At 52.9% G+C, this 115343-nt stretch carries 94 protein-coding genes and 3 tRNA genes (2 of these 97 running past the window's edge); 75 read left to right on the top strand and 22 right to left on the bottom strand.

Annotated features, from left to right (window positions below; genetic code table 11):
- Positions 1-1114, bottom strand: partial view of a penicillin-binding protein 1A gene (locus tag HZS79_RS09145; protein ID WP_162218179.1) — the start only. The gene continues 1415 nt to the left of window position 1, outside the view; 1114 of the gene's 2529 nt are visible here — the first part of the coding sequence; it begins with the start codon at positions 1112-1114; its stop codon lies beyond the left edge, outside the window.
- A gap of 190 nt (positions 1115-1304) precedes the next feature.
- Between HZS79_RS09145 and pilM the strand changes: the two genes are divergently transcribed.
- The 12 genes from pilM (at position 1305) to eno (ending at position 18211) form a co-directional block, all read left to right on the top strand.
- Positions 1305-2384, top strand: coding sequence for a type IV pilus assembly protein PilM (gene pilM, locus HZS79_RS09140; protein WP_179927668.1), 1080 nt, complete (start codon positions 1305-1307; stop codon positions 2382-2384).
- Positions 2381-2950, top strand: coding sequence for a PilN domain-containing protein (locus tag HZS79_RS09135; RefSeq protein WP_162218177.1), 570 nt, complete (start codon positions 2381-2383; stop codon positions 2948-2950). Before pilM ends, HZS79_RS09135 begins: the two co-directional genes overlap by 4 nt.
- On the top strand, positions 2947-3609 hold the full coding sequence (locus HZS79_RS09130; RefSeq protein ID WP_179927667.1) for a type IV pilus inner membrane component PilO: 663 nt from the start codon (positions 2947-2949) through the stop codon (positions 3607-3609). The genes HZS79_RS09135 and HZS79_RS09130 overlap by 4 nt, the downstream gene beginning before the upstream one ends.
- Positions 3606-4127, top strand: coding sequence for a pilus assembly protein PilP (locus HZS79_RS09125; RefSeq protein ID WP_179927666.1), 522 nt, complete (start codon positions 3606-3608; stop codon positions 4125-4127). Before HZS79_RS09130 ends, HZS79_RS09125 begins: the two co-directional genes overlap by 4 nt.
- Before the next feature lie 34 nt (positions 4128-4161).
- Positions 4162-6153, top strand: a complete 1992-nt coding sequence (locus tag HZS79_RS09120) for a type IV pilus secretin PilQ (RefSeq protein WP_179927665.1) — start codon at positions 4162-4164, stop codon at positions 6151-6153.
- Positions 6153-6719 carry a shikimate kinase AroK gene (aroK, locus tag HZS79_RS09115; RefSeq protein ID WP_179927664.1) on the top strand — a complete coding sequence of 189 codons (567 nt, stop codon included), beginning with the start codon at positions 6153-6155 and terminating at the stop codon, positions 6717-6719. The genes HZS79_RS09120 and aroK overlap by 1 nt, the downstream gene beginning before the upstream one ends.
- Complete coding sequence (gene aroB, locus HZS79_RS09110; protein ID WP_179927663.1) at positions 6716-7822, top strand: 3-dehydroquinate synthase; 1107 nt, start codon at positions 6716-6718, stop codon at positions 7820-7822. Before aroK ends, aroB begins: the two co-directional genes overlap by 4 nt.
- A gap of 453 nt (positions 7823-8275) precedes the next feature.
- On the top strand, positions 8276-12718 hold the full coding sequence (gene gltB, locus HZS79_RS09105; RefSeq protein WP_179927662.1) for a glutamate synthase large subunit: 4443 nt from the start codon (positions 8276-8278) through the stop codon (positions 12716-12718).
- A 33-nt stretch (positions 12719-12751) separates the two neighbouring features.
- Positions 12752-14170: a glutamate synthase small subunit GltD family protein gene (locus tag HZS79_RS09100; protein WP_162218170.1), complete on the top strand. Its 1419-nt coding sequence runs from the start codon at positions 12752-12754 to the stop codon at positions 14168-14170.
- Between the two features lie 138 nt (positions 14171-14308).
- A complete protein-coding gene (pyrG, locus tag HZS79_RS09095; RefSeq protein WP_162218169.1) occupies positions 14309-15964 on the top strand; it encodes a CTP synthase in 1656 nt (551 codons plus the stop codon).
- Positions 15965-15981: 17 nt separating this feature from the next.
- Entirely contained in the window at positions 15982-16851 is an 870-nt protein-coding gene (kdsA, locus tag HZS79_RS09090) for a 3-deoxy-8-phosphooctulonate synthase (protein ID WP_162218168.1), read from the top strand.
- Positions 16852-16921: 70 nt separating this feature from the next.
- A complete protein-coding gene (gene eno, locus HZS79_RS09085; protein ID WP_162218167.1) occupies positions 16922-18211 on the top strand; it encodes a phosphopyruvate hydratase in 1290 nt (429 codons plus the stop codon).
- Positions 18212-18712: 501 nt separating this feature from the next.
- Here eno and fdxA read toward each other — a convergent pair.
- Positions 18713-19036, bottom strand: coding sequence for a ferredoxin FdxA (gene fdxA, locus HZS79_RS09080; RefSeq protein WP_009722190.1), 324 nt, complete (start codon positions 19034-19036; stop codon positions 18713-18715).
- Positions 19037-19182: 146 nt separating this feature from the next.
- Positions 19183-21750, bottom strand: a complete 2568-nt coding sequence (gene mutS, locus HZS79_RS09075; RefSeq protein WP_162218166.1) for a DNA mismatch repair protein MutS — start codon at positions 21748-21750, stop codon at positions 19183-19185.
- Between the two features lie 148 nt (positions 21751-21898).
- Here mutS and HZS79_RS09070 point away from each other — a divergent pair, with 148 nt between their 5' ends.
- The 9 genes from HZS79_RS09070 to HZS79_RS09030 all read left to right on the top strand — a co-directional run bounded on the left by HZS79_RS09070 (position 21899) and on the right by HZS79_RS09030 (position 29083).
- On the top strand, positions 21899-22432 hold the full coding sequence (locus HZS79_RS09070) for a CinA family protein (RefSeq protein ID WP_162218165.1): 534 nt from the start codon (positions 21899-21901) through the stop codon (positions 22430-22432).
- Positions 22433-22521: 89 nt separating this feature from the next.
- On the top strand, positions 22522-23583 hold the full coding sequence (gene recA, locus HZS79_RS09065) for a recombinase RecA (RefSeq protein ID WP_162218164.1): 1062 nt from the start codon (positions 22522-22524) through the stop codon (positions 23581-23583).
- Between the two features lie 52 nt (positions 23584-23635).
- Positions 23636-24097, top strand: a complete 462-nt coding sequence (locus tag HZS79_RS09060) for a regulatory protein RecX (RefSeq protein ID WP_162218163.1) — start codon at positions 23636-23638, stop codon at positions 24095-24097.
- A gap of 170 nt (positions 24098-24267) precedes the next feature.
- On the top strand, positions 24268-26880 hold the full coding sequence (alaS, locus tag HZS79_RS09055) for an alanine--tRNA ligase (RefSeq protein ID WP_179927661.1): 2613 nt from the start codon (positions 24268-24270) through the stop codon (positions 26878-26880).
- A 99-nt stretch (positions 26881-26979) separates the two neighbouring features.
- Positions 26980-28230 carry an aspartate kinase gene (locus tag HZS79_RS09050; RefSeq protein WP_162218161.1) on the top strand — a complete coding sequence of 417 codons (1251 nt, stop codon included), beginning with the start codon at positions 26980-26982 and terminating at the stop codon, positions 28228-28230.
- Positions 28231-28422: 192 nt separating this feature from the next.
- The gene (gene csrA, locus HZS79_RS09045; protein ID WP_009722197.1) at positions 28423-28611 is read left to right on the top strand and encodes a carbon storage regulator CsrA; all 189 of its coding nucleotides are present in this window, start codon (positions 28423-28425) and stop codon (positions 28609-28611) included.
- 126 nt (positions 28612-28737) lie between these two features.
- Positions 28738-28830: transfer RNA gene (locus HZS79_RS09040), tRNA-Ser, on the top strand.
- A gap of 32 nt (positions 28831-28862) precedes the next feature.
- Positions 28863-28939: transfer RNA gene (locus HZS79_RS09035), tRNA-Arg, on the top strand.
- Between the two features lie 67 nt (positions 28940-29006).
- Positions 29007-29083, top strand: a tRNA-Arg gene (locus HZS79_RS09030).
- A gap of 145 nt (positions 29084-29228) precedes the next feature.
- Here HZS79_RS09030 and HZS79_RS09025 read toward each other — a convergent pair.
- A complete protein-coding gene (locus HZS79_RS09025; protein WP_246311443.1) occupies positions 29229-30230 on the bottom strand; it encodes a tRNA dihydrouridine synthase in 1002 nt (333 codons plus the stop codon).
- A 127-nt stretch (positions 30231-30357) separates the two neighbouring features.
- Here HZS79_RS09025 and HZS79_RS09020 point away from each other — a divergent pair, with 127 nt between their 5' ends.
- The 3 genes from HZS79_RS09020 to HZS79_RS09010 all read left to right on the top strand — a co-directional run bounded on the left by HZS79_RS09020 (position 30358) and on the right by HZS79_RS09010 (position 33849).
- Positions 30358-30615, top strand: a complete 258-nt coding sequence (locus HZS79_RS09020; protein WP_162218160.1) for an OadG family protein — start codon at positions 30358-30360, stop codon at positions 30613-30615.
- A gap of 93 nt (positions 30616-30708) precedes the next feature.
- Positions 30709-32514, top strand: coding sequence for a sodium-extruding oxaloacetate decarboxylase subunit alpha (oadA, locus tag HZS79_RS09015; protein ID WP_162218159.1), 1806 nt, complete (start codon positions 30709-30711; stop codon positions 32512-32514).
- A gap of 12 nt (positions 32515-32526) precedes the next feature.
- A complete protein-coding gene (locus HZS79_RS09010) occupies positions 32527-33849 on the top strand; it encodes a sodium ion-translocating decarboxylase subunit beta (RefSeq protein WP_162218158.1) in 1323 nt (440 codons plus the stop codon).
- Positions 33850-33968: 119 nt separating this feature from the next.
- Here HZS79_RS09010 and HZS79_RS09005 read toward each other — a convergent pair whose 3' ends face one another.
- Together HZS79_RS09005 and HZS79_RS09000 are read right to left on the bottom strand one after the other, a co-directional pair.
- Complete coding sequence (locus HZS79_RS09005; RefSeq protein ID WP_179927660.1) at positions 33969-34586, bottom strand: IMPACT family protein; 618 nt, start codon at positions 34584-34586, stop codon at positions 33969-33971.
- A gap of 27 nt (positions 34587-34613) precedes the next feature.
- The gene (locus HZS79_RS09000; protein ID WP_162218156.1) at positions 34614-35036 is read right to left on the bottom strand and encodes a LexA family protein; all 423 of its coding nucleotides are present in this window, start codon (positions 35034-35036) and stop codon (positions 34614-34616) included.
- A 261-nt stretch (positions 35037-35297) separates the two neighbouring features.
- On the opposite strand from HZS79_RS09000, the gene ccmA reads away from it, so the two are divergent.
- From ccmA to HZS79_RS08935, 13 genes are all read left to right on the top strand, one after another.
- On the top strand, positions 35298-35918 hold the full coding sequence (gene ccmA, locus HZS79_RS08995; RefSeq protein ID WP_179927659.1) for a cytochrome c biogenesis heme-transporting ATPase CcmA: 621 nt from the start codon (positions 35298-35300) through the stop codon (positions 35916-35918).
- Between the two features lie 66 nt (positions 35919-35984).
- Positions 35985-36677 carry a heme exporter protein CcmB gene (gene ccmB, locus HZS79_RS08990; RefSeq protein WP_179927739.1) on the top strand — a complete coding sequence of 231 codons (693 nt, stop codon included), beginning with the start codon at positions 35985-35987 and terminating at the stop codon, positions 36675-36677.
- Between the two features lie 14 nt (positions 36678-36691).
- Entirely contained in the window at positions 36692-37432 is a 741-nt protein-coding gene (locus HZS79_RS08985) for a heme ABC transporter permease (protein ID WP_162218153.1), read from the top strand.
- Complete coding sequence (gene ccmD, locus HZS79_RS08980; protein WP_162218152.1) at positions 37432-37698, top strand: heme exporter protein CcmD; 267 nt, start codon at positions 37432-37434, stop codon at positions 37696-37698. Before HZS79_RS08985 ends, ccmD begins: the two co-directional genes overlap by 1 nt.
- Entirely contained in the window at positions 37688-38197 is a 510-nt protein-coding gene (gene ccmE / locus HZS79_RS08975) for a cytochrome c maturation protein CcmE (protein ID WP_162218151.1), read from the top strand. The genes ccmD and ccmE overlap by 11 nt, the downstream gene beginning before the upstream one ends.
- 52 nt (positions 38198-38249) lie before the next feature.
- Entirely contained in the window at positions 38250-40259 is a 2010-nt protein-coding gene (locus HZS79_RS08970) for a heme lyase CcmF/NrfE family subunit (protein ID WP_162218150.1), read from the top strand.
- Positions 40256-40783: a DsbE family thiol:disulfide interchange protein gene (locus HZS79_RS08965; RefSeq protein ID WP_179927737.1), complete on the top strand. Its 528-nt coding sequence runs from the start codon at positions 40256-40258 to the stop codon at positions 40781-40783. The genes HZS79_RS08970 and HZS79_RS08965 overlap by 4 nt, the downstream gene beginning before the upstream one ends.
- Complete coding sequence (locus HZS79_RS08960; RefSeq protein ID WP_162218149.1) at positions 40774-41244, top strand: cytochrome c-type biogenesis protein; 471 nt, start codon at positions 40774-40776, stop codon at positions 41242-41244. Before HZS79_RS08965 ends, HZS79_RS08960 begins: the two co-directional genes overlap by 10 nt.
- The gene (gene ccmI / locus HZS79_RS08955) at positions 41241-42488 is read left to right on the top strand and encodes a c-type cytochrome biogenesis protein CcmI (RefSeq protein ID WP_179927658.1); all 1248 of its coding nucleotides are present in this window, start codon (positions 41241-41243) and stop codon (positions 42486-42488) included. The genes HZS79_RS08960 and ccmI overlap by 4 nt, the downstream gene beginning before the upstream one ends.
- Positions 42489-42524: 36 nt before the next feature.
- On the top strand, positions 42525-46016 hold the full coding sequence (gene smc, locus HZS79_RS08950; RefSeq protein WP_179927657.1) for a chromosome segregation protein SMC: 3492 nt from the start codon (positions 42525-42527) through the stop codon (positions 46014-46016).
- Between the two features lie 835 nt (positions 46017-46851).
- Complete coding sequence (zipA, locus tag HZS79_RS08945) at positions 46852-48816, top strand: cell division protein ZipA (RefSeq protein WP_179927656.1); 1965 nt, start codon at positions 46852-46854, stop codon at positions 48814-48816.
- Positions 48817-48906: 90 nt separating this feature from the next.
- On the top strand, positions 48907-50970 hold the full coding sequence (gene ligA, locus HZS79_RS08940) for an NAD-dependent DNA ligase LigA (RefSeq protein WP_179927655.1): 2064 nt from the start codon (positions 48907-48909) through the stop codon (positions 50968-50970).
- Positions 50971-50980: 10 nt separating this feature from the next.
- The gene (locus tag HZS79_RS08935; protein WP_179927654.1) at positions 50981-51253 is read left to right on the top strand and encodes a YheU family protein; all 273 of its coding nucleotides are present in this window, start codon (positions 50981-50983) and stop codon (positions 51251-51253) included.
- Here HZS79_RS08935 and mnmC read toward each other — a convergent pair.
- Positions 51247-53265, bottom strand: a complete 2019-nt coding sequence (gene mnmC / locus HZS79_RS08930; RefSeq protein WP_179927653.1) for a bifunctional tRNA (5-methylaminomethyl-2-thiouridine)(34)-methyltransferase MnmC2/FAD-dependent 5-carboxymethylaminomethyl-2-thiouridine(34) oxidoreductase MnmC1 — start codon at positions 53263-53265, stop codon at positions 51247-51249. The two genes, HZS79_RS08935 and mnmC, sit on opposite strands and share 7 nt — an antisense overlap.
- Positions 53266-53436: 171 nt before the next feature.
- The gene (locus HZS79_RS08925) at positions 53437-53736 is read right to left on the bottom strand and encodes a YciI family protein (RefSeq protein ID WP_162218237.1); all 300 of its coding nucleotides are present in this window, start codon (positions 53734-53736) and stop codon (positions 53437-53439) included.
- Positions 53737-53898: 162 nt separating this feature from the next.
- On the opposite strand from HZS79_RS08925, the gene HZS79_RS08920 reads away from it, so the two are divergent.
- From HZS79_RS08920 to HZS79_RS08910, 3 genes are all read left to right on the top strand, one after another.
- Positions 53899-54831 (top strand): PHP domain-containing protein, encoded by a 933-nt coding sequence (locus HZS79_RS08920; protein ID WP_179927652.1) that lies wholly within the window; start codon positions 53899-53901, stop codon positions 54829-54831.
- A gap of 63 nt (positions 54832-54894) precedes the next feature.
- Positions 54895-55515, top strand: a complete 621-nt coding sequence (locus HZS79_RS08915; RefSeq protein WP_162218142.1) for an L-threonylcarbamoyladenylate synthase — start codon at positions 54895-54897, stop codon at positions 55513-55515.
- A gap of 269 nt (positions 55516-55784) precedes the next feature.
- Positions 55785-56561 (top strand): HAD family acid phosphatase, encoded by a 777-nt coding sequence (locus HZS79_RS08910; protein ID WP_162218141.1) that lies wholly within the window; start codon positions 55785-55787, stop codon positions 56559-56561.
- 56 nt (positions 56562-56617) lie between these two features.
- Here the strand turns inward: HZS79_RS08910 and HZS79_RS08905 are convergent, their stop codons facing one another.
- Together HZS79_RS08905 and HZS79_RS08900 are read right to left on the bottom strand one after the other, a co-directional pair.
- Positions 56618-57502, bottom strand: a complete 885-nt coding sequence (locus HZS79_RS08905; RefSeq protein WP_162218140.1) for an ion transporter — start codon at positions 57500-57502, stop codon at positions 56618-56620.
- A 30-nt stretch (positions 57503-57532) separates the two neighbouring features.
- Positions 57533-58432: a CYTH domain-containing protein gene (locus HZS79_RS08900; RefSeq protein WP_179927651.1), complete on the bottom strand. Its 900-nt coding sequence runs from the start codon at positions 58430-58432 to the stop codon at positions 57533-57535.
- 136 nt (positions 58433-58568) lie between these two features.
- Between HZS79_RS08900 and HZS79_RS08895 the strand changes: the two genes are divergently transcribed.
- The 9 genes from HZS79_RS08895 (at position 58569) to HZS79_RS08855 (ending at position 66700) form a co-directional block, all read left to right on the top strand.
- On the top strand, positions 58569-59249 hold the full coding sequence (locus tag HZS79_RS08895; protein ID WP_162218138.1) for a TIGR00153 family protein: 681 nt from the start codon (positions 58569-58571) through the stop codon (positions 59247-59249).
- A 9-nt stretch (positions 59250-59258) separates the two neighbouring features.
- The gene (locus HZS79_RS08890) at positions 59259-60524 is read left to right on the top strand and encodes an inorganic phosphate transporter (RefSeq protein ID WP_162218137.1); all 1266 of its coding nucleotides are present in this window, start codon (positions 59259-59261) and stop codon (positions 60522-60524) included.
- 181 nt (positions 60525-60705) lie between these two features.
- Positions 60706-62019 (top strand): amino-acid N-acetyltransferase, encoded by a 1314-nt coding sequence (argA, locus tag HZS79_RS08885; RefSeq protein WP_179927650.1) that lies wholly within the window; start codon positions 60706-60708, stop codon positions 62017-62019.
- 244 nt (positions 62020-62263) lie between these two features.
- Complete coding sequence (gene glnH, locus HZS79_RS08880; protein WP_162218135.1) at positions 62264-63001, top strand: glutamine ABC transporter substrate-binding protein GlnH; 738 nt, start codon at positions 62264-62266, stop codon at positions 62999-63001.
- Between the two features lie 74 nt (positions 63002-63075).
- Positions 63076-63732, top strand: coding sequence for a glutamine ABC transporter permease GlnP (glnP, locus tag HZS79_RS08875; RefSeq protein WP_179927649.1), 657 nt, complete (start codon positions 63076-63078; stop codon positions 63730-63732).
- On the top strand, positions 63729-64457 hold the full coding sequence (glnQ, locus tag HZS79_RS08870; RefSeq protein WP_162218133.1) for a glutamine ABC transporter ATP-binding protein GlnQ: 729 nt from the start codon (positions 63729-63731) through the stop codon (positions 64455-64457). The genes glnP and glnQ overlap by 4 nt, the downstream gene beginning before the upstream one ends.
- On the top strand, positions 64450-65481 hold the full coding sequence (locus tag HZS79_RS08865) for a C45 family autoproteolytic acyltransferase/hydrolase (RefSeq protein WP_179927648.1): 1032 nt from the start codon (positions 64450-64452) through the stop codon (positions 65479-65481). The genes glnQ and HZS79_RS08865 overlap by 8 nt, the downstream gene beginning before the upstream one ends.
- The gene (locus HZS79_RS08860; protein ID WP_179927647.1) at positions 65453-66382 is read left to right on the top strand and encodes a MurR/RpiR family transcriptional regulator; all 930 of its coding nucleotides are present in this window, start codon (positions 65453-65455) and stop codon (positions 66380-66382) included. The genes HZS79_RS08865 and HZS79_RS08860 overlap by 29 nt, the downstream gene beginning before the upstream one ends.
- Positions 66383-66562: 180 nt before the next feature.
- Positions 66563-66700: a hypothetical protein gene (locus tag HZS79_RS08855; protein ID WP_179927646.1), complete on the top strand. Its 138-nt coding sequence runs from the start codon at positions 66563-66565 to the stop codon at positions 66698-66700.
- A gap of 33 nt (positions 66701-66733) precedes the next feature.
- On the opposite strand, the gene xseA is transcribed toward HZS79_RS08855, so the two are convergent.
- A complete protein-coding gene (gene xseA, locus HZS79_RS08850; RefSeq protein ID WP_179927645.1) occupies positions 66734-68074 on the bottom strand; it encodes an exodeoxyribonuclease VII large subunit in 1341 nt (446 codons plus the stop codon).
- A gap of 174 nt (positions 68075-68248) precedes the next feature.
- Between xseA and guaB the strand changes: the two genes are divergently transcribed.
- From guaB to HZS79_RS08830, 4 genes are all read left to right on the top strand, one after another.
- Positions 68249-69718, top strand: coding sequence for an IMP dehydrogenase (guaB, locus tag HZS79_RS08845; protein ID WP_162218129.1), 1470 nt, complete (start codon positions 68249-68251; stop codon positions 69716-69718).
- A 98-nt stretch (positions 69719-69816) separates the two neighbouring features.
- On the top strand, positions 69817-71394 hold the full coding sequence (gene guaA / locus HZS79_RS08840; RefSeq protein ID WP_083001467.1) for a glutamine-hydrolyzing GMP synthase: 1578 nt from the start codon (positions 69817-69819) through the stop codon (positions 71392-71394).
- 170 nt (positions 71395-71564) lie between these two features.
- Positions 71565-74594 carry an anti-phage protein gene (locus HZS79_RS08835; RefSeq protein WP_179927644.1) on the top strand — a complete coding sequence of 1010 codons (3030 nt, stop codon included), beginning with the start codon at positions 71565-71567 and terminating at the stop codon, positions 74592-74594.
- Positions 74595-74712: 118 nt separating this feature from the next.
- Complete coding sequence (locus tag HZS79_RS08830; protein WP_246311442.1) at positions 74713-75246, top strand: LysR family transcriptional regulator substrate-binding protein; 534 nt, start codon at positions 74713-74715, stop codon at positions 75244-75246.
- Here the strand turns inward: HZS79_RS08830 and HZS79_RS08825 are convergent, their stop codons facing one another.
- Positions 75247-75546, bottom strand: coding sequence for a type II toxin-antitoxin system RelE/ParE family toxin (locus HZS79_RS08825; protein WP_179927643.1), 300 nt, complete (start codon positions 75544-75546; stop codon positions 75247-75249).
- Entirely contained in the window at positions 75546-75794 is a 249-nt protein-coding gene (locus HZS79_RS08820) for a type II toxin-antitoxin system ParD family antitoxin (protein WP_162218123.1), read from the bottom strand. Before HZS79_RS08820 ends, HZS79_RS08825 begins: the two co-directional genes overlap by 1 nt.
- A 1114-nt stretch (positions 75795-76908) precedes the next feature.
- Here HZS79_RS08820 and HZS79_RS08815 point away from each other — a divergent pair.
- Together HZS79_RS08815 and HZS79_RS08810 are read left to right on the top strand one after the other, a co-directional pair.
- On the top strand, positions 76909-77547 hold the full coding sequence (locus HZS79_RS08815; RefSeq protein ID WP_179927642.1) for a hypothetical protein: 639 nt from the start codon (positions 76909-76911) through the stop codon (positions 77545-77547).
- Between the two features lie 326 nt (positions 77548-77873).
- Positions 77874-81029, top strand: coding sequence for an ATP-binding protein (locus HZS79_RS08810; protein ID WP_179927641.1), 3156 nt, complete (start codon positions 77874-77876; stop codon positions 81027-81029).
- A 16-nt stretch (positions 81030-81045) separates the two neighbouring features.
- Here HZS79_RS08810 and HZS79_RS08805 read toward each other — a convergent pair whose 3' ends face one another.
- A complete protein-coding gene (locus HZS79_RS08805; protein WP_246311441.1) occupies positions 81046-82677 on the bottom strand; it encodes an FAD-dependent oxidoreductase in 1632 nt (543 codons plus the stop codon).
- Between the two features lie 241 nt (positions 82678-82918).
- On the opposite strand from HZS79_RS08805, the gene HZS79_RS08800 reads away from it, so the two are divergent.
- The 3 genes from HZS79_RS08800 (at position 82919) to HZS79_RS08790 (ending at position 85754) form a co-directional block, all read left to right on the top strand.
- On the top strand, positions 82919-83371 hold the full coding sequence (locus HZS79_RS08800; RefSeq protein WP_246311440.1) for a VapA/VapB family virulence-associated protein: 453 nt from the start codon (positions 82919-82921) through the stop codon (positions 83369-83371).
- Positions 83372-83675: 304 nt separating this feature from the next.
- On the top strand, positions 83676-84875 hold the full coding sequence (locus tag HZS79_RS08795) for a Bcr/CflA family efflux MFS transporter (protein WP_162219938.1): 1200 nt from the start codon (positions 83676-83678) through the stop codon (positions 84873-84875).
- Between the two features lie 78 nt (positions 84876-84953).
- On the top strand, positions 84954-85754 hold the full coding sequence (locus tag HZS79_RS08790; RefSeq protein WP_179927638.1) for a PhzF family phenazine biosynthesis protein: 801 nt from the start codon (positions 84954-84956) through the stop codon (positions 85752-85754).
- A 132-nt stretch (positions 85755-85886) separates the two neighbouring features.
- Here HZS79_RS08790 and luxS read toward each other — a convergent pair whose 3' ends face one another.
- The 4 genes from luxS to HZS79_RS08770 all read right to left on the bottom strand — a co-directional run bounded on the left by luxS (position 85887) and on the right by HZS79_RS08770 (position 90621).
- Positions 85887-86411: an S-ribosylhomocysteine lyase gene (luxS, locus tag HZS79_RS08785; protein WP_179927637.1), complete on the bottom strand. Its 525-nt coding sequence runs from the start codon at positions 86409-86411 to the stop codon at positions 85887-85889.
- A 124-nt stretch (positions 86412-86535) separates the two neighbouring features.
- On the bottom strand, positions 86536-88557 hold the full coding sequence (gene thrS, locus HZS79_RS08780) for a threonine--tRNA ligase (RefSeq protein WP_179927636.1): 2022 nt from the start codon (positions 88555-88557) through the stop codon (positions 86536-86538).
- 46 nt (positions 88558-88603) lie between these two features.
- Positions 88604-90010 carry a cysteine--tRNA ligase gene (gene cysS / locus HZS79_RS08775; protein WP_179927635.1) on the bottom strand — a complete coding sequence of 469 codons (1407 nt, stop codon included), beginning with the start codon at positions 90008-90010 and terminating at the stop codon, positions 88604-88606.
- 167 nt (positions 90011-90177) lie between these two features.
- On the bottom strand, positions 90178-90621 hold the full coding sequence (locus HZS79_RS08770) for a MerR family transcriptional regulator (RefSeq protein WP_179927634.1): 444 nt from the start codon (positions 90619-90621) through the stop codon (positions 90178-90180).
- A 73-nt stretch (positions 90622-90694) separates the two neighbouring features.
- On the opposite strand from HZS79_RS08770, the gene HZS79_RS08765 reads away from it, so the two are divergent.
- Positions 90695-91723 carry an SO_0444 family Cu/Zn efflux transporter gene (locus HZS79_RS08765; protein ID WP_179927633.1) on the top strand — a complete coding sequence of 343 codons (1029 nt, stop codon included), beginning with the start codon at positions 90695-90697 and terminating at the stop codon, positions 91721-91723.
- A gap of 32 nt (positions 91724-91755) precedes the next feature.
- Positions 91756-92508, top strand: coding sequence for a potassium channel family protein (locus HZS79_RS08760; RefSeq protein ID WP_162219945.1), 753 nt, complete (start codon positions 91756-91758; stop codon positions 92506-92508).
- Between the two features lie 55 nt (positions 92509-92563).
- On the opposite strand, the gene HZS79_RS08755 is transcribed toward HZS79_RS08760, so the two are convergent.
- Positions 92564-93304, bottom strand: coding sequence for a hypothetical protein (locus tag HZS79_RS08755; protein ID WP_179927632.1), 741 nt, complete (start codon positions 93302-93304; stop codon positions 92564-92566).
- A 165-nt stretch (positions 93305-93469) separates the two neighbouring features.
- Between HZS79_RS08755 and HZS79_RS08750 the strand changes: the two genes are divergently transcribed.
- From HZS79_RS08750 to HZS79_RS08740, 3 genes are read left to right on the top strand one after another with little or no spacing between them, the layout of a single operon-like run.
- Positions 93470-94441: a DUF2157 domain-containing protein gene (locus tag HZS79_RS08750; protein ID WP_162219947.1), complete on the top strand. Its 972-nt coding sequence runs from the start codon at positions 93470-93472 to the stop codon at positions 94439-94441.
- The gene (locus HZS79_RS08745) at positions 94438-95511 is read left to right on the top strand and encodes a DUF4401 domain-containing protein (RefSeq protein ID WP_179927631.1); all 1074 of its coding nucleotides are present in this window, start codon (positions 94438-94440) and stop codon (positions 95509-95511) included. The genes HZS79_RS08750 and HZS79_RS08745 overlap by 4 nt, the downstream gene beginning before the upstream one ends.
- Entirely contained in the window at positions 95508-96059 is a 552-nt protein-coding gene (locus HZS79_RS08740; RefSeq protein ID WP_179927630.1) for a GDYXXLXY domain-containing protein, read from the top strand. The genes HZS79_RS08745 and HZS79_RS08740 overlap by 4 nt, the downstream gene beginning before the upstream one ends.
- A gap of 9 nt (positions 96060-96068) precedes the next feature.
- Here the strand turns inward: HZS79_RS08740 and HZS79_RS08735 are convergent, their stop codons facing one another.
- Positions 96069-96980, bottom strand: coding sequence for a LysR family transcriptional regulator (locus HZS79_RS08735; RefSeq protein ID WP_179927629.1), 912 nt, complete (start codon positions 96978-96980; stop codon positions 96069-96071).
- A gap of 149 nt (positions 96981-97129) precedes the next feature.
- Here HZS79_RS08735 and ycaC point away from each other — a divergent pair, with 149 nt between their 5' ends.
- Both ycaC and HZS79_RS08725 read left to right on the top strand, forming a co-directional pair.
- Positions 97130-97765: an isochorismate family cysteine hydrolase YcaC gene (ycaC, locus tag HZS79_RS08730; protein WP_179927628.1), complete on the top strand. Its 636-nt coding sequence runs from the start codon at positions 97130-97132 to the stop codon at positions 97763-97765.
- A gap of 167 nt (positions 97766-97932) precedes the next feature.
- Complete coding sequence (locus HZS79_RS08725; protein ID WP_179927627.1) at positions 97933-98880, top strand: pirin family protein; 948 nt, start codon at positions 97933-97935, stop codon at positions 98878-98880.
- Positions 98881-98987: 107 nt separating this feature from the next.
- Here HZS79_RS08725 and HZS79_RS08720 read toward each other — a convergent pair whose 3' ends face one another.
- Positions 98988-99869 carry a pirin family protein gene (locus HZS79_RS08720; RefSeq protein ID WP_179927626.1) on the bottom strand — a complete coding sequence of 294 codons (882 nt, stop codon included), beginning with the start codon at positions 99867-99869 and terminating at the stop codon, positions 98988-98990.
- Between the two features lie 243 nt (positions 99870-100112).
- Between HZS79_RS08720 and HZS79_RS08715 the strand changes: the two genes are divergently transcribed.
- The 9 genes from HZS79_RS08715 to HZS79_RS08675 all read left to right on the top strand — a co-directional run bounded on the left by HZS79_RS08715 (position 100113) and on the right by HZS79_RS08675 (position 111384).
- Positions 100113-101843, top strand: coding sequence for a mechanosensitive ion channel family protein (locus tag HZS79_RS08715; RefSeq protein WP_179927625.1), 1731 nt, complete (start codon positions 100113-100115; stop codon positions 101841-101843).
- 68 nt (positions 101844-101911) lie between these two features.
- On the top strand, positions 101912-102676 hold the full coding sequence (locus tag HZS79_RS08710) for an alpha/beta hydrolase family protein (RefSeq protein WP_179927624.1): 765 nt from the start codon (positions 101912-101914) through the stop codon (positions 102674-102676).
- A gap of 389 nt (positions 102677-103065) precedes the next feature.
- On the top strand, positions 103066-104259 hold the full coding sequence (locus HZS79_RS08705; protein ID WP_179927623.1) for a hypothetical protein: 1194 nt from the start codon (positions 103066-103068) through the stop codon (positions 104257-104259).
- Entirely contained in the window at positions 104253-104720 is a 468-nt protein-coding gene (locus HZS79_RS08700) for a toxin-activating lysine-acyltransferase (protein WP_179927622.1), read from the top strand. Before HZS79_RS08705 ends, HZS79_RS08700 begins: the two co-directional genes overlap by 7 nt.
- 124 nt (positions 104721-104844) lie before the next feature.
- Positions 104845-105147: a hypothetical protein gene (locus HZS79_RS08695; protein ID WP_179927621.1), complete on the top strand. Its 303-nt coding sequence runs from the start codon at positions 104845-104847 to the stop codon at positions 105145-105147.
- A 573-nt stretch (positions 105148-105720) separates the two neighbouring features.
- Positions 105721-107028 carry a M16 family metallopeptidase gene (locus HZS79_RS08690; protein WP_179927620.1) on the top strand — a complete coding sequence of 436 codons (1308 nt, stop codon included), beginning with the start codon at positions 105721-105723 and terminating at the stop codon, positions 107026-107028.
- The gene (locus HZS79_RS08685) at positions 107025-108395 is read left to right on the top strand and encodes a M16 family metallopeptidase (RefSeq protein ID WP_179927619.1); all 1371 of its coding nucleotides are present in this window, start codon (positions 107025-107027) and stop codon (positions 108393-108395) included. The genes HZS79_RS08690 and HZS79_RS08685 overlap by 4 nt, the downstream gene beginning before the upstream one ends.
- 2 nt (positions 108396-108397) lie before the next feature.
- Positions 108398-110062, top strand: a complete 1665-nt coding sequence (locus tag HZS79_RS08680) for a peptidase domain-containing ABC transporter (RefSeq protein ID WP_218927969.1) — start codon at positions 108398-108400, stop codon at positions 110060-110062.
- Positions 110059-111384, top strand: a complete 1326-nt coding sequence (locus tag HZS79_RS08675; RefSeq protein ID WP_179927618.1) for an HlyD family type I secretion periplasmic adaptor subunit — start codon at positions 110059-110061, stop codon at positions 111382-111384. Before HZS79_RS08680 ends, HZS79_RS08675 begins: the two co-directional genes overlap by 4 nt.
- A gap of 28 nt (positions 111385-111412) precedes the next feature.
- Here the strand turns inward: HZS79_RS08675 and HZS79_RS08670 are convergent, their stop codons facing one another.
- On the bottom strand, positions 111413-114604 hold the full coding sequence (locus HZS79_RS08670) for an acyl-[ACP]--phospholipid O-acyltransferase (protein WP_179927617.1): 3192 nt from the start codon (positions 114602-114604) through the stop codon (positions 111413-111415).
- Between the two features lie 134 nt (positions 114605-114738).
- On the opposite strand from HZS79_RS08670, the gene HZS79_RS08665 reads away from it, so the two are divergent.
- Positions 114739-115343: the 5' portion of a helix-turn-helix domain-containing protein gene (locus HZS79_RS08665; protein ID WP_162220025.1), read on the top strand. It continues 154 nt past the right edge of the window; 605 of the gene's 759 nt are visible here — the first part of the coding sequence; it begins with the start codon at positions 114739-114741; its stop codon lies beyond the right edge, outside the window.

The following is a 115343-nucleotide window of genomic DNA, read 5'->3' as shown; positions in this document are numbered from 1 at the left end:
CCTCAACTTGTGTTTGGCTACGCTCTGCTGCTTGGCGCGCGGTTTCACGAATTTCAGGTGATTCTGCAAGCTCTTCTTCAAGCCCCTGGGTAGCAGTTTGCTCTTGAGCCTCGACTAAGCTTGAAGCGATATCGTTTTGTTCAGCGCCGCGCCAGCCATGACGAAGGTCATAAGCCAGCAGGCCGTTGGCGAGTGCTTGGCGTGCATGGGGCTGTAACTCGCTATCTAGGGTTGTATAAACACGGTAACCACCGGTGTATGCCGCGTCCCCAAAACGTTCGATAGCGTATTGACGGGCCATCTCTGAGACGTAAGCAGCATCCACTTCTGTTTGTGTATAGTGGCGGCGTGCTGTCACTGGCTCCTGCACGGCGGCTAAATAGGCATCATTATCGATGTGGCCAAGCTCCCGCATGCGGAACAGAATCCAGTTGCGACGAATCAGCGAGCGCTCTGAATTAGCCAGTGGGTTAAAAGCAGAGGGCGCTTTAGGAAGTCCGGCGATCATGGCCGTTTGCGCCAGGGTTAATTCTGCTAATGGTTTGTCGTAATACGTTTCAGACGCGGCAGCGATACCGTACGCACGGTTGCCAAGAAAGATTTTATTAACGTACAACTCAAAAATTTGTTCTTTATCCAGTAGCTGCTCCATTTGGAGAGCTAGCAGTATTTCACGAATTTTACGGGTAAATGTCTGGTCAAGCGTCAACATGTAGTTACGCGCAACCTGCATCGTGATGGTAGAGCCACCGGATTGAATAGCACCGCCGCTTTGCGCTAATTCGACAACGGCCCTGGCGATACCGCGGGGGTCAACGCCGGCATGTTCAAAATAGCTGGCATCCTCTGCGGCAATCAATGCGTTGATCATATCTTGGGGAATATCCCCGAAATCAACCGGCATACGACGCTCTTCGCCGAACTCACCAATGAGTTTTCCATCACGGGTAAAGATGCGTAGCGGCGTGTGTAGCTCGAAATCCTGTAGCTGGCGTACATCAGGCAAGCCAGGCGAGAAATAAATGGCCGCACCCACCAAAGCAAGCGCGGTTGCACCAACCAGTGCAACGATCAGTGAAAACAGTGACAGGATGAGGGTTCGTAAAAACGTCATGAACAGAGGGCACCTGGAAAGTAAAATAGACACGGCGTCCAAACGACCGTATCACGTGATTGGCTGCCATTATAGGAAGGGGAGGCCGCGGCCACCAGTGTTGATACGAGGTAAAACCATCAGCGTGTGACTTCACTAAAAATCATGTAACCTCGAAACTTGCACGTTAGGCTGGCGGAGTCGAACCAATATGCGCTTACTCAAACCTCGTAAAGGGTTGATTGGTGTCGATATTACGTCGGCGACCGTCAAACTATTAGAGCTCAAACAGTGCCGCGCTAACGGTCAAATAAAAGGTTATCAAATAGACAGCTATGCTGTTCAGCCATTGCGAGAAAATGCTGTTGTAGAACGGCATATTCATGACATCAATGATGTGGTGACTGCTCTTAAACGCGCAGTTGAACACGCAAACCCCTTCACTCGCAAAGCAGTGGTGGCCATTCCGGCTAGCGCCGCTATCAGTAAAACGTTGTATTTCCCCGCATCGCTAGGCGAAGAAGAAATCGAAGAACGCATTACCGCCGAATCAGACCACCATTTCCCTTTTCCGTTCAGTGACGTGGCATTTGATTTTCAGTGCCTTGGTCTCGACGCGCATAACGAGAACCAGCAGCAGGTCATTTTGGTGGCTTGCCGCCAACAGGATGTGCTCCAACTGACTGATATGCTGGAGCGTGCTGAGCTGGAGCCTGCCGCGGTTGATGTAGCAACCTTCGCTATGGAAAGAGCATTAGCTGAGCAGTGCAGGCTGGCCTCGGTAGAAAATGGACTCGACTCTTCCGGCGTGGGGTTGGTCGATATCGGGGCCAATATGAGTGCCTTTCACGTGGTGCATGGTGGGCATACTGTTTACCGCCAAGAGATGGTTTTGGGAGGACGACAGCTCACGGATACGATTCGTGAGTGCTACCACTTGAGCACTGAAGAGGCAGAGGCTGCCAAGCGATGTGGTGGCCTACCTAATGATTATCCAGGAAAAGTGCTTGCCCCTTTTCTGGATGCGGTAGTTCAGCAGGTCGGCCGCTCGCTACAACTCTACTACGCCGCAGGTGGGCAGTGTGATCTTCAGCATATTGTATTAGCAGGGGGCTCCAGTCGGGTGCCGGGGATTGCACAGCGGATTGCCGATGAAAGCGGTATGCCGGTCACTATCGCCAATCCGTTCCAGCAAATGCGTACTCATCAGCGGTTAAACAGGGATACGTTGAACAACGATGCCCCCGCGATGCTGACAGCCAGCGGATTGGCAATGAGGGTAAGTCAATGAGCATGACCATTAACCTGTTGCCTTGGCGTGAGGTGCGACGCGAGAAGCGTACGCGACAGTTTTATGGCCTCGTTTTGTTAATGCTGTTCGTGGGCGTGGCGTGTGGTTTATTCATTTTGCAGGTTTATCAGCAGCAACTGGCAGCCCAGCAGCAGCGCAATTCGTTCCTATCTGAGCATCTTGAACAGCTGAGTAATGACATTGCGGATGTGCGGCGTTATCAGGATGACGCCAAACATATGGAAGACCGGATGGCGATATATCACATGCTGAATAAAGAGCGCACGAGCACGGTGCGGCTGTTTAACGATATTGCAGCCAGTGTGTCGGAAGGCGTCGTTTACCAGCATTTGTCTCGTACCGAAGACCTCGTCAGACTATCCGCGATTGCTGATAGCGAGCGTCAAGTGTCTGATCAGCTTAGAAAGATCGCTGGTATGTCAGGGTTTGGTGTGCCGCTTTTCTCAGAGGTTGCTGGCGAACAGAACGGCAGTCAGCACGTTTTTCAGTTCGAGGTAATACAACTGCCGCCTGATCAGGGCGCCTCCATGGAGGCTGCACCATGATGTTAAACCGTCAACGTTTTAAAGAAGAGTGGCAGCGACTGCAAAACGTTGACTGGCAGTCCTTGGATATCAAACAAGCCGGTGAGTGGCCCTGGCTGCTTAAAGCCTTGATAGCGTTACTCGCTTTTTTAGTTGCGCTTGCTGCCATCAACTGGTGGTTGGTGGGGGAGGCGCGCGACTTACTTGCCGCAGAGCAGCGCCAAGAAGAGCGTCTGTTAGATGAGTATCGGCGCAGCGCTTCTGAAGCAGCGTTGCTGACGGATATTCGCAGTCAGTTGAGCATGCTTGAAGATCAAATGGTGCAGATGCAGGCGATGTTGCCGACCAATGCAGAAATCCCTTCGTTACTGGACAGTATTAGTGAAGCTGCCACTGAACACCGATTGATAATTGAATCGATCCGCCTAAGGCCCACGATTAGCAACACTTACTATATTGAGCACCCTTTCGATATCCAAGTGCGCGGCGGCTACCATGCGCTAGGGCTATTTGCTGCGGATATTAGCGATTTGCCGCGCATTGTGACCCAGCACGATGTGACGCTTTCGCCTATTGATCAATATGGCGACAAACTACATAGCGGCAAACTGCGCATGTCGCTGCTGGCGCGTACGTACAGTGACAAGACGGCTTCAGTTGCTGAAGGTGGCTCGCCATGAAGCGCATTTTAAGCCTGCTGTGTGCTGCTGGCTTAGTCGGTTGCAGTGACCCGCAGCTTGAGCAGCTAGACCAAGCGCTGGTTGAAATACGCCGTTCTGCTGATGCGCCAGCAGCCGGTGTAGTAAAGACATTGCCAGCATATCAGTCGCTTGATTACCGTTATGACGATACGCGCAGCCCTTTCCTAGCGGCTGAAAGAGTGCGTAGTGATGAAGCGCCTGTTGAGCAACAAATAAGCCCGTTAGCGCCTACTCAGCAGCGCACGCCAGAGCCGCTGGAAAGCTTTCAACTCCAGACATTACGCTTAGTGGGAACACTCCGTATGGGGGATCAGAAAGTGGCATTAATTGCACCTCCTGAAGGAGACGTCGTCAGCGTTCGAGAAGGCAACTATTTAGGCACTAACCACGGCCTTATTCATCACGTCAGTCCGCAAGAAATCATCATTGTTGAACGCGTTTTTAGCCCTCAACGGGGGTGGCAGGAGCGCCAGGTAACGCTCACCCTCGAGGAATAGCTTCTTCACTTGCTATCAGATATGGATATCGCTTATGGCTGCTACATGTTATCGAACGTTGCTGTTATGGATTGCCTTACTACCCTCGGCCAGCATGGCGTCAGTGCTTACTAACGTTGATGTGCATCAAACCAATAGCGGTGATGTAGAGCTCGTCTTGCAATTTAGCGGTGGTGTCGCCCAGCTGAGTGGTTATCAGTTAGAGACGCCTCCACGCTTAGCGCTCGATTTAGCCGATACACAAAGTGCTTTAACCCAGCGTCGTGTGGAGGTCGATCATAACGCTGTTCAGCGCGTCACTGTTTTAGAAGGTAGTGGGCGAACGCGCTTGGTCGTTGATTCCAATGAACCGCTCGACTTTACGTCGCGGGTAGTCGTTGAGCAGTTAAGAGTGATGTTAGCATCAGGTGATGGGGAGGCTGCCAGCATAGAGGCTATTGATTTCCGGCGTGGAGACGATGGCGCTGGGCGTGTGCTGATAACATTTGATCGCGGTGATGTGACGGCTAATGTGCGAGAAGGGAGTAATGGAAGTGTGATTGCCGAACTGCGAGGCGTGACTATTTCGGATGCTCTCAATCACGTGTACGACGTAACAGATTTTGCCACGCCGGTGACGCGTATTACGCCGCGTGTTGGTGCGTATGGCACGCAGTTGGAGCTTCAGACTAATGGCCCTAGTGCGATGGTTTCAGCGCAGAGTGGCCGCACCTTAACCATCGAAGTGCAGCCAGTCAGCCAAGCACCCCAGCAGGCGCGCAAGCAGCAAAGTGATGCATTTACGGGAGATCGGCTGAGCCTCAATTTTCAAGATATTGAAGTGCGCGCAGCGCTTGCCACACTGGCAGAGTTTACCGGGCTTAATCTGGTGGCCAGCGACAGCGTTTCGGGGCGCATAACCCTTAATTTGAATGATGTTCCTTGGGATCAAGCGTTAGCACTGATTTTGCAGAGTCAAGGATTGGCAAGTCGCGAGCAAGGTAATGTGATTGTCGTCGCGCCTGCTAGTGAGCTAGCGGCCTTTGAACAGCAAGAGATAGAGTCGCGGGCTCAGCGCGACACACTAGCGCCGTTGGTGACCGAGTTTATTGAAGTAAAATATGCCCGTGCCGAAGAGCTTGCTCAGTTGCTGCGAGGCGGCGACGGCTTTGGTCTGTTAACCGAGCGTGGGCGTGTCAGTATCGATCCGCGAACGAACACGTTGCTGGTGCAGGATACCGCAGAGCAAGTTCGCGATATCATCCATACCTTAAACCGCTTGGATGTCGCGGTGCGTCAGGTGCAGATTGAAGCAAGGATTGTCATTGCTCGAGATGCCACCTCGCGGGAGTTAGGGATTAACTGGGGAGCATCGACGACGCGAGGTTTTCAGCAGAATGAAAGTGGCATGTTTGAACGGCGAAATGTTAACCCTAATCGTATCAATCGAGCCCAGTCAGGCCTAGCGGTTGATTTGGGGTCAGCGGCAACCGCCAATACGGGGTTTAGCTTTGGCTACCTTTCTGGTGATATCTTACTTGACCTTGAGTTACGCGCGCTAGAGAGTGAAGGTAAAAGCCAAACGATTTCTCAGCCACGTGTCATCACTGCCAACCAGCGTACGGCGATTATTCGCCAGGGTGAGGAGCGTGCTTTCCAAAGTGTCGATGCCCAGGGTAATCCTGATACTGAATTTAAAGAGGCTGAGCTTTCCTTGGAAGTAACGCCCCAGATTACGCCTGATAACCGCATTATTATGGATTTAGTCATTAAAAATGACAGTTTCCGTGAAAGCGGATTTGGCGGGGAGCCACCGATTGATACGAATCAAATCGAAACCCAGGTGTTGGTTGATGATGGTCAAACGGTGGTGCTAGGCGGTATTTTGACAACAGAGCAGTTGAGCCAAATCGCGAAAACACCGCTGCTAGGGGATCTTCCTCTACTAGGGCGACTGTTTCGCTATACTGAAGAGAGCAATGAAAAGGTAGAGTTATTGGTCTTTATTACTCCACGACTACTTGATGATGGCTTGGCGGTTCGCTGATGCAGGATTTACCCAATCTTTATTTAATAGGCCCCATGGGGGCTGGCAAGAGCACGATAGGCCGCTTACTTGCAGCGGAGTTGTCGCGCCCTTTTTTTGACAGCGATCACGCCATACAAGACCGCTGCGGTGCTGATATCCCCTGGATATTTGACGTTGAAGGCGAGCTTGGCTTTCGTCAGCGCGAAAGCCAGATGATTGACGAGCTTACCCAGTTGCCCAGTGTGGTCGTTGCTACCGGTGGCGGTGCGGTGCTGCGTGAAGAGAATCGCCGTGCCCTACGAGAGCGAGGCACCGTGATCTATTTGCTAACCACTGTCGATCAACAGTTGAAACGAACAGCCAAAGACCGTAATCGCCCGCTATTGCAGTGCGATAATCGTGAACAGGTGTTGATCGATATGTTCGCCACTCGTGATCCGCTTTATAGGGCGACGTCCGATATCACAGTGCGCACTGATCGTCGCAGCCCCCGTGCCGTGGTCAATGAAATTCTCCGGCGTGTTCACCGCTTGGTTGACCCGTTGGAAATCGCGCGGGCAACGAGCAAAAAGGTATCGCAATGACTGAAATGACAAGTGCTCAGCGCACACTCACTGTCGCGCTAGGCGAGCGTAGCTACCCCATTCATATTGGTGTTGGGCTTTTAAAGCGTGACAATGTATTGGTGCCCTATCTCGCTGGGCATCAAGTGATGATAGTGACCAATGAGACCATCGCGCCGCTCTATTTAGAAGCGATCTGTTCTGGTCTGCCCGGTCACTTAGATGTTCGTACGGTGGTGTTGCCTGACGGCGAACAGTACAAAACCATTGAACAAGTGAGCCGGATTTGGGATGCGCTGTTAGAAGCGGGTTTCAATCGCCGCTGTACGCTGGTCGCCTTAGGTGGTGGCGTGATTGGTGATATGGTTGGTTATGCGGCAGCGGCCTATCAGCGCGGTGTGGCCTTTATTCAAGTGCCCACCACGCTGCTTTCCCAGGTTGACTCCTCGGTGGGTGGCAAAACCGGTGTTAATCACCCGCTTGGCAAAAATATGATTGGCGCGTTTTGGCAGCCTAAAGCGGTCATCGTGGATATCGACACCTTGAGCACGCTGCCGGGTCGGGAGCTTTCAGCTGGCCTAGCTGAAGTTATCAAATACGGATTGATTCGTGACGAAGCGTTCCTAAGCTGGTTAGAAGAGAATATGCAGGCGCTACGCAATGTGGAGCCTGTGGTTACCGCTGAAGCGATTGCCCAAAGCTGCCAGATTAAAGCCGACATTGTGGCGGAAGACGAAACGGAGCAGGGGGTGCGCGCGTTACTGAACCTTGGCCACACCTTTGGTCACGCCATCGAGGCGCACCAAGGTTACGGTAATTGGCTGCATGGCGAAGCTGTTGGGGCAGGGATGACCATGGCAGCCACGCTCTCTCACCAGCTTGGCTGGATTGATAGCAGCGCACTGGAACGCGCTAAAGCAGTGATTGCGAGTGCCGGACTGCCCTTAGCAGCCCCCGCAGACATGCTGGCTGACGATTTTTTGGCGCGGATGAAGTTGGATAAGAAAAATGTTGATGAAAAACTTCGCTTGGTATTGCTAGAAGCACTAGGTAGCGCTTGTGTTAGCGATGCGACGCCATCTGACACACTGCGTGAGCTACTTAATCACTATCCGCGTGGATAGAAGTCGCGTAGTGACAAATGTGTTTGTCTTGATAACCCGCCATCGTGCGGGTTTTTTAATGTCAGGTCGTCTAATGGGGAGCGGTTTGTATGTAATCCGTATGCCTTATGCGCTATCGGCATGGGGTTTTTTGGCCGGTAAAGACTAAAGTCTAACTTCTTGTAGTGAGCGTTTAAATATCGTTTTGCTGCGGTGCAAGTGGTTGAAGTTAATGTGTTTTTTGATTAACTTCGAATGCAAATGCAGGATTTGACAAGGTTTTTTAAGAGTTTGCGGGTTCTAGGTGATTGCGCTATAGCCAGGCAAATCGCTATGCTGAGCGACCATTTTCTTGAAGCAGTGGAAGCGGGGTATCCCCGTTTTAAGCGGGTAATAAGTGATATAAAAAAATAAAAACCCTAAACCTTAACATAAGACTGCTGCTAATAAAATACGCTGACTAGGGGCACGCCCATGAATAGAGGTCTTCACCAGCCTGGCGAGTTTCGCGATAACTGTGGCTTTGGCCTAATTGCCCATATGGAAGGGCAGGCCAGCCACGACTTGCTGAAAACGGCTATTGAGTCACTTACTTGTATGACCCACCGTGGCGGCATTGCGGCAGACGGAAAAACCGGTGACGGTTGCGGCCTGCTGATTAAAATGCCGGCACAATTCATGCGCGCTGCAGCGAAGCAGGCATTAGATGCGGAGCTGGGTGAGCGTTTTGCTGTGGGTGTCGTCTTCTTACCAGATGACGATGCGCGTGCCGCTCATGCTAAGGAAACCCTTGAGCGCGAATTAAACAGCCGAGGCCTAGAGGTATTGGGTTGGCGCGTGGTTCCCACCGACTCAAGCGTTTGTGGTCCAATGGCGCTGGACTGTTTGCCGCGTATTGAGCAACTGTTTGTTCAGCCAGGTACCAGCGAACGTTTTGATGTTGACCTCTTTATGGCGCGTCGTTATGCCGAGCAGGCGTTGCGCAGTGAAGAAGATTTTTACGTTGCTTCACTTTCATCTGAAGTGGTGTCCTATAAAGGTCTCGTGATGCCGGAAGATTTGCCGGCCTTCTACAAAGACCTTAACGACCCAAGCCTCGAAACGGCTATTTGCGTTTTTCACCAGCGCTTCTCTACCAATACTGCGCCGCGCTGGCCATTGGCTCAACCATTCCGCATGTTGGCGCATAATGGTGAGATCAACACCATTGAAGCCAACCGTGGCTGGGCGAACTCCCGCAAGGCTAACTTCGTTAACGAGCATCTGCCCGACATTGCGGACCTTGATGAAATCGTCAACACCACGGGCTCTGATTCTTCAAGTATGGATAACATGCTCGAAGTGCTGCTGACCGGAGGGATGGAGTTGCATCGTGCGGTGCGCATGATGGTTCCGCCTGCTTGGCAGAACGTTGAAACCATGGACGCTGAGCTACGCGCGTTCTATGAATACAACTCTATGCATATGGAGCCTTGGGACGGCCCTGCAGGCGTGGTCATGACCGATGGTCGTCAAGCGGTATGTATGCTGGATCGTAATGGCCTTCGCCCCGCACGTTGGGTAATTACCAAAAACGGTTATATTACCCTGGCGTCTGAGATTGGCACCTACGGCTATCAGCCTGAAGATGTGGTGGCAAAAGGTCGCGTTGGCCCTGGTCAAATATTGGCGGTAGATACTCATACTGGGGAAGTGCTGCACACTCAGGATATCGATGACCGCTTAAAGTCTGCGTATCCCTATAAGCGCTGGCTTAAGCAAGAAGCTAATTACCTTGAGTCGGCACTGACTGAGCTTGCGCGTTTCCAGACAATGGATACTGATGCGCTTAATGTTCAGCAGAAAATGTTCCAAGTAAGCTTTGAAGAGCGCGACCAAGTGCTGCGTCCGTTAGCAGAAAGCGGTCAGGAAGCCGTGGGTTCTATGGGGGATGATACCCCGATGGCCGTGCTGTCCAGCCGCCCGCGCCTGCTGACTGACTTCTTCCGTCAGAAGTTTGCTCAGGTGACCAATCCGCCGATTGACCCGCTTCGCGAAGCGATCGTGATGTCGCTGGAAACCTGTTGTGGTGCGGAGCTGAACGTCTTTAAGGCAACGCCTGAGCATGCTCACCGTCTGATCCTGACAACCCCGGTGCTGTCGCCGCGTAAGTTTACTGCGCTAGTCAGTCAGGACGACCCTGCCTTCACCAGCCATACCTTATCCCTGGGTTACAACCCCGAGCATACCAGTCTTCAGCAGGCGGTCACTTTGCTGTGCCAAGAAGCCGAGGCGCAGGTAAAAGCGGGTAAAGTAATTTTGGTGTTAACTGACGCCGACCTTCCGAAGGGGCAGTTACCCATCCAGGCTGCTTTGGCCGTCGGGGCTGTTCATTCTCATCTTGGGCGGTTGGCACTGCGACCCAACGCTAATATCGTGGTGGAAACCGGCTATGCAAGGGATGCACACCAAATGGCGGTGCTGTTTGGTGTGGGCGCGACCGCAGTGTACCCATGGCTTGCTTACCAAGTCATGGCTGACATGCACCGCACGGGTGAGCTGACGGGCAATCCTGCCGATGCTCGGGAAAATTATCGTAAAGGCCTGCAGAAAGGGCTGTTCAAGATTCTCTCGAAAATGGGTATCTCAACGCTGGCTTCTTACCGCGGTTCTATGCTGTTTGAAGCGGTGGGGTTATCCGATGAAATTATGGATACCTGCTTCGTGGGCATGGCGTCACGTATTCAGGGGGCTGGCTTTGCAGAGCTGCAAATGCAGCAAGAGCTGCTGGCGAAGGATGCCTGGATCCCCCGCAAAGGTATTTCCCAGGGCGGTATGCTGAAATACGTCCATGGCTATGAATACCATGCCTACAACCCGGATGTCGTGAAGTCGTTGCAGGCGGCGGTACAAGAAGGCAGCTACGCGAAGTGGAAGAAGTTTGCCCAGCTGGTTAACGAGCGTCCGGTCGCGACTATTCGTGACTTGCTGACGCTTAAGCCCGCTGCAACGCCGCTTCCGTTGGAAGAGGTTGAGCCAATTGAGGCGCTGATTCCGCGCTTTGACAGTGCCGGTATGTCACTCGGCGCGCTTTCGCCGGAAGCTCATGAAGCGCTGGCTCAGGCGATGAATGAGTCGGGTGGGCGTTCTAACTCTGGTGAAGGCGGCGAAGATCCCGCTCGCTACGGCACCATTCGTAGCTCGAAAATTAAGCAAATCGCCTCTGGTCGCTTTGGCGTTACCCCCGCGTATCTGGTCAATGCAGACGTGCTGCAGATCAAAGTCGCTCAGGGTGCGAAGCCCGGCGAGGGCGGTCAGCTACCCGGTGGCAAAGTTAACCAGCTGATTGCTCGGTTGCGCTACTCGGTGCCCGGTGTAACGCTGATTTCGCCACCGCCTCATCACGACATCTATTCGATTGAAGACTTGGCGCAGTTGATCTTCGACCTCAAGCAGGTCAACCCCGATGCCCAGGTCTCGGTAAAACTAGTCTCCGAACCAGGTATTGGCACCATTGCTACCGGTGTAGCGAAGGCTTACGCGGATCTGATCACCGTTTCCGGTTACGACGGCGGCACCGCGGCAAGCCCATTGACCTCTATCAAGCATGCGGGGTCGCCTTGGGAGCTTGGACTGCCCGAGGTTCATCAGGCACTGCGTATTAACGGTCTGCGAGACAAGATTCGTCTGCAAACAGACGGTGGTCTTAAAACGGGCCTCGATGTGGTTAAAGCGGCGATTCTTGGGGCGGAGAGCTTTGGTTTTGGCACCGCCCCTATGGTGGCGCTGGGCTGTAAGTACCTGCGTATTTGTCACTTGAATAACTGCGCCACCGGCGTGGCCACGCAAGATGACTTCCTGCGTGGCGAGCACTTCCGTGGCACCGTCGATATGGTGAAAAACTACTTCCGCTTTATTGCTGAAGAAGTGCGTGAACTGATGGCTATGCTGGGGGTGCGCCAGTTAACCGACTTGATTGGCCGTACTGACCTACTTGAAGTGTTGGAAGGCAATACTGCCGCCCAGCGTAAGTTGGATTTAACCCCACTGCTGTCGAATGACTTCGTGCCCGCTGATGCGCCCCAGTTCTGCAATGTGAGCCGTAATGTGCCCCACGACCCAGGTGCTAAAAACCAGGAAGTGCTGGCCGCGTTGAAAGAGGCCATTGAAAACCAGTCTGGGGGTGAGTTTGATTTCACCATTACCAACTGTGACCGCAGCGTAGGTGCGTTAACCTCTGGTGCCATTGCCAAGCGCTACGGCGAAGATGGCTTAGAAGCAGCGCCGGTCACTGCCCGCTTTGTCGGGGTAGCGGGACAAAGTTTCGGTGTTTGGAATGCCCGTGGCTTAAACCTCTATCTCGAAGGCGATGCCAACGACTACGTGGGCAAAGGCATGAACGGCGGTAGCATTGTGATTGTGCCGCCTAAGGTTAGCCAGTTTGAAAGTCACAAAACCGCCATTATCGGTAACACCTGCTTGTATGGCGCGACGGGCGGCACGCTGTTCGCCGCGGGGACTGCAGGCGAGCGCTTTGCCGTGCGTAACTCAGGAGCCACTGCCGTTATCGAAGGCGCGGGTGATCACTGCTGTGAATACATGACCGGCGGTTTAGTCTGCGTATTAGGGGAAACCGGCGTTAACTTTGGCGCGGGCATGACCGGTGGTTTTGCCTATGTATTGGATGAAGACCGTACCTTTGTGGACAAGTACAACCACGAGCTGGTCGAAATCCACCGAGTCAATACCGAAGCGATGGAAGCGTATCGTCGTCACCTGCGTGAAATGATCGAAGCCTATGTTGCGGCAACAGGCTCTGATCGAGGTGCGGCGATTCTGGAAGACTTCGGCGACTACGCGCGCCACTTCTGGCTAGTGAAGCCAAAAGCGGCAAGCCTAGGTAGTTTGCTGAATCAATCTCGGCGTCAGCCGGAATAACCCGCCAGAGCCTACGCTTCGAGGAGAGAGATTATGGCTAGCCGTTTAAATAACGATTTCCAGTTTGTTGATGTGGGTCGTCAAGACCCACAGAAAAAAGCCGCACATATGAGGTCAAAAGAGTTCGCTGAAATTTATGAGCCCTTTAAACCCACTGATGCGGCGAGCCAGGCGCATCGTTGCCTGCACTGCGGTAATCCGTACTGCGAGTGGAAGTGTCCAGTACATAACTATATTCCCAACTGGCTTCAGCTGGTGGTGGAAGGCAATATTATTGAAGCTGCTGAGCTGTCACACAAAACCAATTCACTGCCGGAAGTCTGTGGCCGCGTATGCCCGCAAGACCGCTTATGTGAAGGCGACTGTACGCTGAACGATGGCTTTGGTGCGGTCACCATTGGCTCGGTGGAGAAGTACATTACTGACACTGCGTTTGCCATGGGCTGGCGTCCGGATATGTCTAAGGTAGAGTGGACCGACAAGAAGGTCGCCATCGTGGGCGCGGGGCCGGCGGGTCTGGGTTGCGCGGATATCCTGGCGCGCAACGGCGTCAAGCCGGTAGTGTTTGATAAATACCCTGAGATTGGCGGTCTGCTGACCTTCGGTATTCCAGAATTCAAGCTAGAAAAGAACGTGATGGAGCGTCGTCGTGCCGTCTTTGAAGAGATGGGTGTTGAGTTTCGTCTGAATACCGAAATTGGCACCGACATCGAATTCGACACGCTGCTGCAGGAGTACGACGCTGTTTTCCTGGGAATGGGTACCTATAAGTACATGGAAGGCGGCTTCCCAGGCGAAGATTTGCCTGGCGTGTATAAAGCGCTGGATTTCCTGATCGCCAACGTTAATCGCCGGTTAGGCTTTGAAAAAGATCCTAACGACTTTATCTCGATGGAAGGTAAGCGTGTGGTGGTGCTTGGTGGTGGTGACACGGCCATGGACTGTAACCGCACCTCGATTCGCCAGAACGCCGACAGCGTGATCTGTGCTTATCGTCGTGATGAAGAGAATATGCCGGGCTCCCGTCGTGAAGTCGCCAATGCGCGTGAGGAGGGCGTTGAGTTTCTGTTCAACCGCCAGCCGGTTGCAGTGGTGGGCGAAGAGCATGTCGAAGGGGTTAAAGTAGTTCGCACCCGTTTGGGTGAGCCCGATGAAAATGGCCGTCGACGTCCTGAAGTGGTGCCTGGGTCTGAAGAAATTATTGCCGCCGACGCAGTTGTGGTGGCATTTGGTTTTCAGGCAAGCCCAGCACCGTGGTTCGATAGCGCCAACATCCAGGTCGATGAGCGTGATCGCGTAAAAGCGCCAGAGCACGGCCAGTACGCCTACCAAACCAGCAATGAGAAAATTTTTGCCGGTGGCGATATGGTGCGCGGCTCTGACCTGGTGGTCACCGCGATTTACGAAGGCCGCCAAGCTGCTGAGGGGATTTTGGATTACCTAGGCGTTTAGTTTTGATAGTGAGGGGCGTCTTCGCCCCTCTGCCACCTGCAGTTCAAATTGAGCCTTTAGGCGTACTCTGCTATTCTGTCATCCCATCCTGGTGTGGCTTTCTGTTACGCCTTTTGATCACGTTTCGACAGGTTTTCCATGACACGATATATCTTCGTGACCGGCGGCGTTGTGTCCTCTCTTGGCAAGGGCATCGCGTCGGCCTCGCTGGCGGCGATTCTAGAGGCCCGCGGCCTTAAGGTCACCATGCTCAAGCTCGACCCCTACATCAACGTGGACCCGGGCACCATGAGTCCTTTCCAGCACGGCGAGGTGTTCGTCACCGAAGATGGCGCCGAGACGGACTTGGATCTAGGGCACTACGAGCGCTTTATTCGCACCAAAATGACCCAAGGGAACAACTTCACCACTGGCCGCGTGTACGAGAGTGTGCTGCGCAAAGAGCGCCGTGGTGATTACCTGGGGGGCACCGTTCAGGTCATCCCTCACATTACCGATGAAATTAAGCAGCGCGTCTATGCGGGCGGTGAAGGCTTTGACGTGGCGCTGGTGGAAATCGGCGGCACAGTAGGTGATATCGAATCACTGCCGTTCCTTGAGTCGATTCGCCAGATTCGCAGCGAACTTGGTGCTAGCCGCGCGATTTACATGCACCTCACGCTGGTGCCGTACATCAAGACCGCCGGTGAGACCAAAACCAAGCCGACTCAGCACAGCGTCAAAGAGCTACGCTCGATTGGTATCCAGCCGGATATTTTGATTTGCCGTAGTGAAGTAGAGCTTGAAGAGAGCGAGCGTCGCAAAATCGCCCTGTTCACTAACGTAGAAGAGCGTGCCGTTGTACCGTTACAGGATGCCGATACCATTTATCGCATTCCGTTAATGCTTCACGAGCATGGCCTGGACGATATCGTCTGTGACAAGCTGCGCCTTGAAGCAGAGCCAGCCGACCTTTCGGAATGGATTAAGGTGCTGGATTCCAAGCTGAATCCGCTTAAGTCGGTGAGCATTGCCATGGTGGGTAAGTACATGGAACTGCTGGATGCCTATAAGTCGCTTAACGAAGCGCTTATTCATGCAGGCATTCAAGGGCGCATTAAAGTCAATGTCGACTATATTGACTCTGAAGATATTGAGCACCATGGTACCGAACGGCTGGCTGGCAAAGATGCCATCTTAGTACCTGGTGGCTTCGGCGAGCGCGGTGTGGAAGGAAAAATTCTTACTGCGCAGTTTGCTCGTGAGAACAATATTCCCTACCTGGGTATTTGTCTGGGGATGCAGGTGGCGGTTATCGAGTTTGCCCGCAATGTGGCAGGCTGGAAAGATGCTAACTCTACCGAATTTACCCACGACACCAAACACCCGGTGGTGGGCTTGATTACCGAGTGGATTAACGCTGAAGGCAAGATCGAGCTGCGTGACGCAGCGTCTGACTTAGGCGGCACCATGCGACTAGGCGGTCAGGTCTGTCACCTGGCATCCGGTAGCAAAGCCCGCGAAGCCTACGGTGCTGATGAGATTGTCGAGCGTCACCGACACCGCTTTGAAGTCAATAACCAGTTTATTGATGAGCTGGAGCAGGCGGGGTTGGTGATTTCTGGTAAGAGTGTCGATCAATCCTTGGTAGAAGTGGTAGAGCTTGCTGATCACCCGTGGTACGTGGCGTGTCAATTCCACCCGGAATTTACGTCGACACCGCGTGACGGACATCCGCTTTTCTCTGGGTTTGTTAACGCTGCCTTAGAGCACAAAACGGCACGTACGCGCGCTCATACAACGACTCAGGAATAAGAGGGAGAGCGAATAACATGTCTTCGACTTCTCAATCACCCTTTCCAGAGCGTCATATTAACGTTGCCGGCCTAACCGCCGGCAATTCTTTGCCGCTAATGTTATTCGGCGGCATGAATGTGCTGGAGTCGGCGGAGCTCGCTGATGAAGTGGCACAGGCCTACGTTAATGTGACGCAGAAGCTCGGGATGCCTTATGTGTTTAAGGCAAGCTTTGATAAAGCAAATCGTAGCTCGATCCACTCTTATCGCGGACCTGGACTAGAGAAAGGTTTGCAGATTCTAGCGGATATTAAAGCGCGCTACGGCGTGCCCATTATTACCGACGTTCACGAGCCTTGGCAGGCTGAACCCGCGGCTGAAGTCGCCGATATTATTCAGTTGCCAGCGTTTCTTGCCCGCCAGACCGACCTGGTGGTGGCGATGGCTAATACTGGCGCTGCGATTAATATCAAAAAACCGCAGTTTCTCGCACCTCACGAAATGCGCCATATCCTCACCAAGTTTCAGGAAGCCGGTAACGATCGCTTAATGCTGTGTGAGCGTGGTACCAGCTTTGGCTATAACAATCTGGTGGTGGATATGCTGGGCGTTGGTGATATGAAGCAGACCGGCTATCCGGTGTTCTTCGACGTCACCCATGCCTTGCAGCGCCCAGGTGGCCGTGCGGACAGTGCCGATGGCCGTCGTGCCCAAGTGGCAGAGCTGGCCCGTGCGGGTGTTGCCGTTGGTTTAGCGGGGATTTTCCTAGAAGCTCATCCTGACCCAGATAATGCTAAGTGTGATGGGCCCTGCGCACTGCCGCTGGATCAATTAGCGCCATTTTTGACTCAGCTTTCGCAGTTAGATGCCTTGGTGAAGGGATTTGCGCCTTTGACCATCCGTTAATCGCGACAGCAAACATGGTATACATTGGACCCACAATCATCCATTAGACTGACAACCAAAGGACACTGTTATGACCAAAATTGTTGAAATCAGCGCACTAGAAGTGCTCGATTCCCGCGGCAACCCGACAGTTCAGGCCATGGTTCGCCTGGAAAGTGGCGCCGTAGGTGAAGCGTGCGCGCCCAGCGGTGCTTCGACTGGCTCCCGCGAAGCGCTCGAACTGCGCGATGGCGACAAGACACGCTACCTTGGAAAAGGCGTTTTAAAAGCCGTTGAGGCCGTGAATGGTAAAATCAGTGATGCGTTGTTGGGAATGGATGCGCGCGACCAGCGTGGACTGGACGACGCAATGCTGACCCTAGATGGCACTGAAAATAAAGCTAACCTGGGCGCGAATGCCATTCTGGCGGTGTCGCTGGCTGCCGCTAAAGCCGCTGCCAACGCGAAAGGTGTGCCACTGTATGCGCACATTGCCGAGCTTTATGGCCAGCCGGGTCAGTACAGCATGCCGGTGCCGATGATGAACATTCTTAACGGTGGCGAGCACGCTGACAATAACGTTGATATCCAAGAGTTCATGGTGCAGCCAGTAGGTGCGGCGAACTTCCGTGAAGGCTTGCGGATGGGCGCGGAAATTTTTCACGCATTGAAAAAAGTACTGTCTGCCAAAGGTCTTTCTACATCAGTGGGTGACGAGGGCGGTTTTGCCCCTAACCTGGCATCTAACGCAGATGCCCTGGCGATTATTAAGCAAGCTGTTGCTGATGCCGGTTACGCACTGGGTAAAGACGTTACCTTGGCGCTTGATTGTGCCTCTTCCGAGTTCTACAAAGATGGCCAGTACAACCTAGCTGGCGAAGGCAAAAGCTACGATGCAGAAGGCTTTGCCGATTATTTGGCCGGCCTTTGTGCGGACTACCCGATCGTATCCATCGAAGATGGTATGGACGAATCTGATTGGGCAGGCTGGAAAGCGCTAACTGACAAGCTGGGCGACAAGGTACAGCTGGTTGGCGATGACTTGTTTGTTACCAACACCAAGATTCTTAAGCGGGGTATCGACGAGCAAATTGGTAATTCAATCCTGATTAAGTTCAACCAGATCGGTTCGTTGTCTGAGACGCTGGATGCGATCAAGATGGCTCAGGATGCTGGCTTCACGGCGGTTATTTCTCACCGCAGCGGCGAAACTGAAGATACCACCATTGCTGATTTGGCGGTGGGTACCTGTGCAGGTCAAATCAAAACGGGTTCCTTGTGCCGCTCTGACCGCGTTGCAAAATATAACCGTTTGTTGGTGATCGAAGCAGAGCTTGGTGATGTCACCTATCCTGGTTTGCAGGCTATTAAAGGCCAATAAGCGCTAAGTGGGCGCTGGCGTGTAAGAGATCTCTCAAAATTTTGTAAGAGATCTCTTACAAATACGGGTGATATTCGCCTAAATTGGCACAAAAAAACCTCTTTATTCTCGATGGTTTTTCATTAAGCTTTTGATTTTAATGTAGTTGTTTAAAATAAGGCGAGCCGCAATGGTTCGCCTTTTGTCGTTTTGGGCCGCTTGAGTTGAAATGGCTTTCTGCCACAATACTATCAGGACAGGGGAGGCAAGGATGCTTTAGGCAGGATGCAACGGGATGCAGGCAGGTACGCTGGGTGACACATTGAGGTGAGCCCTGGCAAGGATCGTACCTGAGGAAGTTGACACACGGAGTGGTCATTAGGAAGTGCTTGGAGCGGGCGGCCTACGGGCCGCCTTTTTTTGCCTGTTTCCCCAGGCTAAGTAGCAATGAGGCTTGGAGTCAAAACTGCGCACAAAAAAACCAGCGCAAGCGCTGGTCTGGAAAATAGTCTGTTTGCGCGACTAACGCTCCAGCTTTTCAAGCTTACCAGTTTTGCCGTCCCACTCTTCTGCATCAGGCAGCGGGTCTTTTTTCTCGGCAATATTCGGCCATACGTCGGCTAATTCAGCGTTGATCTCAATAAACTGTTCTTGGCCATCCGGCAGCTCGTCTTCAGAGAAGATCGCTTCTGCGGGACACTCCGGTTCACACAGGGCGCAGTCAATGCACTCATCTGGGTGAATTACCAGGAAGTTGGGGCCTTCGTAGAAGCAGTCGACCGGGCAGACTTCCACACAGTCGGTGTATTTGCACTGGATGCAGTTCTCGGTAACGACAAACGTCATCTTGCTATCCCTCTTGCGGGACCGGGCAGCACCCGGTCGTGGTCAATAGTGAATGGTTATAAATCAGTCGTTTTTTATAAGCTAAAATAGTATGGGCGACATTCTAGTGGTGCCCTTACGTGGCGGCAAGCGCTCGGTTTACCTCATTACAACAGTTCCCGCCATTGGTACAGCAGCGCCAGTGCTTCGCGGGGTGTTAAATCGTCTACATCGGCCTTGCCTAGTGCTTCCACCACAGGGTGTGGTGTGCTGGCAAATAAGTCGTTTTGCTGCGGAGCGGCGTGCATGCTATTAGGGCGCTGCAACTCGGTGACATCTTTTTGTTCCAGAGTCATTAGTTTTTCACGGGCTCTGCGGATCACGTGGCTGGGAACGCCCGCTAGCTGTGCCACCTGTAAGCCATAGCTCTGGCTGGCAGGGCCTTTCTCAATGCGGTGCATAAACACGATGCTGTCGCCATGCTCGGTGGCAGTCAGATGGATGTTAGCCACGCCTTCGGCCTGCTCCGGTAGTGCGGTCATTTCAAAGTAGTGAGTGGCAAACAGCGTTAGTGCCCGCGCATCAGCTAAATATTCGGCACTTGCCCAGGCCAGCGAAAGGCCGTCAAAGGTGCTGGTGCCACGGCCAATTTCGTCCATCAATACCAGGCTATGTTCAGTCGCGTTGTGCAGAATATTGGCGGTTTCGGTCATCTCGACCATAAACGTAGAGCGCCCACCTGCTAGGTCGTCTGATGAACCAATACGGGTAAAAATACGATCCACTGGGCCTATTTCTGCGCTATCGGCAGGCACGAAGCTGCCGCTATGCGCCAGCAGAGCGATGAGCGCAGTTTGGCGCATATAGGTTGACTTACCACCCATGTTCGGGCCGGTAATGATGAGCATGTGTTGCTCAGGCGTTAGCGTGACATCGTTGGGAACGAAGGGTGTTTCACTAACGTGTTCAACCACTGGGTGTCGGCCAGCGCTAATTCTGAGGCCAGTGGCATCACTTAGCTGTGGACGAACCCAATTAAGCGCCTCGGCGCGCTCGGCAAAGGCGCATAGTACGTCAAGTTCTGCCAACGCCCGTGAGGTGTTTTGCAGAGGGTGGAGCGCCGCGTTGAGCTCACCCATCAAGCGATCATATAGCCATTTTTCTCGTGTAAGAGCCCGAGACTTGGCTGAGAGTGCTTTGTCTTCGAACTCTTTTAGCTCGGGGATAATAAAGCGTTCAGCATTTTTGAGTGTTTGACGGCGAATATAGTCAGCGGGCGCCTGCTGTGCCTGAGAGCGAGGTAATTCAATAAAGTAGCCATGAACTCGATTATAGCCGACTTTCAAATTGGCGAGGCCAGTACGCTCGCGCTCACGCAACTCAAGCTGAACTAGGTAGTCACCGGCATTTTCTGCCATGCCGCGGTGTTCATCTAACTCGGCGTCAAAGCCGTTGGCAATCACGCCGCCATCACGAATCACCACCGGCGGATTCTCAACCAGCGCGCGGGTTAAGGTATCCGCGATGTCTGGATAGGGCCGAATGTGTGGTTTAAGGGTATCCAGAATGCTGCCGCTATCAATCTCACTGAGCAGTTGTTCCAGAGCAGGTAATGTGACGAGTGCGTCGCGCAGGCGTGCTAAATCCCGCGGGCGGGCACTGTAGAGTGCTACCCTGGCAAGAATACGCTCGACGTCTCCCACATCGCTTAAGGTTTCACGTAGTGCCATATAGGCGGCGTCTATGGAGAGTAGCGCCACACCCGCCTGGCGGCCTTCCACAACATCACGCTGGCGCAGTGGTCGGTTAAGCCAGCGCTTTAATAGCCGAGATCCCATGGCGGTGGTACAGGTGTCTAACACACTGGCTAAGGTGTTATCGCCACTGCCGCCAAGGTTAATGTCAATTTCCAAATTGCGTCGGCTGGCGGCGTCAATCACCACGGCATCATCGCGGTTTTCGACGCTAATGGCCGTTACGTGGGGCAGGCGTGAGCGCTGGGTGTCTCGGGCGTAATCGATCAGTACCCCCGCAGCGATAAGTGCGGTAGTTAAATGTGCGCACCCAAAGCCACGTAAATCCTGGACTTCAAACTGATCGCACAGGCTGCGAGTGGCGCTGTCCAAGTCAAACAGCCACTCTCCTTGACGCCGTAGGCTGCGCTTTTGTGACCATGCATCGGGCAGCGTCAGGCTTTCGGGGACTAATAGCTCGGCGGGTGACAAGCGAGTTAGCTCAGCCAGCATTTCGGCTTCGCTTTCCACTTCCAAGACATTGAAGCGTCCGCTGGAAAGTTCCAGCCACGCAAGACCCCAGCTGTCTTTGCCGGGGGCAGCGGCGACCAATACATTATCGCGGCGGGCATCCAGAAGGGCTTCATCGTGAAGCGTGCCAGGGGTCACGATGCGTACCACTTGGCGGTCCACAGGACCTTTGCTGGTAGCGGGGTCGCCTATCTGCTCACAAATGGCGACTGACTCACCTGCGCCTACCAGCCGAGCTAAATAGCCTTCAGCGCTGTGGTAGGGTACGCCCGCCATAGGAATGGGCTTGCCGCCCGACTGACCGCGCTGGGTCAGGGTGATGTCCAGTAGCGCAGCAGCGCGCTTGGCATCATCGAAAAATAGCTCATAAAAATCCCCCATCCGGTAAAACAGAAGTACCTCTGGGTGATCGCGTTTGATCTTAAGATATTGCGCCATCATTGGCGTGTGAGCGGGGCTGGCCTGTGACATGAGCGTCCTGGTTGAGCGTAGCGCAAGCAATCTCAGCTTGCGGCATGTTCATTGGCGATTTCTTTGAGCAATTTCTTTGAGCAATTTCTTTGAGAAAGCTAAACGCTGTATTCTACGCTGAACTAAGGTCTCACATGAAGGAGTCACTATGGCACCCAGCGTTTCAAGCCTAAAGAATCTGGATCTGTCGCTGCTTGCCCAACGGTTGGGACGACTTTGCCAGCAGCTTGGCGTCGAAGTGACCACGGCAGAGTCCTGTACTGGGGGCGGTATTGCCAGTGCAATCACCTCTGTTGCGGGCAGCTCCGCGTATTTTACGGCAGGCTATGTTACCTACTCCAATGCCGCCAAAACGCGTATGTTGAATGTGCCTGGCGCTGTGCTTGAAGCCCATGGAGCAGTTAGCGAGCAGGTCGTTAATGCCATGGTAAAAGGTGCTTGCTTAGCAAGTGGTGCTCGCTTAGCCGTTGCAGTGAGCGGGGTGGCTGGGCCTGATGGCGGCAGTCAAGAGAAACCGGTAGGTACGGTGTGGCTTTCATGGGGCAGTGCAGAAAGCCAACAAGCAGAGCGATTCTACTTTCATGGTGACCGGCAGGCGGTGCGCGAACAGGCTGTGCGTGAAGCGTTGGCTGGGTTGGTGGCACGATTGATGGCGCAGGCGAAAGGCAGTGAAAAGAAATAAATATTAAATATGGTGCTGAGGATTTGTTTAGCCGCTAATCTTTGGCATACTACTGGCTAATTATACAGCTTGTTACGAGGAGTTTCTGCATGGCTCAGGATGACAACCGCACGAAAGCGCTAAACGCTGCACTCAGCCAGATTGACCGCCAGTTTGGTAAAGGAACCGTGATGCGCCTTGGCGACGCACCGCGTGTGGTCATGCCGTCAGTGTCTACCGGTTCGTTGGGCCTGGATATCGCGCTGGGTATCGGCGGGTTGCCGTTTGGGCGTGTATGCGAAATTTATGGCCCAGAGTCGTCGGGTAAAACCACACTGACACTCTCAGTCATTGCCCAGGCGCAAAAGCAGGGCAAAGTGTGTGCATTTGTCGACGCTGAACACGCCCTGGATCCAAGCTACGCCGAAAAACTGGGCGTTAACCTGGATGACCTGCTGGTGTCCCAGCCGGATACCGGTGAGCAGGCGCTGGAAATTACCGATATGTTGGTGCGTTCGGGTGGTGTTGACGTGATTGTGATCGACTCCGTGGCGGCATTAACGCCGCGTGCCGAAATCGAAGGCGAAATGGGCGACTCCCACGTTGGCCTGCAAGCGCGCTTGATGTCCCAGGCACTGCGTAAAATTACCGGTAATATTAAAAACGCCAACTGCTTAGTGGTGTTTATCAACCAGATCCGCATGAAGATCGGTGTGATGTTCGGTAGCCCCGAAACCACGACTGGCGGTAATGCGCTTAAATTCTATGCCAGTGTGCGCCTGGATATTCGCCGCACCGGTTCGGTGAAGATGGGCGACGAAGTCACGGGGAATGAAACGCGCGTTAAAGTGGTGAAGAACAAGGTGGCCCCCCCGTTCCGTCAAGCCGAGTTCCAGATTCTCTACGGTAAGGGTATCTATCATGCCGGTGAGGTCATTGACCTGGGCGTGCAGTGCAGCTTGGTCGATAAAGCAGGTGCGTGGTACAGCTACAAAGGCAAAAAAATCGGTCAGGGTAAAGCCAATGCGGCGCAGTATTTAGAAGAGCATCCGGAAATTATGGAAGAGATTGAGGCGCAAATTCGCGCGAAGTTACTTGCTCCACCCGATCCGAAAAAAGAAGAAACGCTGGCTGAAGATGCCGCCGTTGAGAGCGATGATGACTTGCTATAAGTCGTGTTACGGTGCCATGCCGTTTTCTCAATTAATCCGTTGAGTGAGCGCTATGTTTTCTTCCAGTGGTGAGTTAACGCCACGTGAAGTTGCTATTCAACTGCTGGCTCGGCGCGAGTACTCTCGCGCCGAGCTGGCGTGTAAGCTGCAACAAAAATCCTTTCAGCCTGATGAGATTACGGTTTGCCTGGACACCCTGGCAGAGCAGAACTTGCAATCCGATGAGCGTTTTGCCGAAAGCTTTATACGTTCACGGATTTTTCGTGGTCAGGGGGTTATCCGTATTAAAGGCGAGCTGCGTCAGCGGGGTGTGGATCAAGAAACATTAAGAACTGCCCTTGCCTCAGTTGAAGAGCGCGAAGCCGTGGACTGGTTCGAACTCGCTTGTGATACCTTGAGGCGGCGCTTTTCCACGCCAGGTGATACGCCTAAAGAGCGGGCTAAACGTGAACGCTTTCTCGCCACGCGTGGCTTTGATTTTGAACAAATACGTTACGCGTTGTCTTGCTTGTAATTTCCTCGATGTAAGCCTTTTATGGTTGTTTTTTCACCATCTGTTTTCGTTCTGCCACTAACTGCGGCTTTAGTCGTTTGACAACTGCGTTATAATGCCCCTTTTTGCGACCCCAGCGGGTAGCGGCGACAGCGCCCTGGGGCATCACGCTTTATTGTCACGGATACCCTATGAAAAGCGCAGAACTTAGACAGGCCTTTCTTGATTATTTTGAACAACAGGGGCACACCATTGTGCCAACAGGTTCACTGGTACCTGGCAACGATGCCACTCTATTGTTCACTAATGCAGGCATGGTGCCCTTTAAAGATGTCTTTCTTGGCCGCGACCCGCGCCCCTATGTGCGGGCCACGTCAGCCCAGCGTTGTGTGCGTGCTGGTGGTAAGCATAACGATCTAGATAACGTTGGCTACACGGCGCGTCACCATACTTTTTTCGAAATGCTAGGCAATTTCAGTTTTGGCGATTACTTCAAGCGCGACGCTATTCGTTTCGCTTGGCAGTTTCTAACCGAACGACTTGGGCTGCCTGCCGATAAGTTATGGGTCACGGTATTTACTGAAGACGATGAGGCCTACAGCATCTGGGCCGACGAAATTGGAGTGCCTCACGAACGCATCGCGCGTATCGGTGCAAAAGATAACTTCTGGCAAATGGGTGATACTGGCCCCTGCGGCCCATGCTCGGAGATCTTTTACGACCACGGACCCGAGGTATGGGGTGGCCCGCCTGGCAGTCCGGAAGAGGATGGCGACCGCTATATCGAGATCTGGAACCTCGTCTTTATGCAGTTCGATCGTGATGCGTCAGGCACACTACACCCGCTGCCCAAGCCCTCTATTGATACTGGTATGGGCTTGGAGCGTGTGGCGGCTGTCATGCAAGGTGTCCACTCCAACTATGAAATCGATCTGTTCCAAAATCTGCTAAAAGCCGCCGCCGAAGCGACGGGCCATGCGGACACCACCACGCCGTCGCTACGCGTGATTGCCGACCACATTCGCTCTTGTGCGTTTTTGATTGTAGACGGCGTACTGCCTTCTAACGAAGGGCGCGGCTATGTGTTGCGTCGTATTATTCGCCGAGCGATTCGTCATGGGCACAAACTTGGTGCTTCCGAGCCGTTTTTCCACAAGCTGGTTGCGGCACTGGATGCCGAAATGGGCGATGCCTACCCTGAGCTGCGTGAAGCGAGTGAACAAATAGCCCGCGTGCTACTTAAAGAAGAAGAGCAATTTGCTCGCACGTTGGATCACGGCATGGGGCTATTGAATGCGGCGCTTGAAGCGCTTCAGGGGGACGTGCTGCCTGGTGAGACTGTCTTCAAGCTTTATGATACCTACGGTTTTCCCTTCGACCTGACCGCTGATGTTTGCCGCGAGCGTGAAGTCACGTTGGACGAAGCTGGCTTCCAGCGTGAATTAGAGGCGCAGCGTGAGCGGGCGCGGGCTGCTAGCCAGTTTGGTGCAGACTACAGCACTTCTATTGACCTAGAAGGCGAAACTCAGTTTACCGGCTACGAGCATCTGGAAGAGCAGGCGACGGTAACGGCTATCGTGGATAGTGAGGGCAATGCCCTCGCTGCCTTGGAAATGGGGCAGAAAGGCACCGTTGTACTGGATCGTACGCCATTCTACGGTGAGTCGGGTGGCCAGGTGGGCGACACCGGTTACTTATACGTTGATGGCGGTCGCTTTCAGGTAACCGACACCCAGAAGCAGAGTGGCCATCACCTTCACCAAGGTATCATGGTAGACGGAGCGCTCAGCGTAGGCGCGAATGTGCGAGGCGAGGTAAATGCCAGCTTGCGTAGCGCTACCATCCGCAATCACTCAGCGACTCACTTGCTGCACAAAGCACTGCGTATGGTGCTGGGTGACCACGTCCAGCAGAAAGGCTCGCTGGTAAATGCTGAGCGACTGCGTTTTGACTTTAGCCACTTCGAACCGATGACTGCTGAGCAGATAGCGGAAGTAGAACGGCTAGTAAATGAGCAGATTTTGGCGAATGCGCCGACTAAAACGGAACAGATGAGCTTGGAAGAAGCGAAAGCCAAAGGAGCCGCCGCGCTGTTTGAGGCAAAATATGCCGATAACGTACGGGTGCTAACTATTGGTGCTGATGACTTCTCTATTGAGCTGTGTGGCGGTACCCATGTTAGTCGCAGCGGCGACATTGGCTGCTGCCATGTCATTAGCGAAGTGGGTATTGCTTCCGGTGTACGCCGTATTGAAGCGATCACTGGCGAAAACGCGCTGGCTTATTTCCGCGAGCAGGAAGCCCGTGTTCAGCGGCTTGGTGAGCGCCTGAAAACCAAGCCCGAGCAGGTGGAAGCGAGAGTTGAGTCATTGGTTGAGCGCAACCGTTCCCTGGAAAAAGAGCTTGAGCAACTAAAAGCCAAGCTGGCTAGCGCGGCGGGCAGTGATATGCTTAGCCAAGTTCAAGAAATTAACGGTGTTAATTTGTTGGTTACCCAGCTTGAGGGCGTTTCCGGTAAAGATTTGCGCGGTGTATTAGATCAGTTGAAAAACAAGCTAGGCTCCGGTGTTATCCTGCTGGGTGTGGCGGATGCCACAGCGGGTAAAGTTAGCTTAATTGCAGGGGTTACCCAAGATTTAGTCGGCCGTGTAAAAGCAGGTGAATTAGTTAATCATGTGGCTTCGCAGGTAGGCGGCAAGGGCGGCGGTCGCCCTGATATGGCCCAAGCGGGAGGAAGTCAGCCTGACGCTTTACCAGCTGCATTAGACAGCGTACCGGCTTGGTTGAAAAATACACTTAGCTAAATACAAAGGCCGGTGGCACTATCTGTGCTACCGGCCTTTTGTTAAATAGTAATAATAACATGCACCCTCCATTCCCGAACCTATAGGAAAAAACGGCATATGGCATTATACGTACAGAAGTTCGGCGGCACCTCGGTGGGCTCTGTCGACCGTATCAAGGCCGTGGCGGAAAAGGTTAAAGGCTTTCGCGACCAAGGCCACCAAGTAGTGGTGGTGGTCTCAGCGATGAGCGGAGAAACTAACCGCCTGACCGATATGGCAAATGCATTAAATGATGAACCCGCACCGCGTGAAATGGATATGCTGCTCTCAACAGGCGAGCAAGTCACTATTTCATTGTTAGCGATGGCGCTTCAACAAATTGGTGTTTCTGCTACGTCTCATACCGGTGCTCAGGTTGGTATTCATACCGATAGCGCTTACACCAAAGCGCGTATTCAGCGCATTGAAACCGATGACCTGAAATCTGATCTTGATGAAGGCAAAGTGGTTGTCGTGGCTGGCTTTCAGGGCGTTGATGAAGACGGCAATATTACGACGCTTGGGCGTGGTGGTTCAGATACAACAGGCGTTGCACTTGCTGCTGCGCTTGGGGCTGATGAGTGTCAAATTTATACCGATGTTGATGGTGTCTACACCACGGATCCCCGCGTGTGTTCCAAGGCTCAGCGTCTTGAGAGCATTACCGTGGAAGAAATGCTCGAGCTCGCAAGTCTAGGCTCCAAAGTGTTACAGATTCGCGCCGTCGAATTTGCTGGTAAATACAACGTACCACTTCGTGTGCTGTCGAGCTTTGAAGAAGGCCCCGGTACCCTAATTGTTGCAGAAGCAGACCAAGACGAGGACTCTATGGAAGAACCGTTAATCTCCGGTATCGCGTTTACGAAAAACGAAGCCAAGTTGACTCTATTGAACACGCCTGATGTACCTGGTGTGGCATCGCGTATTCTTGGTCCGATTGCAGACGCCAATATCGAAGTCGATATGATTGTACAAAACGTGGCGCCTGCCGGTGATTACACCGACTTCACCTTTACCGTTGCCAAAGGTGATTACAAAGCGACTAAGAAGTTGCTTGAAGAGACGGTAATTCCGGATCTAGGCGGTGGTGAGCTGCGTGGCGATGATAATATTGCCAAAGTATCGCTAGTAGGTGTTGGTATGCGATCTCATGCAGGTGTTGCCTCGAAAATGTTCCGTGTTTTGGCCGATGAGAACGTCAATATCCGTATGGTTTCCACGTCGGAAATTAAAATTTCCGTCGTTATTGATGAAAAGCATATGGAGCTCGCAGTAAACGCCTTACACAAAGCATTCGGTTTGGATAAGTCTGATATCGAATCTGAATAACAATTGCACGCTAAACCTTCTACGCTGAAGGGTACTTGCTGCCTTGTGGTGGTGAGCTTTCTTTCAACGGGAGGTTAAGGTGTCATAGGGGCTTGAGCCATTGGTGACGGCGACACCGTACCGCATAATAGCCTGGTGTCGCTTCTAGCGGACACATCCCGTTGTACTAAACGTCTGAGAAGGAGATCAGCCATGCTCATCTTAACCCGCCGTGTTGGCGAAACGCTGATGATCGGTGATGAAATCACCGTCACGGTGTTAGGTGTGAAAGGTAATCAAGTGCGTATCGGCGTTAATGCGCCGAAAGACGTTGCAGTTCACCGTGAAGAGATTTACCAGCGTATCCAGCGTGAACGTAATAGCGAAAGTGAATCTGAATAGTTGGACGCCTATATTGCGCCTATTAAAGGGCGCTTGAGCGGTAAGAGAGCAGGTCGGCGCGAAAAAAATCGGCACAGGGCTGGACACCAGCCATCATAATCGGTAACATTCGCGCCGTGCTGTTGAGGAGAGGTGGCCGAGTGGCTGAAGGCGCTCCCCTGCTAAGGGAGTATAGGGTTTATAGCCCTATCGAGGGTTCGAATCCCTCTCTCTCCGCCAACTGCATTAAGTAGCATCAGTAATTTGGATAAGCGCCCGTAGCTCAGCTGGATAGAGTACCTGACTACGAATCAGGGGGTCGGAGGTTCGAATCCTCCCGGGCGCGCCATCTTTTAATTAGAAGTAATTGATGTTACAATGTTTATTAAGATTTAAGCACTTAGTATGACTGTTTAGCGCCCGTAGCTCAGCTGGATAGAGTACCTGACTACGAATCAGGGGGTCGGAGGTTCGAATCCTCCCGGGCGCGCCAGATTATTAAAACCCGCTCTAATATTAGAGCGGGTTTTCTGCTTTCTAGCCAGACCAATGTGGCTCGCGCTTTGGTCTTGTGATCGTGTCAAGCGCCCCCGCAACTGCGGAAGGGCGCTTTTTTTTTGGCCAGCATAAACTGCGTTTTATGCTGGCTCTGGGATCCGTAAGGGAGTGTTGGGTGTTAGGGCGTTCAAAAGTGTGTTGAGATCGGTCATGCGTTTTAAGTGATGAAAGTATCCGTTGGCCTCGGTATTGCCTTGGCGCATTTGTGCTAGCCACTGCTTAACAAGTGATACCACGACGCGGTCGGGGAGTTTCTGGCGTTGGAGAGAAGCGTACTCCTTTAGTACGTTAGCCCGCATTTCCCATGTGGTGTCAGGTAGTCGTTCGCCGGTGAGTTGCCAGTGTCGTATGCGAGGGGCAAGCCAGGGGTCTGACAGCGCGCTACGCCCAAGCATGACATCTTGACACCCAGATAGGGTGCGCGCTTTCCAGTAGTCCTCAAGCGTCCATATATCACCATTCGCGACGACAGGTATGGATACTTGATGGCGAACTTTGCCGATCCATTCCCAGTGTGCAGGTGGTCGGTAGCCTTCATCCCGTGTCCGGCCGTGCACAACCAGTTGTGCTGCGCCGCCAGCTTCAGTAGCCTGCGCGCAGGTCACGGCTAGGCGGCGATCTGAAAAGCCGAGGCGAATTTTAGCAGTGACAGGAATTTCGCCGCCCAATGCGTCTGCCACCGCCCGAACGGCGTTAAAAACGCGATCTGGCTGGCGTAGTAGCGATGCGCCACCATCATGGCGATTAACGAGTTTGGCGGGGCAGCCAAAGTTAAGGTCTATGCTAATAGCGCCTAATGACAGTGCTTGGCGTGCGTTGCTGGCGAGTGTTGCTGGGTCTGAGCCCAGAAGCTGCAGATGCACAGGGACGCCGCTGGGGGTGGCGACAGGGCGCGCAGTAAGCTCTGGGCAGTGTTTGTAAAACACGCGAGGGGGGAGGCGTGCATCCACCACCCTGACGAACTCTGTCACCGACCAATCAAATCCTGCTTGCCGGGTCAGTATGTCACGCGTGAGGCTGTCGATGACGCCTTCCATAGGCGCTAGGCCTATCTTGCCTTTATGTAGTAAATTAACAACCATGACTTCCACTATGGCGCGATTGCAATCTATCCTGGATGTGGCAGGTTAGTGCATTAGCCTCACTGCGCCAAGCGCCTTTAGAGGCTGTTAGTGTGCCGATAAGCATTTGAAACAAGGAGAATGCGGTATGCAAGATGCTGAGTTGCTCCATGAAGGGCTTGCTCTCATGGGGCTGGGTATGGGGTTTGTTTTTGTTTTTCTTACGGTTTTGGTAATTAGCGTCACGCTAATGTCAAAGCTTATTGGCCGTTTTCAGCCCGTTCCACCGGCTGTGCCGAGCGGCGGAAAAAGCGCGAAATCCTCCGCACAGAATGACCAGAGCGAAGAGGTAATGGCAGTCATCAGTGCTGCAGTGCATCGTTATCGTTCTTCACGGCGTAAATAAGACCCTTTTTTTGTAGCTATCCTACCGCTCCATTGATAATTTTTTTGTTAAATTTACTACAAATTCATAACGCTAATAGTGTGAGCCTTGATCATGAATGAAACAAAACGTCCTCTGGGAATCACAGATGTTGTTCTCCGCGATGCCCACCAGTCGCTGTTTGCCACCCGTATGCGCCTTGATGACATGCTGCCCATTGCTGAAAAGTTAGACAAAGTCGGCTATTGGTCATTAGAGACCTGGGGTGGCGCGACGTTTGATTCTTGTATCCGCTATTTGGGGGAAGATCCATGGGAGCGTATTCAGGCATTGAAAGAGGCCATGCCGAATACTCCGCAAGCGATGCTGCTGCGCGGCCAGAACTTATTAGGCTACCGTCATTACGCTGATGACGTGGTAGATAAGTTTGTTGAGCGTGCAAAAACGAACGGCGTTGATGTATTTCGTGTTTTTGATGCCATGAACGACCCGCGTAACTTGGAGCGCGCGATCAAAGCGGTTCGCAACGTGGGCGGTCATGCACAAGGCACTATTTCTTATACGGTCAGCCCGGTACATACCCTGGATAGCTGGGTCGATCTTGCGAAAACCATTGCCGCAATGGGCGCAGATTCCCTGGCTATCAAGGATATGGCTGGGCTTTTAACCCCCTATATCGCGTATGACCTTGTGACACGGTTGAAAAAAGAGCTGTCGATTCCCGTCCACCTGCATTGCCACGCAACGACGGGTCTGTCGACATCCACCATTCTGAAGGCGGTAGAAGCAGGTGTTGATAACGTCGATACGGCTATTTCTTCCATGTCCATGACTTACGGCCATAGTCCTACCGAGTCTGTGGTGGCTATGTTGAAAGATACTGATCGCGATACAGGGCTGGATTTAGAGCTGCTGGAAGATATCGCCAGCTATTTCCGTGAAGTGCGTAAAAAGTATGCCGCGTTCGAAGGCTCGCTACGGGGTATTGACTCGCGCATTCTGATCGCTCAGGTGCCAGGCGGCATGCTCACCAATATGGAAGGTCAGCTAAAAGAGCAGGGCGCTGGCGATAAACTCGACGACGTGTTGAATGAAATCCCTCGCGTTCGTGAAGACCTTGGCTTTATTCCTTTGGTAACACCGACCTCTCAAATTGTCGGCACCCAGGCAGTGATGAACGTCATGATGGGGGAGCGCTACAAGTCCATTTCCAAAGAAGTCCAAGCGCTATTAAAAGGTGAATACGGCTCCGCGCCTGCGCCGTTTAATGCAGAGCTGCAAAAACGCGTATTGGAAGGCGGTGAGCCGATCACCTGCCGCCCTGCAGATAACCTGTCGCCAGAAATGGACAGGCTGGCGAGTGAGCTTAAAGAGAAGGCCAGTGCCGATGGTATTCGTATTGCGGACGGCGAGCGCGAAATAGATGACGTGTTAACCTACGCACTGTTTCCGCAGATAGGTCTCAAGTTCCTGAAAAATCGTGATAATCCTGATGCCTTCGAGCCAGTGCCTCAGGTGGCTGAGGCAAAAAGCGCTAACCTACCGGCAAAAGCCGAAAGCAAAGCGCCTGTGGCCAGCAGCGGCCCTGAAACGTACACCGTTAAGCTCAACGGCAAAGCGTTTGTTGTAGAAGTGTCTGAAGGTGGCGAAATAGGGGATGTCCAAGAACAAGTCGCTGCGCCTTCTAAAGAGGCCGCGCCTGTGGCAAGTGGAGAAAGCATCGATGCGCCGCTCGCAGGTAACATTTTCAAGGTTAACGTGCGCCCAGGTGACAAAGTGGCGGAAGGCGATGTGGTGATTATTTTGGAAGCCATGAAAATGGAAACCGAAGTGCGTGCCAGCTGCGCCGGTACCGTATCGAAAGTTAACGTCAGTGAGGGCGACAGCGTTGCTGTTGGCGACTCGCTGATCGAGCTTTAAGGGCATTCGGCAATGGATAAATTAATCACCTTATGGGAGGGCTCGGGGCTTTATAACCTTGAGCTTGGTCAGGCGGTTATGGTCCTGGTAGGGCTTGGGTTGCTCTACTTGGCTATCTATAAGAAGTTTGAACCGCTCCTGCTGGTACCAATCGGGTTTGGCGGTATTCTTGCCAACATTCCTGAGGCAGGGTTGGCTATCTCCGCTCTTGATCACGCCATTGACGTAGCGCAGCCAGCGGTTTTGCATCAGATAGCATCCGCGCTGGGTGCAACGCTTGATCCATTGAGTGGCGCAGAAGCATGGCGAGAGTCATTAAAGACGATTGCTGATGATGCCGCCGCACCAGATCAACTGCGCGCTGCCAGAGATGTTGCTATGAACGTTGGTTATGGCGATGGCATGCTTTACACCTTCTATAACATCGCTATTGCCTCTGGGATTGCGCCGCTGATCATCTTTATGGGTGTAGGCGCGATGACCGATTTTGGCCCACTACTTGCTAATCCGCGTACGCTGTTTTTAGGCGCTGCGGCGCAGTTTGGTATTTTTGCCACTGTCTTTGGTGCAGTCGGCATGTCGGCTATGGGTTGGATGGATTTCTCCATCGAGCAAGCAGCGGCAATTGGTATTATCGGTGGCGCCGACGGCCCAACGTCGATTTACGTCTCAAGCATGTTAGCGCCAGAGTTGTTGGGTGCTATCGCGGTGGCCGCTTATGCTTATATGGCGCTGGTGCCGATGATTCAGCCACCGATTATGAGGTTGCTGACCACCAAGAAAGAGCGCGAAATCGCCATGACGCAACTGCGTCCAGTGTCGAAGCTTGAGAAGATCATCTTCCCGCTGGCCCTGTTGATGCTGGTGGCGCTCTTCTTGCCTGATGCTGCTCCGCTGTTAGGTATGTTCTGCTTCGGTAATTTAATGCGCGAGTGTGGCGTTGTTGAGCGCCTGACCGACACGGCTCAGAACGCTCTGATTAACATCGTCACTATTGTTTTGGGCTTGGCGGTAGGCTCGCGTTTGATGGCTGATGCTTTCTTGGCAATGGAGACACTGGGCATCATGGCGCTGGGCATGGTGGCCTTCGCTATTGGCACGGCGGCAGGTATTCTTATGGCGAAGTTGATGAACGTGATGAGTAAAATGCCAATCAACCCATTGATCGGTGCTGCCGGCGTCTCAGCGGTGCCGATGGCAGCAAGGGTAGCCAATAAGGTTGGTTTGGAGTCGAACCCGCATAACTTCCTGCTGATGCATGCGATGGGCCCCAATGTGGCCGGTGTCATCGGCTCAGCGGTCGCCGCAGGGGTGATGATTAAGTACCTAAGCTAAACTCACCCAGCGTATGAATATACGCATAGTCCGTTAACGCGGCTTATTCGAGCAAATGCTCGCTTAAGTCGCGTTTTTGTTATGTGAGTTTTTTCGGCCTGACTATGTAACAGCGGCGGTTAGGCCTTCTGAATGTCGAGTGTCATTTTTAGGCGGTTTTCGAGCGCAGTAAGATCTAGCGCAACGTCTCGTGGCCAGCCGATGGTTAAGCACACCCCATTGCCGCTGTAATCGACTTGATGAATAGGGATTTGCTGTTCGTCGCACCATGCCCGTGCCATGGCTTCATGGGCAAAGCTAATGCTTAGTTGATAGTTGTCTCGCTCGACGACTTCTCGGCGTGGCAGTGTCTCAAGCCCTGTATTGACTGCTTGAGCATAGGCGCGGGCCAGGCCGCCAGTGCCTAATTTTGTGCCGCCAAAGTAGCGAATGACGACACAGCCAATTTCACCTGTATGGCTACCCTGCAGGGCTTGGAACATGGGTCTGCCTGCCGTGCCGCCCGGCTCACCGTCATCGGAAAAGCCAATGTGTGTTTGCTCCCCAGGAGGCCCCGCAATAAACGCACTACAGTGATGGCTTGCGCCAGGGTGCGTCGTCTTTGCCGCCTGTAACAACGCATCAAAGGCGGTATTGCTAGGAGCGTGACATATCCAGGTAATGAACTGGCTTTTTTCAATCTCGATCGTCGTAGCGTGCCATACGTTGGGCGCTAGGTCTGGGACTCGGTAACGCAATCGATGCTCCCCTGAAAGAATCGTGGATCAATGGTGTTGGGAGTGCTTGGCGTGATGTTCTACGCCCATTACCATCCCTAACACCTGGATATCACAATTATGCAGGAAGACAGCTGGGATGGCTGTATCTTCAGGCCATAAGTGAACTCCGAGCCGACTGATCGAAAGCTGTTTTAGAGCGACTTCCCGCTGGTTAATGGTTGCGATAGCCGTTTCTTGATGGCTGCCGTGCTGGTGGCGACGAATAATGATGACATCACCATCGAATAAGTTGCATTCACGCATTCTATCGCCCCTTACCCGTAACGCGTAAGTATTGCGTCGCGTTACGCGAGGCGCCGGATAAGCTTGGCGAGTCGCTGAAGTGCTGACCTGAGAAGGTGATTGAGCCGCCCCTTGAGACAGTCCTTGATGTGCAGCGAGTGAGGGTAATGGCATCGACATCGTCATTCTATTTTCTCCAATGCAGCGCCCGCTCCCTAGGCGTATGATTGAGCAGATAGCTGTGTTTTTGTCTTGTGGTGTTTTTCTATACAGTATTTGGAGTATAAACCTGTTTTTGCATACAGTGCTAGTGCTGTTTGATAGCTGACTTTCCTAAGTGGAAGTTGATATGAGTCACGCTGCGACCCAAGGCCGCAGAGTGTGACTGGCGGGAAAGGGCCTTTCCGTGTAGAGTTCGACCCAAAATTAATGCGCCTGGAGAGACCTTTGAGCCTGTGCCTGCAAGCCCGAAAACTGGCCTGTGAACGCGATGACCGTTGGTTGTTTGAAGGGCTTGATCTCGATATTCGTAGTGGTGAGATCGTACGTATAGAGGGGCCTAATGGCAGTGGTAAAACGACGCTGTTAAAAATTCTCTCAGGTCAGCTAAGTGACTACAGTGGCGAGCTTTACTGGAATGACGCACCAATGCGTCAAGTCCGTGAACATTTTCTCGCAAATTTACTCTATTTAGGGCATGCACCTGGCGTTAAAACAGGTCTTTCTCCACTAGAAAACCTCGCTTGGTACCAAGCGCTTAGCGGTGATAAAGGCAGTGAAACTCAGCGTGAGAAAGCGTTGGCAGCTGTCGGGCTAACTGGATTTGAGGATGTTCCAGCTGGCCAGCTTTCAGCGGGACAACAGCGGCGTGTTGCACTGGCAAGGTTAACGCTAACGCAGCGTGCGCTCTGGGTGCTTGATGAACCATTTACGGCGATTGACCGTGACGGTGTTGATGCACTCGAAAAACAGCTTATTGCACATGCTCAAGCGGGTGGGTGTGTTCTAGTGACCACGCATCATGAGTTAACTGCTTCGTCTGTGCTTAGGCGCGTTCAGTTGGGGTAGGAGGAGACAGCGTTGCAACGTTCACACGCCACTATCAGTACCCCTATCAGCACCCCGGAAGTGTCGATGCATGCCGCTCCGGGTGGGCTCCTTGTTGCGGTTAGCGCCACGTTTAAGCGTGATTTAACGCTAATGCTGCGGCGCCGAGGCGAAGTATTAAACCCGTTGGTTTTTTTTGCCTTGGTAATCACTCTTTTTCCTATTGGTATTTCGCCAGACCCAGAACTGCTTGCGTCGATAGCGCCTGGGTTGCTGTGGGTTGCCGCGCTGCTGGCGGCATTACTCTCTTTGGATAGTTTGTTTCGTGGCGACTATGACGATGGCAGCCTTGAGCAACTGTTGCTCGCACCGCACCCGTTGGCGGCGCTTGGACTGGCAAAAGTAGCGGTTCACTGGTTACTAACGGGGTTGCCATTAGCGCTGATGGCGCCGGTGTTAGGTATTATGTTGGCGCTTCCCGCAGGCAGTTACGCCGTATTGGCACTGTCGCTTGCGGTTGGCACTGCCAGCCTTAGTTTAATTGGAGCGATCGGTGCTGCTTTGACGGTTGGTTTAGCCAGAGGGGGGGTGTTGCTATCGCTGCTGGTACTACCTCTTTATATTCCAGTACTTATTTTTGGTGCCGGTGCCGTGCAAGCAGCCATTTTGGGTGATGGAATAGCGCCACATCTGGCCATTTTGGGAGCGTTATTTACGGTGTCACTAATGCTCGCACCATGGGCCATCGCTGCATCACTGCGTATCAGTATTAACGGTTAAAGGACGGGAACACCATGTGGGCCTTTATTAACAAACTGAGATCACCCAAGTGGTTCTATGCGATTAGCACCAAGCTCCAGCCCTGGTTTTGGGCAGTAGCGGCGCTACTGTTGGTTGTTGGTACTGTTTGGGGACTAGTGTTTGCACCCGCAGACTATCAGCAGGGCAATAGCTTCCGCATTATATACGTGCACGTGCCAGCGGCATTTTTAGCCCAGTCTATTTTTGTTTCTATGGCTGTCTCAGGTGTTGTGTTTATGGTGTGGAAAATCAAAGTGGCTGATATGGCAGCGGCTGTGATGGCACCTCTTGGCGCGGCAATGACATTTATAGCGCTTTTTTCTGGGGCCGTTTGGGGAGTGCCCACCTGGGGTACGTGGTGGATGTGGGATGCTCGCCTGACCTCCATGCTGATTTTGCTGTTCTTATATTTAGGCGTAATCGCGTTGCGCGGGGCATTTAGCAGCCGCGATAGTGGCTCGCGTGCAGCGTCGGTGTTGGCCATGGTGGGGGTGATTAATATTCCGATCATTAAATACTCCGTGGACTGGTGGTACACCCTTCATCAGCCCGCTACGTTCACGATTACAGGACGTGCGGCAATGCCCATGGAAATGTGGTTACCGCTACTGATTATGGTGCTTGGGTTTTACTGTTTTTTTATTGCACTGACGTTGACACGTACCCGCAGCGAAATTCTGCGTAGAGAAGTGAATAAACGGTGGGTGCGCGAATTAGTAGAGGAGGCAAGCTAATGGCCTTTTCCTCGCTTAATGAATTTCTTGCCATGGGTGGTCATGGGCCTTATGTATGGGCCGCTTGGGGCGTTACTGCGCTATTAATGCTGGTGATCGTGTGGCATGCGCGGCACGAGCGTCGTCAATTACTCCGCGGCGTGAAACGCCGTGTGCGGCGTGAAAATGCGCATCGCGACGCTCTACAGCGTGGGGCAGTTGCTCACTCGCCTACAGCGCAAGTGCCGGTTAACTCTGTTCAAGGGGACGTTCGCAATGACGCCTAAACGTAAACAAAAGCTGTTTGTTATTTTAGGACTTGTGTCACTAACGGCAATTGCCGTTGGCTTAACGCTGTATGCGCTGCGCGCCAATATCAACCTGTTCTTTAGTCCCGTGCAAATTGCTCAGGGCGATGCGCCGATGGATCGCCAAATCAGGGCAGGTGGAATGGTCAAAGAGGGATCAGTGTCTCGTGATGCTGAAAGTCTCGATGTTGAATTTACCGTGACCGATTACGTGGATGATCTAACGGTTTATTACAGCGGTATTCTGCCGGACCTTTTCCGCGAAGGGCAGGGCGTCGTGGTGGTAGGGCAGTTGCAAGCCGATGGTCGCCTCTATGCCGATAAAGTGCTCGCTCGCCATGATGAGAACTACATGCCGCCAGAGGTGGCGCAGGCGCTGAAAGAAGCTGGTTACTCACCTGCTGATTTTCAAGCCAAAGCGGCCAAAGTGGGGAAGCGCCTTGAAGAAGAAGGTGTTCCTCAAGCAAGCGAATATTAACGGCTCATCGGACGCAGTCTGTTGCAATGCCTAGTGCTAACTCGGAGCGCTCATGTTAATTAAGATGATTCCTGAAATTGGCCACTTTGCCCTGGTCATCGCGCTGTTGATGGCGATGGTGCAGGTAGTGATGCCTCTTGCGGGTGCCGCGACACGCCGTCCTTTATGGATGGCCTATGGCCGACCTATGGCGACTGGGCAGTTTCTCTTTGTTGCCATCGCTTACCTTTGCCTGACCACCAGCTATATGCTGGATGACTTCAGTGTGGCGAACGTCGCTAACAATTCAAACTCCCTGCTGCCCTGGTACTACAAATTCAGCGCTGTGTGGGGAAACCATGAAGGCTCAGTATTGCTATGGAGTTTGATGTTGGCTGGCTGGGGATATGCCGCCTCAGTTTTTTCCGGCGATTTGCCCCGCGACATGGTGGCCCGAGTACAGGGCATCATGGGAATGGTATGTGTAGGATTTTTGCTATTCATTCTGATGACGTCCAATCCCTTTGAGCGCTTACTACCCAACATGCCTCAGGATGGCGCGGACCTGAACCCGCTGCTGCAGGATTTTGGCCTGATTGTACATCCGCCAATGCTCTATATGGGCTATGTAGGCTTTTCCGTCGTTTTTGCATTTGCGGTTGCTGCGCTGTTAGGCGGTCGCTTAGATGCAGCTTGGACGCGCTGGGCTCGGCCATGGACAAACGCTGCCTGGGCATTCCTGACGGTCGGTATTGCGTTAGGTAGCTGGTGGGCTTACTACGAGCTTGGCTGGGGCGGCTGGTGGTTCTGGGATCCAGTAGAAAACGCATCGTTGCTGCCTTGGCTAACAGGCACGGCACTTGTGCACTCGTTAGCGGTAACCGAAAAGCGCGGTTCCTTCAAAAGCTGGACCGTACTATTGGCGATCTCAACATTCTCGCTATCGTTGCTGGGTACTTTCCTGGTGCGCTCGGGTGTACTGACCTCGGTGCACGCTTTTGCGAATGACCCCTCACGTGGCTTCTTTATATTAATGCTATTAGCCATCACCGTTACCCTATCGCTGCTAGTGTTTGCCTTGCGGGCTCCCAGGGTTAGTCACACCGTAGGATTTAATTGGCTATCGCGTGACTCCCTGCTGTTAATCAACAATATTCTACTGGTCATTATGACCGTCACTGTACTGCTGGGCACCGTCTATCCGCTGATATTGGATTCGCTTGGCTTGGGTAAAATCAGCGTAGGGCCTCCTTACTTCAATGCCCTGTTTGTACCGCTTACGGTACTCATGTGTGTCTTTATGGGATTGGGGCCTGTGGCTCGCTGGAAAAGCATGGAGGCTGTTGAACTGTGGCGTAAGCTAGGGCTGGCAGGGGCAGTGTCACTCGTATTGGGTGGGTTGATGCCGCTGGTTTACGGCGGTGAATGGAACCTATGGGTTGCACTGGGCATTATTTCAGCGCTATGGATCGTCTTGCCTACCGTGCGCGATATATTCGATAAGACCCGCCATGCAAGCTCGTTTATGGCAGGGCTGAAAAAGTTGTCTTTGTCCTACTGGGGCATGGTGCTTGGCCATATCGGGGTAGCGGTTACCATCGTTGGCGTGGCCGTTGTCTCGAACTATAACATTGAACGCAATGTGCGGATGTCGCCGGGCACCACCGTGGAAGTGGCAGGGTATCAATTCACCATGACGGAACTGACCAATCGCCGCGGCCCCAATTTCCTGGCGGACACGTCGATTATACAAGTTCAGCGTGGCGAATCAGGACGCAGTTTTGTCATGCGCCCAGAAAAACGGCTTTATCTGGCCACTGGTATGCCGATGACCCAGGTGGCGCTGCGCCCAGGGCTTTTCCGCGACTTATACGTAGCGATGGGTGAAGACCTTGGCGATGGAAGTTACGCGATGCGTGTTCAGTACAAGCCTTTTGTACGTTGGCTATGGTTAGGTGGGCTGTTAATGGCGTTCGGCGGCATCTTAGCGGTGCTGGATAAGCGCTATCGCCGTGTCGTGGCTCGTAAAAAAGCGCCCGCAGCAGCTACCTCCACAGTTACCACGCAGGAGGCGACGACATAATGCGACGGCCTCTGTTACTACTACTGCCCGTTGGGTTTCTTGGCATCGCTTTTTTGCTTTATCAAGGGCTAGGGCTTGACCCTTCACACCGTGACTCGGCATTAATGGCGCGGGAGTTCCCTACGTTTGAAGCCACCACGCTGCGCGATGAAGAGCATCAAGTAGACCAAACTCTGCTCACTGGCGAGGTTACGTTAGTCAACGTCTGGGGCGAGTGGTGTCCTGCTTGTAAGCAGGAAATGCCGCAGCTGCTAGAGCTGGCCGACAATGGTATTCGCATGGTGGGTATCAATTATCGCGATACTCGTGAAAAAGGCTTGGAGTTTTTACACGAGTTTGGTGATCCCTTCGAGGTGAATATCTTCGATCCAGAGGGCAGTCTGGGGTTCGACCTGGGTGTTTACGGTGCTCCTGAAACGTTCTTGGTGGATGCCGACGGAGTGATTCGTTATCACCATAAAGGCTACGTATCTCCCGAAGACGTTCGTGAACGGATCCTGCCAGAGGTGGAAAAATGGCGTTAATTCGCACGCTATCTGTCGCTTTTATGCTGATGTTTACCGCCGCCGCCATCGCGGGGGGCATCGAAGTCCGAGAATTTGATGACCCTGTGATGGAGAAGCGCTACCGAGACTTAACGGCCTCCATGCGTTGCCCCCTGTGTGAGAACCAAGCGATAGACGACTCCGATGCACCTATCTCTGCCGATATGCGAGAGCGGGTATATCTACTGCTTCAAGATGGCCAGTCAGATATCGAAATTATTGATCATATGGTGCAGCGGTTTGGTGACTACATCTTGTACAACCCTCGCTTGGAAAATCGTACCTACCTACTGTGGGGGTTGCCCATTGGGCTAGTGGTGATTGGTTTTGCTGTCGTTGTATTGATGATTCGCGCCCGTCGTAACGCCTCGGCCAAAGCGCTCAGCGCTGAAGAGCGTGCTCGTCTGGATGCCCTGATTAACCGCGAGAGGTCTTCATGACACCGCTGTGGATTGCGATTGCTTTATTATTACTGCCTGCGCTCTGGTTGTTAGTCGCCCCGATGCGTGGTTCCCGAGTGCTGCGTGACCAGTTACACCACTTCGAAGCAAATGATACTTCTGCAGAGCAGAACGTAGCGATATTCAGACGTCGCCTGGCGTCATTAGAAGCTGCCCGCGAGCGGGGCGATATAGATGATGCGCGTTTTGCAGAGGATCGGCTAGAGCTAGAACGAAGTCTGCTTGAAGATACCGCAGTACAAACTAAGCGCCCGCTAAAAACGGCAACAGCTGGTAGGATTGTTGTTCCTTTAGTGATGATAGCCGTTGTGGGTGCTAGCACTTTTTGGTATCAGCAGCATGGCGCGGAAGGTGACCTGACGCTTTACGCCATTCAACAAGAACTGCGTAGTGACCCTGACAGCTCGCTGGAAATGTACCTGGAACGGATGGAAGCTGAAGCTGAGCGCCAGCCGAATAACCCCAATGTGTGGAGTGCCTTGTTCCCGCTGTATCGTGAAACTGGCCAGCCAGATAAAGCCGACAATGCCCTAGAACGGTTAATTGCCATTGAAGGGCGTATACCTCCGTTGCTTGCGCAGCTTGCTCAACTACGTTTCTTCATGGCCGGCCGAGAGTTGACGCCAGACGTGCAGTCATTAGTTGATGAAACGCTGGAACAAGATCCTCGCCAGCCCACGGTGCTGGGTATGCTGGGTGTTTACGCATTCGATAATGGGGACTATGAAGCGGCGATTGACCGCTGGCGTCGCGCGCTAGCCAATATTGAAGACTCAAATACCGCCTCCTCACTGCGTGAAGGTATTCGTGTCGCTCAAGAACGCCTGGGTATTACGCCAGAAATAGCGGATGTCGATGCCGCTCAAAGCCAAGGGGTTCGTGTAACGGTTTCGCTTGATCAAACACTGGTAGATAATGTTGAGGATGGCGCGACGGTATTTATTACCGCTCGGGACATGGAAGGTGAACTACCGCCGTTAGCCGTTGTTCGCGGTCAGGTGTCAGAACTACCGATGACCGTGGTGCTGGATGATACGGCAGCCATGTCGCCCGAAGCACAGATTTCCCAAGTTCGCGAAGTTCGCCTAATGGTTCGCGTATCGCCTTCTGGCCAAGCGACGCCTCAACCAGGTGATTTGTTTGGTGACTTGGAGAGTGTCAGCGTTGGGCCTATTAGCGAAGATGATGCGGCAACGGTTATTATCGACCGCATTTTTGAATAAACACCTCCACGAAAGCAGCCGCTATAAAGGGTCGCAATGCGCTTAACCTCTATTCGTCTTGTTGGGTTCAAGTCCTTTGTCGATCCGGTTACGGTGCCCTTCGATGGCAATATGACGGCCATCGTAGGGCCCAATGGTTGCGGTAAATCCAATATTATTGACGCCGTGCGCTGGGTAATGGGCGAATCTTCCGCCAAAACCTTGCGCGGCGAATCCATGGCTGATGTTATTTTCAACGGCTCGACCGGCCGTAAACCAATCAGCCAAGCCTCCATCGAACTCAAGTTTGATAACCGCGACGGCGGGATGGGCGGGGTCTATGCCCAGTACTCAGAAATCGCGGTAAAGCGCTTAGTGACCCGCGATGGGCAATCCAACTACTTCTTTAACGGCCAAAAGTGCCGTCGCCGAGATATTGCTGACCTCTTCATGGGAACCGGCTTAGGCCCGCGTTCCTATGCGATTATCGGCCAAGGCATGATTTCCAGGCTGATCGAAGCTCGGCCCGATGACTTGCGCGCCACGCTGGAAGAAGCCGCAGGTATCTCCAAATACAAAGAGCGTCGCCGAGAAACCGAAAACCGTATGCGGCGCACCCAAGAGAACCTGGAGCGCTTGGACGACATTCGCGAAGAGCTGGATAAACAGCTTGAGCGCCTTAAGCGCCAAGCGGAAGCCGCCAAACGCTACCAGGATCTCAAACAGCACGAGTATCGGTTGAAAGGCGAACTTGCACTGCTTCGCGGGCGAGCCCTGCGCGCTGAGCAATCTCACCAAGAGAGCCGAGTGCGCGAATTAGAAATCGCTGTTGAAAAAGATGTCTTTGGTGTTCGCCAGTGCGAAACGCGGCTTGAGCAGGCGCGAGAGCAGCACGACGAACTGGCAGAAGTGCTAGACCGCCATCAGCAGCAGTTTTATGAGACCACAACGCGCATTGCCCGCCTGGAGCAAGACCAAGCCCATCGCCGCAGTCGAGAGGCACAGCTGGCAAGCGATATTGCCACCGCCCGCCGCGACCTCGACGAGCAGCGTCAAGTCAGCGAAGGCGACCAAGAGCGCTTAGCGGCTATTGATACTCGGTTAGAGGATTTACTGCCTGAGCACGAGGCACTTGAAGAGCAGCTGGAAACCCTTGAGCAGACGCTGGCGGATGCGACGCCTGCACTAGAGGCAGCAGAACAACAGTGGGCTGATGCTGAAAATCGCTGGCGTGATGCCAGTCGTGAAGCCGACCGCAGTCAAGATCAATTACGAGATTTAGAGCAACGTATTACGCGCCTTCAGGCGGAAAATCAGCGTCGTCGGCAGCAGCGTGGCGAGCTGGCGGATGTGTCTGCACTCCGTACTGAGCATGTGGAATGTCAGGCTCAACGTGAAGAAGCGGAGGCGCGTGCCGACGCTTTCCAAACCGAGCGGGATCAGTGGCAGCAGCGCTATAACGATGCCAAATCGGCTTATCAGCAAGCCACCCATGCTCGCGATCAGCAACGCGCCCAATTAAGCCAACGGCAGGGTGAGCTTGCTTCGCTGCAGGCGCTGATTGACGCAGCGCTTGCAGACCACGATCCCCATGTTAGCGACGCCTTGGCAGCGTATGGTTTAGCTGACGCGCCACGGCTTGGTGAGTCGATTACCGTTACCCCAGGGTGGGAGAGGGTTATTTCCTGGCTGCTGGCTCCGTGGCTAAACGCCCGTTTAGTCGCTGTCGATCAGTTAACAGCGCTACCTGAAGCTCTCGCCACTGACTGGTGCTTAATTGATAACGCCCCTCGGCCATCCTCAACTGCGCAGCGCTTAGACTCAATGGTAACCGGCGCTGGCGCGCTTAGTGAGTGGTTAGCGAGTATTCACTACGCAGAAACCCGAGAAGATGCTGAGGCGCTGCTGCCTAGCTTGTTGCCTGGGGAAAGCGTGGTTAGTCGTGACGGCGTATGGCGCGGGCGAGGTTGGCTACATCAGCAAGCCAATGGTGAAGGTGTTGACGCACTGCTGGTAACTCGCAGACGTTTCGATGAGCTAGCTGCTTGTCGAGAACAGGATGAAGAGGCACTAGCGCTGCTAGATGAGCAGTGCGAAGCGACCAACGAGGCTATTGAATCTCTGGAACGCAACCGTGATCAGCAAGCTGAGCTAGAGCGTTCCCATGCGGCCACCCTCCAGCAGCTAGCAGTGAAAGAGCAGCGTCTTGCCCAGCGTCTTGAGCATTTAGAGAGCCGTGCCACTGAGTTAGATGACGAATTGGCCCAGCTGCAAGAGGATGAGGCGGAGTTAACGCTTACTTTAGAGGAGCAGCGTGCCCGTTGGCATGCTGCCATGGAGCAGCTAGAAGCGACCGCCGAAGCACGCGAAACCAGCGCCGAGCAGCGTAACCGCCAGCGTGAGCAGCGTGAACAACTCAATCAACAGCATGCGCCCATGAAAGCGCGTCAGCAGGCATTGGCGCTAGAGCGAGAGCGGTTGAAGGCTGAGCGCGATAGCCTGCGTGCCCAGCAAAGTCGAAGCAGCGACACCGAAGAGCGCCTTTCGCTGCGCATTGCTGAGTTAGAAGAGTCGCGGGAAATGCTGATAGAGCCAGACGAACTGGCTACCGAAGAGTTAGAAGAGTTGTTGCACCAGCGCGAGCAGCAGGAGCGCCGTCTCAACGATACCCGTCAGCAGGCACAGGCACTGGGCGAACAGTTACGTAACGATGAGCTGGCTCGTCAACAGCATGAACGTAACCTGGAGCAAAGTCGTGAACAGCTGCAGCAACGTCGCATGGATGTACAGGCCCTGGCGCTAAAAGCAACCACACAAGATGAGCAGCTGGCCGAGCTCGGCCACAACCCAGACGCACTGGCTGAGCAGTTGCCAAGTGATGCTAGTGAGCCTGCTTGGCAGGAGCGCTTGGAAAGCACTTCGGATAAGATTCGCCGTTTGGGTGCAATTAACCTCGCTGCTATTGAAGAGTACGACCAGCAAGCTGAGCGGCGTAACTACTTGGAAGCACAGCACGCCGAACTTACTGAAGCATTAGAAACCCTGGAGCGTGCGATTAAGCGCATTGACCAAGAAACCCGTGTGCGTTTTCGGGAAACGTTCGACCAAGTGAATACCGGACTGCAAACGCTTTTCCCCAGGGTATTCGGCGGTGGTGCTGCTTGGTTAACACTTACCGGAGACGACCTGCTGGAAACCGGCGTCGCGATTATGGCGCGTCCCCCTGGCAAGAAAAATAGCACGATTCATCTGCTTTCTGGTGGTGAAAAAGCATTGACCGCACTCTCTCTGGTCTTTGCGATTTTTCAGCTAAATCCGGCACCTTTCTGCATGCTGGATGAGGTGGACGCCCCTCTGGATGACGCAAACGTTGGCCGCTACGCCAAACTTGTTAAAGAGATGTCAGAAAACGTTCAGTTTATCTACATAACCCACAACAAGATTGCGATGGAAGCTGCGGAGCGCTTGATGGGTGTGACTATGCAGGAGCCCGGTGTGTCTCGGCTCGTATCGGTGGGGATTGACGAGGCTGCTGCGTTGGTTGATTAGCCACGGCTAACAACCGGTTGCTAGAGACAAAGAGAGGTAAAGAGGAGGTGTTAAACGCACCTCCAAGCGATACATATCTTATGGCGATGTGCCGCTGTACCGAACTGCCAATGACCTGTTGAGCCACTATTTCAGCCTGAATGTGGCATGTTGAGTCAATTAATTTTACATCGTTAGATTGCTCGTCGGCACACTAAATTATGGTCTTTGATGAACCGTTTTAAGTCGCTTTCATCCGAAATTAAGTGCTTGGGCTGTGTTTTTAAGATTTTGATTCTTTTGGTTTTTTGTTAGTTCATATATGTGCTTAGTGTTGCCAAATCCACTCTGTCTTCATAATGTTTTGGTGTGTGGTTTAGCAGAGATCCGTATTAAGCTTAAATGTTAACTAATATAACCATTGTCAGTAGGTAGTTAATAGTGTAAGAGTTTTATGCTATAGTTGATTTTGCGTGTAAGGTGTGCTGGTCAGTGTTTGTATTCTGATATGCAAGAAGGTTCATCCAGTTACACAATTACAGCATTAATGTTGTTGCGTCGTCAGTGTACAAAGCGAGCAAAGGACGGGGGCGACCCTTTTCTGAACGAGCTGGCAGCGGAGTTACGATGCAGCTGACGGGCAAAAAAACACTAAAATTGCACTTTTCATGGTTGATATGGTCAAAAAATTGGCCTAAAACCAACTGTAACGATGTTGCAGCGTGAAAATCTGTAAAAAGTGGCCCTTTTCGTAGCAACCGCGCTATGCTTGATGGTAATTAGTTAACATCGGAAATGTTACGTCGTCAGGCATCGTGCCTTTGCAACCGGTATAATGACCCATGGAATGCTCGACATGGAATTAAGAGAGTGGTTAATCATTCTAGGATTGGCGTTGGTATCGCTCATTGTGGTCGACGGCGTTCGAAGACTACAGCGCCAACGTCGCGTGCCCCGTCTAGACCAGGCAGTCAGAGATTTACCTGCTGCAAAATTTGAAGATCTAGACGACGAAGCCAAAGAAGCCGAAATCAATTGGGAGTTGCCCAATGGCGGCGCGCGGGTCGTTAAACCTGCTGACTATAGCAGTTTGGGACAGAAGCCCAAGTTAGAGCGCCAAGAGCATCCAGGCCCTTCAAAAGTATTGTCAGATTTTCGTCGTTCCTTCTCTAACTCGGTTAATAAGACGAAGGCAAGCGCTCAGTTCTCGTGGTCTCGAAAGCATGAGCAGACGTCTGTTGCTAAGCACTCAGCGGATACCGGCGCTGAACCAACGCTTGGCAGCTCGTCGGTTTCTGAAACTGAGCGTCTGGAACCGAGCCTTTTTGCAGATAACGACACTCCGAGCGCTCAAATCAGTGACAAGCCTTCTCAAAGCCAAACTGAGCCTGTACGCCCGGCGGAGCCAGCAAACTCTGCTGATTTACGCGTTGATCCTGTTTCTGAAGCAATTGAGCAACCAACGCCTGAAAAAGCTGAGCAGCCAATGCCAGAGCCAGCTGTGAAGCCTACTCCTGCGAAAGTCGATGTAGATGTATCAGAAGCGGCAGTAGCCAAAACGGACGTCTCGGAAGAGGCGTCGCAGAACCATGCTGCTCAGCCCACGTCAGCCTCAGCTGCTGACAATTTGGTGAGTGCGTCGAGCAATAGCGATGTTTCAAACACCGATGTTAAGGCAGATACTGAGAAAGCTGAAATAATAGCTGAAAAAGCGCCTAACACCACTGCTACTCCATCAGTAGGTTTAGAAGAAGATGAACCGGTTCTTCGTGCCGAGCCAGAAGATGCAGCGTCCGCCAAACATGCTTCAGATGCGCCTAAGCGTCGTCATCTGCGCTCAGCGGCTGATGAAGACAGAGAGCTAGAAGATTATGAGGTTGATGAATACCGCTTAGTAGATTTTGAAGGCATTGGGCGCTCATTTAAGCGTCGTTTAATCGAACGACGTAAAGAAAAAGCTCGCAAGAAAGCAGAGAAAGAGCGCTTAAAAGCAGAAAAAGCGAAGCGTGCAGAAGCGCTCGCTAAGAAAAAAGCCGAGCAAAAAGCCCTTGAGGCCGAGCGCAAAGCGCTTGAAGCTCAGCAACGTCGTGAAGCAAAAGAAGCAGCCGATGCTGAAAAAGCTCGGATTGCACAAGAGCAAGCAGAAGCCCGTGAAGCCGCTGCAGTTGCCGCCGCCGCAGAGCGTGAAGCAACGCAATATAATGAGCCGGTGATTTCTGTTTACGATAGCGAGGAGCATGACGGCCTCAATCAGTACGACGATTACGCATCTGGCACTGGTCACAGAGACAACGTTGTTCGCACCCATCCGACGCTGGAAAAAGCCTTACGGCATGATGTGAATAGCGAGCGAGCCAGAGATACACTCACTGACGCGTCTGAAATGGTCGTGATTAGTGTTCTTTCACGGGAGCCTGAGGGCTTCGATGGTGGCAAGCTGCTAGAGCTCATGATGGTGTGTGGGCTGCGCTATAGTCGTGAGATGGGTGTCTTCCACCGTTTTGAAACGGAAAGCTCGGATAGTGCACTGCAATTTTCAATGGTGAATGTACTCAAGCCCGGCACGTTCCCCATTGAAGAGATGGACGAGTTTGTTACCCCAGGTATTACGTTATTGATGCCACTGCCTGGTGCAGTCGACAGCTCCGCTGCGTTTGAAGCCATGGTGGAAACCGCGATGGTTCTCGTAAGGCACATGGGCGGTGAGCTAAAAGACGAAAACCGTAGCGTGATGACCGCGCAAACGATAGAGTTTGCTCGCCAGCGGGTTCATGAGTTTGAACGTCGCCATCGCCTGCATCGTCATATGCAGGCACGCTAAACGCCGCGTCGCTTCAACACCCGCCTTCCTTAAAGAAGGCGGGTGTTTTTGTTACTAAATGCCTGTTTTTTTGTATGCCGGAACATCTGAATGAGTCAGCCTGAGCAAAAACTTCTGGAAGAAATTAGTCAACTGCGTGCCGACTTGGATGACGCTAATTACCGCTATTACATCTTAGATGAACCTAAGCTGACCGATGCAGATTATGACCGCAAACTGCAGCGATTAATGCAGTTGGAATCTGAATGCCCCCACTTAGTCTCGCCAGATTCTCCTACGCAACGGGTGGGCGCTGCGCCAGCAGACGGCTTTCCTGAAGTCGCCCACGCGATCCCGATGCTTTCATTGGATAATGCTTTTAGCCGCGATGATATTACGGCGTTTGCCGAGCGTGTCGCTGAACGCTTGGAGTGTCAGGCTGGTGATATTGAATTTAGCTGTGAACCAAAGCTTGATGGTGCCGCGGTGTCGCTGGTGTACGAGCAGGGCGTATTGGTCAGCGGCGCCACCCGCGGCGATGGCCGAACAGGCGAAGGTATTACCTCGAATCTACGCACCTTGCGCTCGGTGCCGTTAAAGCTGATGGGGAAAGATCTGCCTGAGCTGTTAGAAGTGCGTGGTGAAGTCATTATGCGCCACGAGGGCTTTGAAGCACTCAATAATCGGGCTCGGGAAGAGGGCAGTAAGGTATTCGCTAACCCGCGAAATGCTGCCGCTGGGAGTTTGCGCCAGCTTGATCCGCGTATTACGGCTACCCGCCCATTAGAGTTTCATGCTTATCAAGTTGCGCGCATTAATATGGCGAACCTTGACGATGGCGCCCTTGGCAATGGCGCAATGACAACCCATAGCCAGCAAATGGAAAAGCTCAGAGCGTGGGGCTTTCGCTCTAGCGCGGAGCTTCGCACTGTCAATGGCCCGGAGTTGGTGGCTGACTACTGCGAGCAGCTGGGCGAAAAGCGCGACCAGCTGGGTTACGACATCGATGGCGTAGTGATCAAAGTTAACGACCTGCGCCACCAGCGGGAGCTTGGTTTTGTGGCGCGTGCGCCACGCTGGGCAGTAGCGTTTAAGTTTCCTGCCCAGGAAGAAGTTACCACGCTTAACGATGTCGAGTTTCAGGTAGGTCGTACTGGGGCGATTACCCCCGTCGCTCGGCTAGAACCAGTCACCGTTGCCGGTGTGACGGTATCGAACGCAACGCTACATAACGCAGATGAGATTGCCCGTCTGGATGTCATGATTGGCGATACGGTGGCTATTCGTCGTGCTGGTGACGTCATTCCTCAAGTGGTGCGGGTAGATATCGATAAGCGCCCTAGTGATGCACAAGCCATTATCTTCCCCGAGCACTGCCCAGTGTGCGGTTCGGATATTGAACGGCTAGAAGGTGAAGCGGTAGCTCGTTGCTCAGGTGGGCTTTATTGTGCCGCTCAGCGTAAAGAAGCGCTAAAACATTTCGCCAGCCGTAAAGCGCTAGATGTGGATGGGTTGGGTGAAAAGCTGATTGAACAGCTGGTGGATCTGGATTGGGTGAAAACGCCGGCAGATTTGTTTCACTTAACCGTTGAGCAGCTTCAGGCGCTGCCCCGCATGGGGGAAAAGTCCTCTACCAACTTAGTAAATGCGCTGGATAAGGCCAGACAGACGACCTTGGCTCGTTTTATTTACGCCTTAGGTATTCGGGAAGTAGGCGAAGCGACGGCAGCTAACCTCGCTAACTGCTTCGGTACTTTGGAGGCACTTCAAGCTGCTGAGCTAACAGCACTGGAAGCGGTTAATGATGTGGGGCCGATTGTGGCCGCCCATGTACATACTTTTTTCCGCCAAACGCACAATCAGGAAACGATTGCAGCACTGCGCGATGCTGGTATTACCTGGCAAGAGAGTGAAGTGACCCAAGGTCCGACTCCTTTAGAGGGGCAAACCTGGGTGCTTACCGGTGCGTTGGACACCATGACCCGCGATGAGGGTAAAGCACGCTTGCAGGCGTTGGGGGCCAAGGTGGCGGGCAGTGTCTCGAAGAAAACCACCTGCCTTGTGGCGGGGGAAGCCGCAGGCAGTAAACTAACCAAGGCCGAGCAACTGGGCGTTGAAGTAATGGATGAAGCCACCTTTATTGAGCGTTTAGCTGTCTGGGAGCAGAGTGAATGAGTCGCTTCATATGAGTCGTTTTATAGAAGTACCCGCGCGCATGCTGCCGCCGGAAGCATTGAACGCCCTCCTTGAAACGTTTGTGACCCGCCAGGGTTATGACACCACGGATACCGGAACGGGAATGGACGGCTGGGTCGTCGAGCTGAAACAGCAGCTTGAGCGTCATGAGCTAATTATTGCTCATGACCTTGAGCTTGAGATGACTGAAGTCATGACCCTCGCCCAATGGCGAGCCTTTGGGCGAGACCTTGCTGACGACGAGGAAGAGGGCGACTACTGAGCGCGTATTAGCGCGCTGATAATCCGCCGTCCTGGGTGTAAGTGGTCCACTAGCGGCTGCTCCAGCGGGAGCGGCTCGTCGCATAGTCGTGAAGCAATTACCTCGGCACACAATGGCGCGCTGGCGAGGCCCCGAGAACCGTGAGCGGTGGATATCCACAGCCCTGGGTAGTGTTCCCCCTCAGTAGTGGGCACTTTAGACGCATCCTTACGCAGTGCCGCATAGTCTCGCTGCCATGCAGCGGCATTCGGTACCGGCCCTGCGTAAGGGCTTTTGTCTGGGCTTGCTGCTCGCACGGCAGTGCGGCCTTCAAGGGTGTCTGCGCTCAGCGCTACACCGGACGCTTCCAGTTCAGCCACCCACTCAGGTAGCGCTTGGCGCAATTCATCAATATTGCGCTGATGGTCAGCGTCGGTGACGTGAGTGGTGGCGTCGTTGGGCACAAAGCTAGCGCCAAATGTCAGTACACCTTCCACAGGTGGAGATACATAGCCGCCAGCACACACCACGCGTTGTGGGCCTGTTACTCCCTTAGGAAGTGTCACTTCACTCACTTGGCCGCGTACCTGCTGCAACGGAAGTGCTGCAGTTTGTGTAAAGTGGTTGGCAAGTGAGGCATTGGCGATCACAACGTGGTCCGCTTGCAGCGTTTCACCACTGGCCAACTCAACCTGCCAAGCACTGCCATCTGGGCATAAGTGGGTTACGTCCCCTTGATGCAGGGTGATATTGGGGTGCTTTAACAGCTGCTCACAGAGTAGTTTGGGTCGCACCCAGCCTGCCTGGGGATAAAAAAGTCCGTGTTCTGCTGATACCGGTACGCCCGCTAATTCACCCAGTGTATGAGTGTGGGTGGATACCACTGCTTCTGGCAGCGAATGGCGTGCCATAAAGCGCTGCTGGCGGGTTATTTCTTTGTCGCCTAGGGCTAGCTGCACCACGCCGCTTGATTGCCACAGTGGCGTGTTCAGCGATGTATTCGACTCCTGCAGGCTAAGCCAGCGCTGGCTGTAAAGCAGACCCGATAAATAGAACCGGCTCTGATGGTTGGTTTCTACGGCAAGTTTTACATAAAGCGCCCCCTGGCGATTGCCAGAACCGCCTGCGCCTGGCGCATCGCGCTCTATTACGGTGACGCGTATGCCACGCTTGGCTAGCGCCGCTGCCATGCTACCACCGGCTATGCCAGCGCCAATGACGACCACATGGTTGGTAGGCGTGACCTGTGGGGGGGTAAACCATGGCGTTGGGTGGCGGCGGCTATCGCTAGGCGGTGTATCAATATTACCCGCGAGCATTTCCCGCTTACGCCCAAAGCCGGGCACCTTTTGCCAATTGAATCCCGCTGCTTTTAGGCCGCGCTTCACGATACCTGCACAGGTGAAAGTGGCAAAGGTGGCGCCAGGGCGGGAGCGAGCAGCCATGGCGTCGAATAGTTCAGGCTGCCACATTTCTGGGTTTTTAGAAGGAGCGAAGCCATCTAAAAACCAAGCGTCGACTTGACCATCCAATAGGTTTAGCCGCTCGGTGGTATCGCCAAAGTGTAGGTCGAGCGTTACCCGCTCGCCGAGATGAAGGCGATGAATACCGCTGACGGCCTCAGGCCACTGGGCACACAGCACCTGTGAATAACGTGCCAGTGACGGCCAGGCACTTAATGCGCGCTCCAGGGACGTCCGGTCGAGAGGAAATTTCTCTGTGGATAACAGATGAAGACGCGCGGCTGGGGGCGCATGTTGTTCAAAGCAATTCCAGGCGCAGAGCATATTCAACCCAGTGCCAAAACCTGTTTCACCAATCACAAAGGGGCGGGTGTTCTGCCAAGCTGCGAAGCGTTCAGGAAGTTGGTTAGCCCCCAGGAAAACGTGCTCAGTTTCCGCACGGCCGTCTTCCCTAGAAAAATAGACGTCATCGAAAGCATTAGAGTGGGGAGACGTCTCGTTCCAGGTCAGGGAAGGAGCGGTTAACGCCGTGAGAGGGGGTAGGGCAGTGGCAGTCGTGCGTTGAGTCACGCGGATATCCCCGTACGGATAAGGTGTGGAGTGAAAATTGGTTAAAAAATGATCAATCTGTTAAGCAGGGCGTAATCTCTCGCTTAGCGAAAAGCGTCCGCCGAGTTTACACAGAGTTTTCCACAGGCTCTGTGAAAAAGAAGGCGGACCCTCCACACTCACCTCCTTCGGTCAAGGCAAAACTTTCTTGAATGGCTTAACAATTACCTTGGCATATACCCCGGCAATGATGTATGGATCGGCGTCTGCCCAAGCTTGAGCTGCCTCCAAACTATCGAATTCAGCGATGACCAAGCTGCCGCTGAAGCCCGCATCACCTGGGTTTTCTGAGTCAATAGCAGGGTGGGGGCCAGCCAATACCAAGCGCCCCTCATCACGCAGGGCTTCCAGGCGAGCAAGGTGGTCTGGACGAGCCGCTAACCGGCGTTCCAAGCTGTTCGGTACATCTTCACTGATAATAGCGTAAAGCATGGGGATAACTCCTTGAAGGCTAGGGGCGGTTGTCCAGGTAGAATTGACCGCACCCGCGTAAGCGCGCACCATGGCGAGCGCCTGTGAACCGTAAGGGAGAACAGGTTGCCTGTTCATTTACACCGCCCTATTCTGACAAACTCGCCACACGGCGTCATGCCTATGCCCCTACTTCCTACGAACTCTCTTCCCCGCGTGTTTGACGCCGACCTGCGTTATCCCGTGGATTTGCACATGCATTCTACCGCCTCAGATGGTGCGCTAACGCCCACGGAATTAGTGGCATTGTGCGCAACCCGGGGCCTTACCCACCTGGCGCTGACCGACCACGACACCATGGACGGTATTGAGGAAGCAAGCGCTGCGGCACAGCTGGCAGGCTTATGCCTGGTGCCCGGTTGTGAGTTATCCACCCGCTGGCAGGGAATCAATATCCATGTGGTGGCGCTCATGCCCGGTGGGCTACAAGGGCCGCTAGTGGAAGGGCTTGAGCAACAGCGCGTAGCGCGTATTAAGCGTGCCGAGGTGATTGCCGAACGGCTTGAAAAAATGGGCTTGCCTAATGCATTGGAAAAAGCTCGCGAGCAGGCGGGTAGCGACCGTCCCTTAGGGCGCCCCGACTTTGCCCGCGCGCTGGTAGCCGAGGGATTAGTCGCCGACTGGGCAGGCGCCTTCAAGCGCTATTTGGGCAGTGGAAAAAAAGGCGATGTAAAAGCCCACTGGCCGGAAATCAGTGATGCAGTGGCCTGGGTAGTTGCCTCAGGCGGTGTCGCGGTGCTGGCACACCCGTTGCGTTATGGGCTTACTCGGCGCAAGCGTGGCCTGCTAATGGATACGTTCCTAGCTGCAGGCGGGCAAAGTGTTGAGCTGGTGAGTGGTCAGCAGAATCCCGACAGCACCCGCGACCTGGCTCGGCAGCTGGTCGAGCGCGGCCTATATGCCTCTATGGGTAGCGACTTTCATTTTCCTGGCAGTCACGCTGCCCCAGGCAGCATGAGCTTGATACCGCGCACGGCTGCACCGCCTATTTGGCAGCACCCGCGCTTAGTTCATTTGCGCGATGCGCCCAGTGGTATGTTAGGGCCTGGGTCTTAAACCGTGTATCGGCTAATCTAAAAACGTAATGGACAACGATATGCCCACAGGCAGGAGCAAGTGATGAGTCAATATTTCCAGATACACCCCGAAAACCCGCAGAAACGCTTGATTGATCAAGCCATAGACGTCATCCGTAAAGGCGGTGTGGTCGCGTACCCGACGGATTCAGGTTACGCGTTAGGCTGCCACTTGGGCGAAAAGAAGGCCATTGAAAAGATCAAATGGCTGCGTTCCTTGGACGATAAGCACAACTTTACGCTGGTGTGTTCTGATCTTTCCGAAATTGGCACCTACGCAAAAGTGGATAACGCAGTGTTCCGGCTCTTAAAAGCGCACACCCCGGGTCCTTACACTTTTATTTTGGATGCGACGACTGAGGTTCCGCGTCTGTTACTGCATCCGAAGCGCCGCTCTATTGGCGTGCGCGTGCCCGATCACCGCATTACCCACGCCCTGTTAGAAGCGCTGGGCGAGCCGCTGATGAGTGTTACGCTTATTCCCGTGGATGAAACCCTACCGATGAGTGACCCAGAAGAGATTCGTGATCGTTTCGGGTCACATTTAGACGCCATTATTGATGGCGGCGCCTGTCATCTAGACCCTACCAGCGTGATCGATTTGCGCGAGCTACCGCCAAAAATTGTGCGGGAAGGCCGCGGCGATATTACGCCATTCACGTAATCCCCCGCTAGCATTGATGACCAGCCCCCTAATGATGGGGGCTGTTACGTTTACCCTCTGCGTGTATCTATCATCCATCCGGAGCAGTGATAACGAGCGCATCACTCAGTGCTTTCTTTAGTACGCTTTGTTTCTTATTTGAATGATCAATAAAAATAAATTATGATGATTATGATTAATTTTGATAATTAATTGTGATGGATGGTGTAGGGCTGCCCTACGACTTGCTAATCACCACTAACTCATGACAAATAACTGGAGATTGCTTAATGACGATATCTCGATACCGTAATGCTGCCACAGCAACGGCTTTCGCAAGCTTAGCGCTACTCCCACTGTCGGGTAACGCTTTAGCCGATGACGCTAGTGCCTGTGAACAGACTGAATACGCCATGGGACTTCGTTACCAACAGCAATCCGCAGAAATAATTGCGTTACAGCGCCAAGGCTTTGAGCTGGCGACCTATCGTCTGGAAAAACAGATTGAAGCGCACGGTGAAGATGCCGACCTGGCCATCATTACCGATGTGGATGAGACGCTGATCGATAACAGCGCCCTGTTAGTGCGCGATATGCAGGCCTGCCACGACTTCACTGTTTGGGATACTTGGCTGCATTGGGAGCGCGAAGGCGAGCCTCGCCTGATCCCAGGTGCCATGGAGTTCCTGGAGTTTGCCGATGAGCAGGGTGTGTCGATCTACTATGTATCGGATCGCTACCAAGAAAATAAAGCGGATACGCTGGCTACCATGGAAGCATTAGCGTTTCCCCAAGTCTCTGACGAGAGCGTGATGTTGCTTGGCCCACCGAAGACAGAGCGTCGCGCGATTGTCGAGGACAGCCACACGCTTGTGATGCAGTTGGGTGATACGCTGCATGATTTCTCGGGCGACTTTGTCGACGCAAGCCTTGAAGAGCAGCGCGATCTGGTTAATGACCATGCAGAACGTTTTGGCAACGACTGGATTGTGTTCCCCAATGCGTCCTACGGAAATTGGAGCGGCGCGGAACTAGAAGCTTGGCAAGCGCCTTTTGAAGACGAATAAGTGGTAGCTGCCCATTTGCTGGGTAGCTAACTCGCGGAAAGGGCCCTAGTGAATGACTAGGGCCTTTTTTCGTTTTTGTGCTCGTCTTTCTTGCGTGGGTCTTCGCTGTCTTCGTCCAACCATGTGCCGCAGCGCAGACAGTAGCGAGCGCGTTTTTCATGGCGGTCGTGGCCGCAGCCAGGGCAGGCCTCTTCGGAATAGCGGTCTTCTCGGATCGAGCGGATAACCTGGGCAGAAAACACCCCAGTAGGTACGGCAATAATCGAGTAACCCATCAGCATCAGAATCATTGTGATCGCCTTACCTAAAGAGGTAGCTGGCACAATGTCGCCGTAACCCACGGTGGTCATGCTGACAATCGCCCAGTACATCGACATGGGAATACTGGTAAAGCCTGCTTCTGGCGATTCTATGGTGTACATCAGCGCTGCAAACAGCGTTACCACCATCAATATGCTGCTGAAAAATAGCAGGATTTGTCGAAGGCTGCGCTTAAGCGCATCGAGTAGTAAACGCCCTTCGCCGATAAACTCCATCAATCTCAGAATACGGAAGATGCGTAGCACCCGCAGAATGCGCACGATCACTAGGCCGTGAGCGCCAGGCACTAGCAGTACCAGCCAGGCAGGGAGAATTGCGATTACATCGACAATGCCGTAGAAGCTCTTAAGGTAAATCGTTGGGCGCTCTAAGCAGTAAATTCGCACGGCCAGTTCAAGGCTGAAAATCAGTGCAAAAGCCCACTCCAGATAGAAGAAAATATGCCCGAAGCGCTCGGCATAAGCGTCCACGCTGTCTAATAAGATGACCGCCACGCTAATGAGAATGGCAATAATGAGGGCGATATCAAATGCTTTAGCCCCTGGCGTGTCGGACTCAAAAATAATATGAAAAAGCCGCGTGCGGAGTCCTTCTGCACCGGGAGACAGTTGAAAACTCATCGCGTCATCCTGAAGTGGGCTAAATGCCCCTTAGCGTAGCGTGGTTTGATAAGCGAAGCGATAGGCCAGGTTTAACGCTGCAACGCCATAAGCAGCGGTTGGCTGGCCGTCGTGGGACAATGCCGCTACCAGTGTTTCAGCATCGTTACGGGCGCGTGCGTCCAGGTCGGGATGTGTCGCCAGGGTGCCTAACGCCTGTTGAGCAGCGTTTAAGTGTTCAGGGAGACTGCTGTCGTGATAGGCATCCAGCGCCACGGTTGCTCTGTGCAGCCACTGAGCTGGTGTGCTGGCCTCGGGTAGCGGCCACTGTTGTGCGCCCAGGGCATTTCCCCGTGCGGCTTTGCTGGTATCCGATGGGCGTAACGGTACGCTTGCCGCGAGCTCCAATGCCAGAGACCAAAGCGCCTCCGGTTCGCCCGCTTGTAACTCCAACTCTACCTCGCAAATGGCCGCCTGAGCGCCGTTGCTGACGATCTCGCCTTCGTCCAGCACTAGCTCAATATGGTTGCCTTGCCAGTCGAGTTGCCAACTGCGCCGGATAAAGTCGGTACGCAGAGTAGGGCGCAGGTCCTTAATCACAGGCGCGAGTGACTCTTGAAAGGGCGGTAGCGCCGCCAGAGCTATGTGGTCGATCTGTGCCTCAGGTACTTGCCACTCCCACTCTTGTCGGCTTGAGAACCCTCCGCCACCTTGTCCCGCGGTTTTGACGGTTTGCAATATGCGGTCATCTACCTGGCGTAGGCGCACAGCAATCCGTGCACTGGCCAAATCACCTGCGGGTGTATCAAAGTAAGTATTTGCAAGCTGCTGCTGACCTGGTGGTGTATCGGCCAGCACTGCATGGCGCAACAACGCATCCAATTGCGAGGGCGGTAGCGCTAGCTTAAGCTCTATTTCAGTTGGTGCAGAAACAGGCATAGAATTTTCCATGACGTTAGCCACCTTGGTATTGTGACGTTTCAATGAATTTTTAATGACAATGTGAACTTTTCATGACGGCGGCGAGCGCACTCTTTATACTGGCGCCCGCCATTTCCAGGCTTCCCGAAAACAGGCTAAAGGCACTATGGTTACCCCCAACCCTTTTTCTGCGATGTTTGGCCGCTCGCCATTCCAGCCACTGCTGGCCCACATCGTCAAGGCCAATGAGTGCGCCGATCAACTGTTGCCATTCTTCGAGGCATCGCTTGTCGGTGACTGGGACACAGCGTCAGAGCTACGTGAAAACGTTACGCGCTTAGAGCATGACGCCGATGTTCTCAAAACAGAGCTACGCCTTAACTTGCCCAACACAATGTTCTTGCCGGTTTCGCGTTCCGACCTGCTGGATCTGATTAGTGTGCAGGACAAAATCGCCAATAAAGTACGCGACATTACCGGCATTATGCTGGGGCGTAAAATGCGCGTTCCTGATGAGCTGGCCGACCCGATGCGTGATTATATGCGCACCAGTGTGGCTTGTGTTGCACAGGCACGCCAAGCGTTAGAGGAGCTGAAGGACCTGCTTGAGTCCGGTTTTGGGCGCAATGTGTCTGATGTGATGCACAACATGATTCGTGAACTGCACACGCTCGAACACCAGGCGGACAGTCAGCAGGTGGCTATACGTCGCCGCTTGTTTGAACTGGAAAGCCAGTTGCCACCAGTCGATGTGGTCTTTCTTTACAAGATCATTGACTGGGTGGGTGAATTATCCGATCGCGCCGAACGCGTGGGCAGCCGCCTGCAGATTTTGACCGCACGCTAAGGGGAACTCATGCTGATTATTGCCCAGCACGGTGAAATTTTTATTATTTTGGCCTGTTTGTTTGGCTTCTTCATGGCCTGGGGCGTCGGTGCAAACGACGTTGCCAACGCAATGGGAACCTCGGTGGGGTCGAAAGCGATCACCATCAAACAAGCCATCATTATTGCGGTTATCTTTGAATTTTTAGGGGCCTGGCTCGCTGGTGGTGAAGTCACCGCGACTATCCGCGGTGGGATGCTAGACCCGGTACTGCTAGAAGCGAACCCCCAGCTACTCGTTTACGGCATGCTTTCTGCGCTATTGGCGGCAGCCATTTGGTTAATGATAGCGTCGGCGAGGGGCTGGCCGGTATCCACCACTCACTCTATTGTGGGCGCTATTGTTGGTTTTGGTGCGGTAGGGCTAGGTGTCGAAGCGGTGGCATGGGGCCGAGTTGGCACTATCGCTTCTAGCTGGGTTGTTTCCCCGTTATTGGCAGGCACCATCGGCTTCATACTTTTCAAATCGGTTCATCACCTGATTTTCGAAAATAAAGACCCCTTCTCTGCAGCGAAACGTTATGTGCCCGGCTATGTGTTTTTGGTTGGGTTTATTGTTTCCATGGTCACACTGACCAAAGGTTTAACCCACGTAGGGCTGGACCTGACATTTGGTCAAAGCTTCATGCTGTCGATTCTGCTGGGTGTTGCCATCATGGGGTTGGGCCTTGTGATGCAGCGCCGGGTTAAGTACGAAAAAGATGTCAACGACCACTTTGGCTATGCCAATGTTGAACGCGTCTTTGGCGTACTGATGATCTTTACTGCCTGTGCCATGGCATTTGCCCACGGCTCCAACGATGTGGCCAATGCCGTAGGCCCGCTGGCAGCGGTAATCAGCGTGGTGCGCAGCGATGGTGTGATCGACAGCGCGGCGCTCGTGCCCTGGTGGGTGCTGGTGCTGGGTGGCGGCGGCATTGTGTTTGGCTTGGTCACCTACGGTCACAAAGTCATTGCGACGGTGGGTACCGGCATTACCGAACTTACGCCTAGTCGTGGTTTTGCTGCCACACTGGCCGCTGCGACCACCGTGGTGTTGGCATCGGGTACTGGCTTGCCGATCTCAACCACTCACACGTTGGTGGGGGCTATCCTTGGTGTGGGTCTGGCACGCGGTATGGCAGCGCTTAATCTGCGCGTTATCGGCACGATTGTGATGTCCTGGTTGATCACACTGCCAGCAGGTGCTGGCTTGGCCATCCTGTTCTTCTTTATGTTCAAAGGCATGTTTGGTTAACACAGGGAAAACCCGCCTAGCACGCCATTGCTAGGTGCTATTTTGGATAGCTAACACAGCGGCACCTTCGCGTAAATTAGCCTGACTCTGGGTGGATTTGCACAAGAAGGTGCCGCTGTTTTTTGTGCTCTGTTAAAGTAACTGCGGATACTGTCATTCACCTGCTGCCGGAGAGCGGCCCTTGGACACACGCTTCCCTTTTGTTGATTGGTTTCGTAACGCTTCCCCTTACATTAATGCGCACCGAGGGCGAACCTTTGTCATCTTAATTGAAGGCGAAGCCATGGCGTCTGGCCGAGGGGAGCAGCTGATTCAGGATTTAGCCCTGCTGCACACCTTGGGCGTGCGTCTGGTGGTGGTGTTTGGTATTCGCCCGCAGGTTCACGAATCGCTGACGGCTGCCGGTGTTGAACCAACGCGGGTAGATGGCCGCTGGGTGGCCGACCGCACGGTGATGGCTCATGTAGAGCAGGTAGCCGCGCATCAGCGGCTATGGCTAGAAGCGCGGCTTTCCCTCGGGCTGCCAAGCACGCCGCTGCACGGTGTGGAGCTTAGCGTTATTTCAGGCAACCTAGTGACCGCCAAGCCCTTAGGGGTGCGTGAAGGCATCGATTTTGACCACAGTGGCGAAGTGCGCCGCGTGCGCGCTAACGCCATTGAAGGGCTACTGGATAAAGGCTCGTTGGTGTTGTTACCGCCGCTGGGCTTTTCCAGTACTGGTGAAGTGTTTGATCTAGATGCCTCGGAAGTGGCACAACACGCCGCCGTTGCGCTTAAAGCCGATAAACTTATTCTGCTGGGCGAATCGGAAGGGCTGGAAGATGAACAGGGGGCATTGCTGCGCCAGCTTTCCCCCGCTGAAGCCGAACCGCGCCTGCACAGTGCTTTACCCGGCAGCGAATTGGCCCGCCATTTGAACGCCGCCTGTGCCGCTGCCCGTGAAGGGGTAGCACGCACCCACTTGCTCTCCTGGCGCAACCACGACGCACTGTTAGGGGAGTTATTCACCCGCGACGGCGTTGGCACCATGATTACCCAACACCGTTACGAGCAGCTTCGTCCCGCCACACTGAACGACGTGGCTGGCTTGTTAGAACTGCTGGAACCCCTAGAGCGGCGTGGCATGTTGGTCGCTCGTTCGCGGGAGCGGTTAGAGCACGAAATCGACGACTACATGGTGATAGAGCGGGATGGCATGGTCATTGGTTGCGCTGCACTGCATGTCTTCCCAGAGACCACCGTGGGCGAGATGGCCTGTGTCGCGGTACATGACAATTATCGCGGTGGTGAGCGTGGCGAGCGGCTGGTAGAGGCGTTAGAGCGCCGCGCCCGCCAGCGAGGGCTTTCTGAAATGTTCGTGTTGACCACCCATACAGCCCACTGGTTTGTCGAACGTGGTTTCCGCACGGCCAGCCTGGACGACCTGCCACCACTGAAGCGCGAAGCTTACAACCACGCCCGAAAATCCAAGGTGCTGGTTAAGCATTTAGCGTAAGCGCCTTTATTTAAAGAGAAAACACTAGCCGAACCGGGTGTCTTTGTGACGCCCGGTTTCGCCTGCGTGTAAAAAAATAATGCAAATATTTGGTCATTTAAAATATATATGCAATTATATTTGCAGGTGTGTGTGTAGAGAAATTCGGCCAAGCCAATTCAAACCAAGCCAATAACAACGCCTATATCTACACACCGCGTCACTCACAAACTGCCAATAACATCGACGTCACGAGGATTTATCCATGAAGACACTCACTACTTTAATAGCTGCCACTGCTTTCTCTCTCTCCGCAGCAACTGCTGCCGCCGACAAGCTGGTCGTTGCCACTGATACTGCCTTTGTACCCTTTGAATTCGCCCAGGACGGTGAATATGTCGGTTTCGATATCGACATGTGGGGCATGATCGCCGAAGAGCTTGAGCTGGAGTTTGAACTACGCCCGATGGACTTCAACGGCATTATTCCTGGCCTGCAAACCGGCCAGTTGGATGTTGCCTTGGCAGGTATCACTATCCGTGAAGATCGTGCTGAGGTGATTGATTTTTCGGATGGCTACTATGAGAGTGGCTTTCGCATCATGGTGCCCATAGACAGTGATATCGAAAGCGCTGAAGACCTAGCGGGCAAAACCCTGGCGGTACGCACCGGCACTTCTGCGGCGGACTATGCGCGGGAAAACTTCACCGATACAGAGCTACGCCAGTTCCCCAATATCGATAACGCCTACCTAGAGCTACGCACTGGGCGCGTCGATGCCGCCATGCATGACACCCCCAACGTGCTTTACTACATCGCCACGGCAGGTGATGGCCAAGTAAAAGCGGTAGGCGAGCAGATGATGGCGCACGAGTATGGCATTGCTTTTCCTAAGGGCAGCGAGCTGGTCGAGCCGGTCAACGAAGTGCTAGCTGCAATGCGTGAAGATGGTCGCTATGACGAAATCTACATCAAGTGGTTTGGTGAAGCACCGACTGAATAACGCCTGATTATTCCATACATCTTGCGGAGGGCAGTGTGTCCCTCCGCTGAGTTCGAACTATCAGGAGTGTTGCAATGAATATCGACTGGTCGATCATCATTAATTTCCTGCCTCAACTCTTCCACGGGGCAAAGATCACGCTGTATATCACCGTAACGGGCTTGATTGGTGGCATTACACTGGGGGCTGTGATTGGCCTGATGCGCGCCTACGGCGGCTATATTCTCAATACGCTGGCGTTTATCTACGTCGAAATCATTCGCGGTACGCCCATTGTGGTCCAGGTGATGTTCCTGTATTTCGCTTTGCCGGTGCTGGTGGATATCCGCATTGACCCGATGACAACGGCAATTCTCGCGATCGTCATTAATGCTGGTGCGTATGTTGCCGAGATCGTCCGTGGCGCGGTGCTATCGATTTCCAAGGGGTTGACCGAAGCAGGGCGCGCCATAGGTCTGCCGCGCTGGAAAGTAGTGGTTTATATCGTTGGCCCCTTGGCCTTTCGCCGGCTAATTCCACCGCTGGGTAACCAGTGCATAGTCAGCTTGAAAGATACCTCTCTATTTATTGTTATTGGCGTCGGCGAATTGACACGTACCGGCCAGGAAATCATGGCGGCCAACTTTCGTGCGGTTGAGATATGGACGGCGGTTGCTGTGTTCTATCTGATCATGACCGGCACCCTGTCGCTGCTGCTGCGCATCATTGAGAAACGGATGAGGATCTTATGAGCGCCATCATAGAGTTCAAGAATGTTTCCAAGCACTTTGGCCCACTCAAGGTACTTGAAGAGGTTGATCTGGACATCAACCGTGGCGAGGTTGTGGTGCTCATCGGGCCGTCTGGTTCTGGAAAATCCACCTTGCTACGCTGTATTAACGGGCTGGAAATGATCACCTCGGGCGATCTTCTCGTCGATGGCCTGAGCGTAAAGGGCGGGAACAAAATTCTGCGCGAAATTCGTCAGGAAGCGGGCATGGTCTTCCAGCAGTTCAATCTGTTTCCCCAGATGAACGCGCTGGAAAATGTGGCCTTTGGCCAGCGCCATGTGCGCGGCATGGGGCGCAAGGCTGCGGACATCAGCGCCCAGGAGCTGTTGGAAAAAGTGGGCCTGGGGGATAAATCTCGCCACTACCCACACGAACTTTCGGGTGGTCAGCAGCAACGGGTCGCCATTGCTAGGGCGCTGGCGATCAAGCCCAAGGTAATGCTGTTTGATGAGCCCACCTCGGCGCTTGACCCTGAGCTTAAGCAGGAAGTGTTGAGTGTGATGCGCAAACTGGCCGAAGAGCAGATGACCATGGTGGTGGTAACCCATGAAATGTCCTTCGCCAAGCAGGTAGGTACACGTTTGATCTTTATGGAGCACGGCAAAATAGCGGTTGATGCAAACCCTGCTGATGTCATCGATAACCCACCCAATGACCGGATGAAGGATTTTCTGCGCCATGTCTAATCAAGCAAGCTCACTTGGTTGGCACGTGATCAACGGACGCCCGTACGATATCGGCGTTGCCCTTGGGCGTGCCGGGCGTGATGCAGTGCATCGATTCCTGTTGCCGAGTGCTATCTGGGCTGAGATCAACGACCCGGTTCATCGGGGGGCTGTTGCCACCATGGCCGCCAATACCCAGCGTGATTTTCCCCAGGTATGGGAAGAGCTGGAAGGCCTGGCGGAAGGTCTTAATCTGCCCATTGAGGCGGTGTTTGCCTGGAACTGCCGTGGTGACCTGCTGGCCCACGCGCCAGACGGCTGCACCACGGTGATTCTTCCAGGGCAAACCCCGGTTGTCGCCCATAATGAAGATGGCCTGCCATTCTTCCGTGGCCACTGCTTTATGGCTGAGGTAACTCACTCCGAAGGAAGGGGCTTCACGGCCTTCTGTTACCCCGGCTCCATACCCGGGCATACCCTGGCGTTTACTCGCCAGGGCTGGGTACAAGCGGTCAATAATTTGCGCCTGCTCGATATCACACCCCAGGTGCCACGCATGGTATTAGGCCGGGTGGCCCTAAACCAGCCCAATGTGACCGACGTGGTGGCACTGCTGCAGCGCTACAATGAGTGCGGCGGTTTTCATTTTTCGCTAGCCCAGTGCGGCCAAAGAGAGGTGACGAGTATTGAGTTCGGTGGCGGGGATGCTGCCCAGAGAGCGCTGAACGTCCCCAGTGTACATGCTAATCATGCGCTGTATCACTCTCGCGGTTTAGCGTCGCAGTGGATCACTGACTCCTCCCGAGACCGTCAGCAGCGCGGGGATCAGTTGCTAGCCGACGGCGAGACCGCGCCACTGGCCATCCTGCATGACCAACAGGCCAGTGGCCTACCCATTCTGCGACTTAGCGCTGACGATCCTGATCACGAGAACACCCTGGTCACGGCGGTGATGCGACTTGAAGCGGATGGTGTAGCATGGCAACTTTATGACCGCCCTGGAGCACTGCCCGCTTATGACGGAAAACTACTCTTCGCCAGTTGACAGTTCGAGCCGCCCCCCGGAAACAGTCGATGGACTCCGTCAGCTGGCGCTCAGTATTGCCCGGGGGGAGAGCGAGCTGCGTCTTGGCCCTAAATCGCGGGAAGTGCTGGCGCGCCTTATCGACCTTCAGGGGGATCAGGTGCTGTTGTCTATTTCTTCAGCAGCCCGCCGGTTAGAGGTCAACCCGTCGAGTATTTCACGCCTGGCGCGCTCGCTGGGTTACGCGCGTTTCAGCGATCTGCAAAAAGTCCTGCTAAGTGCGCACTTTAGCTCGTCTGCATCTTTCTACCGTGATCATGCCGCTAGTGCCTTGGCGGCGGACAAACGCAGTTTACATGTTCAGGCACAACAGCTATGCGCTGAAAACAAACACAACATTGATCGTTTTCTGCAGGGCGTGAAACATGAGGATATCGAAGCGTTTGCCCAGGCGGTGGTCAATGCGCCGAGAGTTCGGCTGTACGGTGTTCGCCAGTTTCATGCACTGTGCAGTTTTTCAGCTTATGGGCTGGGCATGCTGCGCCCTGATGTGGCATTGCTCAGCGATGCTACCAACGGCGTGGCAGAAGGGTTGGCGTCGTTATCTGAGGGCGACGTGCTAATTGCCGCCAGTTGTCAGCCCTATACACGCCAAGTGGTGGATGTATGCCGTATGGCCCAAGCACACGGTATTCATACCTTGGCGGTGACTGACTATGCCAGCTCCGCACTGGTCAAGTATTCCCAGGTATCCATTCTGGTGCCCCACGAAAGCAGCTTTATTTCCAATAGCATGGTGGCCTATTTTGCCGCCATGGAGTGCCTGATCAATGCTTGCGCGACGTTGGCCGGGGATGATGCAGGCAAAGCCATTTCGCGGCGTGACCGCTTTATCACCGAGCTAGATATTGAAATGCGTTAAGAGCGAACGCCTCCAAGTGACTGTTTTATCTTTTTATCTGCATCAAAGTGGTGAGATAGCGCTGGTGTTAGCAGTTTTACACCATGGTAAGTCATCGGCTAGCGACTATAGTGAGTGAGGCCTGTTCACGTTAGCAGCTGACGTGATTCCTACGGCGACCACCAAGGATTAGGAGGTACTATGCAGCAGCCCGATAAAGACGACGCAAAGAAAGAGCAGAAGAAGGAGCCTCGCCATGATCACCATGACGACGCCAACCCGATGCCGGATACACATCATGTGAATCCCGATGCCGACTCGTCTGCCAAGAAAGAGTAATGATTCGTTAACAAGGATGTTAAGCCTGCGGCGCTACTTTTTGTAGCGCCGTTTTACTTCCACGTTTAGCCTGCCTTCGCCCAGCCGAAGCGAGAGCTTCTGGCCTGGCGCGGTGTCCTCTGCCCGGCGAATGACATGGCCCTTTTCATCCTGGGCAATGGTGTAGCCGCGACCCAACACCGCCAGTGGGCTGACGGCATGTAGCTCACGGGCGGCACTGCTTAAGCGTGCCTGACGTACTTCCAGCGCCCGCTGCATAGCACTGGCTAAACGGCGCTGGAGCTGGCTAACACGCTCTTGCTCTGTACGGTGTAGGCGTGCCATGTCCTGGCTTGCTAAGCGCTTGCTTAACTGCGTGACCCGGGCTTGCTGCTGCTGAACGCTTTGCTGCATTGCGCGCTGCAGCCGTTGGGAAAGGGCGGTAATGTGCTGGCGCTGGCGGTTAAGCTGCTCGCCTGGGTGGCGAAGGCGGGCGCGCAAGGTATCCAGGCGTTGGCTATCTCGTTCTAAGCGTGCCTGCATGGCGCGATATAAGCGGTTTTCTAACTGTGATAGTTGGTGCTTTAGCGCTTGTTGGTCGGGGACTAAACGCTCGGCCGCCGCTGATGGGGTCGGGGCGCGCATATCGGCGGCGAAATCTGCCAGGGTAACATCCACTTCGTGACCCACCGCCGACATCACCGGCAAGCGGGAATGAAAAATCGCCCGTGCCAGATGCTCGTTATTAAACGCCCACAAATCCTCTAGGCTACCGCCGCCGCGGGTGATCAGCACCACATCCTGGTCAGGGTCTAAGCGTGCCTGTCGGTTCAATAACCCCAACGCAGAAATCATCGCAGGGGCGGCCTCGGCACCTTGTACGGGCACCGGAATCAGCGTGACATCCGCCAGGGGCCAGCGAGCCGCCAGCACCGCCAATACATCGCGAATGGCCGCGCCGCTGGCAGAGCTTAAAATCAAAATCTTGCGGGGTGGAAAGGGCAGGGGGCGAGCATTGGCAAATACGCCTTCGCTTTGCAACTGTGCTTTTAGGCGCTCAAACGCCGCCAGCAGCTCCCCCAAGCCCGCCGCCTGCACGGCCTCGGCAATCAGCTGATAGTCGCCGCGCGGTTCGAACAGCGAGACCCTGCCGCGCAGCTTTACCTGATCGCCATCACGCATGGGGGCCGCCACAAAACGCGCTCGCTGGCGAAACAGCGCGCAGCGAATTTGCGCACGGTCATCCTTCAACGTGAAGTAAATATGCCCAGACGCCGGGCGGGAAACATTGGAAAGTTCGCCCTCTACCCACACCTCGCCCACCTCTCGCTCAAGGGTCTGCTTGGCGCGCTGGTTCAACTGACTAACAGAGAGCGCTTGTGGCGTTTCGTGCATAGAGCAACCTTAGAAATAAATGAGCGAGCGGGGAGTTTTCGCAAGAATCCTAGCTTATTAGCCATTGGTCTGAATTGAAAACCTTCTTCACATTGCTGGTACGGCCTTCAAAACGTTATAATAGGGGATTAACTTTCCACGCCCCACTTCCTCTTCCATCAGGGTGTTGCCGCTATGCTACGTATGGCCCAAGAAGCACTTACGTTCGATGACGTACTCCTCGTTCCCGGCTTCTCCGATATTCTTCCCAAGGATGTCAGCCTCAAAACCCGCCTGACTCGCAATATTTCGCTCAATATCCCGCTGCTTTCCGCTGCAATGGACACCGTTACCGAAGCGCGTCTAGCAATTGCGATGGCTCAGGAAGGTGGCATTGGCATTATCCATAAGAGCATGACCATGAGCCAGCAAGCCGCTGAAGTGCGCAAGGTGAAAAAGCACGAAAGCGTGATTGTCAAAGATCCGGTCACCGTTAGCCCCAAGGCGAAGCTGGATGACCTGCTGGCCATGGCGCGTGAGAACGGCTTCTCTGGCTTCCCCGTCGTAGAAGGCGAAACCCTGGTCGGTATTGTGACCGAGCGTGATATGCGTTTCCAGCCAAACCACGGCGACAGCGTTGCGGATATCATGACCCCCCGTGATCGGTTGATTACCGTCAAGGAAGGCACCGACCTTGAAACCAGCAAAGCCAAAATGCGCGAACACCGCATCGAGAAAATGCTGATTGTCGACGACGCCTTCCACCTGCGCGGTTTGGTAACCTTCCAAGACATCGAAAAAGCCCGCACTTACCCGATGGCTGCCAAAGATAGCGATGGTCGCTTGTTGGTTGGCGCCGCCGTTGGCACCGGCCCCGAAACGCCTGATCGCGTTGCAGCTCTGGCCGAAGCCGGTGTCGATGTGATCATTGTTGATACTGCCCACGGTCACTCCAAAGGCGTTATCGATCGTGTACGCTGGATCAAAGAGAACTTCCCCAACATTCAAGTAATTGGCGGCAACATCGCTACGGGCGCGGCCGCGAAAGCGTTGGCCGAAGCGGGCGCAGACGCGGTTAAAGTGGGTATTGGCCCCGGCTCTATCTGCACCACACGTATTGTGGCAGGCGTTGGTGTGCCGCAAATCACTGCAGTGTCTAACGTGGCAGAAGCGCTGAAAGAGTTCGATATTCCGCTGATCGCCGACGGTGGCATTCGCTTCTCTGGCGACTTAGCCAAAGCCATCGCCGCTGGCGCAAGCGCCGTGATGGTCGGTGGCCTGCTGGCTGGTACCGAAGAAGCGCCGGGTGAAGTTGAGCTTTACCAAGGCCGTACCTACAAAGCCTACCGCGGCATGGGCTCCATGGGCGCCATGTCTCAGAACCAGGGCAGCGCTGACCGCTACTTCCAAGATAAAGCCGAAGGCGCCGAGAAGCTGGTGCCGGAAGGTATTGAAGGCCGCGTACCCTATAAAGGCATGATGGGCGCTATCGTTCACCAGCTGATGGGCGGGCTGCGCGCTTCCATGGGTTACACCGGCTGCCGCAGTATTCAAGAAATGCGCACCAAGCCGGAATTCGTACAAATTACCAGCGCTGGCTTTAACGAATCCCACGTTCACAACGTGCAGATCACCAAAGAAGCTCCCAACTACCGGGTGAGCTAACCAGCACGTTTCGTTAAATGGCGCGGCGAGCATTGCAGCTCGCCGCTTGCTTTTTGGCCTTAACAGCGGCACCCACACCGCTTAACCGAGACCCCGCCATGAGTGACATCCACGCCCATAAGATCCTGATTCTTGACTTCGGCTCCCAGTACACCCAGCTGATCGCCCGCCGTGTACGTGAGATCGGTGTATTCTCCGAAATCCGCGCCTTCGATATCACCGAAGAAGAAATTCGCGAATACAACCCTAACGGCATCATCCTGGCTGGTGGCCCGGAATCCGTGACCGAGTTGGACTCCCCGCGAGCACCGGCGTGCGTGTTCGAAATGGGCCTGCCGGTGTTTGGTATTTGCTACGGCATGCAGACCATGGCCGAGCAGCTTGGCGGCAAAGTGGAAGGTTCCAACCAGCGCGAATTTGGCTACGCTCAGATTCAAATCGATGGCGATACTCCGCTGTTCAAAGACATCAAAGACCACATCGATACCGACAGCGGCAAAGGCCTGCTAGACGTATGGATGAGCCACGGCGACAAGGTCTCCCAAGTCCCTGACACCTTCACCGTGACCGCTTCCACGCCGAGCTGCCCAATTGCCGCCATGGCCTGGGAAGAGAAGCAGTTCTACGGCGTACAGTTCCACCCAGAAGTGACCCACACCCTGCAAGGCCAGCGCATTCTTGAGCACTTCGTGCTGGATATTTGCGGTGCCGAAAAACTCTGGACGCCTGCACAAATCATCGAAGACCAAGTACAGCGCGTACGCGAGCAAGTAGGCGACCGCCATGTACTGCTTGGCCTTTCCGGTGGTGTCGACTCCTCGGTTGTGGCGGCGCTGCTGCATAAAGCCATTGGCGACCAACTGACCTGCGTATTCGTCGATAACGGCCTGCTGCGCAAAAACGAAGGCGACCAAGTCATGGAAACCTTCGCCAAGCACATGGGCGTGAAGGTGATTCGTGTCGACGCCGAAGAGCTGTTCCTCGGCAAGCTGAAGGGCGAGAAAGACCCAGAAGCCAAGCGCAAGATTATCGGCAACACCTTTATCGACGTATTCGATGAAGAAGCCAGCAAAATTGACGGCGTCGACTTCCTGGCCCAGGGCACCATCTACCCGGATGTGATCGAATCCGCCGCCTCTAAAACCGGCAAAGCCCACGTGATCAAATCCCACCACAACGTCGGTGGCCTGCCGGAAACCATGAAGCTCAAGCTGGTTGAGCCGCTGCGCGAACTGTTTAAAGACGAAGTGCGCAAACTCGGCCTCGAACTCGGCTTGCCTTACGATATGGTTTACCGCCACCCGTTCCCTGGCCCCGGCCTGGGCGTGCGTATTCTGGGTGAAGTGAAGAAAGAGTACGCCGACATCCTGCGTGATGCCGACGCCATCTACATCGAAGAGCTACGCGCCGCCGGTTGGTACGAAAAAACCAGCCAAGCCTTCGCCGTGTTCCTACCGGTGAAATCCGTAGGCGTAGTAGGCGACGGCCGCCGCTACGAATGGGTCATCGCGCTACGCGCGGTCGAAACCATCGACTTCATGACCGCCCGCTGGGCGCACCTGCCCTACGAGCTGCTGGAGAAGGTCTCCAACCGGATTATCAATGAGTTGGAAGGCGTTTCGCGGGTTACTTATGATGTGAGTAGTAAGCCGCCTGCGACGATTGAGTGGGAGTGAGTTTTTTGGCTGAAAATTAATTCTTTAAGGAAAAAGCCGCTCAATCACCGAGTGGCTTTTTTTACAAAAAAAGCTGTTTTATAGTTATTTTTAAGCATAAAAAGTAATTGCTTTTTAACTTGCTGTTAGTTATTAATAACTTTCCTAGGTTATTTAATGATGGGGTTGCAATGAAATTTTCTGTGATTCATATAAGTGATATACATATACGTTCAGAAGATGATTTGGTTCTAAGCCAACACGAAAAAATAGCAGCTGCTTGCTATAGGCATATGCCAGATGTGGAACATGTTTTTTTTGCAGTGACTGGTGATATAGCATTTAGCGGAAAAGCCGATCAGTATGAAGCAGCTAAAGTTTTTCTGAACAAAATAAAAGATAATATTTTTGATGAATACAATGTAAACGCTAGTTTTTTGTTTTGCCCTGGAAATCACGATTGCGACTTTGATAAAAGTAATGAAGTAAGAAAAATTCTTATTGAAAATGTTAAGAAAAACCCAAGGAATGAACTGGGTGAAGGTGTTATAAGAGAGTGTGTGTCTGTCTTAGATGAGTATGAAAAGTTTTTAACGGAAATGAGCCCAACACCAAGCTTGGATTCAAAGCTTTTTAAATCATACTCGTTTTCTTTTGAAGAAGCTACTATTAAATTTAACTCTTTGAATTTTTCATGGATGTCTGAATTGAATGAAAAACAGGGAGAAATGGTTTATCCAGTTGAGTTTATTAGTGACGTGACCAGTGATGATCAAGGAAAAAGTATTGTTATTTCTCTTATGCATCACCCCTTTAATTGGTTTGGTCAGGGAAGTTATCATGACTTGAAAGATAAAATATGTTCAGTGTCTTCAATGATTTTGTCAGGACATGAACATACCTCTTTAAGCTCTAATGTTATAAACTCTAATAGTAGTAAGTTTTATCATATTGAAGCTGGAGCTTTGCAGCAGGATTCCAGTATCTTGGATGGTGAATTTTCTGTTTTAGTTTTTGATATAGAAAGAGAGGTTTTTTCTGAATCAGGTTATAGTTGGGATGATTCAAAAGATTGCTTTATTGAGAAAAGAGAGAGTGGGTGGATTTCATATAGTAATTTTTTTGCAAACCAAAAATCAAGCGGCCTCTCAGATGAATTTTATGAGAAAATAAAAGACGTAGGTGGGAATTTTGTTCACCCAACTAAATCTTCTTTGCATAGGGATGATGTTTTTGTTTTTCCAGAGCTGAAAAAAAGTGATGCTAATGTTGATGAAGAAGAATACTGCAATTCTTTAGAACTTGTTGATTCTGGCGGAAATCTATTCTTGCGCGGAGGCGAGAGCGCAGGAAAAACTTTTTTGCTTTATGAATTTTTTTTGAAGCACCACCATTTGGGCTTTGCTCCAATATATATAGATTGTTTAGATGTTAGAAATGCAAGCCTTTCAAAAGTGGAAAAGCATGTTAATAAAAGCGTAGAGAAACAGTACTCGAAGAGTTTTTTAAATGATTATAATCAAACCCCAAAGTCAAAGAAAATTGTTTACTTGGATAATTTTGATCAATTGCGAGCTGCCTCAGAACATCGTGCAAAGTTTTTGAAATACTTTATTGATAGATTTGAAAGAGTTATTGTTACTACAGGTACAAGTCTTGAATACGGGGATTTAACGGATGCAGACATAGCAAATGTTTCTCAAGACTTTGAAAGATATGAGATACTGCCTTTTGGTCATCAATTGAGACATAAGCTAATAAAGAAGTGGAACGGAGCGTCTTATGATTTAGAGGGTAATTTTGAAGATCCTGCTCATAAAATATCTGAAGCTGAAGCTTCTATAAATTCAGTTATTGGTAAGCATTTAGTACCTTCGACTCCTTTCTATTTGCTAACTCTTTTACAGAGTTTTGAGGCTGCACAAGATAGTGGTATTCAAAATAGCTCATACGGGTACTACTATCAATATTTAATTACAAACTCTCTGAAAAGAGTTAATTTTAAACCAGATCAGCTTGATGAGCTATTTAATTATTGTAGTTTGTTGGCCTTTGAGATGAAAAAGCATGGAGATAAAAATATCTCGTCGGAAGACTTTCTGGCTTATAATAGTTTTTACTCAAGAGAATACACCAAAGTTGACTTTGAAGAAAGGAGGCAAAAGCTTTTAAAGGCGAAAATTTTAACTTTTAGTCAAGATTTCTATTACTTCTCATATTCTTATATATATTTCTTTTTCCTGGGGAAATATCTAGCAATTAATTGGGAAGATGAAAGTATAAAAGAAATTGTGAAAGAGTGTTGTGATCACTTGTATGTTAGAGATAATGCTCATGCTGTTATTTTTCTAACGCATCATACAAACAGAACAGATATTATAAAAAAAATAATAAATGTGTCATCTGATCTTTTTTCAGAGGTTGAGCCTATTTCATTTAATGGTGATACAGAGTTTTTGAATGACTTTATTGAAGAGACTTCAAAGGTCATTATTGGTGAGGTTGATCCTGAAAGAAACCAAGAGGTGGAAAGGAAAAATAAAGATAATATGGAGGTTGATGGCGAAGTGGATGAGTATACTCAACCACTAGAAGAATTGAATTTCCAAGACAAAATAAATCTTATGTTTAAAACTGTCGAAATACTTGGTTTAATTGCTAAAAATTATTACGGCTCATTAAGAAATTCTTTTAAAAAAGAAATAATAGATGAGTCTTTTGAAGCACCTCTTCGTGCTTTAAAACACTTTTTTATGGTTTTAGAAAAAGCTCAAGAGCCTTTGATAAGAGAGCTTACAACTATAATGGATGAAAAGTCATCACCTGGAGATGATAATGAAAAAATAGCAAAAAAATTGTTATTTGATATTTTTGGTATTATGTCTTTTTCTTTTATACATAAAGCAGCAGCTTCAGTTAGTTCAGTTAAGCTCAAGGAAGTAATAAGTGAGGTGGCAAGAGAAAAGGAAGTGGTCGCTTACAAGCTGATAGATTTATCTACACGTATGGAAATGCCAGGAAATATTCCTTTTGCATATATAAGTGAAATAAAGAAAATTACTGAAGGTAATTATTTTTCAAGGAGGCTTTTAGAGTCAATTGTTATTAGGCATTTATATATGTTTAAAACAAGCGATGCCGACAAGCAAAGGTTAAGTCAGATACTTAATTTTGATATTGGGAAACAAAGAGCTCTTACATCTCAAAATAAAAAGAGATGATGACTTGACCCGCCCGGCACCGATCTTACGGTTTACCTTTGCAGTGAATCCGTGGATATGTGCAAGCAAATCGATGGATTGGCCTTGACCAGATACCATCAGCCTGGTTCTGGAAGGCATGGAGAAGGAGATAAAGGAGTGGGTGGAAAGCGGCGTGATCAATTTGGGTGTCACAACCGATATCACCCAACTGAACCTCACCTACTGGCGTGAGCACTTTGATTGGCAGTTATTAAAGAGGGATGAGATTGTTGCCGTACTGTCGGCAAGCCATCTCCTCAGCAAACAAGCCAGTGTGACGGTGGCGGAACTGGCGGAACTGGCGGAACTGGCGGAACTGGCGGAGCACCCGCTTGTTATGTCGTCAGGCGGATGTGAGGCGCTGATCCAGCAGATATTTAACCACTCGTTGGAGGAGGTTGATACATTCCAGATGGACTTCTGGGTACGCGACACCCGTACGCTATTGCAGATGGTCGCTGGCGATGTCGGTGTTAGCTTGGTTCCTACCTTGGCGTTAAGCAATAAGCCAACGGCTAACGTAGTGACGCGGCCGCTATCACCAAGGCGCGACTGGAACCTGATTGTCTTTTGGCCTAAACGACAGCCGCTTAATCCCGTGGGTAAGCAGTTCTTGAAGGAGTGTTGGTGATCAATCAGGCAGAAAATATGAAACGATATCCATCTCTTTGTGAGGAATGCCAATGATATCAATACATTCCTGGCCGATTAGATAAAAGATAACGTGCTGGCCCTGAGGGTAGCTGTAATAACCCTCGCTAACATCCGAGCGGTGCTTTCCCTGCTGGGGATTTTCTGCGAGCCAGTGAAACCGTTTTTCAAAATTCTTCAAATAGGTATTTCGTTGGTTCTTGCCCCATTGCCACTCCGTATAGCGGCCGATATTTTTTAAATCGTCTCTTGCTCTCGGCGTGATATGGAAAGTGGGCATCAAGCCTCGCTATCCAAGTCGTTGATTAGGGCATCCATCGAAAAATCATCCACGAATTCACCTGCTCTCGCTTGCTCTGCACCTTGGGCTAAGTGAGTGCGAAGCGCTTCAAGTTTGCTTTTGCGCTCTTCCATTGCACGTAACGCATCACGCACAACCTCACTGGCGGAGCCGTAGCGGCCGCTGGCGACCTCGTTTCTGATAAAGACTTCCCAGTGCTCCCCTAAGCTAAGACTGGTCGTAGCCATGATTCTCTTCCTATATTCAAAAGTAACAAATATGAATATAGGTACGGTTGGCAAGGTTAGCAAGAGAGGTAATCTCTGTCTGGCAGGCTTGCTGTTCATTTTTACACTGTGTGTTAGCCCATGAGCCGAATATAAACCATAATCGGCTCATTATATGATCTGAATAGGAGTGGTAGTCGGCTCATGTACCTCTGGGAGCAGCAATATTGACCGCTTTTGGCGTAGAGAGTACACAAGCCACTATGCTATGACTTGATGCTCTATGTCATTGCCATGGAATACAACGGGTTGATGGCTTTTCAGGTGTCAGCCTATAGTGACAAGGAGTGGTCATGTCTGAACAACATCTAGGTGGGCGCTGCTGAATCCGCACCTAATCGATCTTGATCAGCCTTATTGCAGCTATTGCCGTATCACAAGGCTATCAAGTCGACGGCTCCGTTTGGGACGAATAACGCCGATGGTCATCTTAAAGTAGCGTATATTTCACTCTTTTAGCGCTCATGATTTGAGTATCATGAGCCCCTAAAGACCAGTGAAATTTAAACTATAGAAAACGTTGTTGTTTTTGTAATGTGTTTATTATAGTGTTTGTTTTTATAATATTAGTTTAATTTAATAAAATATCGATTTTATTTGAAAATGTTTGATGATTAGCGTTTTGGCGATTTATTCCCCTGTCATCGCTGAGAAAAAACTAAAGTGGAGAATCATACCGTCGGATAGAAAGGCGGTGATAAGTTGGCTGATCTGTCAACTTGTCTTATTTTTTGTTATTTATTTTAAAAAATCAAGGTGTTAGGTATTTTTTGCATTGATTTTAATACAATAGATAACGCAATGCTTGGTGCTCTAGTATGGATTTAAAATATCGAAAAACTCAGTGGCTAATTTATTTTTGCCAAAAAAAGCAGCTGCTTAGTTAACTTTTTAAGCGATGTTTTAGGGTGTTTGCTTCCTGATTAGTTACACAGGTATCATTTTTACGTCAAATATCTTGCGCTAATTATTATTGTGATCTAATTTGATTTAGCTGATGTGTTTGGGGCTGCACACGGAGTAAATCACTCAGCACGCGATAACGCATAACTCAAATAAAGGAAATAAAATAACAATGGCAACGCAGATTATTTTTACAGTGGATCTTGATTCTTTTGTGGTCGAGGGTGGAAGTTTTGATCAGCCTAGTGCGGTGGGGCATCCTAAGATGCTTGTCAGTAAGGATAAGGCTACCTCGACCTCTCACGACGGCGATTATCATGTGCCTGTTCAGGTGGAAGAACAGGTCCAGGTCTGGCTGGAGGATGTAAGTCGGCGTCCAAGCGTCATTATTGCACCGGTTCGGTTCATCGCGCACTCGTGGCAAGGTGAAGATGGTGTTATTAAGACCTTTGTGACTGGTACGCCGTCCGATCCAGCAACACAAATCAATGTGCTCGGAAATGATACACCGCTCGCTCTGCCCTCATTCATGGAGGAGCACGCCGAGGCGTATGGGTTCGATTACGATACCGATACGCAGCCCAAGTGGTCCGACGATACTGAGCCGTTCTTGGAGTACTGGAAGAGTGGGGGAGTGATGGCGGGAAAGGATGGCGTCCCCAAGAGTCCGCGTATCCACACCCCCTACGTGACATTAGCCATCGGGGATTCTGTTGGGCTCCTGAATTACGGGATCGAGTTCGCGGTGTATGTGAACGGAAAGTCTAAGGGATACTTCTGGTTCGATCCGTACATCAACGTCCTCGCCTGATTTTTACACAGAACAGCATTGATGATGATGCGTTGAGAAGGAGGCCTTGGCCTCCTTTTTTACGTGCCAGGGATGCTGCGGCAGTGTCTACAGAATGCCGATTATTGCCGGTCGTCGCCTTGTTTTAACGGCTCCGGTGGCTGTACTGCGCAAGAAAAAATCGTGATAGAAGCAAGCCGTTGCTTGCTGACGCTAGCAGTAGCGATGCCGAATGGTTTTTAGAGCCATCTAATGCTAAAACACTAGAGCCTGTTGACGTTTCAGCGTGAGCCGCGCTGCTAAGTCAAAGGGGCTTTTTTCTGTGCGCTCAGTAAAGGAAGCCAATCATGATTGCTCCCCACGATGGGCGCTTGCGGCTGGATCGCCAGCGCTTGAAGCAGCACCGCAAGCGGCTTGGTTTGAGTCAGGAGGCGCTGGCCGAGTACTGCTTCGACCAGCGCCTATGCGTCTCTATTGCTTCCATCAAGCGGGCCGAGAGCGGACGGGCGGTGCTTTATCGTACTGCTCGCCATTTGGCTGAGATCTACGGCGTTGAGGTCGAAGCGCTGTCGGCGGATGCGAAAGAGGTTGCTGTGTCTGTCGCTGATAGCGAGGAGATGGAAAGCGCTCGCATCCTGATCCAGCTGCATGCCGTTACGGCTGACCAGTCGACTCTAGCGACCTGGGTGCAGCATTTCGGCGGCAGCCTAGCGGAAGGGGGGACGGCCCTGTTTGGGCTGCCCCGGGCTTACCGTAGCGATGCCCAGCGGGGCCTATTGTGCGCTGCTACTCTGGTGGAACAGGGGGTGGCCAAAGGCGTATATCTCCAGGCTGGTCAATGGCCGTCCGCTACGCCCCCTTCGATAGCGGAGGCGCTTAGCGGTGTTTGGGTTGAGCGTGGGGTGGCGGTGCAGTTGGCGGAGCGCTTTATCTTCGATGATGAAGGCGGGGATTGGCTGCGCTACTGTCATCCCAGAGACGAATCTCAAGAGGCCCGCTTTGAACTGGTGGGGCGACGGGTGCAGTTGGGGCAGCTGCAGGCCATTTTAGAGAGTACCCGTGACTATCAGGCTGGCCACCTGATCTATATTCGCGGCGTGGCAGGCATCGGCAAGACGCGCCTAAGCGCCGAGTTTGCCGAGATGGCGGCGGCGCATGCCGATCATCATCAGGCCGAGGTGTTGGACTTCGGCACGCGTGCCGATGAAGGTCCGTTGATGCAGCTGACTCGTTCGCTGCTTCAAACGTCCGATGAGACGAAAGGTGAAACGATAGACGACGCACACCTGCTCGCTCGCCTTTCGGCGCTGCGCTTGCCCGTGGATCATGCCATGCTGCTGCGCCCGTTGCTGGGGCTGGCTCAGCCAGAGGATGCGCAGCGTCTCTATGCGGCCATGACCCCGGAGACCCGCAGCCAGCGTTTGGTACTGGCACTGCGCGATATTCTCCTGGCGCGGTCGATTCATCGCCCACAATTGCTGGTGGTGGAAGACCTTCACTGGGCCGATGAGGCGCTGTTGGGAACCTTGACTGGGCTACTCCAGGAGACCCTGGAAGCGCCGGTGATCTGGCTGTTTACCTCACGCTTAGAGCAGGATCCGCTAGAGACCCGGCTGAGGCCACAGTTGCCTGAGTCGCCGCTAACCCTGATCGAAATTCCGCCATTGCGCCCCCAAGAGGCCGAAGCTCTGGTGGCCAGCTTCGCAGCGGTACCCGCCGAGCAAGCCACCCGCCTTGTCACCCAGGCTCAGGGCAATCCGCTGTTTCTGACTCAGCTGTTGCTGTTTCATCCCCACTGCAGCTTGCCAGCCAGCCTCGCTAATCTGGTACAGACCAAACTGGATCAGCTCACCGATTTGGATCGTCGGGCCATGTGCGTCGCCGCCGTTATGGGGCAGCGCTTCTCACTAGCATTGCTGCAGGAAGTGTTGGGGCAGGCCGATTATCGACCTGAACTCCCCCAGCGCTACAGTTTGGTACGCCCGCTGGAAGAGGGCAGTTATCGCTTTGTGCATGACCTGATTCTGCAGGGCATCTACGAAGGGATTCCCAAAATACAGCGCGACCGCTTGCATCTCCGGCTGGCCGAGCTCTATGGTGAAACGGAGCCGGGGCTGCGTGCACGCCATCTTCACCGCGCGCGTTCCCTGGAAGCACCGAACGCGTTCCTGCAGGCGGTGGCGGCGGAAATGCTCCGTTATCGGCATGAGGAAGCCCTGGCGCTGCTGAAACAATGCCGAGCTATCGATTATGCGCCGAAGGATGAGTACCGATTGGTGCTGCTGCAAGGCCAAGTAGCGATGGCAACCGGGCGTATCCAGGCGGCTCGCGAGCACTTCGAGGCGGCGCGCACGTTCGCCCGAGAGGAGTGTCAGCGCATTACCGCTGACCTTTGGCTCGCCCGGGTGCTGAACATGCTCGATGCCCTAGAGGCAGAAGAAGCGATACTCGATGGGCTACTGCCCCTGGCCGAGACGCTAAAGGACCCTTTACCCCTGGCCGAAGTGCTCTATCTCAAGGGTAATCTCTATTTTCCCCGGGGCGATTTTGCCACCAGCCGGGCCTATCACACTCGGGCATTGGAGCAGGCCCGGTTGGGTGGCGATGCGCATACCGAAATCCAAGCCCTGAGCGGACTGGGCGACGCGCACTATGCCGAGGGGCAGATGCGCAGCACCTACGAGCTTTTTGACCACTGTGTAACACTCTGCCGAACCCACGGCCACGCTGACCTAGAGGCCTCGAATCTGTTTATGCTGGGTACGGCTCGGCTCTATGCCAACGAGACCGAGGCGGCATTGGCCGACTGTTTCGATGCTGCCGAGCTGGGCAAGCGAGTGGGCAATCGGCGGGCTGAAGTGGTAGCTCGGCTAACGGCGGGCTGGGTGTTGATTTCCCAGGACAATCCCGATGCGGCCGACGAGCAGGTCACACAGGCGCTGGCAGTGGCTCGCGGCCTGGGATCAGGGCGCTTTGAGGCCTTTCTGCTGGAGAGCCGTGCCCGTATCGAGCTGATCACTGGACGACTGACCGAGGCGCGAGCCAGTATCGAGCGTGCCTGGCAATTGGTGGAGCAGCACAGCCTGACGGCCTTTATTGGCCCTTGGGTGCTTGGCACTCGGGCGTTGTTGGAAGAGGATTCCGAGGCTCGCTTGGCAACGCTGCAACAGGGGGAAGCGCTGCTGGATGCTGGCTGCGTGGGGCATAACGGCTACCGTTTTTTGGTCGCGGCGGCGGAGGTTAGCTTGCTTGACCGTCGTCCCTCCGCAGCCCGCCACTATGCCCAGCGCTTGACCCAGCTGATGGCAGCGGAGCCCTGTGCCTGGGGCGAGCACCACTGCGCCCTGATCGAAGCTCACGCCGGTTGGTTGGAAAGCGGCCAGAAGCGCGGTGAGAAGAGCAGTGTGGAGGGCGCCCTGGAAGCCTTACGAGAGTGCTGGCACCAGGGCGAAGCGGCTGGCCTGCTGATGACGATGCCTTGTCTGGCTGCCAGCCGTTACTAGTCGCCGCGCGTTATCTTTACGTTGATCCGGTATCTCCCAGTAGCAAGGCGATGAGATGCTCCGACTGTTCCAGGCACTGCTCTTGTAGGCCTGCGCCGCGTGTCCAGCCACCAGCAAACAGCAACGGGCAGACGTTCTGGTTTCCCTCGAAACGTCCTTGGGCAGTGGTTCGGTTATAGCGCTCGATTTCCGCTTGAGCTTCCAGGCAGTTGGCATCCAGCACATTGTGCTTGAACAGAGTCCAGGCTTTGGCTTCTAGAGCGCTGCCCAGTGGCGGCAAGCGGTCTCGGTAGCCAGCTTCGTTTGGCTCGCTGGCGATGGCGTCGTTCAGGGGTGAAGGGCGCCGCTCAAGCATCTCGCGGCGGGGAATCTTGTTGAGATCATCTACCAGAGAGACGAAGTACTGCGGCAGGCCTGCCTGATTGTAATCACTGTTCTCTGCATCGTTCTGGTGGCGGTTGGCGACATAGTCGATACGGTAGGGGAAGAAGGTGTCTTCAAGGTTCCGTACTTCGATATTGTAGGTGCGCCATAAGTTGCGATTGGGTGGCAAGCGGGCAGCAGCGGTGTGACAGACGCTGAAGCTGCGGGTGTAGCGCACCTTGCCAAGAATATGCTGAAGGCCTTGCTGGATCTCAGTCAGGCCGTCGCCAAAGGTCAGCATCGGCAGCGCATCTTCAGCATGGGTGGCCATGAGGAGAAGGTCTGCCTGCCAGCGGCGTTCGCCTGAGGCGGTACGCTCGGTCAGCGTTGCGCCCTGGGGCGAGAGCCTTGCCTCTACGTCGATGCCGCGCAGAATTTTGACGCTTGGGCCCTGAGTCTTGGGGTTGGCGATATAAGCGGCCAAAGCCTCAAGCCAGTGCTGGGAGCCATGCTCGAAGTAACGGCGGTCCGGGGGCGAGCCACCTTCCTGAATACGGTAATACTCGAAGGGGGCTTGGAGTGGCATACCGCCCGGGCCGCGATCGTCGGCGAAATACATGGCCGATATGCGTGGGTAGTAGATGGTGTGGCGGATTCGCTCCAGCCGAGCTGGTAGCGCCGGATCCTGCCAGTCGATGGTGATTTTCAAATGATCCGCTGCGGCTGCCAGCATCTCGACGGGCGTGGCGACACAGCTGTCGAAGAAGTCATCCACCGTATAGCGGGGCGTAATGCGTCCGCTCTCTACTAGGTCGATGGCGCTTTGGTGCACCACGGTGATTAACGGTGCTAGCTTGCCCCCTTCGGCCTGATTTAGCTCGTGAGCGGGGTCGCTGACACCGCGGGCCAAGTCGCTATCATCGGTCAGGGCTATCGCTCCGTCACGGCTGAAGTAGCTCTCAGTATTCTCTAGCGGCTTCATGCGCTCTAGTTCTCCGATCTCGCTGAGCACCGTGCGCAGGCGGTGATAGGTAGCCAAGTTGACATCATTGACCCCCAGGTCGGCCCAGCGTCGATAGGGCGACTCGGGCTTGCCCGGTTGCCGCTGATTGCCTAGGTCGACCCATACGGTTTCGGCGTTGCCACCAAGTGTCGCTTTGCGCTCGAATAGGGTGATTTCTATCTGCTGGGCTGCTTTGCCGCCGAGTTTCTGCAGGTAGTAGGCCAGTGATAGGCCAGAAACGCCGCCGCCAATAATGGCAACCCGAAGCGTTGAAGTGTCCATCGTTATTCTCCTTGTGCAGTTGTTTGCTCCAGGGTCTTCCAGGAGCGCGCTGCTGCCAAGGGCGCGAGAGAAGCTGATACCGAAGTGATCCGTAGTACTTCGTGTGGCCATTACTAGCGATGTTGGTGATACCGAGCTGATGCTGTGATTACGCGGTATCTCAGCTGAAATGCTTAGGGCAGGTAAGCCGCGGTCGATGACCGGCCGCCGATTTCACAACATCCGCATGAGGTATCTAACCATGAATGCTCCTCAAACTAATGTTCCTCAAACCATTGATAAAAAACTGATCGCCCACGACTTTCGTGTTGCCATGCATGAAAAGCTCGAACCTGAGCAGATCGATGACGTCGCTGACGCTTTGATGGCTTCCACGAAGGCTTATCCTGCCACTGGTAACGTGGCTAGTTTGATCTTCTATCTCAAGTTCCAGGTCAGCATCACCGATGGCAAGACCTTTGATGGACATGCTGGAGGCGCTTCCTCTCCTGGCGGTGGTGCCCTTTTTGGAGATGTCTATACCGATGATCTCGAACGGCTCTATCGCGATACGGTGAGTTTCGAATTTCAGGGCACGCCAGTTTACCTGAGCATCCTGTTCTTCGATTGTCACAGCAAGCTATTGGGTCACTTCCAGGCGGGTGCCGTCTCCACCGTTATCGGCGTTGGCGGTGGTAAAGGCAGCTGGAGCTGAGCATTAGCCGTATGCTGATTCTAAACCTGGGGGCGCCTCGGCGTTCCCGGGTAACCGCGAGCAAGTGTGTCAGTCATGCTCTTAATTCATTCCTCGCCACTCATTCCTCTTCCCCCATTTCCCTTCATCTATACTTTTCCAGCTATACTTTTCCTATCCCTGTGGCTTGTCTATGAGTCGAATATGAACTCTATTCGGCTCGCTAAGTGGTGTCCCCCGCTTGCTATTCGATTGCCTTGATAGCACCAGTTGGTATCATATCGTCGATGTTGTCCATCATTATGCCCTTTTACCGCGAGCTACTATGGCCCAATCTAAAACGCCTTTCATTGTGGTGCTGAGCCTGGCATTGACCATGATGCTGGGCCCGTTTTCCATGGATACTTACCTGCCAGCCTTTCCGGTTATCGGCGAATCGCTGGGGGTTTCTCAGCAGGCGGTATCGCTGAGCGTTTCAGTATATGTACTCGCGATGGCGTTTGGTCAGTTAATCGGCGGTGCGCTTTCAGACCGCTTCGGGCGCCAGCGGGTGTTGATGAGCGGCCTGGCGATTTTTGCCCTCTCAAGCATTGTCATTGGCATGGCGGATTCCTTGAACACGCTGCTCTGGGGGCGCGCAGTTCAGGCCCTTGGCGCCGGCTGTACCTTGGTATCTGTGCCGGCGCTGGTTCGTGACCGGGTGTCGGGCCGCGAAGCTGCGAAACTGTTTTCAATGATGGGCTTGATCATGGTGCTGGCGCCAGGGATTGCTCCGAGCGTAGGCAGCGCGATTCTTTTGTTAGGTTCCTGGCACACTATCTTTTTCGCCCTGGCGGCATACGCGTTGCTGCTGGTGCCATTGTTGGCGCGGGTGCTCTTTACCGGTGCAGGCAAGGTATCGCGAGTGAAAAGTCCTAAGATGAGCCTGCTGGCGCGTTATAAGCTGGTTCTGTCGACAAAACCGGCCCTGCCGTTCATCGTTTGGCAGGCGGCCTCTTTTTCTACCCTGATGATGTTCATCACCTATGCGTCATTTATTTATCAGGGGCATTTCAGCCAGTCCCCTTCGGCGTTTTCGATGCTGTTTGCGGCGAATATCGTCGCGATGCTTATTTTCAACATTCTCAATCGAATACTGCTTTCCAGGTTGCCGTCGCTGCGTATCCTGCAGCTGGCAACGGCCTGCCAGGGAGTCGGTATACTATTGCTGGTGATGGCTACCTTCATGGAGTGGCCGCTTTACGTTTTCCTGCCCGCGATGATGCTGACCATTGGCTCGATAGGGGCGATTTCGCCGAATATTCAGGTCTGCTTTTTGGAGTTCTTTCCCACCAGTGGCGGGACGGCCGCAGCGCTTCTGGGCGCAGCCCAGTTCGGTGTCGCTGGGCTGCTGAGCGCATTGTCCACCATGTTGCCGCATACGCTTGAAGCCGTCATTCTTGCCATGGCCGCCTGTGGCTCGGTGGCGTATCTGATGCTTGCCCGCTCTATCACCAAAGGGCGTGCCACTGTTGAGGCGCCCTAGGTCAGGCGTCGCGCCCTTGCCAAACGCCTCGTGTTATCCAAAACATAATGACCATGACGTTAGAAAAGGCTGGCTGTAATGAATATAGATCTTTACCAAGTCGATGCGTTTGCCTCTAAACCGTTTGAAGGTAACCCTGCGGCGGTTTGTCCGTTGGAAACGTGGCTAGATGATGGGTTATTGCAGGCGATAGCCACAGAGAACAACCTCTCTGAAACCGCCTTTTTTGTGCCGACTGAATCTGGCTATCAGCTGCGCTGGTTTACCCCTGCGGTAGAAGTGGATTTGTGTGGTCATGCCACGCTGGCGGCGGCGTGGGTGATTTTTAATATGCTGGGCGATAGTGCTGAACTGCTGCAGTTCGAGACCCGCAGCGGCCAGCTTTTAGTGCAGCGTGACGGCGATGAACTGGCAATGGATTTTCCCGCAAAGGTCGTCGAACCCTTCACGATGGAAGCTGAGGTAAAGGCAGCGCTAGGGATTAACGAGATCGAAGAACTGCTGATATCTGACGATATCGTGGTGGTGGTTAACGATGCGCAGTTGATTGAATCGCTAACGCCGGATATGCAGCAATTGAAGCGCCTTCCAGGCCGCGGCATTGTCGTTACTGCGAAAGGCCGCGATGTAGACGTTGTCTCCCGCTGGTTCGGCCCCAAAGTAGGTGTGGAAGAAGACCCTGTTACTGGCTCGGCGCATACCTCGCTTGCGCCTTATTGGGCGAAACGGTTGGGTAAGCAGAAGCTTACCGCACGCCAGGGTGGTGCCCGCAAAGGTGCGCTGAGCTGCGAGATAGAAGGCGACCGCGTCATTATCAAAGGCCGCGTTACGCCTTACTTGAAAGGGGTGATTACGCTGCCTAACACACTGACAAACTGATCCACCACTGAAATGAAATAGTGGCGGTCAGTTTGCCATGACACGACGGAGTAACGTGGTTTTAGCAATAGCTGCCGCTTACTATCAATTTGGTGAGCGGCTTCTGAAAAAATGCTGATGGCCCTGAGTAACTCACTTCACATCGTTACCTAAGGCTTTTAGTTGCTCGGGGCTAAGGGCGATGTCGTCGTTTTTGTTTACCCCAATACCTTGCTCAATGATGCTCTGTGCAATCTGTTTGGCTTCTTCTAAAGAGTGCATAATGAAGGTGCCGCACTGGTACTCATTGAGCTCGGGAATCTCGTCCATTCGATTTACCGCGAGTACATCGCGCATAGCAGCCAGCCAGGCATTGCCGACACTCTCTTCGCTTGGGCTTCCCAACAAGCTCATATAAAACCCGGTACGGCAGCCCATCGGTGAAATATCAATAATTTCGACCTCTGCGCTATTTAAGTGGTTGCGCATAAATCCGGCAAATAAGTGCTCTAGGGTGTGAATGCCTTTTTCACCCATCATGTCTTCATTGGGCTTGTTGAAGCGCAAATCGAACACGGTAATGGTATCACCGGAAGGCGAGTTCATCGTTTTGGCAACACGCACTGCCGGGGCATTCATAATCGTGTGGTCAACGGTAAAACTATCAAGTAAAGGCATGTTGTCTCCTAGCTGAGTCGCTCGGTTGTTAAATTGGTCAACGTAGAGCCTGCATCATAGCCTAGAGTAATAGGGTCTTTCCCTTCAATACTGAATAGCCGTGTAATGAGGTCGTCGGTAGTGGTCATGCCGGAGTCCCTACTGCGGATGTTGGCGCGCGCAGGCGCTCAAGGCGACTCGCTTGCTCGCGGCGCTGGGCATCAAGATCGGGGGCGCGGCTGTGCTCTGCCAATAGAGCGATCGCCTCATCCACTGGCAATGTGCCGAGATCGCTGCCGTCACGATGACGTACGGTTACCTTGCCCTCTGCCGCCTCTCGGCCACCGACGATGAGCAGAAAAGGAATCCGCTGTAGGGTTTGCTCGCGGATCTTGTAACCGATCTTCTCATTGCGTACGTCTGCACCAGCACGCAGCCCTGTACCACACAGCGCTTCAGCCAGGGTGTTGGCATAGTCGGCCTGGGCGTCGGTAATCGACATCACGACGGCTTGCTGGGGTGCCAGCCAAGCGGGTAGTTTGCCCGCATGGTGCTCAATGAGAATGCCGATAAAGCGTTCTAACGAGCCAAACAGTGCGCGGTGTAGCAGTACTGGGCGTTGGCGCTTGCCGTGTTCATCAATGTAATCGAGCCCGAAGCGCTCAGGTAGGTTCATATCCACCTGTAGGGTGCCGCACTGCCAATCGCGGCCGATGGCATCGCGTAGTACGAACTCAAGTTTTGGTCCGTAGAACGCGCCTTCGCCAGGATTGAGCTCGTAGTCTAGGCGCATGGTTTCTAGCGCTGCTGTTAGCGCACCTTCAAGCTGGTCCCATACGGCCTCGCTGCCCATACGGTTCTCTGGCCGGGTGGAGAGTTTAAGGCGCACATCCTCAAAGCCGAACTCGCGATATATATCGAGCACTAGCGTCACCACGCGGCGGCACTCGTCATTCATCTGCTCGGGGGTACAGTAAATATGGGCATCATCTTGGGTAAAGTGGCGCACGCGTAGTAGGCCGTGTAGCGCACCAGAGGGCTCATAGCGGTGCACCTTGCCGAACTCTCCCATGCGGATGGGGAGGTCGCGGTAGCTTTTTAGGCCATGGCGAAAAAGTAGCACGCTGCCAGGGCAGTTCATGGGCTTGAGCGCCAGTGAGCGGCCGTCTTCGGTCTGGGTGGTGAACATGTGCTCTTGGTAGTTCTGCCAGTGGCCGGAGGTTTCCCACAGCCCGCGGTCCATCATGTCGGGTGTGTTCACTTCTATATAACCGCTGTTTTGCTGGCGGCGGCGCATATAGGCGATCAGCGTTTGAAGCACTGTCCAGCCGTGGGGGTGCCAGAATACTGCGCCGGGGGCTTCTTCTTGGAAGTGGAATAAGCCGAGCTGGCGACCTAAACGGCGATGGTCGCGTTTTTCGGCTTCCTCCAGGCGCTTAAGGTGAGACTTAAGTGCCTTGCGGTCGGCCCAGGCGGTGCCATAAACACGTTGTAATTGGGCGTTGCGGGCATCACCTCGCCAGTAGGCGCCAGAGAGCTTGGTCAGTCGGAAGTGTTTCAGAAAGCGGGTGTTGGGTACGTGGGGGCCGCGACACATGTCCACATACTCCTGATGGAAATAGAGCCCAAGACTCGCTTCGTCAGGCAGTTCTTCGATCAGCCGCTGTTTGTAGCTTTCACCACGCTCGCGGAAGAGGCGTAGCGCTTCGTCTCGGGGTACCCGTCGTTTAACGACGTCGTACTCTTGGGCAATTAGCGCTTTCATGCGTGTTTCGATGGCATCCATATCCTCTGGCGTGAAAGGGCGCTCAAAGGAAATATCGTAATAGAAGCCGTCATCGATGACCGGGCCAATCACCATCTCGGCGTTCGGGTAGAGCTGCTTAACGGCGTGCCCGACTAAGTGGGCGCAGGAGTGGCGGATGATCTCCAGCCCTTCGGTGTCACTAGGCGTGATGACCTCTACCCGTGCATCACCTGTGATGGGATCGCAGGTATCCACCAGCTGGCCGTTTACTCGGCCAGCCAGCGCCTGGCGGGCAAGGCCAGGGCCTATAGTGGCAGCGATTTCGGCCACGCAGGTCGGTGATGTCAGTGTTAGCGCCCGCTGATCCGGTAGGGTGATAGTAAGCGGCTCGCCGGTGGTAGTGAAGGGCGTGTCGGTCATGACATGATTCTCGTAGTGGATAACGTTTTAGGCACAGACAGAGACATTAGGGGTTGTCTGCATGCAAGACTGTGTCGCGGGGGAGTGGCTGCCAGCGAGGACCTTCGGGCGTGTCGCGAACCTCGGCGCCGAGTTCGAGCAGTTCGTCGCGCAGTGCATCAGCGCGGGCAAAGTCACGCTGTTGCCGGGCACTTTCACGCTTGGCAACCAGTGCTTCGATACGCACGACCGGCAGGTCTGAGCACTCCGGTATCAGTGCTTCCAGAGCCTTTGTAGGCGTTTGCTGCAGTAGACCAAGCAGCTTGGCCGAGGCCAACACACACCCTTTGGCATAAGTGCGTTCGCCATCGCTTTTAGCGGTTTTTAATTCATCAACTAACTGTTGCAGACGCGCTAGCGCTTTAGCTACGTTGAGGTCATGGCGCAGCGCTTCGAGCAACGCTGGGTCGGGTTGGATGCCGTCAGCCACAGCGAGCTCTTCTACTTCGGCGAGGGTTTGGTAGTAGTGGGTGAGGGTTCGTCGTGCCCGAGCTAAGCGTTCGGCATTCCAGTCCAGCGGGCGGCGGTAGTGGGTAGCGAACAGCGCCAGACGAATGGCCTCGCCGGGTGCCTGGGCAAGCAGGTCGCGCACCAACAGTACGTTACCGAGGGACTTGGACATTTTCTGACCATCCACGGTAACAAAGCTGTTATGCACCCAGGTATGGCAGTAGCGGGCACCGTGGGCACAGGTACCTTGAGCGATCTCATTTTCATGATGGGGGAAAATCAGATCCTGCCCACCTCCATGTATGTCGATGGTGTAACCCAAGTGCTTGCCAATCATGGCGGTGCACTCCACGTGCCAACCTGGCCTGCCGCGACCCCAGGGGCTTTGCCAGCCTGGCTGCTCGGAAGAAGAGGGCTTCCACAGCACGAAGTCCAGTGGGTTGCGTTTGTAAGGGGCGACTTCTACTCGGGCGCCTGCGAGCATATCGCTTGGTTGGCGGCGGGATAATTCACCGTACTCGGAGTAAGAGGGGACGTGGAACAGCACATGACCTTCAGCTTCGTAGGCATTCCCACGCTCGATCAGTGTTGCGATAAGCTCGATGATGTCGGGTATGTGATCCGTTACGCGCGGTTCCAGGTCGGGCGGCAATACGCCCAGTTCCTGCATATCTTCGTGGTAGGCTGCGATAAAGCGTTCTGTGATCGTGCTGATGGGCACGCTTGCTGCCGCTGCTGCAGCATTAATTTTGTCGTCTACGTCAGTGAAGTTGCGCGCGTAAACCACACTTGAATAGTCATGGCGTAGCACCCGTGACAGCAGGTCAAACACCACCGCTGGGCGCGCGTTGCCAATATGCGCATAGTTGTAGACGGTGGGGCCACAGACATAGAGTGTTACGCGATCTGGCAGTTCGGTGTGCAGTGGCTCACGGCGGCGCGTCAGGGTGTTGAAGAGTTGCATCTTGTTCCTATGGTGTCGTGCTTGGCTAGCTGGCTCGTTCATCTTTTGATTATGTTATAACATAACATAATATTCACGCCGACAAGCAACCTCCTAGGCGAGTTTCTTGACGTGACATAGTCGTCGCCGACGGGGGCACGACAATGGATGCTACCGAGAGCTGCCGCTTACGCCTTCACGTCGCCACAACCTCGCTCGCTGCAGGTGGGCTGGTGGTCATAAAGCGTTTTAATAATGCGGCAGTTGGCCGCTTTGCCGCCGCGGCATTGGTGAACCACTTGGCGCAGTTCGCCTGCCAGTGCTTGTAAGGCAGCGATGCGTTCTTCTATATGTTGTAGATGGCGGCTGGCAATGTCATCAGCGGCGGTGCAGTCGGTATCTGGGTTGTCAGAAAGTGCTAACAGCTCTTGAATGCTGTGCAGGTCTAGCCCCAGGCTGCGGCCATGGCGAATAAAGCCAATGCGTTCCAGCGCCGCCTGATCGTAAAACCGATAGCCTTGCTCACCCCGCTGCGGCGGGGTCAGTAACCCTAGCTTTTCATAGTGGCGAATGCTTTCCGGTGAGCATCCGGTTCGGGTGGCAACTTCTCCAATACGATAGTGGCGCTTCATCGGCTTGACCTTGTAACGATTACAGGGTTTAGGCTAGTCGTTACTCTGTTGGTTAACAAGCAGGTAACCGGTGATGAAGCTGATTAATGAGCTGTTGAGTATTGCGCTAAGTGCCGCGCCTTGGTTAATGCTGGGGTTGGTGATTGCGGGGTTAATTAAGGCGTTAATGCCGGAGTCTTTGCTGCAGCGCTGGATGGGCGGGCGGGGAGTAGGAAGTATTACGCGGGCAGCGGTGATTGGTATGCCGCTGCCGCTGTGTTCCTGCGGGGCGATTCCCACTGCGCTGGCGCTGCATCGTGGTGGGGCGGGTCGTGGGCCAACCACGTCTTTTCTGATCAGCACCCCCGGCGTCGGGGTGGATTCCATGCTGATCACCAGTGTGCTACTAGGCCCATTAATGGCGCTGGCGCGAGTGCTGGGAGCGTTGGTAACCGCGATAGTGACAGGCATCTTAGTGGGCTTTACTGGCCAAACGGCACTGCCGAAAAGCCCCCCTGCTAGCAGTTGCTGTGCATCAAAAGGCTGTGGCGATGGCAACGCTAACGCACATGCCACTGAGTCAACAGGGGTAATCGCAGGATTGAAGTATGCCTTTAGTGATTTATTGGATGACATTAGCCGTTGGATGTTTGCCGGTTTATTACTAGCGGGTGTATTGGTGACTTTCGTGTCGCCAGAAGCTCTAGTGGGATTTTCAGGTGGTTTATTGGCGCTACTGCTCATGGCTGTCATTGGTATTCCTCTGTATATCTGTGCTACCGCAGCTACCCCGGTGGCTGCTGGTTTACTATTGGCGGGCATTTCACCGGGGATGGCGTTAGTCTTTCTACTTGCTGGCCCTGTGACGAGCCTGGCAACTTTGGCCATTCTGCGTCGGGAGTTTGGCAGCCAAGCATTGGCGGTTTATCTGGGTAGCATTCTGCTGGTGACGGTGTTGATAGGCTGGGTGCTTGACCAAGGGCTGGCAATGACGGGATGGGATCCTGTTCAACAGGCGAGCCAGGTTCAGGAACTGTTGCCCGCGTCTGTTGAATGGCTGGCTTTAGGCGTATTGGTACTGTTTTCTATTCGCCCTATGCGTAGGCGGCTGCTAGGGTTTTAGGTCGCTGTACCCACTAATAAGTTTTTTTAAAAATGAACATAAACAGAGCTGAATTATACCGAGAGCTAGCCTTAGAGACGCACCTGCGTCAGGGGCTTTCGACCATTAATAGAGTTATCTGCGTGCTAATTTTGCTGGCATCGCTTGTGGCTATTTTGGAAACGGAGCCAATGCTGCGGGCGCTTTCACCACGCCTTTTTCCTACGTTAGAAACCGTGTTTGTGGTGATCTTTATCGGTGAGTATTTATTGCGCCTGTATGTTGTCGGTGAAGACCCTCGTTATCGCGGGGTAAGAGGCCGGTTGCGCTATGTGTTTTCGTTTTGGGCCTTGGTGGATTTACTGGCGATTTTGCCTTATTTCCTTGGCGCGATGGTTCAAAACAATGGCTTTTTACTACGCCTGTTGCGTTTGGGGTTAATGCTGCGGCTAACCCGTTTAGGTAGATTCAGCCAAGCTTGGGTAGCGCTGGCAGAGGCGCTGAAGTCTCGTTCTCATGAGCTGTGGTTGAGTGCGGGTCTGGCGATGTTATTGCTGCTACTTTCTTCTTTCTGCCTTTATTTGGCGGAGGCATCAGCCCAACCTGATGCGTTTGGCAGCGTGCCACGTGTGCTGTGGTGGAGTGTTACTACACTGACGACGGTGGGATATGGCGATATGGTTCCTATCACTGGGTTAGGCAAATTTTTTGCGGGCTTAACGGCAGTGGCGGGCATCGGAATCATCGCGATGCCCACAGGGATTTTAGCGGCAGCATTAAGTGATGCGTTCCAGAAAAAGCGTTAGCACTCAAGTTTAGCCGCAGTGCTAACTAGGACGTCATGTTACTGAACACGTGATACTAAAACATCCAGGTGGCGCCGATCAGGGGGCCACTCATTGACACATCAATGCGGGTGCCGTTTTTGTCGCGGTCGATTGCCAAGTGCCGAAAGCCTGCTGACAGGTGAAGCGCATCACTTACCTGGTAATTTGCGGTGGCAACAGCTTGCCAAGTGCTACTGGCACCTATGCCGAAACCGCCGCTATCAACATGCACTAACGTTGACCACTTAGGTGTCCACGTTGAACGTAGTCGAGCGGCTAAGAGTGGGTCTACCCAGCGCTCAGTGTGACTGGCGCTAGCACCTAAGGCAGGCACACTCACATCGGCTTCTATCCGCCAAGCGCGTGCGCCTGCTAATAAATCTAGGCGCTGGGTTGGTGAGCGGAGCACTTGGTAGCCAGCAGATGCGGTTAGTGAGCGTTGGCGTAGGTTACCTTCTACCGCAACGCCGGGCATCAGCGTACCGTCATGGCTAAGTGATGCCCAGGTCATATCTCCAAACAACACCCAGCGGTCTTTACGGGCGCTGCCGGCCATAAACAGCGCACCTTCCAGATCACTCAATACATCACTAAAAGAGCGCGAGGTACTGATCGTTGGGGAGTTGGCGAGTGGTCGCACGTCACCAGCTAGGCCAGTCATCCACACATAGGGGGTTAGCTGGAAACGCCAAGAGTCGTCTTGCGCGTGGGTATTGGCGGCAAAGCCTGCGGCTAAGAAGCCAACTGAGGCAATAAGTAAGCGGGCGTTGGGCATCGTCATTATCCTTATGGGGGTATCTTCATATTAGCCATAATGTATCACTGGTGTCTCTGGCCCTGGGGGCAGAGAGAGGATGCGGAGCGGTAAGGGCACCACCTTTATTTTTGAGTTCAGGTGCCTGAGAGGCAATAATTTAACAATACTCAAAAAGGAACTTCCATGGCCACCAAGCGCCGTAAACTCATGTCGTTAATTGAGCAGGGGGTGATACCCCCTGAGCATGTGTCGTTAGCGGTTAAGGCGGCTGGGTTGCATCCGCCGCCCCGTGCTTGGGCGCTGTTGATTGACCGGTTGTTGCTGTGGCTGGGTGGCTTGGCACTAGCCTGCGCAGTGCTATTTTTTGTAGCTTTCAATTGGTCGGACATGGGCCGCCTGCCACGCTTTGCGTTAGTGCAAGCCGCTCTGGTGTTGGCGGCGGGCATTGCGGTGTGGGGCAGCGCTAGCGTATTGCTTTTTCGAGTGGCGCTAACCGTGGCGTTTCTGTTGGTGGGGGTACTGTTGGGGCTGGTTGGTCAGGTATACCAAACCGGCGCTGATCCGTGGCAGCTGTTCTTCATTTGGGCGCTGCTCGCACTGCCTTGGGTGTGGGTAGCGCGCTTTGATGCCTTGTGGGTGTTGTGGGTTGGGCTTTTGAATTTGGCAGTATGGCTCTACATAAGCACCTGGGGTGGTATCTTTGGCAGTGTGTTTATCACCAGTGATGCTGGCTTGTGGGGAATTGTATTCATCAATATTGCTGCGCAGATTGTGTGGGAGTGGGGCGCACAGCGGCGAGGATGGCCAGGACGCTGGGCGATTTGTCTGTTGGCACTTGGGGGTGGTGTGCCAATGACGCTGCTGATGATGGGATGGATAGCCGGGGAAGGCCAAGGGGGCGAGCCGATTATGGTGATGTACCCGTTGTGGCTGGCTGCGCTGTATGGCGTTTACCGCCACTGGCGGCTTGATTTGTTTATGCTGGCGGGTGGCTGTGTTTCGGCAATTACGGTGACGACATTACTGCTTGTTCGTTATGTGTTTTGGGAAACCTGGCATGCTGAGAGTCTGCTGATAGTTGCGGGTGCTGTCTTCGCTATGGGGGCGTTATCGGTGGCATGGCTAAAACGATTAAATGCAAAGGTAGCGTCATGAATCGCCCCGTTGATGCATTCAAACAGCGGCTAGCCCAAGCGGGAGTTGTGCTCAACGAGCCTTCATCAACGGCGCCGTTGGAATCACCTTGGTTTGTGCGGGCACTGCAGGCGTTTTCTGGCTGGTTGGCGGCGCTATTTTTGTTGGGCTTTATCGCAATGGGCGTGATTTTTGTGGCCGAGAGCGCAGTGGCTTCCCTAGTGGTAGGGGGCATTTTGATAGGGGGGGCGTTTGCTCTGCTACGCACAACGCAAAGCGATGTGCTTGAACACATGGCACTGGTGTTTAGCTTGGCAGGGCAGCTGCTAGTGGCTTGGGCAGTGGTAGAAATGTTGTCGGGTGTCACTTACTTATGGTGGGCATTACTTGGCCTACAGTGCGTGTTGGCACTGATAATGCCCAGCCAAGTGCATCGCAGTTTTTCTGCTTTTTTGGCAAGTCTGGCGCTCTATATGGCGCTAGCTAGCAATGAGCTTGAGCAGGTGGCTATTGGGCTGGTGCTGTTGGCGCTTACGTTGCTCTGGCTGAATGAATATCGCTGGCCTGAGCGTATAAAAATGGTTCAGGCGTGGTGCGCTGGTTTGTTAGTGGGCTTGCTATTGTTTCAGGGGGTTGTGCTTTCAGGAGAGTCCTCTTGGGTTAGTCATCACTCGCCCGTTGTGTGGTTGGGGCCATGGGCTGCTAGCTGGCTGAGTGCTCTGCTGGAGGCGCTGGCGCTGCTATATGTCATTCATACGGTACTACACCAGCACTCTCAGCCTGCCATGGGGGAGCGCTTGGCTATTTATGGCGCGATCGCTGCCGTAGCGGTGGTATCCGTTTATGTGCCGGGGCTTGGCGCGGGAATTACGGTGTTGTTGCTGGGATTCGCCATTAGTCATCGGAAGCTTATGGCGAGCGGTATTTTACTTCTATTGCTTGCGGTGAGCAGTTATTACTACTGGCTGGATGTCACGCTGTTAATCAAGGCGTTACTACTGTTCGTGATGGGCAGTTCGCTGCTGGCACTACGTTGGGTGTTGCGGCGGTGGTTAAGGTCGCTCAAACCTGCGGAAAGGAGTGACCAATGAGGGCTAATACGAAGCGAAACCGCTGGGTAGTCATTGCCGCTGCGTTTCTTGTACTGGCGGTGGTTAATTGGGCCATTTGGCAGAAAGAGCACCATTTAGCCGATGGTGAGATCGTTTATTTGGAGCTCGCGCCAGTTGACCCGCGTTCATTAATACAGGGCGATTACATGGCACTGAGCTTCGCACTGGCTGACCGAATTCGCATGCAGCGTGCGATTGATCGACACGCGGCGGAAGCAACGGGTAGCAATGCCATACAAGCGGTAGCCAACGGAAGCGTGGTGGTTCGTTTGGATGAATTCTCCATTGCCCACTTTCAGCGCCTGGATGATGGCCGCTCGCTGGACGACGACGAGAGGCGCTTACGCTACCGGTTACGCAATGGGAACGTGCGCTTTGCTACGGATGCATTTTTCTTTCAGGAAGGCCACGCCGAGCGTTTTGAGCCCGCCCGCTATGGTCAGTTTCGAGTCAATGACCATGGCGAGCTACTGCTAGTAGCGCTATACGATGAGTCGCTAAACCGCCTGGGGGATATGGAGAGATGATGCCTTGCATCAGTGTTCAATACGCATTGCCGCATAGCGCTCGGCTAAGAAATCAAGCAGCGCCCTTACTGCGGGAAGTAAACCTCGGCGGGAGGGATAAACAGCGTGGATGACTTCTCTGCGTGGTGCCCATTCAGGTAATACTTGCACCAGCTTATTTGAGGTCAACGAATCGCCTAGCATTAAACTTGGGAGTTGCACCACACCAACGCTTGCCAGTGCTGCTCTATAAAGCGCGGTCATATCGGTGGTAATAAATCGTGGCGAGTGTTGGATTCGGCATTCTTCATCGTCACGCTGTAGATGCCATACGTGCGCTTCCTCAGGTCTTGCTCTGCTTAAACTAGGCATTTTGCAAAGGTCGTCAGGTGTTGATGGCATACCGTGCTGTTCAATAAGTGTTGGGCTTGCCACTAAGCACTGCCCGCGATCCGACAATACCTTCAAAACAAGCTCGCTGTCTTCCAAAGGAAAGGGACGGGCGCGGAGCGCAATATCAAAGCCTTCAACAAACGGGTCAATACGGCGGTTAGTGCCCTCCAAATGTACCTGGACATCTGGGTAGAGCGCCATAAAATCCGCCAGCATTGCGCTAACGTGAAAGCTCAATAGCCCAGTGGGGCAACTTATACGGATAGTGCCACAGGGGACTTGTTTGGTTTCTTCGATGAACTGCTGGGCCGCTTCAGCTTCCACAAGCATGGCTTTGCAGTGCTGGTAGTAGCGTTGGCCAACATCGGTGAGCGTGAGGTGGCGAGTCGAGCGGTGCATTAGCCGCACGTTAAGCTGATTCTCTAACGCCCCTACCCGCCTGCTTAACTTAGATTTGGCAATACCCAACGCACGGCCCGCCGGAGAAAAACCTCCGTGGTCGACTACTTTTACAAAATAATAAAGGTCATTCAGGTTAGGAGCTGCCATGTGCGTTCTCCCTATGCAACGCTGTGTCTTAATTTCTCATCTAATCATCAAGTAAGCGAAATACTACACTCTATATGTCATGTGGAAGCACATGTTAGAACTTCATTTTTCCAAAGCTCAATCAGTCTAATAGATAAAAGGAGTGCGTCATGGCTAACCCCTATGTTCGTCTCGATAAAGATAATGCTGCTGTTCTTTTAGTAGATCATCAAACTGGGCTGTTGTCCTTGGTTCGTGATATTGATCCTGACCGGTTCAAAAATAATGTACTGGCGCTTGCGGACTTGGCTAAGTACTTTGGGCTGCCAACGATTCTTACAACGAGCTTTGAAAATGGGCCTAATGGACCACTGGTGCCTGAGTTAAAAGAGATGTTTCCAGATGCGCCTTACATCGCACGTCCCGGACAAATTAATGCCTGGGATAACGAGGACTTCGTGAAGGCTGTAAAAGCTACCGGCAAGAAACAACTAATTATTGCTGGGGTGGTGACAGAAGTGTGTGTGGCTTTCCCAACACTTTCCGCACTTGAAGAAGAATTTGATGTGTTTGTCATCACTGATGCATCAGGTACCTTCAATGAACTCACCCGTGATGCTGCTTGGGATCGCATGAGCCGTGCAGGCGCGCAATTGATGACATGGTTTGGAACAGCCTGTGAGCTACATCGCGACTGGCGAAACGATATCGAAGGCCTGGGAGCACTCTTCTCAAATCATATCCCTGACTATCGTAACTTAATGAATAGCTACAGTACTCTGACAAAGCCCTCTGACAAGAAGTAAGCCGTTTTTTTGACCGGAAGTGAGTGAGCTTCCGGTTTTTTAATACTGATGAGTTATCAATTTAAGGCAAGTTATTGGCTAATCAATTACTTTGTAAAAACAAACGATCGATGACGCCATTGCGGTGATTTTCAACCCAATTGTCCATTATTGATGGAGAAATTCCTATGAGTTGGATGCCCGATATTGAGCCCAAATGTCCTTCTGCAGGCAATCTACACGATATTGAAACACTGATCGTACCTCGTGCACACGACCTGGGTGGCTTTGAGGTACGGCGTGCGCTTCCCGCGCCCAAGCGCCAAATGGTTGGCCCCTTCATTTTTTTCGATCAGATGGGACCCGCTGAGTTTCTTAGTGAAGATGGTATCGATGTTCGTCCTCATCCCCATATTGGACTTGCCACGGTCACATACTTGTACCAGGGAGAGTTCCAGCACCGTGACAGCCTAGGAACTAATCAGATGATCTATCCTGGGGCCGTCAATTGGATGGTTGCTGGCAATGGCGTGACCCACTCCGAACGCACTAGCCCTTCTACACGTCAGAATAAGCACTCCCTGTTTGGTATCCAGACGTGGGTGGCACTGCCTGAGGCTCATGAAGATAAGCCTGCCAGTTTTGAGCATCATGGCGAAGAAACACTGCCGATGCTTAAAGGCGAGGGCAAGGATGTACGCTTGATTCTGGGAACTGCCTGGGGCGAGCGGTCGCCAGTACAGACCTTTTCGGAAATGTTCTATGCGGATGCGGTGCTCCAACCAGGCGCTAAGCTTCCTTTGCCTGATGGCCATGAAGATAGGGGCATCTATGTGACGTCGGGTAGCGTTAGCATTGCGGGGGATTCCTTCGATGCGGGACGAATGATGGTGTTCCGTCCTGGTGACCCTATTACCGTAACAGCGGGCGAAACCGGAGCTAGGCTGATGCTGCTGGGTGGAGAAACGCTCAATGGGCCACGCTATATCTCCTGGAACTTCGTTGCATCTTCTCGGGAAAAATTAGAGGCTGCTAAGCAGGCGTGGATGGAAGGTGACTTCGAGCATGGGCGGTTTCAATTGCCGCCGGGGGACGATGCCGAGTTTATTCCCTTTCCTAGCCAGCATCGCAATTAATTCGCAACGAAAAAGGGCTGGCTGTCTAAGCCAGCCTAGTAGTTACTTTAATAGTAGTTACTTCAACAGAAGTTACTTGAATAGTCGTTACTTAAGCAGCGATATCATTAACTTGGCATATGGCCAAAGCGGCCGCGGTTAAAGTCTTCTATCGCTTCAATGATTTCACGTTCGTTATTCATGACAAACGGGCCGTGGCCTATGACTGGCTCATTGAGCGGCTCTCCACTCAACAGCAACAGGGTGGCGTCATTATTGGCTTCAATGGTGAAGGTGTCGCCATCTCGCGCTAGCTCAGCCACTTGTGCTGCGCGGAGTATCTCTTCGCCATTGATCTGCACGGTGCCTTTGAGCAAGGCCAGCAGGGTTGTCCACCCATCTGGCTGCGTCAGCGTGGTTGCCTTGCCACCGTTTAGCTGCACATCCCAGACGTTCATCGGCGAAAACGTCTGTGCTGGCCCCGAATGGGCGGCGCGGTTGCCATCAATATAGTTACCGGCGATTACGCGCACGCTACCTGCGTGATCAGGTAATGCTGCTACAGGAATCTGGGAATTAAAAATTGCCTGATAGCCCGGCGTGGCCATTTTGTCTTTGGCGGGTAAGTTTACCCACAGCTGCACCATCTCGAGTGTGCCGCCTGCCTCTGTAAACGCGGGCGAATGAAACTCATCGTGCAGGATACCCGCACCCGCTGTCATCCACTGCACGTCACCTGGGCCAATCACGCCGCCTTTGCCCGTTGAGTCTCGGTGCGCCACTTCCCCTTGATAGACAATCGTGACCGTTTCAAAACCTCGGTGCGGGTGCTGTCCAACACCGCGTGGCCGCGTCGTGGGGGGGAAGTCTGCAGGGCCTGCGTAGTCCAGCAGCAGAAAAGGGCTTAATTGTTCAGAACGCGGGCCATAGGAGAACAGCGAACGCGCTGGAAAGCCGTCACCAACCCAGTGGGCGGGTGGTGCGCTGGTAACACCTACTAACGTTTTCATCGTTTCTCCTCAAAGAGTACGTTGTTGGTTAAGAAGAGTACGCGTTAGGGGAGACAAGTAATAGATAGCGTGGCTGAGACTCAGTGTTGCAGTGCTGGAACAGTCGATGCTTGCTTGATTGATGAACGTAGTCTGTACTTTGGTCAGTCACTGACATGGATGCGTTGCGCTTAGCGTGGTGTTGGCGGCTATGCTCGCTGGCTAGTGAATGGTGTATTGACTCACTTTGACGACAAGGCAGGTATGCAAAAAAACAGCTCGTGGCCCGTGTGGGTAGTGCTGGTTTTCACTCTAGTGGTTTCCAGCCTCGGCATGGCGCAAACTCAAGGAAATGAGAGCGAGGAGAAGCGGTGGTTAACCATCGAGGCTCTTAATACTGGGCTAGGCGATGCACCTGAAGAGCTCAGGCGCATGTCGCCACGTGAGACGATTCGCAGTTTCCTAACCTATACTGAAGACGAGGATTACGCTGCTGCGGCGCATCTCCTTAACCTTAACGATATCGACCCAGACGAGCAGCAAGCTCGGGGTGCTCAGTTGGCGATGCAGCTGGCGGAAGTCTTAAAGCGCGGTGAGTGGTTGGATGCCTCTAATATGTCCGGACGCCAGGACGCTGCTATAGAAGATCCTTCCGGGCAGAACCCACAAGCAGGTGAGCCGCGTCACAATATCGAATTAGCGGCACTGAAAGTAAAAGGGCAGGCTTACGATGTGCGTGTGGGTCGTTACCGGGTGGGCCAAGATGACCCTGTGTGGCTGGTGATGTCTGGGAGCGTGAGTTCGATTCCGCTGTTATACGAAGAGTATGGCCCCTCGATCTTAGAGCGTTATATTCCCGAACGGTTGAAGTCCTCGTTTGGCATCTTGAAAGCCTGGGAATGGCTGGCGATCCCCATCTTTTTACTCACCATTGGGCTGGTGGGCGTGGCTACTTATTACCTGGTAGGGCTAGTTGCTCGCTGCCTGCCTTCCGGTGCTTCTACCATTTTTGCCGATCAAATCGGTGTACCTGTGGCATTGATTGCGATGTCATTGGTAACGCAAACGTTGCTGGAATATGTGGTGTCGTTTTCCGCCATTGCGACCACCACGTTCCGCGTATTGTTGATCGCTGTGATGGCCTGGGGCGCAGGTACCATTGCGTTACGTTTGGTCGACACTATCATGTTGCGTTTAACACGGCGCCTGGTGGGTGAAATTGATGATACGAAACCCAAGGATCAACGGCGGCTGCTCACCTCGCTTTACGCACTGCGTCGCATCATTATTCTCGTAACCGTTATTGCGGTATCTGTTTACGTGCTGAGCCAAATTCAGCTTTTCGAGACGCTGGGCCTTTCGCTGTTGGCCTCGGCTAGCGTGCTGGCAGTGCTGGTGGGTATCGCGGGCCAAGCGATGCTGGGAAATATTCTATCTTCGTTTCAGTTGTCGCTTGCCAAGCCCATTCGGATTGGCGACTTGGTGATGTTTGAAGGCCAGTGGTGTTACGTTGAAGGCATCTTCTATACGTTTATTCGGCTGCGCGTGTGGGATGAGCGCCGTCTAATCGTGCCGGTAACGTACTTTGTCTCAAAGCCGTTTGAAAACCTGTCGGTTAAGAGCAGCAAGCTCTATCGAAGCGTGGAGTTAACTCTGCATTTGAACGCTGATATCGCGCTGATTCGGGATAAATTTCTAGCGTATGCCGAAGAGGAAGAGAGCGTTATCGAACACCACAAGTTGCTATGTTACGTGACAGGGCAAACCGGCACGGCCCAAACCATCACCTGCTACCTAATGACATCAGACCCTATGGCAGGTTGGACGGCGGAAATGAATGTGCGTGAAAAGCTAATGGCGTTTATCCGCGACCACCATCCAGAGTGGTGGCCCAGGGACATTATGGTTATCAGCCATGAAGATATTGCCCGTGGCGATGGGCAAGTCCAGCGTTCGCAGAAAGTAGATAGCTCTGCTGAAAAACCATCCGAGTAGAAGGCAATTACGCTGCTCGATTGCTGGTGGATAAATAGCCTTCTTACGAAGCCAAGGAGTGGTTCAGGATGATGTTAAATATCAAACAGCGCTTTCTTCCCGGTTGGGGCGTTACCTACGGCCCGGCAGGCGATGGTCCTTTTCCAGCGATCATGTTGTTGCATGGTTCTGAAGGCGCATGGGCTGGCTGGAGTCATCGAGACGCCGTCTTGTTCGCAGCACATGGTTTCTTGGCTTTCCCCTATGGCTACTCAAGCGGCGGTAATATGTGGAATGCAGGGCATATTATCGATTACCCACTGGAGCGTAGTGTGGAAGCGCTTAGGGCGCTCAGAGATTTTCAATACGTTGATGAGCGTGTTGGGCTTTATGGTGTTTCACGTGGGGCCGAACATGCGTTATTGCTTGGCTCACTGATGGCCAGGGATGAGCTGAAAGGCGCGCCCGATACTATCGCTGTACATAGTGCCCCAGATGTCGTTTGCGGTGCCTTTGACGCGCGTAACGCTCGCGATGCGGGAGACCCCGGTTGGCAAGCCTGGGATGTCAGCAAACGCGCCTGGACATGGCGTGATAGTCATGAAGACTTACTGCCGACTACGCCGATTGAAATTGAGCGCTACCCTGGGCCGCTAATGCTTACCCATGGCACGAAAGATCGCATGTGGTCGGTTGAGATGACTAAGCGACTGGAAAAACGCCTACGCGAGCATGGCCGTAACCCTACGGTTCACTACTACGAAGGTGAAGATCATATACCCAGCAGCGCCGGGCAGAATATTCACTACCCGTTGCTGCTGGATTTCTTCACAAAAAGCTTGGTAAAGCCTTAAGTTCTAATAAGCCAGCAGCGCTAAATTTAGGCGGAAAGGCCACCGAAAATCATAGTCGACTATGTTAACGCCGCCCGCGGGTTTGTTTTTCGCATCTTTAAGCTATTGCTAAACGATGGGGAGGTGTCGATAGCATGGGGTGACGTCGGTGCATATCTTACTGGCTATAGATATAGCACTGGGTCACTGGGTTCGCTTTTCTACGAAAGTTGTAAGATAAGTCCTACAATATTCTCAGAGATATCTTACAGACCTACTACGTCTATAGATGCCACACTTTGGCTGTCGCCTTAGTTACTGAATATGCGATATATGGTTTTTATTCTAGCTTTGCTATTCAGCTTGTGAAGTGTTTTGGAGTTATAAAAAGACAAAGGTGTGGTATTTGCTTGGATGGCATTTATGTTTTCAAGGGACGAAACGAGGGAAGCATGTTTACGTGTACTGATTGGTTAACGCTTCATGGATTGAGCGCACCCCGGGTAAAGGGTATTATCGCGTCCTTTGGTCCAGGAAAATTTGAGCACCTTCCTCCTCCTTTAAACACAGATAGGAAAGCATCTTTGGAAAATGCTTTTATAAGCAATAAGCTGTCCTCTCAAGAAAGATGTTATAGAAATTTTGTTGTTCCCGCATTGGTTAGTGTCTTCGATAACGAGAGCGAAGTGCGGCATCTGTTGTGTAACCATGTTGAGTTTCGAGCGCTGAGCGCGAGTGAAGAAGCTCCCTATACTATCTGCCAAGGTAGTGGTGAGCCCCCCGTCATTTTAATGGACTGGCGCGGGCAGCCTGAAGACCTCCTCTGTCTCGCTCACGAAGCCGCTCATGCACTACAGATACTTTTATCGAACCATGAGCTAATGCCGCCAGTCGCTCGAGAAACATGCGCATTTATTGGTGAGCTGCTTTTACTGGACTATGTGGAAACGCATGTACCATATCTTCACGGCCCACTGTTAGATGTTTGGCATAGCGAAAACAGTTTTTACCTGGGTGACTGTGTCGACCTTCTGATAGATGCGTTAAACCACCCCGAGCTTTCTTATCATTACTACCAAAATTATCCGTTAGCACGATTGGCCGCCGTGCAGATGTTTTCTATTGCGAATAATGAATCGGTATGCAAGCTGTTCTCAAGCGGTAAAGAAGCCATGGCGCATTTGCCCATCGATGAAATGGCCAGCTTTGCTACAGAGATGGAAAATCCCTTTCCGGTTTTGCAGCCATCAGATGCTGAGCACCCCGTCGTTGGTGTATATCAAAGCTTGGGTGTTATGGCGCTGTTGGATATTGAATCCTCGCGTAAAGCGTCTTACCAATGTATTGAAAGTTACTATCTGAATCTATTAGATCACTTGCAAGCGCGAACAGCCTTTATTGCATTAGATAACGACATGAAGCCGGTGGGTTACACAACCTGGATCGAGTCAAATTCAGAGAATAATCTGGTGCTAACGTGTCAGACGGCACTGCCGAATAATCGCCTTAACTTACAACGCGCGCTTGAGCAGTACATCAGTACGACGAAAGGTGTTGACGCGAGTTACACGCGAAACGCTTCCAAGGAGATGCTGGTATGGTGAGCATTGATTACTACACCAGCGTTGGTTATGCGCTCGAACTAATGGCCCAGCCTGAATACCATCGGAAGTTTAAATTGGGTGGCTATTTGTGCACGGAAATTCTGCCGCCACTTTCCTGCAACCAGGTGCGTTTTTATGTGACGTCTGAAGGCTTGCCAACCGGCATGGTGACCTGGGCTTGGCTCTCGGAGCACGTTGAGCGTGATGTGCATGTCACTGGGCGTGCGTTAGGCCAGGATGAGTGGACGAGCGGTGACCGGTTGTTTTTTAACGATTGGATAACGCCTTACGGCAATATAAGAGAAGTGCTTTATGACATGACGCACCACCATTTTCCCAACGAAGTTGCCACAAGCCTGCGCCGCCGCAGTGATGGTTCAGTACGTAGCATCAATCGATGGACGGGAGTGAATTTGCGCCGTAAGCGAAAAGGGATATCAGAGTTTTTCCCGCAGCAGTAGGCGGGAGTGGGTGGAGAGATGGTGAGATCTCTCCACCCTGTGAAGCCGCTGGGTAGCCAAACCCAGCAAACAACGACAGCGGAGACGATAACAGATACGACCCGCAACCAGAAGGAAATGAAACATGAAAGATATTTATCAGACGTCAATGACTGACCTATACAGCTCGACTAGCTTTGGCGGCGGTGGTGGTAATGCAGCTGGAGGCAATACCATGGGAAGCACCCACGGAAGTCGTAGTAGGCCTTATGGTGGCCCAGGCGGCGGAAGCGATCCAGGTAACTTGGGTGGAGTAAATGCCCCTAGTCGTGGGCCTGTAACCTCGGGTCAGGAACAAGCCGTAAAAACTGGAGCGATGACAGTAGCTGGGGGCCATTTAAGCCGGACAGCTGGAGCTGCCTGGGGATTTGGAACGTCATTTTTCTAGTTTCAGTATAAACTTAATTTAAATTCTCAGCAAAAGTGATGGAGGGAGGGTGATAACCTCCTTCCACACTTGTGGAGGCTTTATGTGGAAGGTTAGTGAAAAGGGTGTAAAGCTTGCAGTCACGCTTACAGTTATGTCTATGATTTTTGACTTTGGGGATGAAGGAGGGGTTAGTATTATCCGTTCTATATCGTTATTTCTAGCTACAATTTTGGCGTATGAGTTTTTTGTATTTCTTGAAAAAAAATCAAAAAAATAACGGAGCATGCTGGCTGTTTTGAATTTTTAAATTATGGACCTGTATGGTAGGTTGATATGTTAGCCCAGTTTTAGTTTTGGTGGTAAGTTCATGATTGGTGATTTTGTAAACTTATCTGGAAGTTAAATGTATAGAAGAATAAAAGGTGGGTTAAAAACTGCAGCTGTGGTTGTGTTAATAACAATTTTTTTTGACTTTTTAGATGGTGAGGGTTTTTTTTATGTCAAGTATTTGACGGTTTTTTTAACAGCCTTCTTTTTATATGAGGCTCTTGGTTTTATAGGGAGGGCGTTAAAAAATAAGTTTGATTTATAATGACTGTTAAAGCGTTGATACGGTTTTCGGGATGGTGGTTAATCGCCATTGTCGCTCTGCCCCTATTTTGGCTTGTTAATGTTTTTTTCGAGAGTCAGGATCACCACGTTTATGTCCAGAGTGCTGAGGCAAGTGAGGTTTATGCTCATGTCGTTTTCGGGCACCGAAGTCTAGCTTCCGGACTTGCACACTATGTCGAGCATCTTGCCTGGTTAAACACGGTGGGTGCCAAACAACGCAGCGCAAACAGGCATTCCAATGCCTGGACTAACCCCTATGCAGTCGGTTATTGGCTGTCCGGTAAGCCCGACGAACTGGACGATTTACTGCAAACCCTTTCAGGTCTTTTTGAGCCTCTTGAAGTTCCAGCTAAGTTTGCTGCCGAAGAGCGGGAGATCATTTTGCGCGAATATGAAGCTCATATGGTTGATAAGCCAGATGCACAAGCGGCGGAGGCGATGAGTGCATTTCTCTATGCGGGAAATAACATTGCCTCTTCAGTGCTGGGCACGCCAGATGACATCCGTGGGTTCAGCTACGATGACGCCCGTGCGTTGCATGCCGCTACCCACCGTCCAGAAAATGCCACCCTGGTGGTCACTGGTGGTGTGACTGAGCGGGAAGTTAGTCGAGCGCTGAAGACTGTCGATTGGCCCGCGAAACAAAGCGCTGACGCCGAAAGCCAGCCTCCAACGTTCGAGCTGGCTAAACCTGCCGATACCCTGCTGCGTTACCCGGAGAAAGAGGCCTCTGCGCGAGTCATTCTGCGGCACGTGGCGGCGCTGCCTGAGTCTATCCCCTTTGACCTGCTGGAAGCACATGCCTTGCTGCTCGCGGATATTCTCAACACCAACCTAGCCGGGGGGCTTGCCGGGCCGTTGCGTTTTGATAATGCCATTGCACGTGGCTTTGATGTGCAGGCCTGGCCCCTTGACGAGCGTCACATCGAGCTTAGATTTAGGGCAGCCCCTGACAGGGGCGTATCCCTGAGGGCTGTGCAAAAAGCTTTCAGGGATACGCTGGCTGAGATTTCTGATACGGGCATTCCCGATGAAACCTATCAGCGGGTTTTAAACCGTTTTGAGGACTTCTGGCCTGACTGGGAGGACGACGATGACGCCGCCCGCTGGATGGCAGATTACACCCTGGAGAGGGTCGCGGCACTGCGGCAACCCTTGCCACTTTCTGATGTGAAGCGCCTGGAACAACAGCTTTCACATCAAAGGATCAACACCCTTTTAAATACCATCGCCGGAAACGGACGAACGGCCGTTGCGTTTATCGGCCCCAAGGAGAGGTTTGAATGATTCGATTGATACCACTGACGGCCATGGTTATCAGCTTGGCTGCCTGTTCTGCAGAAGAAACCAATGGGAGTACCCCTTCCGCCAGTAACGAAGTCAGCCCGGAGGGCATTGAGTTTACCTTGCTTGCTATGCCTGACAGTGACGATGTGGCTGTTCAGGCTGCCTGGCCGACGGACTGGGCATACCGTGAGAATACCAATCCCGCCGCAGCGCTGGTAGGAGCAGAAATGATTCTTGCTGGAGGTGCCGAGGGTTACCCAGAAGGAGAGGCAGCAGAACAGCTGGCTGATCTGAACACTGAAGGCGGTTTATATGGTAGCGCAAATGATCATATTGTGGGTGAGCTGGTCTTTGAACGCGATGACATCAACGAGGTCGTCGAGATTGCCAACGCCCACTTGCGCGCCCCCTTGCTAGGGCAATCATGGTTGGACCGGATCAGTGATGGCATTACTCAGGGCGTGAGGGAGGAGCGTGCACAGCCAGGCGCTGCCGGGTTTGAGGCCATCCGTTGGGCGGTGTTTGGTGAGCACCCCTTGCGTAATGCATTATCTCTGTATGACCTGAATCCACTGGATGAACTTACTCGCGACGATATTACTGCCTGGCATGCTGAGACCTTTACGCGCTCCCCGGAAGCCGTTGCCGTGGCGGGTGATATCGATGCCCGTTCAGCAGGGGAAGCCTTGGATACGCTATTGGCAGGGTTGCCGGAACAGGGGCGTGAGGTGAAACGAAACGTCTCGCCTGATTTCACACCCCGCCGAATTCTGCTCCACATGCCACAAGCGGAAGTGTCAACGCTGGCGTTTATTGCGCCGCTACCACCAACCCGAGATGGCGGCGAAGTTGAAGACTTGCTGCTGACGCATGCCCTGGGTAGCGATGACCAAAGCGTTCTCTTTGATGCCGTGCGCACGCAACTTCGTGCCAGCTATGGTTTTGGCGCGGGGGTGAATAATTATACGCGCGAACACCGGATTCTCTTCATGGCCGGAGAGGTGGATACCAACCAAATGGCAGAGGCCGAAGCGGTGGTTCGTGAGGCGTACGCCAATTTCCGGCAAAACGGACTGGAAGGCGATTTGGCTGACCATAAAGCGCCCTTGGCATCACACTTCTCGGAGGTGGCCGATCGGGTGATGGTGCAGGCCAACAGCGCTCTGGAAAGTGCCTTGGATGAGCATCCGGTAGAGCGTTCACTAAAACAGGAGCTTGAGGCGGTAACAGAGGCGTCACTTAATGAGCGTTTAGATACCGCCTTCCCCAGCGCAGATGAGTTTATTGTTATTGCCGTCTCACCCGATGCGGATGCGTTGCCTGAAGCGTGTGTGATCATTACCCCGCGTGAAGCCGCTGGCTGCTGATGATGATGGATCGTACGCATGACAAATCCGGCGAGATTGCTCTCTCCTGGTTCGGTAAGACGCTGTGGAAGTTTACACCGTTATATATTGAGCTGATTTTTCTGGCTATCTGTTTGCGTTTGATCGGCCTGGTTGAGCCTTTCATCTTCCAGGTGATCATTGATCGCATTCTGCCTTTTCAGCGGGAAGCGTCCTTGCTTGTGATTGCCGCTATATTTGTGGCTGTCAGCCTTTTTCAGCTCGGGTTTGAGGTGCTATCCGACCTGTTGGGGTTATTGGTTGCTAATCGTGTCACCCGCGAGCTGGGTGCCAGAATATTTGACCATCAGTTTAAACTGCCGTTTAGTCATTTTCGCAAGTGGTCGGTGGGTGAAAGTATGGCTCGTGTCGGCGAAACGGACACAATACGCGCCTTTTTGGTTGGAACAACAACAGGAGTACTGCTAGATGTGGTCTTTGTGTTCATCTACATCGGCGTGTTGTTCACCTTGTCGGTGCCGCTGACGCTGATTATTTTGGTAGCCTTGCCTGTTCAGTTTCTGATCTATTTTGGTTTTGGCCCCTTTTTGCGCCGCCGCCTGCGTGCTGAATTTGATGCTGGCGCACAGCATCAGAACCAGATGGTCGAAAGTATTTCTGGTATCGATTCAATCAAGGCACTGAGCGCAGAGAAGAAGGTGTTAGAGCGGTTGGATAAAACGCTGCATACCAGCCTGAATGCCTCTTATCGTGTAGGGCTTTTACAAATTTGGAGTAGTAAGCTGCTGTTTATTATTCAGCAAGCGATCACCATTAGCATTATCTATTTTGGCGCACAGTTTGTTTTTGCTGGTGACATGACTCTCGGACAGTTGATTGCCTTCCATCTTTTGGCTGGTAAGGTGACCGAACCTATCGAGCGCTTTTCAGGCTTATGGGAGGAGTGGCAAAACGTGCGTGTATCGCGTCAACGTTTAGGCGATATCGTGAACTCGCCAATGGAGCCTTTTAGTGTGCTACCTCGAATGCCAACCAATATTGAGGCGCGTTTAGAGTTCTGTAACGTTGAGTTTCATTACTCTCCTTCGAGTGCTGTTCTGCGCCACTTTAATTTCTGTGCTGAGCCTAATACCTTGACCTTGGTTGTTGGTCCTTCTGGGATTGGAAAATCCACTTTTGGACGGCTTGCCTCCGGCATTGATGTCCCAGACGGTGGTGAAATACGCTTGGGTGGAGAAAATATTGCCCAATATGAGCCGCATGACGTCAGGACACAGATTGCTTATGTGCCCCAAGAGCCGTATCTGTTTGCAGGTACTATAAGAGACAACCTCATTTTTGGAGATGAGTATGCTTCGGATGAGGAGATTAACCGAGCATTACAGATTTCAGCGGCAGATAAATTGGTGGCGCAGTTGCCCCAAGGGCTTGACACCGACGTTGGTGAGCGTGGTTCTGCACTGTCAGGAGGGCAGAGGCAACGGGTTGCGATAGCGCGATCTTTGGTTCGTAGACCAAGGGTTATTATTCTTGATGAACCGACGAGCGCCCTTGACGCACAGTCTCAGCGTCAGATGGCAACGGAGCTTCATAAGCTCAAGCATGAAACAACGCTGATTATAATCACGCACAATCCAAGCATCTTCGAAGCGCCTGACCAGATTGTTGATTTTGAGGCTTTATCGTGACTCATTACCCTGAACCTATGCATATCCGGTCACCGACACTGCATGGAACGATTTTTTTTACCCTCGCCGTCTTTGCCATTATTCTCGTGCTTTCAGTTGTACTGAAGATTGAAGTAGTTGCTAAGGGCGAAGGGCGTGTGCTTCCCATCAGCCGAGTTCAGGTTGTTCAGCCTGAGTTCCCTGGGCGAATTACAGCTATTCACATTAAAAATGGAGATTCTGTTGAGAAGGGCGATGTGCTAATAGAGTTGGATCCTACAGAGTCTTTGACCGAGCTGGGAACCATTCAGGCGGAGCAGGATAGGCTTCGTATCGAGATGGCGCGAATTGATGCGATGGTAGATGCTATTGATAGGGATCCAGCTACACCTGATTTTATCGATCAGACGCTTGCTGGGTTCAATCTTCCTCGCGATTTGGCTGAACATGTGTTCGCGGAAGAGCAATACAAATTATTGTTGGCTGAAGTGAATGATCTATTGACATCACTAGAACAGATCGATGCCCGTGAAGAAACTAATCGGCGTTCGGAAGCTGTCACTGCGGCGAATATTGCTCGGATTAATGCGGTGCTCGACATTCAATCAGAGCGTTTACAGGCCATTGAACAGCTAGTGCAACGAGGAGCAACCAGCCAATCTGATCTCCTTGATGTACAAGAAGGTTTCACCAGGCTGGAAAGCGAACGTAGCGTTTATCGAAGCGAACTAGATCAAAAATCAGCCGAGCGCATGGCATTGGAAAGTGAGCGCCGTCGAGTTAAGAGTGATCTTCGCAGTTCTCTGCTTGATAGGCGAGCGGAGGTTGATTCACGCCTTGCCACGCTCGCTGAAAAAAGGCGTGCTGCAACTCGCCGGGTGGAAGCTGCAACGCTTGAGGCGCCCGCGTCTGGTGTTGTTGATCAGCTTAACGTTTTTACAGTAGGCGGTGTGGCAGAAGCAGGGGCGGAACTGCTTCGTATTGTGCCAATGGGGATTGAAGTGGAAGTTGAGGGGGCATTTTCAAACCAGGATATAGGTTTCATGAAAGTTGGTCAGCAAGCTAATATTCGGCTCTCTGCTTATCCATCAGAAAGGTTTGGCTTTATATCGGGCGTGGTTTCTGATATTGCGGCAGACTCTTCCGAGACCAAAGAGGGAAAGTGGCATTACGTTGTCAGAATTCAGCCTGAAAAAAACTATCTTGAGGTGGGTTCTGAGCATCTATATTTGCGTCCTGGTATGACCGCGAAAGTTGACGCGATAACCGATGATAGAAGAATTATTAGCTACTTCTTTGCCCCGATAGTAGAGGCGATACAGAATTCACTAGGAGAGCGGTAGTTGAATTCCCAAAATGCCATTCTCAATCTTATGGTCGCTCTGAACCTAAAAGTAGCGTCAAAAAGCCATCTTCATCGATAAACCCTTTGTCACCGGTGACAAACCAGCGCTGGTCGTCGAGTTCTTTAATGGCGGCGGCGGTGCGTTTAGGGTCGTTTAGGTAGCCCTGCATCACCTGGGGACCGCTGATCAAAATCATACCTGCTTCTCCGGTAGGCTGTTCCGCAAAGCTTTCCGGCTCAACGATCTTAACGCTGGTGCCGGGGAGCGGCATGCCCACGGTGCCCGCTTTACTGCCTTGCTGTATCTTCTGGTAATGAGCGCCCAGCGCATCCGGCAGGTTGACCGATGCCACTGGAGCGGTTTCGGTTGCCCCGTAGCCTTTATAAATAGGCTTATGGAATTTTAGAGCGAAGTCGCTACATACCTGTTCATCTAATTTTTCGGCACTGATCACTACAGCTCGTAGGCTTTCCAGCATGAGTGGATGCACGTTTGAGCTGTGGTTCAAGCGTTTTAGAAAGTCTGAGGTGCCAAACATCAGGGTAGCCTTGTGCTTGGAGACAGCACTGGCAATGCCAGGAGGATCGTTTGGATCCGCATGGCAGACCAGCGGCAGGCCTTCGATAAGTGGCAGCAGTTGGGTAACGGTGAGACCAAAGGCATGAAACAGGGGCAGCGAGCCCATCACCACATCGTCATGCTGGGTATTCAGTACATCAGAGGTCTGCTTGATATTGGCCATCAGGTTACGGTGGCTCAGCATGACGCCTTTCGGTTGTTCTTCGTTTTTGCTTGGAAACACAATGGCGGCGGTGGCATCGGCATCCTTACTGCGGCAGTAAAGGCGTTGAAGCAGCCACGTAGGCAGCAGGCGAACGGCAAGCCATGCGCTGACGCGTTCAAGAGGGCGGATACCCGCTTGCAGGTCTTCCAGGTAAATCGTCTGAGTATTTGCCAGCTGTGAGCTGGCGTTCAGCCCTTGCTGCTGGAGTTTTTCGACGAAGTGGCGCGAGGTAAACACGGTGTCGATGTTGGCTTGGGTGAGTGCCGCAGACAATAGAGTGTTGTTCAAGGTGTTATGGGGGCTGTCGTTACGACTGTCGTTAACATGATAGTTGAGGTTGACCAGCGTTTTTCCAGCCAGAAGGGTTGCCATATTGGTCAGCACTCCGACGCTGCTATTGGGCAGCAGTAGGCCCACATTTTGTCCAGAGGTTAGCGTATGAATGCGCTTTGCAATAAGCAGGCTGGCGGTAAGCGCTTGGCCTGCCGTCAGCGGGTGGCTAAGGGTATCGGTGAGTGCTTGTGCGCCAAGGTTACGTTTCACGCTACGAATCCAGGCGTCGGGCAGCGAGGGCAGTTCATCGATAGCACGTTGCCACGAGTTAGTGGCTTGTTCGAAGATGCGCCGTTTGAGCACGTCGGCAGGGGTGTCTTTAGGTAGCGGCTTGCCAAACGCAACGACGACTGAGCGATGTAGAGGTGCGTTACGCAGCTCTTTGAGTTTGCTTGACGAGCGAGAAAATTGGCTGCCCCACAGCCCGCGCAGGTAAAACGGCACAATACGTACCTCTGGGTTCGCCAGCTTACAGGCGCGTTCATAGCCTCGGCGTAGCTCGCCTAACTGGCCGTTGCGGCTAATCGCGCCTTCGGGGAACAGGCATACCACTTCACCGTTATTCAGCTGTTCGGCAACGGCGGCTAAGGCATTATCGGCACCGGTGCCGCGTTCGATAGGAATACAGCCCAGCGCCTTAAAAAACCAACGTAAGTACCAGCGCTGATAAATATCTTTCAGCATGACAAAGCGCACTGGGCGGGGGCTGGCAATTTGCACCATGGCCCAGTCTACCCAACTGATATGGTTGCCGAGCAGCAGTACGCCACCTTGGGCGGGTAGGTTTTCCAGCCCATTCACATCGACACGGTAGCGGCGGGTCAGCAGGAAGCTGAGGAGAAAGCGCACCAGGCTTTGGGGCAGTTTGAAAATGGTGTAACCACCGCCCAGCATGGCAACGGTAGCCACGATCAGCAACAGGTAGTGGCTATCCACACCTGCCAGGGCGAACAGTGCAGTGAGCGCCAGAAAGCTCAGCATGGAGAGGTTCTGGATCCAGTTGTTGGCAGCCAGCACGGTGCCTAGTTCATGGTCTGCCGCGTGAAATTGAATCAGTGCATTGAGCGGTACAATAAAGAGCCCGCCCATCATGCCAATCAACACAAAGTTCAGTGCTTGGCTGATGGGGGTGGTGAGCAGTGGCAGGCACCACAGACCAATCGCAACGCCGACGGCACCTAATGGAATCAAACCGGTTTCAATGCGGTTACGCGATAGCTTGCTGGCCAGCAATGAACCCAGCGCAATCCCAATACCGCTAGCGGCAAGAATCCCTTGCAGCACTAAGGTGTTATCAATGTTGAGTGCGTCTTTGGCATAGGCGGGAAACGCGGCGAGTAGCACCTGGCCCACCGACCAGAAGGTCGCAAGGCCGATGATTGACAGCCGCAGCACCGGTTGGCGGCCCAGAATGCTCAGGTTGTCTTTCAGTGCGGTGCCTTTTATATAGCGCTGCCAGGTGAGCGGGGTCGTCGAGGGCTGCGCGTTATCCAGCTTCAGGCGATAAAGCGCAATCACTTGGATGACGCTGTTCAATACCAGCAGCCAGCCCAGCGGGGCAATGCTGCGCAATAGCTCACCGGGTGTTTGGGCGCTGGGTAAAATCCAGTTTTCGAACAGGGCGGTAAAGGCCACGGTGCCCGCCAAAATGGCACCAATGGTGACGGCCTGGATAAGCCCATTAGCCTCTGCCAAGCGGGGTTTGCCAAACAATCCTTTCACCAAGCCATATTTGGCGGGGGAGTAAAAGGCCGATTGAATCGCCAGCACCAGCGTCATGGCAAACGCCAGCCAAAACCAGCCATGGTAGTAAGCGGCGGTGATGCCCAGTGAAACGGCGACGGCGGCCCAGGCGGAAACCCGTAGAATACGCACTTTGGGGTAGCTATCTGCCACATGGCCTGCTGGGCTAAAAAGTAAAATAAATGGCAAAAGGATAAGCCCGTTGACCAGTGCCGTGAGTACCACCTGGGTTTCACCGTCGTAGCTTTTAAAAATCGTGTTTTGAATAACAATTTTATGCCCTAAATCCACAAAGGCATTTAAGAAAATGGCAATCAGATAGGGCCAGACGCCCGCGATGCGTAGTAAGGGTTGCATGAAATGACGCCTTGTAAACCAGAAGTTAGGGCACTTTCGGTAAATGGAGCTAATGTTGCAACTCTGGTGGTTAAAGTTGTGTTATTTGGGCTTTAAGGTATCGTTATACGCTACTTTGTGTGCCTGGAGGTCATGTGTCTCAGACAAGTGCACTTATCGATACCTTAAAGCGTCAGCTGCGCTCCCAGGGTAAAACCTACGCTGATGTGGCGATATGGCTTGGGCTAAGCGAGGCCTCGGTCAAGCGGCTGTTCGCTGAACAGCACATTACCTTAGAGCGACTAGAGTGCATTTGCGACCAGCTTAACCTGGAATTTTCCGAGCTGGTGCAAGCCATGCAAGAAGAAGCACATCGTTTACAGGAGCTAACCCAGGCGCAAGAGCAGAGCATTGTCGATGATCGTGAGCTGTTTTTGGTCGCTGTGTGTGTGATTAACGGCTATCGGTTTGATGAAATTCATCATCAATACCGGCTCAGCGAGGCGCAGTGTACTCGCCAGCTGCTGGCGCTAGAACGACTAAAGCTGATTGACCTCTTGCCGGGTAATCGAATCCGGCGGCGTCTGGCCGCTAATTTTCGCTGGCGCCCTGGTGGGCCTATTCAGCGTTTTTTCCAGCAGTATATTGCCACGGAGTTTTTTCACTCTCATTTCGATAGTGACGGCGAAAAGCTGATGGTACTGAATGGCCTGCTTTCCCATGCGGGCAATGCGGAATGGCAGCAAACGATGCAGCGGCT

Source organism: Vreelandella zhaodongensis, from assembly GCF_013415115.1.
Taxonomy (GTDB): Bacteria; Pseudomonadota; Gammaproteobacteria; order Pseudomonadales; family Halomonadaceae; genus Vreelandella; species Vreelandella zhaodongensis.
Note: the sequence above shows the minus strand (reverse complement) of the source record. Positions and strands in the feature narration are given on the sequence as shown.

What these genes read in the sequence shown, in the direction of transcription:
- pilM (WP_179927668.1), top strand. Translation starts at nt 1,305, where the DNA reads ATGCGCTTACTCAAACCTCGTAAAGGGTTGATTGGTGTCGATATTACG.
- HZS79_RS09135 (WP_162218177.1), top strand. Translation starts at nt 2,381, where the DNA reads ATGAGCATGACCATTAACCTGTTGCCTTGGCGTGAGGTGCGACGCGAG.
- HZS79_RS09130 (WP_179927667.1), top strand. Translation starts at nt 2,947, where the DNA reads ATGATGTTAAACCGTCAACGTTTTAAAGAAGAGTGGCAGCGACTGCAA.
- HZS79_RS09125 (WP_179927666.1), top strand. Translation starts at nt 3,606, where the DNA reads ATGAAGCGCATTTTAAGCCTGCTGTGTGCTGCTGGCTTAGTCGGTTGC.
- HZS79_RS09120 (WP_179927665.1), top strand. Translation starts at nt 4,162, where the DNA reads ATGGCTGCTACATGTTATCGAACGTTGCTGTTATGGATTGCCTTACTA.
- aroK (WP_179927664.1), top strand. Translation starts at nt 6,153, where the DNA reads ATGCAGGATTTACCCAATCTTTATTTAATAGGCCCCATGGGGGCTGGC.
- aroB (WP_179927663.1), top strand. Translation starts at nt 6,716, where the DNA reads ATGACTGAAATGACAAGTGCTCAGCGCACACTCACTGTCGCGCTAGGC.
- gltB (WP_179927662.1), top strand. Translation starts at nt 8,276, where the DNA reads ATGAATAGAGGTCTTCACCAGCCTGGCGAGTTTCGCGATAACTGTGGC.
- HZS79_RS09100 (WP_162218170.1), top strand. Translation starts at nt 12,752, where the DNA reads ATGGCTAGCCGTTTAAATAACGATTTCCAGTTTGTTGATGTGGGTCGT.
- pyrG (WP_162218169.1), top strand. Translation starts at nt 14,309, where the DNA reads ATGACACGATATATCTTCGTGACCGGCGGCGTTGTGTCCTCTCTTGGC.
- kdsA (WP_162218168.1), top strand. Translation starts at nt 15,982, where the DNA reads ATGTCTTCGACTTCTCAATCACCCTTTCCAGAGCGTCATATTAACGTT.
- eno (WP_162218167.1), top strand. Translation starts at nt 16,922, where the DNA reads ATGACCAAAATTGTTGAAATCAGCGCACTAGAAGTGCTCGATTCCCGC.
- fdxA (WP_009722190.1), bottom strand. Translation starts at nt 19,036, where the DNA reads ATGACGTTTGTCGTTACCGAGAACTGCATCCAGTGCAAATACACCGAC.
- mutS (WP_162218166.1), bottom strand. Translation starts at nt 21,750, where the DNA reads ATGTCACAGGCCAGCCCCGCTCACACGCCAATGATGGCGCAATATCTT.
- HZS79_RS09070 (WP_162218165.1), top strand. Translation starts at nt 21,899, where the DNA reads ATGGCACCCAGCGTTTCAAGCCTAAAGAATCTGGATCTGTCGCTGCTT.
- recA (WP_162218164.1), top strand. Translation starts at nt 22,522, where the DNA reads ATGGCTCAGGATGACAACCGCACGAAAGCGCTAAACGCTGCACTCAGC.
- HZS79_RS09060 (WP_162218163.1), top strand. Translation starts at nt 23,636, where the DNA reads ATGTTTTCTTCCAGTGGTGAGTTAACGCCACGTGAAGTTGCTATTCAA.
- alaS (WP_179927661.1), top strand. Translation starts at nt 24,268, where the DNA reads ATGAAAAGCGCAGAACTTAGACAGGCCTTTCTTGATTATTTTGAACAA.
- HZS79_RS09050 (WP_162218161.1), top strand. Translation starts at nt 26,980, where the DNA reads ATGGCATTATACGTACAGAAGTTCGGCGGCACCTCGGTGGGCTCTGTC.
- csrA (WP_009722197.1), top strand. Translation starts at nt 28,423, where the DNA reads ATGCTCATCTTAACCCGCCGTGTTGGCGAAACGCTGATGATCGGTGAT.
- HZS79_RS09025 (WP_246311443.1), bottom strand. Translation starts at nt 30,230, where the DNA reads ATGGTTGTTAATTTACTACATAAAGGCAAGATAGGCCTAGCGCCTATG.
- HZS79_RS09020 (WP_162218160.1), top strand. Translation starts at nt 30,358, where the DNA reads ATGCAAGATGCTGAGTTGCTCCATGAAGGGCTTGCTCTCATGGGGCTG.
- oadA (WP_162218159.1), top strand. Translation starts at nt 30,709, where the DNA reads ATGAATGAAACAAAACGTCCTCTGGGAATCACAGATGTTGTTCTCCGC.
- HZS79_RS09010 (WP_162218158.1), top strand. Translation starts at nt 32,527, where the DNA reads ATGGATAAATTAATCACCTTATGGGAGGGCTCGGGGCTTTATAACCTT.
- HZS79_RS09000 (WP_162218156.1), bottom strand. Translation starts at nt 35,036, where the DNA reads ATGACGATGTCGATGCCATTACCCTCACTCGCTGCACATCAAGGACTG.
- ccmB (WP_179927739.1), top strand. Translation starts at nt 35,985, where the DNA reads ATGCATGCCGCTCCGGGTGGGCTCCTTGTTGCGGTTAGCGCCACGTTT.
- HZS79_RS08985 (WP_162218153.1), top strand. Translation starts at nt 36,692, where the DNA reads ATGTGGGCCTTTATTAACAAACTGAGATCACCCAAGTGGTTCTATGCG.
- ccmD (WP_162218152.1), top strand. Translation starts at nt 37,432, where the DNA reads ATGGCCTTTTCCTCGCTTAATGAATTTCTTGCCATGGGTGGTCATGGG.
- ccmE (WP_162218151.1), top strand. Translation starts at nt 37,688, where the DNA reads ATGACGCCTAAACGTAAACAAAAGCTGTTTGTTATTTTAGGACTTGTG.
- HZS79_RS08970 (WP_162218150.1), top strand. Translation starts at nt 38,250, where the DNA reads ATGTTAATTAAGATGATTCCTGAAATTGGCCACTTTGCCCTGGTCATC.
- HZS79_RS08960 (WP_162218149.1), top strand. Translation starts at nt 40,774, where the DNA reads ATGGCGTTAATTCGCACGCTATCTGTCGCTTTTATGCTGATGTTTACC.
- ccmI (WP_179927658.1), top strand. Translation starts at nt 41,241, where the DNA reads ATGACACCGCTGTGGATTGCGATTGCTTTATTATTACTGCCTGCGCTC.
- smc (WP_179927657.1), top strand. Translation starts at nt 42,525, where the DNA reads ATGCGCTTAACCTCTATTCGTCTTGTTGGGTTCAAGTCCTTTGTCGAT.
- zipA (WP_179927656.1), top strand. Translation starts at nt 46,852, where the DNA reads ATGGAATTAAGAGAGTGGTTAATCATTCTAGGATTGGCGTTGGTATCG.
- ligA (WP_179927655.1), top strand. Translation starts at nt 48,907, where the DNA reads ATGAGTCAGCCTGAGCAAAAACTTCTGGAAGAAATTAGTCAACTGCGT.
- HZS79_RS08935 (WP_179927654.1), top strand. Translation starts at nt 50,981, where the DNA reads ATGAGTCGTTTTATAGAAGTACCCGCGCGCATGCTGCCGCCGGAAGCA.
- HZS79_RS08925 (WP_162218237.1), bottom strand. Translation starts at nt 53,736, where the DNA reads ATGCTTTACGCTATTATCAGTGAAGATGTACCGAACAGCTTGGAACGC.
- HZS79_RS08920 (WP_179927652.1), top strand. Translation starts at nt 53,899, where the DNA reads ATGCCCCTACTTCCTACGAACTCTCTTCCCCGCGTGTTTGACGCCGAC.
- HZS79_RS08915 (WP_162218142.1), top strand. Translation starts at nt 54,895, where the DNA reads ATGAGTCAATATTTCCAGATACACCCCGAAAACCCGCAGAAACGCTTG.
- HZS79_RS08910 (WP_162218141.1), top strand. Translation starts at nt 55,785, where the DNA reads ATGACGATATCTCGATACCGTAATGCTGCCACAGCAACGGCTTTCGCA.
- HZS79_RS08905 (WP_162218140.1), bottom strand. Translation starts at nt 57,502, where the DNA reads ATGAGTTTTCAACTGTCTCCCGGTGCAGAAGGACTCCGCACGCGGCTT.
- HZS79_RS08900 (WP_179927651.1), bottom strand. Translation starts at nt 58,432, where the DNA reads ATGGAAAATTCTATGCCTGTTTCTGCACCAACTGAAATAGAGCTTAAG.
- HZS79_RS08895 (WP_162218138.1), top strand. Translation starts at nt 58,569, where the DNA reads ATGGTTACCCCCAACCCTTTTTCTGCGATGTTTGGCCGCTCGCCATTC.
- HZS79_RS08890 (WP_162218137.1), top strand. Translation starts at nt 59,259, where the DNA reads ATGCTGATTATTGCCCAGCACGGTGAAATTTTTATTATTTTGGCCTGT.
- glnH (WP_162218135.1), top strand. Translation starts at nt 62,264, where the DNA reads ATGAAGACACTCACTACTTTAATAGCTGCCACTGCTTTCTCTCTCTCC.
- glnP (WP_179927649.1), top strand. Translation starts at nt 63,076, where the DNA reads ATGAATATCGACTGGTCGATCATCATTAATTTCCTGCCTCAACTCTTC.
- glnQ (WP_162218133.1), top strand. Translation starts at nt 63,729, where the DNA reads ATGAGCGCCATCATAGAGTTCAAGAATGTTTCCAAGCACTTTGGCCCA.
- HZS79_RS08865 (WP_179927648.1), top strand. Translation starts at nt 64,450, where the DNA reads ATGTCTAATCAAGCAAGCTCACTTGGTTGGCACGTGATCAACGGACGC.
- HZS79_RS08860 (WP_179927647.1), top strand. Translation starts at nt 65,453, where the DNA reads ATGACGGAAAACTACTCTTCGCCAGTTGACAGTTCGAGCCGCCCCCCG.
- HZS79_RS08855 (WP_179927646.1), top strand. Translation starts at nt 66,563, where the DNA reads ATGCAGCAGCCCGATAAAGACGACGCAAAGAAAGAGCAGAAGAAGGAG.
- xseA (WP_179927645.1), bottom strand. Translation starts at nt 68,074, where the DNA reads ATGCACGAAACGCCACAAGCGCTCTCTGTTAGTCAGTTGAACCAGCGC.
- guaB (WP_162218129.1), top strand. Translation starts at nt 68,249, where the DNA reads ATGCTACGTATGGCCCAAGAAGCACTTACGTTCGATGACGTACTCCTC.
- guaA (WP_083001467.1), top strand. Translation starts at nt 69,817, where the DNA reads ATGAGTGACATCCACGCCCATAAGATCCTGATTCTTGACTTCGGCTCC.
- HZS79_RS08835 (WP_179927644.1), top strand. Translation starts at nt 71,565, where the DNA reads ATGAAATTTTCTGTGATTCATATAAGTGATATACATATACGTTCAGAA.
- HZS79_RS08830 (WP_246311442.1), top strand. Translation starts at nt 74,713, where the DNA reads ATGGAGAAGGAGATAAAGGAGTGGGTGGAAAGCGGCGTGATCAATTTG.
- HZS79_RS08825 (WP_179927643.1), bottom strand. Translation starts at nt 75,546, where the DNA reads ATGCCCACTTTCCATATCACGCCGAGAGCAAGAGACGATTTAAAAAAT.
- HZS79_RS08820 (WP_162218123.1), bottom strand. Translation starts at nt 75,794, where the DNA reads ATGGCTACGACCAGTCTTAGCTTAGGGGAGCACTGGGAAGTCTTTATC.
- HZS79_RS08815 (WP_179927642.1), top strand. Translation starts at nt 76,909, where the DNA reads ATGGCAACGCAGATTATTTTTACAGTGGATCTTGATTCTTTTGTGGTC.
- HZS79_RS08810 (WP_179927641.1), top strand. Translation starts at nt 77,874, where the DNA reads ATGATTGCTCCCCACGATGGGCGCTTGCGGCTGGATCGCCAGCGCTTG.
- HZS79_RS08805 (WP_246311441.1), bottom strand. Translation starts at nt 82,677, where the DNA reads ATGGACACTTCAACGCTTCGGGTTGCCATTATTGGCGGCGGCGTTTCT.
- HZS79_RS08800 (WP_246311440.1), top strand. Translation starts at nt 82,919, where the DNA reads ATGAATGCTCCTCAAACTAATGTTCCTCAAACCATTGATAAAAAACTG.
- HZS79_RS08795 (WP_162219938.1), top strand. Translation starts at nt 83,676, where the DNA reads ATGGCCCAATCTAAAACGCCTTTCATTGTGGTGCTGAGCCTGGCATTG.
- HZS79_RS08790 (WP_179927638.1), top strand. Translation starts at nt 84,954, where the DNA reads ATGAATATAGATCTTTACCAAGTCGATGCGTTTGCCTCTAAACCGTTT.
- luxS (WP_179927637.1), bottom strand. Translation starts at nt 86,411, where the DNA reads ATGCCTTTACTTGATAGTTTTACCGTTGACCACACGATTATGAATGCC.
- thrS (WP_179927636.1), bottom strand. Translation starts at nt 88,557, where the DNA reads ATGACCGACACGCCCTTCACTACCACCGGCGAGCCGCTTACTATCACC.
- cysS (WP_179927635.1), bottom strand. Translation starts at nt 90,010, where the DNA reads ATGCAACTCTTCAACACCCTGACGCGCCGCCGTGAGCCACTGCACACC.
- HZS79_RS08770 (WP_179927634.1), bottom strand. Translation starts at nt 90,621, where the DNA reads ATGAAGCGCCACTATCGTATTGGAGAAGTTGCCACCCGAACCGGATGC.
- HZS79_RS08765 (WP_179927633.1), top strand. Translation starts at nt 90,695, where the DNA reads ATGAAGCTGATTAATGAGCTGTTGAGTATTGCGCTAAGTGCCGCGCCT.
- HZS79_RS08760 (WP_162219945.1), top strand. Translation starts at nt 91,756, where the DNA reads ATGAACATAAACAGAGCTGAATTATACCGAGAGCTAGCCTTAGAGACG.
- HZS79_RS08755 (WP_179927632.1), bottom strand. Translation starts at nt 93,304, where the DNA reads ATGCCCAACGCCCGCTTACTTATTGCCTCAGTTGGCTTCTTAGCCGCA.
- HZS79_RS08750 (WP_162219947.1), top strand. Translation starts at nt 93,470, where the DNA reads ATGGCCACCAAGCGCCGTAAACTCATGTCGTTAATTGAGCAGGGGGTG.
- HZS79_RS08745 (WP_179927631.1), top strand. Translation starts at nt 94,438, where the DNA reads ATGAATCGCCCCGTTGATGCATTCAAACAGCGGCTAGCCCAAGCGGGA.
- HZS79_RS08740 (WP_179927630.1), top strand. Translation starts at nt 95,508, where the DNA reads ATGAGGGCTAATACGAAGCGAAACCGCTGGGTAGTCATTGCCGCTGCG.
- HZS79_RS08735 (WP_179927629.1), bottom strand. Translation starts at nt 96,980, where the DNA reads ATGGCAGCTCCTAACCTGAATGACCTTTATTATTTTGTAAAAGTAGTC.
- ycaC (WP_179927628.1), top strand. Translation starts at nt 97,130, where the DNA reads ATGGCTAACCCCTATGTTCGTCTCGATAAAGATAATGCTGCTGTTCTT.
- HZS79_RS08725 (WP_179927627.1), top strand. Translation starts at nt 97,933, where the DNA reads ATGAGTTGGATGCCCGATATTGAGCCCAAATGTCCTTCTGCAGGCAAT.
- HZS79_RS08720 (WP_179927626.1), bottom strand. Translation starts at nt 99,869, where the DNA reads ATGAAAACGTTAGTAGGTGTTACCAGCGCACCACCCGCCCACTGGGTT.
- HZS79_RS08715 (WP_179927625.1), top strand. Translation starts at nt 100,113, where the DNA reads ATGCAAAAAAACAGCTCGTGGCCCGTGTGGGTAGTGCTGGTTTTCACT.
- HZS79_RS08710 (WP_179927624.1), top strand. Translation starts at nt 101,912, where the DNA reads ATGATGTTAAATATCAAACAGCGCTTTCTTCCCGGTTGGGGCGTTACC.
- HZS79_RS08700 (WP_179927622.1), top strand. Translation starts at nt 104,253, where the DNA reads ATGGTGAGCATTGATTACTACACCAGCGTTGGTTATGCGCTCGAACTA.
- HZS79_RS08695 (WP_179927621.1), top strand. Translation starts at nt 104,845, where the DNA reads ATGAAAGATATTTATCAGACGTCAATGACTGACCTATACAGCTCGACT.
- HZS79_RS08690 (WP_179927620.1), top strand. Translation starts at nt 105,721, where the DNA reads ATGACTGTTAAAGCGTTGATACGGTTTTCGGGATGGTGGTTAATCGCC.
- HZS79_RS08685 (WP_179927619.1), top strand. Translation starts at nt 107,025, where the DNA reads ATGATTCGATTGATACCACTGACGGCCATGGTTATCAGCTTGGCTGCC.
- HZS79_RS08680 (WP_218927969.1), top strand. Translation starts at nt 108,398, where the DNA reads ATGATGGATCGTACGCATGACAAATCCGGCGAGATTGCTCTCTCCTGG.
- HZS79_RS08670 (WP_179927617.1), bottom strand. Translation starts at nt 114,604, where the DNA reads ATGCAACCCTTACTACGCATCGCGGGCGTCTGGCCCTATCTGATTGCC.